At 41.8% G+C, this 115,343-nt stretch carries 97 protein-coding genes, 4 tRNA genes and 2 pseudogenes (1 of these 103 running past the window's edge); 46 read left to right on the plus strand and 57 right to left on the minus strand.

The features are described from left to right. From BN3769_RS15215 to BN3769_RS03755, 5 genes are all read right to left on the minus strand, one after another. Positions 1-229, minus strand: a 229-nt coding sequence (locus BN3769_RS15215) for an IS3 family transposase (protein WP_195155543.1), incomplete at its 3' end; no start/stop codon positions are given. A gap of 127 nt (positions 230-356) precedes the next feature. After that, entirely contained in the window at positions 357-665 is a 309-nt protein-coding gene (locus BN3769_RS03740; protein ID WP_068467733.1) for a transposase, read from the minus strand. Positions 666-1,063: 398 nt separating this feature from the next. After that, positions 1,064-1,145: transfer RNA gene (locus BN3769_RS03745), tRNA-Tyr, on the minus strand. Between the two features lie 7 nt (positions 1,146-1,152). Then, positions 1,153-1,225, minus strand: a tRNA-Thr gene (locus BN3769_RS03750). A 102-nt stretch (positions 1,226-1,327) separates the two neighbouring features. After that, positions 1,328-1,657, minus strand: a complete 330-nt coding sequence (locus BN3769_RS03755) for an SEC-C metal-binding domain-containing protein (protein ID WP_068467736.1) — start codon at positions 1,655-1,657, stop codon at positions 1,328-1,330. 270 nt (positions 1,658-1,927) lie between these two features. On the opposite strand from BN3769_RS03755, the gene BN3769_RS03760 reads away from it, so the two are divergent. Genes BN3769_RS03760 through BN3769_RS03770 form a run of 3 tightly spaced genes read left to right on the plus strand, consistent with a single transcriptional unit; the run spans position 1,928 to position 5,372 of the window. After that, a complete protein-coding gene (locus BN3769_RS03760; RefSeq protein ID WP_068467738.1) occupies positions 1,928-2,671 on the plus strand; it encodes a tRNA 2-thiocytidine biosynthesis TtcA family protein in 744 nt (247 codons plus the stop codon). A 9-nt stretch (positions 2,672-2,680) separates the two neighbouring features. Then, positions 2,681-3,535: an AAA family ATPase gene (locus BN3769_RS03765; protein WP_068467740.1), complete on the plus strand. Its 855-nt coding sequence runs from the start codon at positions 2,681-2,683 to the stop codon at positions 3,533-3,535. 10 nt (positions 3,536-3,545) lie between these two features. Beyond that, a complete protein-coding gene (locus BN3769_RS03770; protein WP_068467742.1) occupies positions 3,546-5,372 on the plus strand; it encodes a TraB/GumN family protein in 1,827 nt (608 codons plus the stop codon). On the opposite strand, the gene BN3769_RS03775 is transcribed toward BN3769_RS03770, so the two are convergent. Beyond that, entirely contained in the window at positions 5,366-6,397 is a 1,032-nt protein-coding gene (locus BN3769_RS03775) for a hypothetical protein (protein ID WP_068467744.1), read from the minus strand. The two genes, BN3769_RS03770 and BN3769_RS03775, sit on opposite strands and share 7 nt — an antisense overlap. 326 nt (positions 6,398-6,723) lie before the next feature. On the opposite strand from BN3769_RS03775, the gene surE reads away from it, so the two are divergent. Further along, entirely contained in the window at positions 6,724-7,533 is an 810-nt protein-coding gene (gene surE, locus BN3769_RS03780) for a 5'/3'-nucleotidase SurE (RefSeq protein WP_068467746.1), read from the plus strand. Between the two features lie 46 nt (positions 7,534-7,579). On the opposite strand, the gene BN3769_RS03785 is transcribed toward surE, so the two are convergent. After that, a complete protein-coding gene (locus BN3769_RS03785) occupies positions 7,580-8,437 on the minus strand; it encodes a glycosyltransferase family 92 protein (RefSeq protein WP_195155544.1) in 858 nt (285 codons plus the stop codon). Positions 8,438-8,532: 95 nt separating this feature from the next. Beyond that, positions 8,533-8,949 carry a hypothetical protein gene (locus BN3769_RS03790; RefSeq protein WP_068467749.1) on the minus strand — a complete coding sequence of 139 codons (417 nt, stop codon included), beginning with the start codon at positions 8,947-8,949 and terminating at the stop codon, positions 8,533-8,535. 357 nt (positions 8,950-9,306) lie between these two features. Between BN3769_RS03790 and BN3769_RS03795 the strand changes: the two genes are divergently transcribed. The 4 genes from BN3769_RS03795 to BN3769_RS03810 all read left to right on the plus strand — a co-directional run bounded on the left by BN3769_RS03795 (position 9,307) and on the right by BN3769_RS03810 (position 11,353). Further along, a tRNA-Val gene (locus tag BN3769_RS03795) sits at positions 9,307-9,379 on the plus strand. A gap of 12 nt (positions 9,380-9,391) precedes the next feature. Continuing rightward, a tRNA-Asp gene (locus BN3769_RS03800) sits at positions 9,392-9,465 on the plus strand. A 117-nt stretch (positions 9,466-9,582) separates the two neighbouring features. After that, positions 9,583-10,596: a YitT family protein gene (locus tag BN3769_RS03805; RefSeq protein WP_079989396.1), complete on the plus strand. Its 1,014-nt coding sequence runs from the start codon at positions 9,583-9,585 to the stop codon at positions 10,594-10,596. 76 nt (positions 10,597-10,672) lie between these two features. After that, positions 10,673-11,353, plus strand: coding sequence for an LOG family protein (locus BN3769_RS03810; RefSeq protein WP_068467751.1), 681 nt, complete (start codon positions 10,673-10,675; stop codon positions 11,351-11,353). 126 nt (positions 11,354-11,479) lie between these two features. On the opposite strand, the gene BN3769_RS03815 is transcribed toward BN3769_RS03810, so the two are convergent. The 8 genes from BN3769_RS03815 to rpe form a co-directional block, all read right to left on the minus strand. After that, on the minus strand, positions 11,480-12,169 hold the full coding sequence (locus BN3769_RS03815; RefSeq protein WP_068467752.1) for a hypothetical protein: 690 nt from the start codon (positions 12,167-12,169) through the stop codon (positions 11,480-11,482). Positions 12,170-12,213: 44 nt separating this feature from the next. Continuing rightward, on the minus strand, positions 12,214-12,600 hold the full coding sequence (locus tag BN3769_RS03820) for a hypothetical protein (protein ID WP_068467755.1): 387 nt from the start codon (positions 12,598-12,600) through the stop codon (positions 12,214-12,216). A 161-nt stretch (positions 12,601-12,761) separates the two neighbouring features. Continuing rightward, on the minus strand, positions 12,762-13,484 hold the full coding sequence (locus BN3769_RS03825) for a hypothetical protein (RefSeq protein ID WP_068467757.1): 723 nt from the start codon (positions 13,482-13,484) through the stop codon (positions 12,762-12,764). A gap of 201 nt (positions 13,485-13,685) precedes the next feature. After that, positions 13,686-15,047, minus strand: coding sequence for an acetyl-CoA carboxylase biotin carboxylase subunit (gene accC / locus BN3769_RS03830; protein ID WP_068467760.1), 1,362 nt, complete (start codon positions 15,045-15,047; stop codon positions 13,686-13,688). Positions 15,048-15,054: 7 nt separating this feature from the next. Next, positions 15,055-15,567, minus strand: a complete 513-nt coding sequence (gene accB, locus BN3769_RS03835; RefSeq protein WP_068467762.1) for an acetyl-CoA carboxylase biotin carboxyl carrier protein — start codon at positions 15,565-15,567, stop codon at positions 15,055-15,057. Positions 15,568-15,609: 42 nt separating this feature from the next. Next, complete coding sequence (locus BN3769_RS03840; RefSeq protein ID WP_068467764.1) at positions 15,610-16,410, minus strand: DUF924 family protein; 801 nt, start codon at positions 16,408-16,410, stop codon at positions 15,610-15,612. A 54-nt stretch (positions 16,411-16,464) separates the two neighbouring features. Beyond that, the gene (locus BN3769_RS03845; RefSeq protein ID WP_068467766.1) at positions 16,465-17,019 is read right to left on the minus strand and encodes an elongation factor P; all 555 of its coding nucleotides are present in this window, start codon (positions 17,017-17,019) and stop codon (positions 16,465-16,467) included. Between the two features lie 52 nt (positions 17,020-17,071). After that, complete coding sequence (gene rpe / locus BN3769_RS03850; RefSeq protein ID WP_068467767.1) at positions 17,072-17,803, minus strand: ribulose-phosphate 3-epimerase; 732 nt, start codon at positions 17,801-17,803, stop codon at positions 17,072-17,074. Between the two features lie 494 nt (positions 17,804-18,297). Here rpe and BN3769_RS03855 point away from each other — a divergent pair, with 494 nt between their 5' ends. After that, positions 18,298-19,446, plus strand: a complete 1,149-nt coding sequence (locus BN3769_RS03855; RefSeq protein WP_068467769.1) for a branched-chain amino acid transport system II carrier protein — start codon at positions 18,298-18,300, stop codon at positions 19,444-19,446. Positions 19,447-19,497: 51 nt separating this feature from the next. On the opposite strand, the gene BN3769_RS03860 is transcribed toward BN3769_RS03855, so the two are convergent. The 3 genes from BN3769_RS03860 to BN3769_RS03870 form a co-directional block, all read right to left on the minus strand. Continuing rightward, a complete protein-coding gene (locus tag BN3769_RS03860; RefSeq protein ID WP_068467771.1) occupies positions 19,498-20,841 on the minus strand; it encodes a hypothetical protein in 1,344 nt (447 codons plus the stop codon). A gap of 532 nt (positions 20,842-21,373) precedes the next feature. Beyond that, on the minus strand, positions 21,374-23,338 hold the full coding sequence (locus tag BN3769_RS03865; RefSeq protein ID WP_068467774.1) for a hypothetical protein: 1,965 nt from the start codon (positions 23,336-23,338) through the stop codon (positions 21,374-21,376). Positions 23,339-23,363: 25 nt separating this feature from the next. Next, positions 23,364-24,128, minus strand: coding sequence for an amino acid kinase family protein (locus BN3769_RS03870; RefSeq protein WP_068468335.1), 765 nt, complete (start codon positions 24,126-24,128; stop codon positions 23,364-23,366). Positions 24,129-24,888: 760 nt separating this feature from the next. On the opposite strand from BN3769_RS03870, the gene rpsA reads away from it, so the two are divergent. The 12 genes and pseudogenes from rpsA to BN3769_RS03940 all read left to right on the plus strand — a co-directional run bounded on the left by rpsA (position 24,889) and on the right by BN3769_RS03940 (position 41,927). Then, positions 24,889-26,637 carry a 30S ribosomal protein S1 gene (gene rpsA, locus BN3769_RS03875; RefSeq protein ID WP_068467776.1) on the plus strand — a complete coding sequence of 583 codons (1,749 nt, stop codon included), beginning with the start codon at positions 24,889-24,891 and terminating at the stop codon, positions 26,635-26,637. 344 nt (positions 26,638-26,981) lie between these two features. After that, the gene (gene nusA / locus BN3769_RS03880) at positions 26,982-28,256 is read left to right on the plus strand and encodes a transcription termination factor NusA (protein WP_068467777.1); all 1,275 of its coding nucleotides are present in this window, start codon (positions 26,982-26,984) and stop codon (positions 28,254-28,256) included. A 3-nt stretch (positions 28,257-28,259) separates the two neighbouring features. After that, positions 28,260-31,028, plus strand: coding sequence for a translation initiation factor IF-2 (gene infB / locus BN3769_RS03885; RefSeq protein WP_068467779.1), 2,769 nt, complete (start codon positions 28,260-28,262; stop codon positions 31,026-31,028). A 4-nt stretch (positions 31,029-31,032) separates the two neighbouring features. After that, positions 31,033-31,446 carry a 30S ribosome-binding factor RbfA gene (rbfA, locus tag BN3769_RS03890; RefSeq protein WP_068467781.1) on the plus strand — a complete coding sequence of 138 codons (414 nt, stop codon included), beginning with the start codon at positions 31,033-31,035 and terminating at the stop codon, positions 31,444-31,446. Further along, positions 31,424-32,143: a tRNA pseudouridine(55) synthase TruB gene (truB, locus tag BN3769_RS03895; protein WP_068467783.1), complete on the plus strand. Its 720-nt coding sequence runs from the start codon at positions 31,424-31,426 to the stop codon at positions 32,141-32,143. The genes rbfA and truB overlap by 23 nt, the downstream gene beginning before the upstream one ends. Before the next feature lie 118 nt (positions 32,144-32,261). Further along, positions 32,262-33,197 (plus strand): bifunctional riboflavin kinase/FAD synthetase, encoded by a 936-nt coding sequence (locus BN3769_RS03900; RefSeq protein WP_068467785.1) that lies wholly within the window; start codon positions 32,262-32,264, stop codon positions 33,195-33,197. A gap of 160 nt (positions 33,198-33,357) precedes the next feature. Then, positions 33,358-34,120 (plus strand): annotated as a pseudogene (locus BN3769_RS15220) (IS5 family transposase). A 147-nt stretch (positions 34,121-34,267) separates the two neighbouring features. Beyond that, a complete protein-coding gene (locus tag BN3769_RS03915) occupies positions 34,268-35,128 on the plus strand; it encodes an F-box-like domain-containing protein (protein WP_068467790.1) in 861 nt (286 codons plus the stop codon). Positions 35,129-35,348: 220 nt separating this feature from the next. Continuing rightward, positions 35,349-36,031: pseudogene (locus BN3769_RS14365) on the plus strand (Tn3 family transposase); the annotation flags it as partial. A gap of 232 nt (positions 36,032-36,263) precedes the next feature. After that, a protein-coding gene (locus BN3769_RS03925; RefSeq protein ID WP_228840610.1) for an IS1 family transposase occupies positions 36,264-36,991 on the plus strand; the annotation gives its coding sequence in 2 pieces (ribosomal slippage) (positions 36,264-36,735 and positions 36,735-36,991; 729 coding nt in all). A 384-nt stretch (positions 36,992-37,375) separates the two neighbouring features. After that, positions 37,376-39,526, plus strand: a complete 2,151-nt coding sequence (locus BN3769_RS03935) for a DUF4116 domain-containing protein (RefSeq protein ID WP_068467799.1) — start codon at positions 37,376-37,378, stop codon at positions 39,524-39,526. A gap of 283 nt (positions 39,527-39,809) precedes the next feature. Next, positions 39,810-41,927 carry a DUF4116 domain-containing protein gene (locus tag BN3769_RS03940; protein WP_068467801.1) on the plus strand — a complete coding sequence of 706 codons (2,118 nt, stop codon included), beginning with the start codon at positions 39,810-39,812 and terminating at the stop codon, positions 41,925-41,927. A gap of 47 nt (positions 41,928-41,974) precedes the next feature. Here the strand turns inward: BN3769_RS03940 and BN3769_RS03945 are convergent, their stop codons facing one another. The 5 genes from BN3769_RS03945 to BN3769_RS03965 all read right to left on the minus strand — a co-directional run bounded on the left by BN3769_RS03945 (position 41,975) and on the right by BN3769_RS03965 (position 49,105). Continuing rightward, positions 41,975-43,477: a hypothetical protein gene (locus BN3769_RS03945; RefSeq protein WP_068467803.1), complete on the minus strand. Its 1,503-nt coding sequence runs from the start codon at positions 43,475-43,477 to the stop codon at positions 41,975-41,977. A gap of 135 nt (positions 43,478-43,612) precedes the next feature. Next, on the minus strand, positions 43,613-44,755 hold the full coding sequence (locus BN3769_RS03950; protein WP_195155545.1) for a THUMP domain-containing class I SAM-dependent RNA methyltransferase: 1,143 nt from the start codon (positions 44,753-44,755) through the stop codon (positions 43,613-43,615). Between the two features lie 258 nt (positions 44,756-45,013). Continuing rightward, positions 45,014-46,111 carry a redox-regulated ATPase YchF gene (ychF, locus tag BN3769_RS03955; protein ID WP_068467805.1) on the minus strand — a complete coding sequence of 366 codons (1,098 nt, stop codon included), beginning with the start codon at positions 46,109-46,111 and terminating at the stop codon, positions 45,014-45,016. 337 nt (positions 46,112-46,448) lie between these two features. Continuing rightward, on the minus strand, positions 46,449-47,480 hold the full coding sequence (locus BN3769_RS03960) for an F-box protein (protein ID WP_068467807.1): 1,032 nt from the start codon (positions 47,478-47,480) through the stop codon (positions 46,449-46,451). Between the two features lie 389 nt (positions 47,481-47,869). Next, positions 47,870-49,105: an F-box-like domain-containing protein gene (locus tag BN3769_RS03965; protein WP_068467809.1), complete on the minus strand. Its 1,236-nt coding sequence runs from the start codon at positions 49,103-49,105 to the stop codon at positions 47,870-47,872. A 217-nt stretch (positions 49,106-49,322) separates the two neighbouring features. On the opposite strand from BN3769_RS03965, the gene sctU reads away from it, so the two are divergent. The 9 genes from sctU (at position 49,323) to BN3769_RS04010 (ending at position 61,149) form a co-directional block, all read left to right on the plus strand. After that, complete coding sequence (gene sctU / locus BN3769_RS03970; RefSeq protein ID WP_068467811.1) at positions 49,323-50,396, plus strand: type III secretion system export apparatus subunit SctU; 1,074 nt, start codon at positions 49,323-49,325, stop codon at positions 50,394-50,396. 33 nt (positions 50,397-50,429) lie between these two features. Beyond that, the gene (sctV, locus tag BN3769_RS03975) at positions 50,430-52,601 is read left to right on the plus strand and encodes a type III secretion system export apparatus subunit SctV (protein WP_068468339.1); all 2,172 of its coding nucleotides are present in this window, start codon (positions 50,430-50,432) and stop codon (positions 52,599-52,601) included. Positions 52,602-52,635: 34 nt separating this feature from the next. Next, entirely contained in the window at positions 52,636-53,649 is a 1,014-nt protein-coding gene (locus BN3769_RS03980; RefSeq protein ID WP_068467813.1) for a hypothetical protein, read from the plus strand. Positions 53,650-53,759: 110 nt separating this feature from the next. Next, a complete protein-coding gene (locus tag BN3769_RS03985; protein WP_068467816.1) occupies positions 53,760-54,110 on the plus strand; it encodes a hypothetical protein in 351 nt (116 codons plus the stop codon). Between the two features lie 12 nt (positions 54,111-54,122). Continuing rightward, positions 54,123-54,584, plus strand: a complete 462-nt coding sequence (locus BN3769_RS03990) for a CesT family type III secretion system chaperone (RefSeq protein WP_068467818.1) — start codon at positions 54,123-54,125, stop codon at positions 54,582-54,584. Between the two features lie 283 nt (positions 54,585-54,867). Further along, entirely contained in the window at positions 54,868-56,451 is a 1,584-nt protein-coding gene (locus BN3769_RS03995; RefSeq protein ID WP_079989399.1) for a 4-alpha-glucanotransferase, read from the plus strand. 259 nt (positions 56,452-56,710) lie between these two features. After that, positions 56,711-58,249 (plus strand): transglutaminase family protein, encoded by a 1,539-nt coding sequence (locus BN3769_RS04000; RefSeq protein WP_068467820.1) that lies wholly within the window; start codon positions 56,711-56,713, stop codon positions 58,247-58,249. A 109-nt stretch (positions 58,250-58,358) separates the two neighbouring features. Next, positions 58,359-58,982 (plus strand): cob(I)yrinic acid a,c-diamide adenosyltransferase, encoded by a 624-nt coding sequence (locus BN3769_RS04005; protein ID WP_068467822.1) that lies wholly within the window; start codon positions 58,359-58,361, stop codon positions 58,980-58,982. Positions 58,983-59,250: 268 nt separating this feature from the next. Continuing rightward, complete coding sequence (locus BN3769_RS04010) at positions 59,251-61,149, plus strand: leucine-rich repeat domain-containing protein (protein ID WP_068467825.1); 1,899 nt, start codon at positions 59,251-59,253, stop codon at positions 61,147-61,149. A 116-nt stretch (positions 61,150-61,265) separates the two neighbouring features. Here BN3769_RS04010 and ispG read toward each other — a convergent pair whose 3' ends face one another. Then, positions 61,266-63,233 (minus strand): (E)-4-hydroxy-3-methylbut-2-enyl-diphosphate synthase, encoded by a 1,968-nt coding sequence (ispG, locus tag BN3769_RS04015; RefSeq protein ID WP_068467827.1) that lies wholly within the window; start codon positions 63,231-63,233, stop codon positions 61,266-61,268. A 589-nt stretch (positions 63,234-63,822) separates the two neighbouring features. Between ispG and BN3769_RS04020 the strand changes: the two genes are divergently transcribed. Then, complete coding sequence (locus BN3769_RS04020) at positions 63,823-66,429, plus strand: ATP-dependent Clp protease ATP-binding subunit (protein WP_068467828.1); 2,607 nt, start codon at positions 63,823-63,825, stop codon at positions 66,427-66,429. A 325-nt stretch (positions 66,430-66,754) separates the two neighbouring features. Then, positions 66,755-68,365, plus strand: a complete 1,611-nt coding sequence (locus BN3769_RS04025; protein ID WP_154017815.1) for a leucine-rich repeat domain-containing protein — start codon at positions 66,755-66,757, stop codon at positions 68,363-68,365. A 50-nt stretch (positions 68,366-68,415) separates the two neighbouring features. On the opposite strand, the gene BN3769_RS04030 is transcribed toward BN3769_RS04025, so the two are convergent. Both BN3769_RS04030 and sthA read right to left on the minus strand, forming a co-directional pair. Next, the gene (locus BN3769_RS04030) at positions 68,416-68,943 is read right to left on the minus strand and encodes a hypothetical protein (protein WP_068467833.1); all 528 of its coding nucleotides are present in this window, start codon (positions 68,941-68,943) and stop codon (positions 68,416-68,418) included. A gap of 317 nt (positions 68,944-69,260) precedes the next feature. Further along, entirely contained in the window at positions 69,261-70,658 is a 1,398-nt protein-coding gene (sthA, locus tag BN3769_RS04035; protein ID WP_068467835.1) for a Si-specific NAD(P)(+) transhydrogenase, read from the minus strand. A gap of 376 nt (positions 70,659-71,034) precedes the next feature. Between sthA and BN3769_RS04040 the strand changes: the two genes are divergently transcribed. Together BN3769_RS04040 and rpmB are read left to right on the plus strand one after the other, a co-directional pair. After that, positions 71,035-71,475, plus strand: coding sequence for a hypothetical protein (locus BN3769_RS04040; RefSeq protein WP_068467837.1), 441 nt, complete (start codon positions 71,035-71,037; stop codon positions 71,473-71,475). A gap of 106 nt (positions 71,476-71,581) precedes the next feature. Beyond that, positions 71,582-71,857, plus strand: coding sequence for a 50S ribosomal protein L28 (gene rpmB / locus BN3769_RS04045; RefSeq protein ID WP_068467839.1), 276 nt, complete (start codon positions 71,582-71,584; stop codon positions 71,855-71,857). A gap of 204 nt (positions 71,858-72,061) precedes the next feature. Here rpmB and BN3769_RS04050 read toward each other — a convergent pair whose 3' ends face one another. The 19 genes from BN3769_RS04050 to BN3769_RS04140 form a co-directional block, all read right to left on the minus strand. Beyond that, positions 72,062-72,280, minus strand: a complete 219-nt coding sequence (locus BN3769_RS04050; protein WP_068467841.1) for a hypothetical protein — start codon at positions 72,278-72,280, stop codon at positions 72,062-72,064. Then, positions 72,270-74,315 (minus strand): methionine--tRNA ligase, encoded by a 2,046-nt coding sequence (gene metG, locus BN3769_RS04055; RefSeq protein WP_068467843.1) that lies wholly within the window; start codon positions 74,313-74,315, stop codon positions 72,270-72,272. The genes BN3769_RS04050 and metG overlap by 11 nt, the downstream gene beginning before the upstream one ends. Before the next feature lie 22 nt (positions 74,316-74,337). Next, on the minus strand, positions 74,338-74,928 hold the full coding sequence (locus BN3769_RS04060; protein WP_068467845.1) for a hypothetical protein: 591 nt from the start codon (positions 74,926-74,928) through the stop codon (positions 74,338-74,340). Positions 74,929-74,941: 13 nt separating this feature from the next. Further along, the gene (locus tag BN3769_RS04065) at positions 74,942-75,268 is read right to left on the minus strand and encodes a hypothetical protein (RefSeq protein ID WP_068467847.1); all 327 of its coding nucleotides are present in this window, start codon (positions 75,266-75,268) and stop codon (positions 74,942-74,944) included. Positions 75,269-75,483: 215 nt separating this feature from the next. Continuing rightward, positions 75,484-76,089: a guanylate kinase gene (gene gmk, locus BN3769_RS04070; RefSeq protein WP_068467849.1), complete on the minus strand. Its 606-nt coding sequence runs from the start codon at positions 76,087-76,089 to the stop codon at positions 75,484-75,486. 6 nt (positions 76,090-76,095) lie between these two features. After that, positions 76,096-76,968 carry a YicC/YloC family endoribonuclease gene (locus BN3769_RS04075; protein WP_068467851.1) on the minus strand — a complete coding sequence of 291 codons (873 nt, stop codon included), beginning with the start codon at positions 76,966-76,968 and terminating at the stop codon, positions 76,096-76,098. 398 nt (positions 76,969-77,366) lie between these two features. Further along, on the minus strand, positions 77,367-77,930 hold the full coding sequence (locus tag BN3769_RS04080; protein WP_068467854.1) for a BON domain-containing protein: 564 nt from the start codon (positions 77,928-77,930) through the stop codon (positions 77,367-77,369). Between the two features lie 547 nt (positions 77,931-78,477). Further along, positions 78,478-78,999 carry a hypothetical protein gene (locus BN3769_RS04085; RefSeq protein WP_068467857.1) on the minus strand — a complete coding sequence of 174 codons (522 nt, stop codon included), beginning with the start codon at positions 78,997-78,999 and terminating at the stop codon, positions 78,478-78,480. Between the two features lie 167 nt (positions 79,000-79,166). Continuing rightward, positions 79,167-79,850: a ribonuclease HII gene (locus BN3769_RS04090; RefSeq protein ID WP_068467859.1), complete on the minus strand. Its 684-nt coding sequence runs from the start codon at positions 79,848-79,850 to the stop codon at positions 79,167-79,169. Positions 79,851-79,970: 120 nt separating this feature from the next. After that, positions 79,971-80,402, minus strand: coding sequence for a 50S ribosomal protein L19 (rplS, locus tag BN3769_RS04095; RefSeq protein WP_079989401.1), 432 nt, complete (start codon positions 80,400-80,402; stop codon positions 79,971-79,973). Between the two features lie 114 nt (positions 80,403-80,516). Next, the gene (gene trmD / locus BN3769_RS04100) at positions 80,517-81,185 is read right to left on the minus strand and encodes a tRNA (guanosine(37)-N1)-methyltransferase TrmD (protein ID WP_068467863.1); all 669 of its coding nucleotides are present in this window, start codon (positions 81,183-81,185) and stop codon (positions 80,517-80,519) included. A gap of 1 nt (position 81,186) precedes the next feature. Next, positions 81,187-81,516, minus strand: a complete 330-nt coding sequence (gene rpsP / locus BN3769_RS04105) for a 30S ribosomal protein S16 (protein ID WP_068467866.1) — start codon at positions 81,514-81,516, stop codon at positions 81,187-81,189. Then, positions 81,507-82,835 carry a signal recognition particle protein gene (gene ffh / locus BN3769_RS04110; protein WP_068467868.1) on the minus strand — a complete coding sequence of 443 codons (1,329 nt, stop codon included), beginning with the start codon at positions 82,833-82,835 and terminating at the stop codon, positions 81,507-81,509. Before ffh ends, rpsP begins: the two co-directional genes overlap by 10 nt. A 226-nt stretch (positions 82,836-83,061) precedes the next feature. Next, positions 83,062-83,913, minus strand: a complete 852-nt coding sequence (gene prmC / locus BN3769_RS04115; protein ID WP_068467870.1) for a peptide chain release factor N(5)-glutamine methyltransferase — start codon at positions 83,911-83,913, stop codon at positions 83,062-83,064. After that, the gene (gene prfA, locus BN3769_RS04120) at positions 83,910-84,986 is read right to left on the minus strand and encodes a peptide chain release factor 1 (RefSeq protein WP_068467872.1); all 1,077 of its coding nucleotides are present in this window, start codon (positions 84,984-84,986) and stop codon (positions 83,910-83,912) included. Before prfA ends, prmC begins: the two co-directional genes overlap by 4 nt. A gap of 154 nt (positions 84,987-85,140) precedes the next feature. Next, on the minus strand, positions 85,141-85,473 hold the full coding sequence (locus tag BN3769_RS04125; RefSeq protein ID WP_068467875.1) for a type B 50S ribosomal protein L31: 333 nt from the start codon (positions 85,471-85,473) through the stop codon (positions 85,141-85,143). 323 nt (positions 85,474-85,796) lie between these two features. Next, positions 85,797-86,069, minus strand: coding sequence for a hypothetical protein (locus tag BN3769_RS04130; protein WP_068467877.1), 273 nt, complete (start codon positions 86,067-86,069; stop codon positions 85,797-85,799). Beyond that, positions 86,062-86,574, minus strand: a complete 513-nt coding sequence (gene tadA / locus BN3769_RS04135) for a tRNA adenosine(34) deaminase TadA (RefSeq protein WP_079989402.1) — start codon at positions 86,572-86,574, stop codon at positions 86,062-86,064. Before tadA ends, BN3769_RS04130 begins: the two co-directional genes overlap by 8 nt. Next, a complete protein-coding gene (locus BN3769_RS04140) occupies positions 86,574-87,257 on the minus strand; it encodes a hypothetical protein (RefSeq protein WP_068467880.1) in 684 nt (227 codons plus the stop codon). Before BN3769_RS04140 ends, tadA begins: the two co-directional genes overlap by 1 nt. A gap of 204 nt (positions 87,258-87,461) precedes the next feature. On the opposite strand from BN3769_RS04140, the gene BN3769_RS04145 reads away from it, so the two are divergent. After that, positions 87,462-87,731 carry a hypothetical protein gene (locus BN3769_RS04145; protein WP_068467882.1) on the plus strand — a complete coding sequence of 90 codons (270 nt, stop codon included), beginning with the start codon at positions 87,462-87,464 and terminating at the stop codon, positions 87,729-87,731. 6 nt (positions 87,732-87,737) lie between these two features. Here BN3769_RS04145 and BN3769_RS04150 read toward each other — a convergent pair whose 3' ends face one another. Then, a complete protein-coding gene (locus BN3769_RS04150) occupies positions 87,738-89,897 on the minus strand; it encodes a protein kinase domain-containing protein (RefSeq protein ID WP_079989403.1) in 2,160 nt (719 codons plus the stop codon). A gap of 163 nt (positions 89,898-90,060) precedes the next feature. Here BN3769_RS04150 and BN3769_RS04155 point away from each other — a divergent pair, with 163 nt between their 5' ends. The 4 genes from BN3769_RS04155 (at position 90,061) to pnp (ending at position 95,331) form a co-directional block, all read left to right on the plus strand. Further along, positions 90,061-90,750 carry a DUF47 domain-containing protein gene (locus tag BN3769_RS04155; RefSeq protein WP_068467886.1) on the plus strand — a complete coding sequence of 230 codons (690 nt, stop codon included), beginning with the start codon at positions 90,061-90,063 and terminating at the stop codon, positions 90,748-90,750. A 47-nt stretch (positions 90,751-90,797) separates the two neighbouring features. Further along, positions 90,798-91,889 carry an inorganic phosphate transporter gene (locus BN3769_RS04160; RefSeq protein ID WP_079989404.1) on the plus strand — a complete coding sequence of 364 codons (1,092 nt, stop codon included), beginning with the start codon at positions 90,798-90,800 and terminating at the stop codon, positions 91,887-91,889. 590 nt (positions 91,890-92,479) lie between these two features. Further along, positions 92,480-92,749, plus strand: coding sequence for a 30S ribosomal protein S15 (gene rpsO, locus BN3769_RS04165; RefSeq protein WP_068467889.1), 270 nt, complete (start codon positions 92,480-92,482; stop codon positions 92,747-92,749). A 491-nt stretch (positions 92,750-93,240) separates the two neighbouring features. Continuing rightward, positions 93,241-95,331 carry a polyribonucleotide nucleotidyltransferase gene (gene pnp / locus BN3769_RS04170; protein WP_068467891.1) on the plus strand — a complete coding sequence of 697 codons (2,091 nt, stop codon included), beginning with the start codon at positions 93,241-93,243 and terminating at the stop codon, positions 95,329-95,331. Between the two features lie 54 nt (positions 95,332-95,385). Here the strand turns inward: pnp and BN3769_RS04175 are convergent, their stop codons facing one another. Genes BN3769_RS04175 through BN3769_RS04180 form a run of 3 tightly spaced genes read right to left on the minus strand, consistent with a single transcriptional unit; the run spans position 95,386 to position 96,256 of the window. Further along, a complete protein-coding gene (locus BN3769_RS04175) occupies positions 95,386-95,841 on the minus strand; it encodes a regulator of G-protein signaling domain-containing protein (RefSeq protein WP_068467893.1) in 456 nt (151 codons plus the stop codon). A gap of 51 nt (positions 95,842-95,892) precedes the next feature. Further along, positions 95,893-96,069, minus strand: coding sequence for a hypothetical protein (locus BN3769_RS14675; RefSeq protein ID WP_154017816.1), 177 nt, complete (start codon positions 96,067-96,069; stop codon positions 95,893-95,895). After that, positions 96,050-96,256 carry a hypothetical protein gene (locus BN3769_RS04180; protein WP_154017817.1) on the minus strand — a complete coding sequence of 69 codons (207 nt, stop codon included), beginning with the start codon at positions 96,254-96,256 and terminating at the stop codon, positions 96,050-96,052. The genes BN3769_RS14675 and BN3769_RS04180 overlap by 20 nt, the downstream gene beginning before the upstream one ends. A 156-nt stretch (positions 96,257-96,412) precedes the next feature. Here BN3769_RS04180 and BN3769_RS04185 point away from each other — a divergent pair, with 156 nt between their 5' ends. Both BN3769_RS04185 and BN3769_RS04190 read left to right on the plus strand, forming a co-directional pair. Further along, positions 96,413-97,159 (plus strand): glycosyltransferase family 2 protein, encoded by a 747-nt coding sequence (locus tag BN3769_RS04185; RefSeq protein WP_068467897.1) that lies wholly within the window; start codon positions 96,413-96,415, stop codon positions 97,157-97,159. A gap of 6 nt (positions 97,160-97,165) precedes the next feature. After that, positions 97,166-97,912, plus strand: a complete 747-nt coding sequence (locus BN3769_RS04190; RefSeq protein ID WP_068467900.1) for a glycosyltransferase family 2 protein — start codon at positions 97,166-97,168, stop codon at positions 97,910-97,912. A 227-nt stretch (positions 97,913-98,139) separates the two neighbouring features. On the opposite strand, the gene BN3769_RS04195 is transcribed toward BN3769_RS04190, so the two are convergent. The 4 genes from BN3769_RS04195 to BN3769_RS04210 form a co-directional block, all read right to left on the minus strand. After that, a complete protein-coding gene (locus BN3769_RS04195) occupies positions 98,140-98,751 on the minus strand; it encodes a hypothetical protein (protein ID WP_154017818.1) in 612 nt (203 codons plus the stop codon). A 494-nt stretch (positions 98,752-99,245) separates the two neighbouring features. Further along, positions 99,246-102,008, minus strand: coding sequence for an ATP-dependent zinc metalloprotease FtsH (gene ftsH, locus BN3769_RS04200; protein WP_068467904.1), 2,763 nt, complete (start codon positions 102,006-102,008; stop codon positions 99,246-99,248). A gap of 274 nt (positions 102,009-102,282) precedes the next feature. Further along, the gene (gene tilS / locus BN3769_RS04205; RefSeq protein ID WP_068467906.1) at positions 102,283-103,650 is read right to left on the minus strand and encodes a tRNA lysidine(34) synthetase TilS; all 1,368 of its coding nucleotides are present in this window, start codon (positions 103,648-103,650) and stop codon (positions 102,283-102,285) included. A gap of 9 nt (positions 103,651-103,659) precedes the next feature. Then, positions 103,660-104,001 (minus strand): DUF4339 domain-containing protein, encoded by a 342-nt coding sequence (locus tag BN3769_RS04210; protein WP_068467909.1) that lies wholly within the window; start codon positions 103,999-104,001, stop codon positions 103,660-103,662. A gap of 96 nt (positions 104,002-104,097) precedes the next feature. Here BN3769_RS04210 and BN3769_RS04215 point away from each other — a divergent pair, with 96 nt between their 5' ends. The 5 genes from BN3769_RS04215 (at position 104,098) to BN3769_RS04235 (ending at position 111,655) form a co-directional block, all read left to right on the plus strand. After that, on the plus strand, positions 104,098-105,249 hold the full coding sequence (locus BN3769_RS04215) for an LptF/LptG family permease (protein ID WP_079989405.1): 1,152 nt from the start codon (positions 104,098-104,100) through the stop codon (positions 105,247-105,249). Next, positions 105,249-106,331: an LptF/LptG family permease gene (locus BN3769_RS04220; RefSeq protein WP_068467911.1), complete on the plus strand. Its 1,083-nt coding sequence runs from the start codon at positions 105,249-105,251 to the stop codon at positions 106,329-106,331. Before BN3769_RS04215 ends, BN3769_RS04220 begins: the two co-directional genes overlap by 1 nt. 131 nt (positions 106,332-106,462) lie before the next feature. Continuing rightward, entirely contained in the window at positions 106,463-107,761 is a 1,299-nt protein-coding gene (locus BN3769_RS04225; RefSeq protein WP_068467913.1) for a TolC family protein, read from the plus strand. Continuing rightward, on the plus strand, positions 107,727-108,545 hold the full coding sequence (locus tag BN3769_RS04230) for an efflux RND transporter periplasmic adaptor subunit (RefSeq protein WP_068467915.1): 819 nt from the start codon (positions 107,727-107,729) through the stop codon (positions 108,543-108,545). The genes BN3769_RS04225 and BN3769_RS04230 overlap by 35 nt, the downstream gene beginning before the upstream one ends. Then, the gene (locus BN3769_RS04235; RefSeq protein ID WP_068467917.1) at positions 108,542-111,655 is read left to right on the plus strand and encodes an efflux RND transporter permease subunit; all 3,114 of its coding nucleotides are present in this window, start codon (positions 108,542-108,544) and stop codon (positions 111,653-111,655) included. Before BN3769_RS04230 ends, BN3769_RS04235 begins: the two co-directional genes overlap by 4 nt. Positions 111,656-111,946: 291 nt before the next feature. On the opposite strand, the gene BN3769_RS04240 is transcribed toward BN3769_RS04235, so the two are convergent. The 3 genes from BN3769_RS04240 to BN3769_RS04250 all read right to left on the minus strand — a co-directional run. Further along, positions 111,947-112,921 carry a zeta toxin family protein gene (locus tag BN3769_RS04240; RefSeq protein ID WP_068467920.1) on the minus strand — a complete coding sequence of 325 codons (975 nt, stop codon included), beginning with the start codon at positions 112,919-112,921 and terminating at the stop codon, positions 111,947-111,949. Between the two features lie 306 nt (positions 112,922-113,227). Next, complete coding sequence (locus BN3769_RS04245) at positions 113,228-114,589, minus strand: MATE family efflux transporter (RefSeq protein WP_068467922.1); 1,362 nt, start codon at positions 114,587-114,589, stop codon at positions 113,228-113,230. Positions 114,590-115,047: 458 nt separating this feature from the next. Then, positions 115,048-115,343, minus strand: partial view of a hypothetical protein gene (locus tag BN3769_RS04250; RefSeq protein WP_068467924.1) — the 3' portion only. The gene runs 106 nt beyond the window's last position; 296 of the gene's 402 nt are visible here — the last part of the coding sequence; its start codon lies off the right edge, out of view; it ends in the stop codon at positions 115,048-115,050.

Consider the following 115,343-nt stretch of genomic DNA (forward strand, 5'->3'; position numbering starts at 1 on the left):
TTCGGCTTCCATCAAATAGCTCATCGGCTACAAAATCCATGCTCCAACACTCATTTTTGCAGCTTGCCAAGTTCGGCAATAGACGAGTCTTAAGACTGACCCTTCTTTTGGGAATCTTATTCCTCATCTGCAATCCCTCATTTTTGTATAATCTATAAACCCGCTTATGATTGATCTTCCATCCCTCTCTTTGCAATAGCGTATGAATACGCCTGTAGCCATATCTCACTCGTATTAAAGCAATTTATTTAATTTTTAGCGTCAAAACAGCCTGGTCTCGCGCAACTGATTTATAGTAAAAGGAAGACCGATGAATCTTTAAAACCTTACAAGCCTTCCTTTCGCTTAGTTTATAGTTATAGCAAATTTGCCTGACTAAAACTCGCTGACGAGCAGGCTTTAAAGCTTTTTGAAAGAACATCCTGTAAAATCTGGCGATCTAAAGTCAGATCCGCCACCAGCCTTTTCAGACGGCTGTTTTCTTCTTCAAGCTGTTTAAGCCGTCTTACTTCTGATGGCATCAATCCACCAAATTTGCTTTTCCATTTATAAAATGTGGCTTCCGCTATTCCCATCTTGCGGCAGATCTCAGAAACGGCTGTTCCCATTTCTGCTTGTTTCAAGGCAAATGCAATTTGCTCATCTGTAAACTTACTTTTTTTCATATCAATCTCCCATTTTAAATGTCTTTATTCATAAAATTTTTCTCATTTAAAATGGTCCAGATTTTCGGGAACAGACCATTATCTTTTCGTTCTTTAATCGATCCCATATCTATTCCAAAAGTTAAAATTTTTCACAAAAAACAGTTCAAGGGAGTGAGAATCCCTTGCCTTGAACCATTATTTCTCTCTTAAATCTAAAATTTAACCATGGAATAATAGGGATTTCCCCCATTATTTCCCCAGTAAAATAAAAAATTACCAGAGATACGATGATTCGCTGCTTTTGTGTTTTATTGTCTTTTGTTGCAGATAAGTGGGGGAAAGCGGGGATAAATCTTACTCTTTAGTGAAATTTGGCTGCGCCTTATAAGGCGCTAAATTGGCCTTTGAGTAAGTTTTGGGGGCGGTTGGACTCGAACCAACGGAGACGTGAGTCGAGGGATTTACAGTCCCTTGCAATTGCCGCTATGCGACACCCCCTAAAGGATGCTGGCAGTAGGACTTGAACCCACAACCGTCCGATTACAAGTCGGGTGCTCTACCAGTTGAGCTATGCCAGCGAATGAAGGGGTATTTATAGCAAGAATCGATTTTTAAACACAAGAAATTTGTGAAAAAAAATACAAATAAGCCCTCAAATACAATCTGAAGGCTTTATTTTTTTAAGAGTGACTTGAGTTTTCTTTCTTTTCCTCGACTAAATATTGAGTCGGATTGGCGGGAAGAGGCGGTTGCTCTGTCGCATGAATGGCATTTCCAAACGATCTTTCCATTAAAGTGTTGTAATCCACTACAGCTTTATGCTGCATTGTTTGCTCTGGCTGCTGCTGAGGTTTAGTCGTCCCCGAACTGATCACTTTAGCGGTAAATTTGCGCTTTCCCAAAGCAGAGGGTCCCCCTTGCTTTTGCTGCTCATTCTTTAAACAACAATTTTTATATTTTTTCCCAGATCCGCAAGGACAGGGATCATTTCTTCCAACTTTTTCAGTCATACGTCCTCTAAAACTAAATTTAAATCGCCGATTTATTCGTTCGAAGTTTTAATGAAATCTCTTGACTCAAGCAAGAGAGTATCTTAAAATTTTTACACTATAGCCTTTAAATACTCTACTCTAAGAAAAATTTCTTGCATTCAGAATTCTAATTATAATTCTCTAGTAAGCTTCAAAATTTTCTATGATGGTAATTTGTATTTAAATGCGTTATATTAACACATTTAGTATAATTTAATCTTATTTTTTTAAACAATTGTAAAAACTAATATGATCACCGTTCCAATTGCCCGTCCGCCCTGGACTGCTTTGGGTAAGCGCTTAGAAAGCACTTTCCGAAAAGCCTTATTCGATTTTGAAATGTTAAAAGATGTTTCTAAAATTGCCATTGCCCTGAGTGGAGGGAAAGACAGCCTAACGCTTCTCTTTTTATTAAAAGCTATTTCAGGAAGAGGATTTCCCCCCCTGGATATTCACGCTATTCATGTCTCCGGCGAATTTTCTTGCGGAGCAGGGGTCAATCAAGATTATTTGCGGGCTATCTGCCAAGAGTTGGAAATTAACTTTATGGTGCGGGAGTCTACTCAAAAGCTGGAGACTTTGGAATGCTACAGTTGCTCCCGTGAAAGACGCCGCCTTCTTTTTGAAGCAGCCAAAAGCGTGGGCGCAACAACAGTAGCCTTTGGCCACCACCGCGATGATAATGCGCAAACGATTTTGATGAACTTGCTGCATAAAGCAGAATTTGCAGGGAATCTGCCGAAAATCCACATGCAAGAATATGGTGTGACAATTATTCGCCCTTTGATCTATATAGCTGAGCAAGATATTCGTACATTTGCCCAGCAACAAGGATTTGCCAGAATTATGTGCCGCTGCCCTGTCGGCCAAAATTCTATGCGCAAGCAGGTTGATCAGCTTTTACAAGAAATTGAAACCTTGTTTCCGAATGCACGTGAAAATATTGCCAAAGCTGGCTTATTATATGGATCTCAAAAAGCTGCCATCCCTTAAGGAGATTGTATGACCTATTCTCTACCTAGCGAACACGAAAGCCGCATTGTTATCCAAGGTGTGGAAATCGCCCTCGGCTTTCCCGATGAATTTAAATTTGAGTGGATCGGCCAACGCGATGTGCTTGAGCAGCTTTTAGCTGCCTGGCTCATCATTGATAAAAATGACATTCCCCTTAATCCTCGCCTAATCGGCAAGCCCGGTGTGGGAAAAACAACGTTGGCCTATGCAGCTGCTAAAAAGATCAATCGCCCCGTCTATATTTTTCAATGCACGATGGACACTCGTCCGGAAGATTTGCTCATCTCCCCTGTCGTCGACCAAGGAGGGGGAATTCGCTACGTCGCATCAGCGCTCGTCACAGCGATGATTAGAGGAGGGGTATGCATTTTGGACGAAGCCAACCGCATGAGCGAAAAATCATGGGCTTCGCTGGCTCCTTTGCTAGATACAAGGCGTTATATTGAGTCGATTGTGGCCGGACTAAAAGTGTCTGCCCATCCGGATTTCCGCATCTGCGTGACAATGAATGACGATGCCTCGACATTTGAAATTCCCGAATATATTCATAGTCGCCTGCAGCCTCAAATTTACTTAGATTTCCCAGAAGCAGAAGAAGAGCGCCGGATTTTGCGCGAAAACCTGCCTTTCGTTGACGAATATATTATGGAATATGTCGTCAATTTCTTGCAGCGCGCGCATGCCAATCATGAAAACTACACCATCCGGGACGGTATCAACATCGCCCGCTATGCAGCCAAGCGCATTAAAAGCCTTAACGGAAACCGGGGAAATGTAGAAAACCTTCTTCGAGAAGCTATTCTAATGACGCTAGGCGATGAAGCGTTAATGCATGTACTATAAGGTCTAAAGCGTGTCAAGCGAAGCGTATTATATTCAGAAAGGCCACCTGTATGCCCTCCCCATTATTCACTATAATATGGAAATGGCCTCACAGGTCAAATTAGCTTTCGACCAGCTTAAACCCGATTGCGTTGCTGTCGAATTACCAGAGACCATGGAAAGGCAAATGCTGCATGCCGCTTCGCGCTTGCCCGATATCAGCCTGGTTATTACTTATAACCAGGAACATGCCCCTCTTTATTTTATGTGCGAGCCTTGCGATCCCATTTTCGAGGCCTTGCGCAGCGCTGCCGAATCTCATATCCCTGCTCATTGCATAGATTTGGATGTCGATTCCTATCCCATGATTCGCGAACCCATTCCAGATCCCTATGCAGTCTACCGCTTAGGGTTAAAAGCGTACTATGAGCTTTATGAACAAGTCAGAATGGAGCGCCGGCGCCCTCCTCTTTCCGTCGACCTGGAACGGGAAACATATATGGCGCGCCGCTTAAAGGAACTTTGCCTGCGTTATGACAAAGTCTTGTTTATTGGAGGCATGGCCCATGTCGCTTCTATTCTTAAAATGGTCGATAACCGTTCATTCCCCACTCTTTATCATGCCGACCGCGAAGCGGCCCAGCTTTGCACCCTTACTCCAGAATCCTGCCGTGATGTGTTAGCAGAATGGGGCTACTTATCGGTTCTATATGAAGAGAGCCGCGAGCATCTTTCGCTCTTAGGTCCCTTGGACCGTCAAAAAGTCATCTTGCAGCTCTATCGACTTGCCTCCGATAAATACAAAGAGAATACGGGAAATAGCTTTCCAGGTTATCACTTCCGCAATATTATGAAGTTTGTGCGCAACTATGCTTTAATTGGAGATCAGCTGATGCCTGATCTCTTTAAAATTTTAAGCGCGGCCAAAGGCTGTGTCGATCATAATTATGCTTATGAAGTCTGGGAGCTGGCAACGTCTTACCCCTATCGCAAGAATGTGGATGGATTGCCTGAATTGGATCTTTCCGTAGAAGATGTATGGGGACAGAGCAAGCTCATTCGTTTTCATATGAGAGAAAAAGGCCGAAAGGATTCCGTGTTTCCTAGACAGAGGAAGGACCGATCGACTTTCCGATTCAGACCTCCCGGCCCCTTCAGCATTTGTTCCTATCCCCCCGAAGATATCAATATCGAGCGCTTTGGCAATTTTCTCAAGAAAAAAGGCACGCAGATTTTAACGGAAGAGGCTGCCCGAACCATTCCCTTTTCGACAAGCCTGGAAGACGGTCTAGACACCAAAGAAACAATTCGGCATTGGCATGAAAAAAAGTTGTACGTTAAAACACGCGGCAAGCCGCCATCCGGAGTCGGTTCTGTCTGTGTGATTTTTGATGAGGATAAGCCCATAGAAGGCAAGCCTTACCAAGAAAAATATCCTTGGCGCACAACCTGGCTTGGAGAGCATAGCCAAGAATCGGATATGTCTTTTTATGCCACTCCCCTTTCTCACAATGTCGTTGGCCCCGGCATCAGCCGCTGCGAGTATGGAGGATTTATGATGTCATATCCCCCTAGGCGCATGGCCAATGTCTGGTTTGACCCTGATTACCAAGATTGCCGCTCTAAATCGGAAATTTTATTAATGGCTGCGATAGACTATGCCGTCAAACCCGTGGTTGTCTATGTGGCTAGCAATCCTCCCAGAAGCCAATTAAAAAGCTTTGCGCGCCGCTTCGGAAAGAAGATCGTTTATATTCCCATAGGCCAGCTTTCCCCTATCACCCTCAATAAATTGCGCGTCTTTCATGTTTTAGATGGGCATGATAAACGTGAAATTGCGGACGAATATATTTATTGACCTTCCCACGCACGCTTGAAAATAAATATCGTCAATTCAATTTTATCTTTAATTTTATTTAAACGATTTTTGAGGTTTGGAGAGAGCGAAATGGATTCAAAGTCATTGACATGATCATACAGCCCTTCCAGCCGCGCCATCGTAAAGAGAATGTTCTTCTCATCTTCTCGGTCTAATTGCGGCAAAAGGTGGTAAATGGAATTAAGTTCTTTTTCAACAAAATCCAGCTCATTGTCAACTTCTTTCAATAGTTCTAAGTCATGTCCTTCATCGGGAATAACAACTTCTTTGACAATAGAATCAATTTTCATTAGCAGCTGATCAAAATAGCTCTCCCTTTGCTTATGCAGGTTTGCAATCCAATCGGATGCCTGCTTTAAGGAAGAGGGATGTTTGACTTGCGTTTTCAATTCCCTTAAATATTTAAGCGGTTCTTCCGTTGCCTGAGCCAATCGGGTTTCTAATTTTTTAAATTCTTGCGTTTCTATAGAAAGATGAGCGATAGATTGATTTTGATAGTCCTGAACAACTTGAATATCCTTATCTATTAATTGGGAAGTCCGCTCAGACAAGAGTTTCAACACGTCTTCAGTCAGCCTTTTTTGATCTTCCCATTTAATACAAATATGCCGCCAATCATTGATATGAGCCACCCAGTCCATGCTTGATAATTTTTGCAAGCTCTCCAACCCCTTCTCCAAATCATCCCTTAGCCTTTCTGCTTCTCTAAACAAATCATCTAAAATTTCCTTGGCAAGAGGAAAAAGCAAACCATCAAATTTTTCTAAAATAAGCGGCCTTTGCTGATCTAATTGCGTAATAAGCGCATATGCGCCTATGCGCAATTCTTGAAAGCGCTGGGACAAAGCCTGATCACTAATAGCTACTTCTTGAATTAGCTTAGGCAAAGATTGAATTTGGGCTTGGAAATTTTCCAGGATGCTGAAAAGTTTTTCTGAGCATTCGGGATGAATAGATTCATTTTGCTTTCTCTTATCTTTAGTCGATTCTTCTGAATGAGTCATAGAATCTCTTAAATTAAACAAATCTATTATATTATTATTATAACTCCTTTCCGTTTTTATATAAATTAATTTTATACCGATTTTACTAATTTACTGGATTCCAATAAATTATTTTTAAAAATAAAAAGTTTAAAAAAAATCTGTTTCTCTATAAATTTAATAATCTTTGAAAAGACTGCGTATCGTCCACATTTAATGCAGTAAGAGGATTTCTTACTAATGACCTAGATTTGAGATTTCTAGAATGTGAATCTAGAGCATGATGAATGCAATGCTAGTCTTTAACTTTTTATTAATATTTTTTATCCCTAGATGAGAAAGCCATCATGTCTGCACGTCCTTTGATTTTAATTACCAACGACGACGGTGTTTATGCTCCAGGAATTAAACATCTGTGGAAAGCCATGCACGAAATAGCGGATCTTGTCGTCGTGGCACCGGCTGGCGAGCAATCGGCTGTCAGCTTATCCATCACCATTCGCCACCCATTGCGGATTGAAAAAGTCGAATGGTCCATTCCCCATGCGGAGGTTTGGTCTGTTAATGGGACACCGGCCGATTGTGTAAAATTAGCGCTTAATGTCATTTTAAATCGTTCTCCTGCACTGATTTTATCGGGTATCAACCGAGGAACAAATGCGGGCCGGAACGTACTCTATAGCGGAACAGTTGCAGCAATTATAGAAGGCGTGATGCATGATATTCCTGGAATTGCCTTTTCTCTAGGAGATTATTTTAATCCTTCTTTTGCTGGAGTGGAAACGTATATTCCTTTAATGGTGCGTTATATTCTCGATCATCCCTTGCCATCCGGGACTTTCTTAAATGTAAACTTTCCCAAGAGCACTTGCGGGGAGATTAAAGGTATCCGTCTGACCCGCCAGGGCAAAGAATATTGGGCAGAGAGTCCGGAACAGCGCCAACATCCGGCAGAAAACAGCCCCTATTACTGGCTAGGATCGAAATTAGCCCAATTTGAAGAAGACCAAGATTGCGATGTCAGCTGGCTGAAGGAGGGCTATGTCACAGCCGTTCCCATTCATGTAGGAGAGTTGACCCACCATGGGCATTTAGACAAGCAAAAAGACGCTTTTGAGACGTTTTTCAAGCAAAGCGCCGTAAAAGATAAAATTTAAGCTGAAGAGGCCGCCTATCGCTCCCATTAGCTATTTTAATCCCGCTTTAAGGTTGAAGCGCAGCCTCAAAAACCGCTTCACGTAGAGGGGCAACAAAGCGTAAAATGGCCTCATCATCTTCGGCATTGAATTCTTCATTTAATTTAATAAATTCGCTTTCTTTGCCGCCTACCCAATCAGCTCGCCTTGGCGCTTTTACACGGTAAAAATACTCTTCATCGCGCGCCCAATAGTGATTAATGCGTAGCTTATCTATGCATGGATAGGGCGCTATAATTTCTTTTACAGGCTCTTTTTCTGGACTAACGCCAATAAACCCTGTATAGAAAACGGGGATATGGATATTGACCATATCTTTCATGCTTTCTGGCTTAAGAATCCATTTATAATAAAGGTTGTGCTTATGATTGAGGGGCGCTCTCTTGGTCAGCATTTCAATTATTAATTTATTGGAGGGAACGCGAGGAATAGACGATGTTCCAAAACAAACCCAGTTTGCCCATACGCCGGCAAATGCTTCATACTCTTCTAAGATTGCTTCAAGCCTATCGCTTATGATGGGAACGATAAATTCATCAAGGTCAATTAAAGCCAGCCATTTATAATGCCCTTCCGCTAATCTGCACGTTTTGACCATTGCATCTGATTGCAAAGAGAGATGCATGTTAAAATTCTGGCTTTCAACGGGTACATCGAATAGCTCCACGATTCCTAAGTCTATATAGGGCTGTAGAACATCTAGGTACTCATCGGAGCTTAAATTATTCCATAAATAAAAATGGTCAACACCGATTAATCGATGATATTCAATCCATTCTTTTAAATAGGGTCCTTCATTGCGAAAATAAGCCCCTATAGCAATTTTAGCCTGTTTTTCAGCTAAAACAGGCCATTGAAAGAACAATAAGGCTCCAATTAGGCAGATAAGCCTTATTGAATAAATTTTCATCATGCATCCCTAAAAATTCGGTTGATGGTGGAATTGATCGATACAAATACTCAATCTTGCTTACTTAATCGCTTTTGGCATGCATCTAAGCGATGCAAGGCCGATTCTTGGCATTTTTCAATAATCTGTCTTCCCCCTTCTAGGCGATAAATTCGATTCAGCTCAATGCGCAAGGTATCGCTAAGCTCATGATCCTGCTTGGTTAATATGACGCTATCCAACTGGGAATTTTTATGCCGGAATTCTCGGGCCGCAATCATCACATCCGCCAATTTATCAAATAGGCGTTGCAGTTTTGATGTTGATGCCACCAATTGATCTCTGGTGTAAATAGATTGCAATTCTTGGATCAGTGTACGCGTGATCCCTTTACCTTCTTCTTTGAAATCATCTAAAGAGCGAGGTCCGCATCCTGCTAAGAGAAGAACCAGAGCAAGAACCAAGCCTATACGTCCGCTATTATTCATTTTATTTCTTCACCTGGATTATTTATGCCTATACTTAAATCAAAAAACATATTTTTAATCTACCTTTTCATTCAGGTTTACCTCTTCACTTTATCTTTCGCTGCTGTCTTTAGCCTGTTTGTTTTCATTCGCCTAATGGCAAAAGGGAACGAAAAGGCTTTTTACTAAACAGTCATCACTCGTTGTCCCCCCTTGGCTTTCGAGAGAAAAATGATACAAGCATTCGCGCTGCACAAAGAAAAAAAATTCACCTAAACAATTGATTAGAGACAGGATAGAGACAAAAAAAATTATCCCCTCTAAAAATGCGCTTGCATTAAAATCACCAGATCATTAAAGTTGTAGCTTAATTTGCAAGGGCGTATAGCTCAGTTGGTAGAGCTCCTGTCTTACACACAGGCGGTCATAGGTTCGAGTCCTGTTGCGCCCATCACTTGCAAATGCGGGAGTAGTTCAATTGGTTAGAGCACCGGCTTGTCACGCCGGAAGTTGCGGGTTCGAGCCCCGTCTCCCGCGTCTCTTTGTAAGAGCATGTCCTTTCTCATGTAGTTAGTGTAAATCCCCTCCTTCTTTTGTTGGCTGTCTTTACGAAGTAAAAGTGAACAATTTTTATCCATTAAGGACCCAATTAATATGCACCTCTCACACAACCCTAAGCGTTCCCTTTTATCTCAGGTCCTCGCTTATTTTTGGATGGCAATTGGCGCATTTTTGGCAGCTTTCGCTTTGGAAGTCTTTTTTATTCCCAATCATTTGATCGATGGCGGCGTTGTTGGCGTAGCCATGATTTTTGGTAATGTTTTCGGCAGCTGGCTTATTCCCTATTTGCTGATTTTATTTAACCTACCCTTTCTCATCCTTGCCTATCGTTCGATCGGAAAAGTCTTTGTCATCCACATGATTGTGGCCAATTTTCTTTTTTCCGGAGCTATGATTTTTATCTCCACTATGATGCCGCTTCAATTCAGGGGCGACAGCTTAGAAGTTGTCGTAATCGGAGGAGCCATTTTAGGTATTGGGCTCGGTTTAATCATTCGAGAGGGCGGCTGCTTAGATGGCACGGAAATATTGGGTTTGATTATCAATCGTCGCACAGGGTTTACTGTGGGCCAAGTTGTCCTGGTCTGCAACATATTTGTTTTTGGGGCAGCAGGCTTTGTTTTTCAAGATTGGCATCCGCCTTTAATGTCTTTGATCACTTATATCGTCGTCATCAAGATTATGGATTCGGTCATAGTTGGGTTGGATGAAACGAAATCGGTTTTAATTATCTCCTCTAAATCCAAGGCCATTGCTGACGCCATTATTCACGAGCTCGGATTGGGATTAACGATCATGTATGGAAGGGGCGGATTTTCCGGCGATGAACGCGAAATTTTATATGTAATCGCCGAGCGTCTCCAATTAGCCGAGCTCAAAGATTTAATCTTGCGCGAAGATCCCCTCGCCTTTATTGCCATTGAAAATTTGCACGAAGTGGCGAATGGAAAGTCTCAGCATGCTCAAAATAAAATGACGCGCATGGAACGGATCTTTTCCCAAATTTTGCAAAAACAGCCTCAGCCGCACCCCTCTCCTTCTTCGAATAAGCCTCTTCTTACACAGGCCGACACGAAAGTATTGCAATCTGATTCTGATAAAGAATAGAAAAAAGTCTTGATACTTTTTCTTCAAACGCTTATTTCTTTACCCTTTGCTTTAATTTATTACAATCGGCGCTGCTATGACGACTTACCACGAAGAAGAAAAGCAAGTTTTTACCCATGATTCCTGGCGGGTTTTCCGCATTATTTCCGAATTTGTCGATGGTTTTGAAACAATGACAAATTTAGGGCCTTCGGTATCCATTTTCGGTTCTGCTCGACTCCCTCCTGATTCCCTTTACTATAATTTAGCTGTGGATGTCGCACGTCATATTTCCAAAAAGGGATTTGCCATTATTACAGGCGGCGGGCCAGGCATCATGGAGGCAGCCAACAAAGGCGCTCAGGAGGCCAATGGGCACTCTTGCGGATTGGCTATCGACCTTCCTTTTGAGAGCGAACCAAATCGCTTTATCGATCCCAAATACCGACTAAACTTTCGCTACTTTTTTATCCGCAAAGTGATGTTCATTCGCTATGCGCAAGGATATGTCTTTTTACCAGGCGGGTTTGGGACATTGGATGAGCTTTTTGAAGCCTTAACACTTATTCAGACAAAAAAAATCAAAGCCTTTCCCATCTATTTGATGGGAAAAGCATATTGGACGGAAATGCTCAAGTGGATTGAAGAAACCATGCTATCGCATGGCTGCATTTCTCCCGACGATTTCAACATGTTTCAAATTACAGACGATCCCGAAGAAGTGGCCAATGGCATTGAACGCCATTATCAACGAGATCGAGCTTTCAGAAACTTCTAGTTCAACATTTGTAACGAACACGCGTTGATTCATCGAAAGTTTAATCTTTAGCATTAAGCCAATTCATTTAATATTAGCGCAGAGAAGGGAAACCTGCCCTCCTCTTCCCTTCTTTGCTTGCTTTGTCTAGCGACGTCTCGCCAAATTAAACATGGGCTGATTAGCCGCTGCATTTGATGAAGGAACAGGAGCTTGATGCTGCGGAGTAAACGTCACATTTCTTGGAGGCGTAGGAGTCACAGAAGGAAAATTTACCCGTTGAGTAGGCAAATCATGCATTCCATTTAGATGCGTCCGTGATGAAGGAAGCGGATTCAAATTGGGAGAAGGAAAGCTTGGAGCGGAATACGTTGTATGCGATTGGCCATGCGGAGGATGAATGGCTCCTGGGCGCTGGTGCGGAAGCGTATACATAGGCTGATGCACCATCGGCAGGCTTATAACTGGCGGCGGCACATATACAGGAGGGCGATGGACATAAGTTGGCGTGGACACATAAGAGGGTGTAGGCACATGAATGGTCTCATGCACATATGTAGGGGTATGATATTGCTCATTCACACCCTGATAGTCTGGCCTGCCGCAAGAGAGCCTTCTAATTATCCAAATGGCAGCAGCCAATGCCGGTACGCAACGCAAAACGGCAGCGAAGCCGGGAGAATCCCTTTCTACTAAATTTGCCCCCAACAGGGAAAAGGCACTGGCAGCTATGCCAAAGATTGTATCGCCAATCAAGCGAGATCTGGCTCGCTCTGGCGTATTGGCATTATCATAAGTGTGATGGGGAAAAAAGCGAAAAAAATTTAACGGATGCATGATTTTCCTATAATGCTTATCTATTATTAAATATCGAAATTGTATTATTTGCGGTTTTTTGCCAGCGAGAAGAGCAACGGATCTGAATTATCGTTCTCCCCTCCGTTTCTATAAGCAATCGGTTGAACCGTATGCGCAGTTGGAGGACCTGGAGGTTGGAATGTTGGAACCGGTGGATTTGTTGTTATACCTACAGAGTGCTGAACGGGAACAAAGTGGCGCTGCGGCATGACAGGAGGCAAACCGGGCAATGGTGATTGAGAAACAGGCAAAACAGTGGGAAATGTGTGTTTTGCTTTCCTTGCAGATTGATTCAAAGCAGGATTATAAACAGTTGCTCTTGATGCTGGTTCCTCTTCGTCTTCTAATCGGGAATAGGTTGTAGTAGGGCGATAGGCGGGAAGAGGACGAAGATCATTGGGATTGCACATATGGGCTCCTTTTAAAGGATTAGATTAAATATCCATCTTATTGACTGAGAGGGTATGTTGAGGCCGCTCACAAACCGGATTCGATTTCTAATACACCCTCTAAAGCCCATCCTAGCATAAACGCCTTTTATTGCGTCCATGCATTAGGACAGGCTTTTTCCTTAATATCCTGCAGGATAACCAATAAAATCGCCTTCGCTATAAGGAGCGTTGTAAAGGCTTGTATTGATGAGGATATGCGGATACTTTGCAATACGCCAGTAATTGTTCACGCCAACAATCAAGCGGTGCCCAATTTGCCACTTATTAAACGCATAATCATTAGGATCAATTTGCCAAATCGTATCATCATTTAACTGGATAAGTTTCTTGTATGGATCAATGTTAACAATCCAATGCGTATAAGCCCCCGTTGGAATAGGAGATCCGATCAAGTTAACTTCAACAGCTTCTTGAGTTGTGCGGTTTTGCAACACATAGCTATACATGGAAAAGCAGGACGCTTTCGGCTTAATAAAAATCAAGTCGCTTTGCACCCAATGCATGACAATATGACGTTGATAAGGATGAACGGACCATTTAGATGCATCGTTCAACTGAACGACATCGCCGGAGCCGGATACGGCAACGGGATAATAATAGGAATCTGAATGAATGCGATAAAGGTAGTCTTCGTCGTTGAACTTAGATCGAATAAGAGCATTAAGATCAAATGCCTGCGCTAGCGCTTCTTTTGGAAATTGAGCCATGCGCTCTTCTTCGATTTTCATGCACTCAACAGGAGTCAATTGCTCTTCAGCGACCAACAGAGCAGGGAAAGAATTCATTAATGTAAAACCTGCGCAAAGAGCGATCATCCAAGAACGCCATGTCTTTAATTTCATAAGATACCTCCATAAGGATATGTGATTAAACAGAAGGCCAATCGGGGCAGGTTCGCCAACCTGCTTGCAACAAAGCTGGTATCGGACTGCGATACCAGCGGAATTGGCTTTCACCTTCCGTCGTTATTTGCTTAGAGTATATGACGCACAGGTGTTAAGGGAAAATAAAGAAGAGTTAAAAAAGTTTTAAAAGTAAATTTTTCACTCTTTTTGAAAATGACATCCTTGTGCAATCAAGCTGTCAATATAAGTTAAATCGAAGTCTGCTTCGATAAACTTGGGATCTTCCAACATGAAAAGGTGAAAAGGAATCGTGGAGTGAACACCCCCTATATGAAACTCGCGCAAAGCCCTTTTACCTATAGCAATAGCTTCTGAGCGGTCTTTTCCCTTCACGATAAGCTTAGCGATCATGGAATCATAATTGGGTGGAATAGAATAGCCTGAATAACAGGCACTATCAACACGTACATGCGGGCCGCCCGGCGGCAGATAGTATTCCAATTTCCCCGGTGATGGAGAAAAGTTATGAGCCGGATTCTCCGCGTTGATGCGGTACTGGATTACATGGCCATTGAATTGGACATCTTTTTGCCTAAGGTGAAGTTTCTCCCCTCTAGCAATTCGAAGCTGCTGCATGACCAAGTCAACCCCTGTCAGCTCCTCTGTCACGGTATGTTCGACCTGGATGCGGGTATTCACTTCCATAAAATAGAAGTTTTGATTTTTATCCAGAAGAAATTCCACCGTTCCTGCGGAAAAATAATTGGCAGCTTTTACCACATCGACAGCCGCTTGGCCAATTTTTTGGCGCATTTTAGGGCTCAAAACCGGACTAGGAGACTCTTCTATCAATTTTTGGCGCCGGCGCTGGATTGTGCAATCCCGCTCGCCTAAATGGATGTAATTGCCATGCTTGTCGCCTAAAACCTGGACTTCGATATGCCTGGGATTCATGATCATCTTTTCTAAATAGACGTCAGGATTGCCAAAGCTCACTTCTGCCTCAGCACGTGCCGCAGCAAATTGCTTTGTGAATTCCTCTTCATTATGGGCAATACGGATACCTTTCCCGCCGCCGCCAGCTACGGCTTTAATGAAAATGGGGAAGCCGAATTTCTTCGCTTCTTTTAAGGCATGCTTTAAATCAACGACAATCCCATCAGAGCCTGGGATCACGGGACAACCGGCAGCTTTAGCAGTGGCTTTAGCTTTGGCCTTATCGCCTAGCAAGGCAATCGCCTGAGGAGAAGGGCCTATAAAATTGAGTCCGCAGCTTTCGCAGATCGATGCGAAATTGGCATTCTCGCTTAAAAAGCCATAGCCGGGATGAATAGCATCAGCTCCCGTAATTTCACAAGCAGACAAAATATTGGGAATCTTTAAATAAGATTTATGGGAAGGCGGTTCTCCAATGCAAATCGCTTCATCGGCATGTAAAACATGCAAAGCCTCTGAATCTGCTTGAGAGTATACAGCAACCGTTTGAAGACCTAAATCATGACAGGCGCGGATAATGCGGACAGCAATTTCCCCGCGATTAGCAATCAGAACTTTTTGCATAGATAAATTACTCGACGATTCGGAATAGTTTAGTACCAAATTCAACTGGCTGTCCGGATTCAACCAAAACCTCGGCAACCACGCCTGTGACATTAGCTTTAATTTCATTCATGACTTTCATGGCTTCAATAATGCAGACAACAGTGTTCTTATCAATCCTATCCCCTATTTTTACGAAAGGAGTATCCTCGGGTGAAGGAGCGACATAAAATGTTCCAACCATCGGTGAAGTAACATAAGCGCTATTGACATCTTGCCTGGGAGGCTCAATCGCAATGGGAGAGGCAGCGCGCCCTGTTGGCATATCGGAGCCGCGGGAAAGCGTCTGATCTGCTCTATTTGGCGTTTGAGGCTGTCTAAGTTGTTCGTCTGAATAGTCTAAATGCTGTTCAACTGCTCTTCCATTTCCTATATCATGGCGTTCTAAAACAAGCTCAAAATCATTCTGCTTCAATTGGAGCCGTTTTGTTCCGCTACGCCCCATAGCTGTCATAAGTTCTTTAATGTGTTTTAATTCCACTTCGATTTCCTTTATAATTGAACGGTTGATGACAAAGGGCCTTTAGAATGCTGTAAAAGACCCTCGCTGATTCAAATAAATAATTTCCTCAGGGGTAGAAGTCCGACCTAGAATAGCGTTTCGATGAGGAAAGCGCCCAAAACGCGAAATGACCTGTTGATTAAACAAGGCATATTGATAAAACTGCTGCATTTGCGATTTAATTTTATCGGGAGCCTGCTCAAACAGCTGTTTATAGACATTCACAGAAAGAGCCTGCAGCTTTGGATCTTCTGAATGCTCTAGGGGTAAATAAAAAAATGCCCTTTCAATAGGATAAAGTTTTTTATCATCGCCTCTTTGAATCCCTTCTAAAACAAGCCCCTTAGCCATTGCATCCGACGCAAAAGCTTGTGGAGTATTGCGATAGATTATGCGAGAAAAATCATCCAAAAGTAAAATGAGAGCCAAACGGCCTTTGGGGGTATCGCGCCAGCTATTCAAATCCCCATTAATGGCATTTTGGACATCAAAGGCAAATTCTTCTCGAATCTGACGATCAATGTCTGGACTATTGGCCAGCCAGATAGAGACTTTATCGGTCGGATAGCTGTCTGGACCTGAAAGAGGACCAAACCAGAAATCTAGAATTTGCTGAGCGCGCTCAGGCACTGTGCGCTCAACGACCATATGCTCGGCTGGTGCAGCGCGCCCCGCAGGAGCTAAGGGCTCCCTGGCGGCATCGCTGCCAATAGGAACAGGAGGAGCGTTAAGAGAAGGATGTTGAAGCTGGGCAAATGCCGTATAAGGTAACAAGCCTAGCATTATACCTTGAAAAAGCGAACAAGACACTTTTATTTTCATAACCATCCCTCTTAGTTGGAATTGAGAAGAATGCCAAAACGCCCCATTGCTAGACTATACACGTTGAATGTATTCATCTGTTTTGGTGTCAACTTTAATGATATCTCCCGTCTCGATAAAAGGCGGAACTTCAATTTTCGCTCCCGTCTCTAAAATAGCAATCTTAGCCCCATTCGCTCGCTCTGTTTCCTCATCTGATTGAGTCTTGGCAACCATCAACTCCAAAAACTGCGGAAGTTCGACTGAAAAGATGGTATCGCCATAAAAAAAGGCTTTAAGCTCCACTCCTTCTTTAAGGTAGCTGACTTTATTTCCTACAATTTGAGAAGGAACTAAGACTTGATCTAAATTGGAGATGTCTAAAAAGAGAAATCCTTCTCCTTCCGGATAAAGAAATTCTAAACGCCTTTCGATCAGGGAAACATCTTTAATAGGTTGATTAAGTTTGAAATTTTTTTCGACTATTTCATTCGAGCTAAGATCTCTCAATTTAGCTTTGATAAAAGGCGTTCCCTTAGGGACTGTAACTTTTACGCTAGACTCTACACGGTAGAGTTTATTATTGATGGAAAGCGTCATTCCAGGATTAAGTTGATTGCTTGTTACCATAATTCCTATCGTTATCTGTTAATACAAAAGAGTTGAATGTCTTTCTTTTCTATCATGCAGGGCTGCTTGCTGCCATGCGCATGCGTTGAATAGCCTCGGCCATATTCGGCGCGCGATAAAGGCTTGTGCCTGCGACGATTATATTCGCCCCAGCTCGAGCGCAGCGGTCCACATTGTCGATAGTAATGCCCCCATCGACCTGAATGTCAAAAGGAGGAAGCTGGTTCTCTTCCGATGCCTTGTTTTTTGGCGTCACTCCCCCAGCCCTTATATTGAGCTGATTGCAAAGATCCCTTGTAAATTTGACTTTATCTAAGGCCTCTTCAATCAACTCCTGCCCTCCAAATCCCGGATGGACAGTCATTAAAAGAATTAAATCGCATTTATCTAAGTATTTGGGAATCATAGAAATAGAAGTTTCAGGATTAAATGCCAGCCCAGCCTTGACATTGCATTTACGAATATAATTAAGCGTTTCTTCTACATCTTCTGTCGCTTCAAAGTGAAAGGTAATGCGATCTGCTCCAGCTTCTACAAAGCGCTCGACATAATCAAACGGATTATAAATCATTAAATGCACATCTAAAAATAAATTTGTCGCTCGATTGATAGCGGCAACAGCTTGAGGGCCCATTGTCAAATTGGGAACAAAATGGCCGTCCATGATATCCAAATGCAAAGCATCTGCCCCTGCTTGCTCGGCTCGCTTCGCTTCTTCTGCTAAATGGCCAAAGTCTCCGGCTAAAATAGAAGGAGCAATTTGGATGGTTGATTGTTTTTTCATGAAAGACCTATTTTTTATCTAAAGTACCTTAGTTCATAACGCGACTGTCAGTCAAAAGTCAAGATAGGTTTTATCCTTTAATTGAACAAGCCAAACCTCTAGAGAAAAAGAATTCAAATCTTGACTAGTATGAATTCAGCGACAGTCTCTTAATAACGAGGCGTTTTTGATTATTTATTTTGACAAAAAATAATCTGACAGTCTATAGTAAGCATACAAATTTAAATAGTCAATTCAAATGTCTAATAGCGTTTTAGTTAAATCTGTTTCTATTTCTTCTTCCATTATTATTGTGCGCTAAGCGCACACATACCCTTTTTTCTCTCTACATTTTTCTATTAAATCCCGAACACTAATCAGCTTAATCAAGCTAAGCCACTTATTTGTACGGGCTGAACTGCACCGATCTTCTTTATATAGAAGAGCAAAGTCTTCAAAAGAAGACTTCATTTGAATGATTTAACAGATGCCTTGCATTAATTAAAGAGAGCTTTATGTCTTCTAAATACCGTACTTTATCTACCGGTCTTGCCATGTTTTCCATGTTCTTTGGAGCAGGCAACGTCATCTTTCCCCTTGTAATAGGGCAAGCAGCCGGAGAGCAAACCCCTTATGCGATTGCCGGTCTTCTGCTTACAGCCGTCGGCGTTCCCTTTTTGGGACTCCTTGCCATTTTATTGTTCCAAGGTAGCTATGAGCAATTTTTTAATCGCCTAGGTAAAATTCCCGGCTTTTTATTGGCTGCTTCCATCATGCTTTTAATAGGCCCATTTGGAGGCTTGCCCCGCTGTGTCGCGCTTTCTTATGCCACGCTTAAAGTCTCTTGCCCTAGCTTGTCTTTTGGCTGGTTTAGCTTAGCCGCATTTGCGCTCATTTTTTTGTGCACATTTAAGAAAAGCCGCATCATGGATTTGCTTGGCTATATCTTGACCCCTCTCTTGCTGGGCAGCTTATTCATTATAGTTGTTGCTGGCTTATGGACGGCTCCTTCTACTCAAGAATCCGCTTTATCCAGCGGACAGTCATTTATGTATGGCCTAGTAGAAGGATATAACACAATGGACTTGCTTGCCGCCTTCTTTTTCTCTTCAATTATTTTTCATAGCTTAAAGGCAAGCTTTTCCGAAGAACAGGAACAAGAGAGAAAAATCCTGGCCGTCGGGCTTAAAGCAAGCTGCATTGGAGCCGGATTGCTATCGCTCGTTTACGTTGGCTTTAGCTTAGTCGCAGCCCATCACGCCTCCAGCTTAACTTTAAGTAGCCAAGGCGAATTATTAGGGTCGTTAACTTTGAAAATACTGGGACCTTATGCTGGACTTATCGCAACAGCTACCATTGCATTAGCCTGTCTGACGACGGCTATTGCTTTAGCGGCTGTTTTTGCAGAATTTTTACAAAAGGTCTTGCTCAAGCAGCGCATCAATTATTTGACAGCCCTTTTAGCGACTTTGTCGGCCAGTTATGCTGTCTCAACGCTAGAGTTTACAGGGATTGTCACCTTGTTAGCTCCTCTGTTGCAAATCGCCTATCCTGCCCTTATCGCTTTTACGCTAGTGAATATCTTAGCAAAGCTCAGGCAGCTTAAGCCCGCTCAATCTCTCCTGACAAGAGACGAAAGCGCTTTTAAAGCAGAGACCATTTAAACAGCCCGTTCCCCTTGCTGCCATCCTGCCTTGGATGGCAGCTAAGCAGGCCTAACAATCTTGTTCTGTATGAGCCATCACTAATTTGGCAAATTGTTCGCTTGAACGGACATAATCAGGGAGCGAAAGAGTCGGTCCTGGATTCTCCATTTCAGCCCCCTTGTCTTTCTCGTCGCATTCTATTTTATTGGGAGGCATGCCCGCATGCAAATCCGCCCCTTCTTGTTCGGGAGCTTGTTGGATGCTCAACTCTTCGCTAATCCAGGTCATGCTTTTATTGAGAATTTCCCATTCTTTATCCTCATCTTCTTCTGTCTTATTTAAAGAAGAAGTTTGCCCCTCCGGCTTAGGAAACTTCGTTTTTAATTGTTCCCACATTCCCTCCAATATAGCCGCTGAATCGGGAATTGGATTAGATGGCAATGAGGGCAAATCCTTGCCATCTTTTTTTTCTTGATTGCCCGGAAAAGGCAATTCTACTGTAGCCTTTTTGGGCCTCGTATAGCGAGCTTGATCCATTTTAGACGGAAGCACTGTCTGATGCACTTGCGCCGTTTCAAACTTTTTCTTTAATTCGTCCTCCTTTTCTGGAAAAGAGGCAATAGGCTTGGAGCCAGGCTTCAATTGAACAGATTTAAGCTGTAATAACGAAATATTGAACGTTTTTCCCCCGATTAAAGGCATTCTTAAAGAAAGAGGAGCCTTATTTTTTTTCTCGGGTTCTGCAATAGGAGTCTCAGCCAGCAAAGGAGCGCGCGTATTTCTCAATTGAATGGAAGTCAATTGCTGTAAAAAACTTGAGGGAGGCGGCGGCACATCTTCTGTCGATAAAGACATGCCAACATCATTTGCCTCCCCCTCCTTCGCGACTTTTTCTGCAGTCAAATCTTGTGAATAATGCAAATGGGTCTCCTTCAAGGCATTGGCCACGCTCAAAAGAGCTAACGTGTAGACGCTAATTTTATCTGTAAATTCTTTTGAAGCTTGGCTATCGTTTTCTTTTGGGCTTGCATACAAATCTCTTAACCTTTCAAATTTTTGCAAGGACAGGGGAAAAAGCGCATTGAACCTTTTTATGATTTCATTCATTTTGGTAGCCGCTTCTTTCTGCCCAACCTTCTGTTGGGTCCACTGCATGGCTTGATAGGTATGAGCCAAACTTCGCTCAAAAATTCTACAAATTAGATTTAAGGTAGGCAACCAACCGTCGCCCGACCAGTAGCGCCAAAAACCGCTGCGTTCATCAGGCTCAATTTGATAATGATCGGCATTTAAAATGCGGATTTTCTGATGGGGTTCTAATTTCGATAAAATAGTCAAAGCACTAAAGAGCTTGTCTTGCTCTTCAAACCATCGTGGAGGGATTCCCCACTCTGGACAATTGATCACTGCCATAATCAACTCCCTTTTTTATCGTTTAAATAGCCAACCCCAAAAGGGTTAAACCAAAGAAACCGTTAAATTGCTAATTGCCTATTCAAAATTATTCCTAAAGAAAGTAATTTAAAAACGCACAGCAAGAATCTAGGGTGCATTGTCAATTAATGCTATTATAAGGTTTGAAAGCCGTCTCCAAGAAGCTGTCCTAAATCCCATAACCACCTATATTTGAGATTATTTATCCCCCAGAAGAAGGTCCGAGTAAGGAAAAAGAACTCGAATAGACTATTAACCTGAGTTTGGAGTTTTTTTGACAAAATAATTTTGCATATAGATTTTATTACAACATTGTAAAATCACCCCAAAATTTAAAATAAATAAACATAGTTTCAAACTATCACATAATTTAATTTTTTATTTAAAAATTTTATCAAGCAAAATAGCGTAATTGCTATATAGGTATATGAGGATGAATTAGAAACTGTTGAATTCCTTCATTCGAGATAAATAAGATGGCGTTAGAATAGGGCAGGTTTATTCGTCTGATTTAAACTTTTTGTCGGACGAGGTCCCAAGCCCTCAAAGAGTCTTCAATGACCTGAAAAAATTGTTCTTTTTTAAGGGGATCTTTAGCGCAGCAAATATATCCAATGCATGCATTTCCATTCGCTTTCGCGTAAGCATAGGCCAGTTCTGTTGTTGGAATGTGAAGTTCCTGAATAGCCCGTGCAAGATTATCTTTTACATGAGGATCTTCAACAATAATAAGAGCAAAGATATTATAAGGCTCGGTATGGCGCTTAAGATAATAACTTTCTTGTTTGTATTCCTTAAGCCCGTCTAGCAGCATAACAAAGAGCGTCCTGAAAGCTTTAGGATCTAAAAGGGCGCGCACAATGACAGGCGCTAACGAATAAAAAAAGTTTTCCAGCAATAAATCATCATATTCTTTTATATCCCCAAGGAGATGGCGGACTTCCGATAGCAGTTCATTCTGCTTAGAAATCATTCCTCCATTGTAATCCCGAACCTCGCCGATAATCTGAGAGAGCTCTCCAACAACTGTTTGACGGGCTTTATATAAATCAATGGAATGATCTGCCCGCAAAAAATTATCCTTCAATATTTTCAGGCGGAAGACAGCAGCTTCTTTGGGATATTTTTTGCGCATATATCCCATGATTTTTGTCCGATCCGGGATATATTCAATGAACGTACTGGATTTTTTGAAGAGTTCAGGCAAAGGAAGCGTATCGGCTTTCACAATGCGAGCTAAAATGACGGTAAAATACAAATGAGCATAGGCTTGTTCGTCAAAGGAAATAAAAACTTGGGGAATATCACGGAGATATTTGATTTGGTTTGTTAAAATCAGCATATTGCGCATGATTTCTTCTTCATTGCGCGGCATAAAAACGGGATGCAGCTTATGTTCAATCCGGTTCTTTAAATTTGTAGGCAGCTCTCGGCGTAATTTGCGAATTTCTGCAGCTGTAAAATCGCTTCCATCTTTTTTCTCTATTTCCAAATAAGAAATGCAAATATTTTCCGATCCTAATTTATTAAGAAGGAAAGAATTTTCGATTGCTTGAGCTGAAGGAATATATTGTTGAATGGCTCTTAAAAGGTGCCTCTCCCCAAAGGTTTCTTGGTCCCTAAAAAAATTGACGCCGACGAGCAAGCTCAGCACGCGCTTGCGCCCTGCAGGCGTGCGAATAAAAGCACGAAAAATCTTTAAACTTAGGTAGCGGCGCTGAGCATTCTTCTTAATTGATTCGCGCAGCGACTTGCGAAACAAGTATTGAATGCTAATAATACGGCTAAGATGGCGCGGCTGACGGGCTGCCTTAAAATCCTCCCGGCATGTCACTAAGACATGCTGCATTTCCGTAAACACATCGACATCGTATGCATGGGGAAAACGTTTGACGAGAAAAGCAATGAATCCTTGAATGAGAGCCGTTTTATCATCGGCAGATAGTCCTTTAATCTCCAAAATCCGCTGAGCATAAAACTCGGAATGAATGCCCAAAGCGATCTCCGCTCCAATAACAGGAAAATGCCTTTGAATTTCTTCGAATTCAGCGCGGTTCTCTATACTGATCATGACTTCGCAGATAGTATAAATCTCATCACTCAGCTCCGCTAAGCGGAAATCGGAAGCATAGACAAGGACGACATTCAGCCGCTTTCCCGGATTGAGCCAGCGGCTGATCATTTCAAAAAAGAATTTGAAAGAATTTGATCGATATTTAGATAAAGCGAAAAAGGACAGGTTGCCTGGAAATTTTCTTGCATCCGAACATGTAATAAGAGGAATCAATTGCTGAAAAATCAGCTTCTGATGTTCGCGTGTTGCTTCTTCCGTCTCTTTTTTATCAAAAAATTCTGCAGGCAGAATTTTTTTTAAGATACGGAGAATGACATCTCGATAATGCTGATTGATAATTCCATCGCCTTCAGGAGATTCAAATAAAGTTGTAATTGCCAAGTTTGGATAATTGGTCATCATTGACCTCAACTAGATCTCAAATCGCTTAAATATCCTCATAAAGAGGTGTTGGTTGCCTTTCAATAGCTGGATCATAAATCCAGGTTCCTTCTTCGCTTATTTTTGTAGGCATAAAGGAGCGGACCTGCAAAGGCAAGCCATTTTTAGCAGCCAGCCGAATAGCCCTCGCATGAAGCACCTTCGCCCCTCGATTGACAATATCTAAAGCCCTTTCATAAGTCAAATGAGGAAACTTTTCGGCCTCTGAATAAAACTTGGGATCTTTATCAAAAATCCCCGGTACATCTTTAAAAAACTCTACTTGGGAAGCTCCCAATGCAATAGCTAAAGCCACTGCAGACGTATCCGATCCCCCTCTTCCAAGAGTCGTGATTTCTTTTTGCATACTGACACCTTGAAAACCAGCTACAATCACAATTTTACCTTGCTCTAAGCAAGAGGCAAGTCGATAAGGGCGGACGTCAATAATTTTCGCATGACTATGATTTGCACATGTTATAATTCCGGATTGGCTGCCCGTAAAGCTCACCGCCTCCTTATTTTTATGGCAAAGAGCCATCGCAAGAAGAGCCATACTAATTCGCTCTCCTGTACTAATCAGCATATCATATTCTCTTTGCGGCGGCGTCGGATGCACTTGCTTGGCCAGCTCAATCAACTGATTTGTTGTCTGTCCCATTGCGCTTACCACTATCACTAAACGGGAATAGATCTTATGTCTAGCAATAATTAAATCGGCAATATGGGAAAATTGATCGGGAGTCGCCACTGCCGCTCCCCCAAATTTCATCACTAAAGTCTCTTGCATAAGATTCAATTAATAGGAACTTTGATTCTCTTAATTATTAGCCGTAGATTCAAGTATTTAAAATTGCTAAGAGAGTATATTAATACCCATAATGACCTAGATTCGAGCTCTTTATAAGGCAGCTATATTGGATTAATATAGCGCTCTTACATTGACCTCACAGCAAATATAAATATTATAAACTTATGGATACTCTAACAGCTTATTCTTACTTGATCAAGCCTATTGCATACTTCTTTAACCTTTAATTTTTAATTAGATGAGCCTTGAATGAGAGACCTGTTGTCGAATTCCTAATATTTTGACTAATCTTTTTAAAAAATAAATTTCCATTTAAATTTATATTCTCTTAAATCCTTCTATTTCTTATAATTAAAAATAGTGAAAGATTACTATGTATTGGCAAATTAGCATCTGATTTTCTTTTTTAAGGTCATTGAATCCGATATTTTGATAATAGAAAGCGAATGATTGCAATTAAAAGTGTTCTGCTTATTTATTAACAAACAACTCTTAATTTAAGCATTCACTTTGATATTAATCTCTTTTCTTACTTTCCCTTCATTCATCAATTTTCAATGCTCTGCATACTTTAATTTGGAAATAGACGTCATCTTAGGCATTTCCTCTCTAACAAGAAAGTTCAACTTTGATCATCTATTTGACAACTCTTTTGATTGCTTTTTTTCTTTTACATCTGTTAATCTATCACCATTATATGAAAATAAGGAGAAACCTTTAAATGTCTAAACACCCTCAACACACTTGGAATGAAAGCAACATCGTCGATGATGTCCAGTTCCAGGAAAAAGATGCAGAATTATTTAAAAATCTTTTAACACAAAGCGAAGCGGTGCCCGTTGAAGAAAATTCTTTAATGAGCCCAGGCAGTATTTTAAAAGGACGTATAGTCGAAATTACGAAGGACCATGTGGTCGTCGATGTAGGCTTAAAATCCGAAGGATTAGTTCCTATTGAAGAATTTTCCGATCCTTCTCAAGTTTACTTGGATGCCGAAGTTGAAGTCCTGCTCGATCAAGCAGAAGATGAAAACGGTCAGATCGTTCTTTCAAGAGAAAAAGCCGAACGCCTTCGTCAGTGGGAATATATTCTCGAGCATTGTGAAGAAGGTTCTATCGTTAAGGGTCGCGTCATTCGAAAAGTTAAAGGCGGCTTGATGGTTGATATTGGAATGGAAGCTTTCCTTCCTGGCTCGCAGATCGACAATAAGCGCATTAAGAATTTAGATGATTACATTGGCAAGACTTACGAATTCAAGATCTTAAAGATCAATATTGAACGTAAAAACGTTGTCGTTTCTCGCCGTGAATTACTGGAAGCAGAGCGCATCTCTAAGAAAGCTGAAGTGTTAGAACATATTCAGCCGGGCGATATTCGCGAAGGCGTTGTGAAGAATATTACGGACTTCGGCGTATTCTTGGATTTAGATGGCATTGATGGCCTGCTCCACATTACGGATATGACTTGGAAGCGTATTAAGCACCCATCAGAGATGGTTCAGCTTGGACAGAAGCTCGAAGTCATGATTTTAAGCGTGGACAAAGACAAAGGACGCGTTGCTTTAGGATTGAAGCAAAAAGGTCCTAATCCATGGGATCAAATTGAGCAGAAATATCCGCCAGGAACACGCGTTCACGGCAAGATCGTCAATCTTCTCCCCTATGGAGCCTTTATTGAGATCGAACCAGGCATTGAAGGATTGATTCACGTCTCTGAAATGTCTTGGGTAAAAAACATTACAGATCCGAGCGAAGTTGTCAAAAAAGGCGATGAAGTAGAAGCGATTGTTTTATCTGTTCAAAAAGAAGAAGGCAAAATTTCTTTGGGAATTAAGCAGACAGAGCACAATCCTTGGGATGACGTCGAGAGAAAATATCCTGTCGGACATAATGTGAAGGCAGAGATTCGCACGCTTACTAATTATGGCGCTTTTGTCGAATTAGAGCCGGGCGTAGAAGGCCTCATTCACATCTCAGATTTAAGCTGGATTAAGAAAGTTTCCCATCCTTCAGAAGTCTTGCGCAAAGGCGATATCGTCGATGCAGTCATCCTCTCTGTTGACAAGGAAAGCAAAAAAATCACTTTAGGCGTTAAGCAATTGAGCACAAACCCATGGGAATCCATTGAGAAGACTATGCCGGTTGGAAGCTTAGTGAAAGGCAAAGTGACTAAAATCACAGCTTTCGGCGCTTTTGTCGAATTAGACAGCGGCATTGAAGGCCTCATCCATGTGACAGAACTATCCGATCAAGCATTCGGCAAGGTTGAAGATGTCGTTTCCAAAGGAGACGAAGTAACTGCCAAGGTTATTAAGCTTGATCCCGAGCACAAGAAAATTGCTTTGTCAATTAAAGAATATTTAATTGATCAAAATCAATATAATCGTGACGATATAGTCGTAACTCCTGCTAAGCGCAAGAAAAAAGATGAGCAGCATGCTGGTTCTGAGCAAGAATCGGATGAAGAATAGAGCTTGAGGTTTTGCAGCCGCCTTTTCCGATCGCATGAGCGATCTAAGAATTTGGCGGCTGCAATTAAACAGACGAGCTAAGGCCTTTTTGGCTTGTTAAGACCTCCTTATGGAGGTCTTGTCTCATTAAGAAAATTTAAATGATTCTTCACTCGTTGTTAAGAGAGAGTGGTTTAACAACCTGTGGAGAGTCCTTTAAAGACTAATGACCAAATTATCTTCTATGCATCTGGCAGTTAGAGCCTGTCTCCAGATTTGGTTAATGCGGCTGCATTAACTAAATCCAGTGCCAAGCTCTTGGGAAGAGGACTAAGAATACTATTACAGAATTAGAGGCATTAAGCATGAACAAAGATCTAATCGCCATCTTTGAATATTTAGAAAGAGAAAAAGGGATTAAGCGCGAGCTTGTCATTAACGCCATTGAAGAATCTCTGCAAGCTGCTGCTCGGAAGAGTGTGAGCGGGGCATCTAATGTCACTGTTACAATCCATCCCAAAACAGGCAATATTGATGTTTTTTGTGAGAAAGAAATTGTAGAAGAAGTAGAAGTCCCTTCCCAGGAAATCTCTTTAGCTGCGGCGCGCGCGATTGACCCAGAGTGCGAAATCGGGCAATTTATTGATGTCGTCGTGACACCTAAGGACTTTGGTCGTATTGCCGCTCAAAAAGCCCGTCAAATTATTACACAAAAGCTGCGTGGAGCTGAGCGGGACGTCATTTATGAAGAATACCGTCACCGTGTCAATGAATTGATTTCCGGAACTATCAAGCGCTTTGTTAGAGGATCTAATCTCATTATTGATTTGGGCAAAGTTGAAGCGATCATGCCGACAAGAGAATATCCTAAAACCGAAAAGTATCAGGTTGGAGAAAAAGTCTTAGCCCTCTTGCAAGAAGTCAAAGACACCGAAAATGGCGGAGCCGAGGTCATTTTGTCTCGCAGCAGTCCTGAATTTGTGCGCCAACTTTTGGTCCAAGAAGTCCCTGAAGTCAATGACGGTACTATTATTATTGATAAGATTGTCCGGGATGCCGGTTATCGCACAAAACTAACCGTCCGTTCTACAGATCTAAAAGTTGATCCTGTAGGAGCCTGTGTGGGAATGAGGGGCAACCGGGTCAAGAATATAGTCCGGGAGCTGCACAATGAAAAAATTGACATTATTCCTTTTTCTTCAGATCCAGTCGAGCTCCTCCAAAATGCCTTATCCCCCATTGAGATTCGCAAAATCAACCTTAATGAAGAAGAGAAAATGATTTCGATTGTCGTTGATGATGAAGACTTCGCCGCGGTCATTGGTAAAAAAGGTATGAATGCCAGGTTGAATAGCCGTTTAATTGGTTATGATTTAGAAGTTCAGCGTATGACCGATTATAATCGAGCAATGGCTATTCAACGGAACGAACTTGCCGCTACAGACGACCCGACCTTAGATCAACCTCTAGAAGGAATCGAAGGTGTCAATAGCTTAATCTTTGATCATTTAGTTGCCGAAGGATATAATACACTGCGATCCTTGCTTAAAGCCACTCCAGAGCAACTAGCGACCATTCCCGGCATTAGTCTGGAAACGGCAGATAAAATTTTAGAACAAATTAGAAAACAGAGGATATAAGCATTGGCAAAGAATCTTAAATTGAATATTAAAAATACCCAAATAGCTGAGGCAATTAATCTAAGCGGATTAAAAAGCAAGCTGGCGAAGAAGAAAGAGGAAGAATCTCTAAAAAAACCTTCGGCCGCTAAATCTGCTCCTAAAACAACTAAAGCTGAAGCAGAAGAATTGCCAAAAGAAGAAGCCCCTCGTATTCGAGCGCGTTCTAAATCTGCTTTTGCCGAGCCTCATATTGAATCGTCCAAAGAACCTGCAGAGGCCATGGAACAGCCCTCTGAAGAGGAAACAGAAGCTCAATCCCATCCTCTTTCCAGAGAGGAAGAGCCTCGCGTAAAAACAAGCGCAGAAATTCGCCAAGAAATTTTTGGAGAAGAACTTAAGGAAAGCGCAATAAAGGTAGAAGAAGTGGCCGAAACTATTGTAGAGCCTTCAGTCGTTACAGAAAAAAAGCCTATTGAGGAAAAATCAGCTCCAGTTTCCGTAGCTGCTCCTCAGGAAATCAAACAGGCAGAAGTCAAGGAATCTCTTACTCCTGCTCTACCTTTATCGAAAAAAGAACCCCCTATCCCAGTGAAAGAATCAATGCCTCCAAGAGATAAATTAGGGCCTACAGGGCGGCATATTAAGGATTATCTCAAGCCTAAAGCTCCGACCCCTGCTCCCAAAGCAGAAGCCCCAGTTCCACTTGCAGCAGCTCCTCAGCAAAAAGAAGGCGCCAAAGACAAGCTGGAGAAACAAAAACCAAAAGTCAAGGCCAAGGGTTTTGAGGAAGAGGCGAAAGTTGGCGAAGAAGACCTCGCTCGCAAAGGCGCCAAACCCTCTAAATTCAAGGAATTCAAAGATATTAAGCCTACTCGCCGCCCTGAAGCTGCGCGTCAATTTGATGCACGCGACAGGCAAGGATTGCGCACTTCTGAAGATGATCAGCAATGGCGCAAGCGCAGAGGCAAAAATCAACGCCAACAGATGCAGGAAGACACGACTATCCGTCCGACATCTCTTAAAGTGCGTCTTCCAATTTCGATTAAGGATTTGGCTTCCGAGATGAAGCTCAAGGCTTCGCAATTAATCGGGAAACTTTTCTTGCAAGGCATTGTCGTTACGTTGAACGATTTATTGGAAGATGAAACAACCATTCAACTTCTAGGGCATGAGTTTGGCTGCGAAATTACAATTGATACAGCCGAAGAGAAAAGAATTCAAATTACGGATAAAAGCATCAAGGAAGAGCTTCAGCAAACTCCTGAAGATCAATTGGAGCTCAGACCTCCAGTTGTTGCCTTTATGGGCCACGTCGACCACGGCAAGACAAGCTTAATCGACACCATTCGCAAAAGCAACCGTGCAGCAGGCGAAGCGGGAGCCATTACCCAGCATATTGGAGCATTCCGCTGCAAGACACCTGTGGGCGACATTGCCATTTTGGACACGCCTGGCCACGAAGCGTTTTCCGCTATGCGTGCCCGCGGAGCCGACGTTACAGATATCGTTGTCTTAGTTGTTGCCGGTGACGAAGGCCTCAAGCAGCAAACAGTAGAGGCTATCCAGCACGCAAAAGCGGCCAATGTTATCATTGTTGTTGCGATTAACAAGTGCGATAAGCCCAACTTTAATGCAGAGAATGTCTATCGCCAGCTTGCAGATCAAGATCTGTTGCCGGAAGCGTGGGGAGGCCAAATCATTACGGTCAATTGCTCGGCCGTCACTGGACAGGGCATTCCGGAGCTTTTAGAAATGCTCGCTTTGCAAGCCGAGGTATTGGAATTAAGAGCCAATCCCCACACACGTGCAAGAGGAACTGTATTGGAATCCGAAATGCACAAGGGAATGGGCGCTGTCGCCACTGTTCTCGTGCAGAATGGAACGCTTAAGCGCGGCGATTCGCTTGTATTCGGCCAATTATGGGGCCGTGTGAAGACCATGCATGATGAGTATGGCCGCGAATTGCAGGAAGCTTCTCCTTCCACCCCTGTCGAGATTACAGGCATGTCAGGCCTTCCTCAAGCCGGCCAGGAATTTATCGTCGTGAAGAGCGAGCGGGAAGCAAGAGAAATTGCAGAGGCCCGTTCTGAGGGTGCCCGTCAAATCAATTTGGTCCAGCAGCAAAAGAAAAAGACAACTGTCGAGAATCTCTTGCAGCAAGCCACGCCGACAGGCAAGAAAATCCTCAATATCGTCCTTCGTGCGGATGTTCAGGGATCTCTTGAGGCGCTCAAAGCGGCTCTGCTCAAGATTGAATCGGCTAAAGCCGACTTAAATATTATTTTTGCCGGCGTAGGTGAAGTGTCCGAATCCGATGTACAATTGGCTGCTGCTTCTAAAGCGGTCGTTATTGGTTTTCATACGCAAATCGAGAGCCATGCCGAACCGTTGGTCAAGCAGTTAGGCGTTCAAGTCCGCTTGCATAATATTATTTATCATGCAATTGATGATGTCAAAGTCCTCATGGCAGGCTTGCTGGAGAAAATCGCCCTGGAAAATGAGAAAGGCAAGGCGGTTGTCAAGGCCACCTTTAAGTCTTCTCAAGCCGGCGTCATTGCAGGATGCCAAGTGACCGAAGGCAGCATCCAACGCAGCAATTATGTACGCGTTAAACGCGGCCAGGATGTGGTTTGGAAGGGAACAATTTCTTCCCTTAAACGCGTGAAAGAAGACGTCCGCGAAGTTCAAAAAGGACTGGAATGCGGTATTCTTCTAAACAACTTCTCCGATATCCGCGAAGGCGATATTATAGAAGCTTATGAAGTGACCTATATTGCACAAGAATTATAATATTATGGCAGTACAAAGAACCGATCGTCTCAACTCTCTTTTAAAAGAAGTCATTTCAGAAGTCATCAAGCGTGACGTGCGTAACCCGCACGTCACAGAGCTTGTGACTGTTACGCGCGTGCAAATTTCAAAAGATTTGCATCATGCGAAAGTTTACATCAGTGTGATTGGAACTGAACAAGAGAAAGCCGCGACAATAGAAGCGTTACGCTCTGCCGCAGGATTCATTGCCGTCAATGCTTCTCAAAAAGTTGTCATGCGCTATTTTCCTGAACTGACTTTTAAGTTGGATGACAGCGTAGAAAAGCATATGCGCATTGAAGAATTACTCGGAAAAATTAGCAAGGAAAGAGAGTCCCGCCAAAAGGATTCCTCTTCAGATGATACAGAAGAACATGAGCATCCATCAGACTCTTAACCACATTTCTAATTCCCTTCCTCAAGGCATTTTACTTGTCAATAAACCAAAAGGCAAAACGTCTTTTAGCTTAGTGCGGGAGCTGCGCAAAAAGTTGGGAGTAAAAAAAATTGGCCATGCAGGCACACTAGACCCCTTTGCAACAGGGGTCATGGTCATGCTGATTGGCCGCAACTATACGCGGCTATCAGATCAGTTTTTATCTTGCGATAAAGAATACATTGCCCAAGTACGCCTGGGCATCACGACGGATACCTATGACTGCGAAGGACAGGTAATTTCCGAATCGGATCTTATTCCCACTTTGGAAGACGTGAAGCAGGCTTTACTTGCCTTCCAAGGCGAAGTTGAGCAGGTTCCTCCGATGTATTCGGCTAAAAAAAAGCAAGGTAAGAAGCTTTACGAACTCGCCCGCCAGGGGAAAGAGGTAGAAAGAGACCCTGTCAAGATTGCCTTACAAACCACTCTTGTCAGCTATACATATCCCCATCTGGAATTACATGTCAAATGCAGCAAGGGAACTTATATTCGCAGCTTAGCGTATGACTTAGGAATAAAGCTGGGATGCGGAGCCCATCTTCTTAATTTAACGCGAACACGCAGTGGAACCTTTCACTTAAAAGACTGCGTAGAAGGCACGCAATTGAGCTGTTCGGACATCGATCTCGCTAGCAAGCTCATTCATTACGGCCATTAGTGCTTCAATCCATCATATCCGATTGATAAGCTTGTTTTAATTTTCGAGTCTTCCAAATAAAAGAACTCGACATGCGAGAAGGGTGCGCAAAAGTAAATCCTTTCTATTTAGAGGCTTCATGCAAATATTCCATCAATTAGAAGACTTTAAGGATCACAAAAAACCCGTTATCCTCACGATTGGCAACTTTGATGGCGTCCATCTCGGCCATCTAGCTGTCCTTCAGCGAGCGCGTACATTTGCAAGAGATAACAGCCAATTAACCGTTCTTACATTCAGCAACCATCCTTCAGAAGTTCTACGGCCTGAGCAGCCTGTTCCTCTTCTGTGCACGCTAAAGCATAAAATTCAACTCTTGCAAATGCACAGTCTGCAGGCCCTCGTTCTTCTGCCTTTTACGCGCTATCTGGCCAATCACAGCGCAGCTTCCTTTATTGAGCGCGTACGCCAATTTATCCCCTTCACCCATCTTATTTTAGGGCATGACGCCACACTGGGAAGAGACAGGCAAGGAAATAAATCGACTATGCAACAGCTCGCACTTGAATGGGGGTTCACTGTGCACTATGTAGATGAATATCGCTATGAAGGACAGCCTGTCTCCAGCACTCGCATTAGAGGCCTCATTCAACAAGGAGAACTAGGCCAAGCAGAAACTTTATTGGGAAGGCCTTATTCCATTTATTCGCACGTTTTGCCAGGATTGGGCAAAGGCAAACAGATCGGCTTTCCAACCGCCAATCTAGAGGTAAGAGGCCTCTGCTTGCCTCCCTTTGGCGTTTATGCTGTAGAAGTGAGAAAAGACAATCAATCCTTTAGGGGCATCGCCAATTTAGGCCTTGCGCCAACAGTCCGAGAAGATCGCACGCCCTTATTAGAAGTGCATTTGCTCTCCTCACATCCTGATTTTTATGAAGAGCCTATTGAGGTTATTTTTGAAGGCTTTATCCGGCCTGAAAAAAAATTTGAGAGCCTAGAAGACTTGCGCAGGCAAATCAAACAAGATATTGAACAGGTAAAAAATTTAGAAAAGCCTCATTCCCTCCTAGAGTAAAAGTTTATTCTCTAATGGGCATTCTAATTATTTTATACTATTAGGGTAGGGGTCACCTCAGAATTCGGATTATAAAGCACGTTAAGCTTCGGAGACTGTTCTTAGAGACTGTCGTCGAATTAAACTTTTATCTATATTATAGACCTAAAAGGGTCTAAAAATGACATATAAACCTTATCCAACAGATCTGACAGATAAAGAATGGGAAGTCATCGAATCCTTATTACCAAAAGCAAGAAAAGGGGCAGGTAAAAAGCCCAAATACTCAAGAAGGCGAATGTTCGATGCAATATTTTATGTACTAAAAACAGGGTGTACATGGAGGGATTTACCCCATGATTTTCCTCATTGGAAAGCAGTCGACTCGCAATACAGGAGATGGAAAGAAAAAACGTTTTTGAAAGCATCCATCATCATTTAAGGAGAAGTCTTAGACAACTGCTAGGGAAAAATAGGGAAGCGTAGCAATTGCTGATAGTCAAAGCGTTAAAACAACAGAAAAAAAAGGCTATGGGGGTTTGACGGGGGCAAGAAGGTTAAGGGTCGGAAAAGACATCTATTGGTTGATCACTTTGGATTAGTCATAGAAGTTGCTATATCGGCTGCTAATTGAGAGTCATGATGTCTAAAATAAAATTAAATAATAGACAGCCCCCTCTCTTATTTACCTGGATGCAGGCTATATAAGTGAGAATCTAGAAGAAGAGATGAAAGAATTTGGCTGTCGAATTGAGATTGTTAAGCGAAATGATAAAAGTTTTAAAGCCTTGCCAAAGAGATGGATAAGTGAGAGAACTTTTGCATGGCTGGGTAAATTTAGACGTTTAAGCCAGGATTTTGAGCAATACGCCACAACTAGCCAAAATATGATTTATCTTGCTATGACCAGACTTATGCTTAAACAAATAAGTAAATTAATTTAATTCGACGACAGTTTCTTAGCAATTGAAGCAATTGACTATTGATTAGAAAAAATTTTTTAATTCAATTTTTTATATTTAATAAAACTATAAATTATAATGTGATTTTTTAAAAATTAAAAACATTATATTAATAAGGTTAGATTTAAAATGTTTAATTCTATCGGAAAATTTATAATTGACTTAAGAAGCCAATATTTTCAGCAGAGAGAAGTTAGAAAAGAGGTAAAAGCTGATTTTGTCAAAGTATTTCCAAAAGAGATGACTCAAGAAATTTTTTCTTATTTGAATGCTGATGAGCTTGCAAGGTGCCAGCGAGTGAACAGAGAATGGAAAGTAAAAGCCAGTGATGAGGCCCTATGGAACGCCCTGCCTCCAAAGATAGCCTTTGGTAAAAAGCAATGGGCAAAATATTTTGGAGATGTTGGAATAGAGCCACCCTTTCCAAAAGACATTCATAAGATCCTTAAAAGCCCGTGTCCATTTTGGCCGGGAAAAAAAGTCGAAGAGACGCACATGCTAGTGCTCATTCCAGAAACTATCAATGGAAAGCCCCTCAATTTAAAAACGTGGGGAGAGCTTGTGAAGGCGCCAAAACAGGGACATGCCACTCAGTATAAATATATTTGGGATGCGATTATTAATGAACATGGTAATCAAGGGGCTACCAAATCGCATTGGGTACTGATGACAAAGGATGTGATAGAAGGAAGCAGAAATAAGACTTATACGGACCAACAAGCCCTCATTGCTGAATTTGCTAAAAAAACAGAAATCAATTACGAAGTTCCGAATGTATTAGATGCTACCATTGGTATTTTTATGCATTATATCCGTTTTGGAGAGCATCTATTTAAAGCTGATGATTTATGGACCTATACACGTTGCCAAGAGAAAGCTCAAGATTGGCAAATAGTGGTTGGTGGCTTTTCCCTCGCCGGTCTCTATGTCCGCAGCCTCAGCATTGACTTCTACAGTATCGGCGTGGCGGCCCTCAGGAAGTTCTTTTAGGGCATGGGGACTTGGAAACTTGGCTCTTGAGAAAGGGTCTTGGTTTTTTGTTCTTTGGAATTCGGGATTAAAACCACGCAAGCTAACCCTCTCGTACCCAATAGGCGTTTTTAGAACTTGAGATAACGCATGCTGATTGGCGTGAGATAAAATGCCCAAATAGGACTGCAGCCTTTGATCGACTTGTGCTGTATCCATTTTACCTTTCAAATAACAGTCATACGTTTCTTTTAATCTTTTTTTCATACGTTGTTTTGTTCGTATTCGAGATTTGGCTGATAAACGGCTATTTGTCCCAGACATTAAAAAGGATTATTCAACCATCCATTCTATGATCGATGGAACAATCAATATCAAACATATTCACAATCATTGGGATGAAATCTTGCGTCTGGCTGCTTCCATTAAACAGGGAACTGTGACAGCTTCATTAATATTGCAAAAGTTAGGAAGTTATCCTCGTCAAAATGGATTAGCAATAGCACTACGAGAGCTTGGTCGAATTGAGCGCAGCTTGTTTACTCTAGATTGGCTGCAAAATATTGAACTGCGCCGTTGTATGAATGCCGGATTAAATAAAGGGAAAGCTAAAAACGCCTTAGCAAGAGCTGTATTTTTCAATTGACTTGGTGAAATACGCGAACGCAGCTTTGAAAACCAACGCTATCGTGCTTCTGGTCTTAACCTTGTAGTAGCAACAATCATTTTATGGAACATAGTCTATTTGGAGCAAGTAATCCAATTCTTAAAAGATCGCGGTCAGCTAATTAATGAAAATCTTTTAAGACATTTATAACCTCTTGGGCGGGAACATATCAATTTGGCTGGAGATTATGTTTGGCGACAGAATAAATCAGTTGGAAAAGGAAATTCAGAACATTACGAGTAATTTCAAAACCTTAACGTGCTTTATAATCCAAATTCTGAGGTGACCTCTATTATAAGAGACTGTTGTCGAATTCATAGATTCGAGTTCTTTTTTTCTAGGAGGCGACAGTCTCTTATTTGAGATCGCAGGCGTTCTCTTAACACCCAAATTCCGGTAGTCCTAAACATGTAATACTAGGAAAAGATTTGATTTGACTTTAGTGTGTCAATTAAGGTTTCTTCTTTTGTCTACATCGAGAGGAAACTAATGACAATCATATGCCCTGCTTGCAATGCTTTAACAATTAAGAAAAATGGCCACATTCATAACGGAAAACAAAATCATCAATGTCTTTCTTGCGGGAGACAATTTGTTCTCAATCCAGACAAGAAATGCATACCAGAAGAAGAAAGAGCAAAAATTCGCCAGGCATTGCTTGAAAGGGTTTCCCTTGAGGGGATTTGTAGGATTTTCAACGTCAGTATGCCATGGCTACTAAAATTTATGGATGAAATCATTCGCGAACTCCCAGAAAATTTGAATACCAACATCATTGAAAGTGAAGAGTTTGAAATCGCCACTTTTGAACTAGATGAGCAATGGAGTTATGTCGGGAAAAAGAAAAATCCTCAAAGGTTATGGCTGGTTTTTCATAGTCCTACAAGACAAGTTTTAGCAATGCATGTAGGAAAAAGGGATAAGGAATCTGCAGAATGTTTATTAGCAAAATTGCCGGAAGATTTAAAAAAAAAGCCATCTTTTACAAAGATAAGTTCTCAATCTATTTTGAAGTTATACCTTGGTTGCAACACCGGCCAGTTGGCAAAGAATCCGGTAAGACGAGCTACATTGAAAGATTTAATAACACCCTTAGACAAAGATGTTCTCGGCTTGTGAGAAAGACGCTCTCTTTTTCAAAAAAGATGTCTAATCATGTTGGAATGATCAAATATTTTATTTGTCATTACAACCAGCAGAAAGCATTACATGTTTAGGACTACCCAAATTCCGCATTTTGATCGTCATCTCTGGCGTGGCATGGAAGACATCACTTATTCCCCTTATACCAATAGGTTCCTCTTGACTCTCCGCCTTTCCAAACCTAAGTTTTGAGTCCTTTTCCCTTTGGACTGACATGAAGATCTCACAGATGAAAGGGCAAAAAAACTCAGATTAAATTATTTTCTTCCCCCTTTCTCTTATATCGCTATTTTTTATGGCAAAAGAATTTCAGCCATTATCCCTGTTTCTTCTAAATAAATTTAATTAAATGCCCTTCCTCTACATATTTCTCATTTAAGATTGAAAACAAACCTATCTACAATTATTATAAATCAGTTAAGAATCAATAAAAACCTAAAACAAATCAATTTAATTATATGAATTCCAGTTCAGCTATTACTTACATTTCCCCTGCTTTATTTACAATTATTAAGCAAGGAAGCATCGAGCAAGAGAAAGCCTTCACTTCTCCTGTTATTTCTGAAGACAATCAATTTCTTCCCAATGAAGTTTTGACGCATATTTTTAATTTCTACAAACGAATGACAGCAAGTCAGCAGCCATTTCTATTGACGAGCAAGCAATGGTATGTCATTGCAATGTCGGATCCATTTATACGCCTTGCCCAAGCCGTTTTTAGAATTAATCGAGCCGCAGATGTAAAAGGAGAATTTCGGATTAACTGTTCTGATATGTGGCCTTCCTCTCCAATGACAGTTCACGAATTCCATCAATTGCTAAAACTCGATAAACAAAAGATCTGCTTGGAAAGAATTTTCCATTTCAATGAGCAGTTGTTTTCACAGCCATTTCAAGGCTATTTTTACCCTCTCCTGCATGTGGTAAGGTGGGATCCCAATCAATTTTTAAAGAGCGAAGATATAGAAGTCCAAACTTGTGCTTTAAATCATTTGGCTTTTTATGAGTTGATGAAGAGCCCCGTCGAACAATGGCAAAAGTCTCTAACGGACGGAACGATTAACTGGGATGCGCTTTATGGAGGAGCTAGCAATCCTAGCGATCCTCAATCCCCTCCTCTTTCTCAATCTGCCGCAAAAAATTTGGAAGCTTTAATGGCCACGCTTTCCTCTTCGAAAGAAGATCGTCCTCATATTTTAAATATCTTGCAACTCCATGGCTTGGCTATTCGAAAAGCGCCACCAAAAATTCAAGCTGATTTAGAAGCGGCCTTAATTGCCGTTGAGCAAAATCCATTGGCTTTTGACCATGTGGATCCTTCCCTTCACATTTATCGAAATCTTGTTTTAACGGCAGTCAGGCAAAATGGCCGGGCTTATAACAAGCTAACTAACCATTTACGCTATGATATAGAAGTCCTGGCAATTGCCCTTAATCAAGATTTAACAATTTTAGACAATGGTAGTCCACTCGAAGAGTATACAATTAGCTTTTATAGCCTTAGGCAACTAGCTAAGGATCTATCACAAATAACTATAAATAATATAGAAGACGAAGAATTTGATATATACGGTGAGCCAAGAGAAGACTCTTTACTGCCAAAATGCCTGCATGCAATTGCGCTTTTACCGCATATCCAGAATATCGAGAATAAAGATTTACGCCAGCAAGCAATAATCCAGTACGCGCATCGCTGGAGCCGTATGGCTGTTCGATGCCTTAATAAATTGTTGCCTATGTATCAAAAAAAAGCTGGCTGTCCGCTCGAACTTATTCTCTCTAATCTAAGCTCATGTCTGCTTACGAATAATTTTACAGGGTTTAAATCAGATCTGAAGAATGCAATCTTTGGAAAATTTTTGCATGGTGTAAATGAAAAAGGCGTTTTAGAAGAGCTGACAAGCGATCCGGAAACCGTCACAGCAGAGCAATTGCAAATCCATTTTAAGCGTTTACTGATTTTTTTCATGGAAAGCGTGGAGCTAGATCCTTCAAGTCCTGAATGCTCAAAAATTTTAGGTATTTTAGATGATCTAAATCCTTCGGCTTCAAAAGAGGATGTCCTACGCCAGATGGAGGAAATATTTCTCCATTTAGAACACATTTTGTCAGGAACCCTAACTCAAGCCATGATTTCAAAAGAAACCAAGCCCTCTTCACAAGAAGATTGGGCCGCTTGGAAGGCAGCACTCAAAGGTCCCTTAAAGCTATGGCCTCTTTTAAGGGCCTTCAACCGCCTATTTATCATTGATCTTCATGCTCGCCTGATTATGTTGAATCGTCTTCTAGGAGACCAAGAAAAAATTGTGGCAGAATATCGCAATTTTCCTGATCATAAAACAAAATCCCTTTCCTTTATCGTTAAAGACAGCGAAATTGTTATTCAGGTTAAACGTTTAGGGCATTTATTGAATTATGAAAACTGCTCCATTCAATCTGAGGTATTAATGCGCGCCTCCGCTCAAGATCTGAGCAATTGGGATATGAATGTTCGGGTAAATATTATGAGGCCTACAGAAGGCAATGAGCAATTCGAGAAGGCTTATAACAAGCTTTTAACGTTGCTTGATTTTCTGGAAATGCCTTACGAAGAATTTTACCCTTATTAAATGTCTTTAACTTTCACAAGGCTCCCAGATTGCTTAGAAATATGGAAATCTTAAAAGAACTTTTTAATAATAGAATCTAAGAATAGAGAGCCTTTGCATGAGCTGAATTAAAAATACCTAATGCCATCTAAGAAACTGTCCTAAAGCCCATCATGACCTATATTTGAAATGATTTTCTCCTGGAGGAAAAGAACTCGAACCTGGATCATTAGCGGTTTTAGGACGGCCTCTAAAGAAAAGATGAACGGCATTAAAAATAAGCAGGAAATAATTTATAATTTTTATGACCTCCATTATCTATCAAATTCCCCTTCCGGCTTTATTTAAAAAAAATGAAAATGAAAAAGTTCAAGTGCCTGCTAGCAATGGGGACGATTATCGGCTATCAAGCGATCTTATTTTGCACATTTTCCAATTCTGCAAGCAAACACCGAGCTCCTTATTTCCTTTCTTATTAACGAGTAAACAATGGTATGCGATAGCCATGTCAGATCCGTTTATTCGCCTTGCCCAAGCTGTTTTTAAAGTTAATCAAAGCGAATTTTTAAAAGGAGAAATCAAAGTCAACTGTTCTCATATATGGCCTTCCTCTCCAATGACAGATTATGAATTTCAAACATTGCTGGAACTAGATAGACAAAAAAAATGTTTGGAAACAATTTTCCATTTCAACTTACAGCTTTTCTCAAAGACATTTAAAGGCTATTTCCATCCTCTTTTGCATGCTGTAAGATGGGATCCTACTCACTTTTCAAAAAGTAAAGATCCGGAGATAAGCGCCCTTGGTTTGAATCACTTGGCTTTTTATGCTTTAATGACGTGTCCTACCAAACAATGGCGAGCGTCCTTAACGAACGGAACGATTAACTGGGATGAACTTTATGGCGGAGCTTGCAATCCCACAACCCCTGATGCCTCTCTTTCCCAGTCAGCTGAAGTAAGTTTAGAAAGCTTAATGGCAAAGCTTTCTGCCTCAAAAGAAGAGCGTCCTCATATTCTAAATATCTTAAAACTCCATGGCTTGGCCATTCAAAACGCGCCTAAAGAAATTCAAGCAGATTTGGAAGCCGCCTTTATTGCCGTTAGGCAAAATGGATTGGCACTTGCTTATTTAGATTCTACTCTTCCCGTTTATCGCAATCTTGTTTTAATAGGAGTAAGACAAAATAGCCATGCCTATAACAAATTAACCAATTATTTACGCTACGATATAGAAGTCTTGGCAATTGCACTTAATCAAGACTTGAAAATTTTACAAAGATTTAGTGCGCTCGAAGCCGATATTACCTTTTACAGCCTTAGGCAGCTAGCTGAGGATTTATCCCAAATAAATCAAGATCATCTGACTAGCCAAGAGGCAAGCAAAGAGTCTTTGCTGCAAAAATGTCTGCAGGCGATCACTCTTTTACCAAGTATCGCAAAAATTGAGAGTCAGAGCTTGCGTCTAGAAACCATAGTCACGAATGCGCATCGTTGGAGCCGTATTGTTCTCAGCTATCAAAATAAATTGCTATCCATGTATAGAGAACAGGCAGGCGGTCCATTTGAGCGTATTGTCCTTAACCTAAAGGCATGCTTGCTTACTAAACCTTGCCTCTCTTTTAAGGATGACCTTAAGTATGCAGTCTTTGGAAAGTTTTTACATTGCGCAAATGACGAAGGAATAAAAAAAGAATTGGAAGTGATAAGTCATGATCCAGAAGCCCTAACAGATGAAGAATTGACTCTTCATTTTAAGCGTTTATTGACTTTTTTCATGGAAAATGTCGAATTAGATCCGACGACTCCTGCATGCCGTGACATATTGAAGAAGCTAGATTCTTCGACTTCAATCGTAAATGCCCTAGATAAGATGGAGGCAATATACAAAGACTTGGAAACAAGTCTTTCTAAACAAATAGAACAAGAAAAAATAGCTCTCAAAAAGGCCCTATCCTTGTCAGAAGAAGAGTTGAATGCTTTGGCTTGGCAAAATGTTTTGACTAGCCACTTGAAGCTATGGCCGCTGCTAAAAGCCTTTAATCGAACAATTCTTTTGGATATTCATGCGCGCATAATTACATTAAACCGCTTGTTAGGAGATCAACAGCCTCTGGTAAAACATAATCATGAGTTGTCCGATTCTACAACTAAGTCTATTGAATTTATATTTAAAGACGGACAAGTGTTTATCCGTGTTAAACGTCTCGGGTATTTACGTAATTATGAAAATTGTTCAATCCTATCTAATATATTCATGCGTGCCTCTATTCAGGATCTGAGTCAATGGGATGTTAAGGCTTGGGTAAATATAAGCAAACCTGAAGAAGCTGACAGCCAATTCAAAAAGGATTATGCCAAGCTTATAGAGATACTGGATATAATGAAAATTCCCTTCGAAGAAACCGCTATTCTCAATTAAATTAAACGCTTCATCCTGGCTAAATATAGGCAAGGTTTAATCTTTGCTTAGATTAGCTTTAAGAAGGGAAATTCTTTGCGGATTTTCTCAATTGCCTGCAGCGAAAATTCGCAGCCTTGAATATCAAGCTCTTTTAAAGTCGAGCGCAAGCGAATGAATTGAAGCAAGGCGGCCTCGCCTAGGTTGGAACAATGTCTTATACTCAACTGTTCTAATTGAAAGGCGCGCAAGCCAAGCTCAATCAAGGTGTTATCCGTTAGCTCCGGGCAATAACTAAGCGTCAACGTATGCAACTGAGGGCAAGCCGAAATGAGATCCGCAATTCCCTTATCCGTTAAATAGCGGCATTCTTCCAGATTGAGCTCGATCAAATGTGGACAACTGCGGCCGATCAGCTTGAGATCATCATCCTTCACTTGGTGGCAGCGAGATAAACTGAGCGAAATGAGCTGCCTAAAGCGATTAAATTCCCCCCATGTTTGATAGTTCAAGTGAAGATTGCCGTCCAGATTGAGTTTTTTTAACCCGGGAAAGTGGCGGCTCGCTTCTTGAAGATGAAACGGGCGCACCCAGGGGCAACTGGATAAATTCAGCTCGATCAAAGATTTCGGCAAATAGCTAAATTGGTCCACATAATCAAAAGAGCCGCTTAAATCAATTCCTATCAGCTTGGGACACCGACTGACCAAATTGGCATAAAGAGGATCCTTACTAAGATTTTCAGAAAACATCAAATGAGTCAGCCAAGGAGCAAAGAGAGTGAATTGTTCTAACGTGCTTTGCTTGTAATCCAGAATTTCTATCCTTAGATCCGCATCATGTTCGATCGGCAAAAAACGCAAGCCATAGCCCTGTCGATTAAAGAAATGGCAACATTCCTCTTTCCAATCAACAAAGAACTGACGATGGGCTTCCAATAGGGTTTGTACGACATTATCTCGTGTAATATAGCGGCTTAAGATTTTTGCACAGTCTTTCACCAGTCCGGGCAGATCCCAGGCTTTTGCTTGACGCATTAAGGCGAGCAATTCGGGATATTCCTGCCGCCACAGATCTGCAATCTCCCCCTTTAAAATATAGGTTTGAATGAGGGTGAAAATAGCTAAAGAAGTCCCTGCTAATATCCATCGGTCATTTAACTCATCAAAGCAGCGCTTAAATATCTCGTAAAAAAATGAGCTGCTTGTCCCAAACAATAGGCTATTGACGATAACCCAATGGCCTTCAATTTCTAGATGGATGGTAAAAAAAAGGGCAGGCTGGAAATAAAGAAAAGGCTCTAGCAAACCATAATGCAGCTGAATTAAAGCGGCTAAGCGCTTGGCGTCATATAAAGACAAACGGCCAAGGTATAACTGCTTTGCTCCCCAGCGCATGACGGAACGAATGAAAGCCGGATGTCGGGCACACCAAGCGGCATCTTCGCAGCCATATTCAAAAAAGGCCAGCAGATCATCAAAATGGCGAGTTAAAGCAAGAAAAAGCTCTTTATCCGAGTCCCGTGCAGCATAAAATTTCAACTCGTTCGGTAAAAAATCCGGCTCTTGCATGAATAGACCTCTTTCGAAATGGCTAATAACCCGAGTTAATAGTCTAGATTCGAGATTATTTTCTCAATTGGAAAAGCACTCGTATCTAGCCGTTATCCATTTCGAAAGCGGTCTAATCAAACCTTTACATGCGCCCTAATAAAGATCGTATTCTAGTAGGCGCGAGTCGATTCCCCCATTATTGAGCACATAGCGCCTCTTAGCTGCCAATCCCACTTCCTTTGCCAACTCCAAATTACCTGTAAAGATAAAGCCTTTCGCAGGTTTTGCAGTCTTTTGCTTTAAGAAATCCCCTAAAGAACGATAAAAGGGACGCAACTGATTTTCATCTTCCAAGCGTCTGCCATGCGGAGGATTTGTTAAAATAAAGGTCGGCGGAATGGAAGGCGTATAGTCACGGAAGTCTGCTTGAGCAATGTCCACATCTTGGCTAAATCCCGCAGCTTTAAGATTAATTTTTGCTGCGCGGACGGCATTTTTGCTAATATCTATGCCAAATAGATGATTGGGAAGAAGAGCTGTTCGCTTTTCATCGATCTTGTTGCGCACTTTGAGCCACTCATCGGAGCGATAATCCGGATGATTCATAAATCCCCATTGCTGCCTTAAATAACCGGGAGGAGTCTGCGTCGCCATCAAAGCCGCTTCAATCAATAAGGTCCCCGAACCACAGCAAGGATCGAGAAAAACCTGGTCCGGCTGATAATCCGCCAAACGAAGCATGGCTGCTGCTAATGTCTCCTGAACAGGTGCTTCCACAGTTTCCTGCCGATATCCCCTTTTGTGCAGCGGAGTGCCCGATGTATCAAAGCTGAGAATGGCCAGTTGCTGCTGAATATAGAGGTTTAACTGTATGTCTGGATTTTGCAAATCCACGGATGGGCGACGGCCAACTTTTTGACGCATGACGTCGCAAATGGCATCTTTGGCAACTTGAGCTGCAAAAAGGCTATTGCGCAGCTCTCGGTGATGAACATTGGCATCGATAGCAAATGTTTGCCCGTCCTTCAAATAAGCGGGCCAATTAATTTCAAAAATATGGCGATAAAGAGAGCGGCGGTCAAAGCATTTAAAACGGGCGATCGGCAAAAGCACGCGACTGGCCAAACGAGAGGCGTAATTGATTTTATAAATAGCCGACCAATCCCACTCCTCAACAAAAACTCCCCGATAGCCTACATGTAAATGATTAAAACCCAGCTCTTTCAATTCATCCATTAAAAGGGGTTCTAAGGCTGTCGCACAGCTGACAAATAATAAAGACTTTTCCCCATTCACGCGTTATTCCCCCTTCGGGCGTATTCATAATCTATATAATTATTTCGAGACTATCTCTCAAGTAGGCGACCTGAACAATTAGGAAATCGAGAGCCTAGAAACCGCAAAATTAAAGAAAACACAGAGAAGAAAGAGAGAAAGTTGCCAAAGCTGATTGTTCTAGGCTTTTTAAGCTTTGGAACATATATCTTCTCTGTGTTCTCTTTAACTCTGCGGTTTATCTTTATTTTGCTGACTTATCCTTTATTTTCAAAGGCTTTAATGATGCATAAAAAGAATGACATCTCCGTCTTTGACGAGATAGTCCCTTCCCTCTGCACGGACTTTTCCTTGCTCGCGGGCCCCTGTGCGTCCTTTGTAGGTCATCATGTCTTCAAAAGACACGACTTCTGCCCGAATAAAACCCTTTTGAATATCAGAGTGAATTTTGCCGGCCGCTTCTGCCGCATTGGTGCCTTCCTTAATCGTCCAGGCCCGCGTTTCTATTTCGCCTGTCGTAATATAGGTCAATAGCCCCAGCATGCGGAAAGAGGCCTTGATCAGACGCTCAAGCCCTGATTGTTCCAGTCCCAGGCTTTCTAAAAAGCCTTTTCTTTCCGACAAAGGCAATTGGGCGATTTCCTCTTCTAACTTGGCGCAAATGGTAATGACCGTATTGCCTTCTGCTTCCGCATAAGCCTTGACTTGACGGACAAAGGCATTGTCCATTTCAGGCAGATCGTCTTCGGAGACATTGGCAACATAGAGAACTTTTTTAGCAGACAGGAAGGGATAAGGCTGAAGATACCCCTTTTCCTCTTCAGTCAGCTCTAAGGTTCGCATGGGTTTATTTTCATTTAAATGGGCTTGGGCGCGCTGCAGGCACTCAAGAGTTGGAACTAAGTCTTTCTTTGATTTGGCTTGTTTTTCTAAGCGGCTCAAGACATTTTCAAGCATCTGAAGATCTGCCAAGCGCAGCTCCAAATTAATGATTTCGATATCATGAACAGGATCGACTTTTCCAGCGACATGGACAATGTCGCTAGATTCAAAACAGCGGACCACATGGACAATGGCATCCGTTTCCCGAATATTGGCCAAGAATTTGTTTCCCAGCCCTTCTCCCTTCGAAGCGCCTGCAACCAACCCGGCAATATCGACAAATTGCATGCTGGCGTAAATAATTTTTTTACTGTTAGACATTTCTGATAGTTTATCCAAGCGCGCATCATAAACGTCCACAATCCCTACATTGGGATCAATTGTACAAAAAGGATAATTGGAGGCTGCTGCTTGATTTGAGGTCAAGGCATTAAAAAGAGTCGATTTACCCACATTTGGCAATCCCACAATTCCGACTGAGAGACCTGTCGCCATAATTTTTTTCCCTTATTCGAATTTTGAATTAAAAAATTACGTTAAGATTATCAAAAAGAATGAATTAGAGCAACTTGCTTGCCTATTTATTTTACAACGCCCAGAAAATAATAAGAATTTATTTTGAAAATAGCAAGGCAGGTTGGTTGATACGCTTCTTATTCTTTCAAATTGCTTATTAATTACCGGAGTTGTGAGTTTGCCCTTTTAACTGTATCAAAGCCTCGCAGATGAACAAATGACAAGCAGCTCAATTAAAAAAATTTAACCTGCTCGCTATTTGCTCATCTGCGAGAGCTTTCCCGTTAATCTAAGGGTAAAAAACTCCACACTCAGGTTAATAGTTATTATAGACAGCCATGCGCCTCAACTGCATGGAGTCTTGTTCAAGAAATCGATTGAATGCGACCGGCTTTTTCGACTGGAAGGAAAGCAGATCGGCAGCAGCAAGAACAGAAGGAAGATACTCCTTCTCTAATAAATCTTGCTGAATGAGTCCACCTCTTTGTTCCTTTTTCCGCCTACCTATTGGCAAGCATAGCGTCTGTTCCTTATGTATCAGGCGCACCACTTCTAAAGCCTTGTCTACTTGATTGCTTACAATGAGTCGTTTTACAATGAATTGCAAAGCCATGGATTTCAGCCGCTGAGGGAAAAGCCCTGTAGCGGTCTCAATCGCTTTTGATACAAGACCTTTGGTCAGCAAAGCCTTTATAATGAGAATAAAAGAAGCCCATCTGTAAAGGGAATTGCTTAAGCTGTCTGCCCCTTCCAAGGCCTTATTCCAGTCTTCTTTTATAATAAGCGCTTTGATAATAGACCGGATTTCCTCGGATTTCTGCTCCTCATTTGTCAAGCGCTTAGCGCCTTCTAATTTGAAATACAGACAGGACAAGTCAATCAAATGAATAAAGCGGACAAGTTTTTTAGAGTGGCTTGCACTTTTTCTTAATTGGATTAAATCTTGCGCTTGGATGGTTTTTAACTGAGCAATTAGAAGTTCTTCAAATTTTAAACGCGTCTGCTTCACTTGCTTGAGATGGGTAACAGTTAAAATGGAATGAGCAGATAATAGGCCTTTTAAATTTTTTTCGACAGTAGAATAAGGGCGAATATGGGGATGGGGAAGAAGAAAATGAATGAAACAATTTAAGCGCTTTGTTTCTTGAGCGCAAATAGAAGAAAGGAGGAGCTCATTCCATTTTTTGCATACGCATGCCACCCGCTGCTGGCTTAATGTATCTAACTTTTTAAAAATGATGGTCAGCATTTCATTGGGGAGAAGATCGATCAAAGCAGATGCATGTTCTTTTTTTTCAAGCGAAGGAAAAAACCCTCCTTTATTTGTACAATCAGGTAATTGCTGCATGGCATTCCCCTTGTTAAGAATAAGAACTTAAGTGTGGAGTTTTTTGCTCTTTCGACCGCGTCAAAGCTGCGGAAATGAACAAATGGCAAAAACTCCACACTCAGGTTAAGAAGACTCTATCCTTAGAGGGCGTATTAAAACCGCTAATGACCGAGATTCGATGTTATGATGGGTTTTAATACACTCTCTTATTGCTGGAAGATGGAATGATCGCTGAAAAGCTAGCAACAGTCCAATGATCGAACTGGAATGCAATCGGATTTTAAACAATTTTCACTTAATTCCCATTTAACCGATTGCGCAACTGAAGTCAATATTCCTTAAAAGAAGACTAAAGCCAGTGAAATTTTAGCCCTAGTCATTAGGGGTTTTAAGAAATCTTCTTAAAATCATTTGATAAGCTTACTTATTTCTTGGATCAAGGGTTCCCTATAAATGCTTTGTTGAATCAATTGGGCTACTTCTAGAGCTTCATCATAATGCTGGCCTCCTTTTAATTTGTTTGCAATTGCGCGCAAAACTTCTGTTTGAGCTAATACTTCAACACTGGACTTTGTTTCCCACTTTGCATACACCTCTTTAACCACTGCCACCCCTGCCTCTATGTCAATTTCCATCTGTTTGAAAAGCGTTTCTAATCCTAAGCCTTTCTGCTTGGAATGCTTAAGCGAATGGATGAACTGAACAGCGGAATCTTTTTCTTTTATTTCCCACATTTTCGTGATAAGACGCGCGATAAGAGGATCTTGCACTTTATTGTTATTGATCAAAAGAAGCGCCTTAACCGCTTCATCTAAGAAGCATTTTTGAGAAGGATGATTGGAATCAACTCTATCCAGACATTTAAAAATTAAATTTTTGAGAAGGCCTTCTTTTTGTTCAGGATTTCGCTGAACTAAGGTAAATACCCTGTTAAATAATCTCTTTTCCACTAATAAATCCATAATGGGCGCTATCTCGGATTCCTTAATGGAAGAAGCAGAAGAAAGGAAAACAGAAAAGGGTTCTACCATAATAGCATGTACAACTTCCATACCTTTTGCAAGTCGCTCCCTGTGAAGAAAAGCAAGCGAAAGCTCTTTCAATTTCTGCAATTTCTGTCTGGAAGCCCCTAATTGTCTTGTTTGCTCTAATTCGACATACAAGTCTGCCAACTCAATGAAATGAATATAGACTGGGTGATCGAGATTCTTAAAGACTTCTTTTAATTTTAGAACCCCTTCCGCCTCTATTTTTGCCACATTATTCAAAAGCTGGTCTTCTTGATTCAAATAATTTTTATGAATTTCTCTTAAATTCTTAGATTCTATAATTAAACGACTGTCTATCAACCCATGCAAACACTGATTTAAACTCGGAGAAGAAGGGAAATGACCAAGCAGTGGCAAAACTAATTTTTGTATCCTTTGCTCCCTCTCTTCACGAATTGTTCCGACTGTCAAATTATTCCATTTTTTACAAACACAAACGACCATTTGCAGAGCAGAGGCATCTAATCGCTTAAAAATATAAGACCATAGCTCATCAGGTAAAGGAGAAGGACAGCATTCCTTAGTTAATTCTTCTACAATCCCAGGATCCTCTCCAAGAGAACAGGGGGAATAAATTTCTAAAGTAACTTGCATAAAACCTTCTTATAATAATTTAAAATTAGTTAATTTTTTATAAAATTAACAATATAAACAAACAATTAAAAACATTCAATATTCTTCTTTTTTATTACCCTGTCAGATTAAAATAAAAATTTACACTTTTATTTTCTATCTATATTGACATTACTTAAAATAAGAGTTATACTATTATAAGAAGGAAACATCTATTTGCCATATTCTCGGAGGAATTATGGGCGAAAAAACCGAGAAGGCCACCCCGAAAAAGCTAAAGGACGCCAAAAAGAAAGGGCAGGTAGCAAAATCTCAGGATTTGCCAGCTGCGTTTACTTTTATTGCTTCCGTCGCAATTGTATTGGGGCTTGCAACAAGTCTATATCATCAAATGGCTGACTTTCTAGTGGCAACATTCCATGCTGTGAAAAATCCAGATCTCAACACGGTGATTTTAAATTTATTTTACAAAGCTAATGAAGTGATTTTTTTAGCCAGTATCCCGACAATGGGACTGGTAGCGCTAGTGGGTGTAGCAATTACCTTTGTAACAGTTGGCCCTGTTTTTGCACCAGAGGTATTCAAATTTGACATTAAGAAATTTAATCCTATTGATAATTTAAAGGCCAAGTTCAAATTAAAAACTTTAGTGGAACTGTTAAAGTCTATTATTAAAATTTCGATAGCTTCTTATTTAATTTATACAGTGATGTATAAAAGTATTCCGGTTCTGATTCAAACTGTTTCGATGCCGATTTCGGGAGCTTTAATTGTTTTCCATGCCTTTTTGGTCGAAGTGATTGTCAAAGTCGGTTTATTTTTTATTGTGATTGCCGTAGCGGACTTCGTCTATCAAAAGAGAACGTTTGCTAACGAGATGAAAATGGAAAAGTTCGAAGTTAAGCAAGAGTTTAAGAATAGTGAAGGTGACCCGCATATCAAGAGTAAGCGTCGCCAAATTGCCCAGGAAATCGCTTATCAAGAAGGACCAACAGGAGGCGTCAAACGGGCTCAAGCTGTTGTAACCAACCCAACCCACTTGGCTATTGCCATTGGATATGAAAGGCATTTGGATGCTGCGCCTTATATTTTAGCGATGGGAAAGGATATTTTAGCTGAGCGCATTATCATGATAGCTGAAAAAAATGATATTCCTGTCCTGCGCAATATCCCTCTTGCCCATAAATTATGGGAAGATGGGGAAGTTTATGAATATGTTCCGGAAGAGACTTATGAAGCTTTAGCAGAAATTATGCGTTGGGTTGCAGCTCTCAAAGAGGGATCGGAATTACCTGAGCTAAGCTCATATTAAACGTTTAAGTGGAGAATAATTTACATGGATGTCATTCGCAAAATACTTGATGGTATCACGGCCAGGCTTGGAGGTGATCGCTCATTGGAGGCGATTTCTCGTTCCAGCGATATTGCATTAGCTGTGATCATTATCGGTATCTTAGTCATGATCATTTTGCCGGTCAATCCGCATATTATCGACTATTTGATAGCCATTAACTTAACGGCTTCCATAGCCCTTTTGATGGTTGCGCTTTATATTCCTAGTGCCGTTCACTTGTCTATATTCCCCTCTTTGCTTTTGATTACCACGCTTTATCGCTTGGGATTAAATATTGCTTCCACCCGCCAGATTTTATTGCACGCTAATGCAGGTGAGATCATTTTCCAGTTCGGTAACTTTGTCGTCGGCGGTAACTTTGTCGTCGGCGGTGTTATTTTCTTGATCATTACCTTAGTCCAGTTCTTGGTTATCACCAAGGGTGCGGAAAGGGTCGCCGAAGTTGCCGCCCGTTTTACCTTGGACGCGATGCCTGGTAAGCAGATGAGTATCGATGCTGACATGCGCGCGGGAATTTTAGACTCCAACCAAGCGAGGGAAAAGCGCTTGGCCATTCAAAAGGAAAGCCAGCTCTACGGTGCGATGGACGGTGCCATGAAGTTCGTCAAGGGAGATGCGATCGCCGGTATTGTCATTACCATGATTAACATTGTTGGTGGATTAATTATCGGGACGGCTATGAATGGAATGGATGCTGCGGACGCTGCCAAGACTTATTCCCTTCTCTCCATTGGTGATGGGTTGATTTCTCAGATCCCTGCTCTTCTTATCTCTATCACGGCTGGTATTGTTACGACACGCGTATCGAGTGAAAAAGCAGAGAACCTAGGTAGTGAAATCTCCGGCCAGATTTTAAAACAACCTAAAGCGTTGATGATTACAGCTGCCTTTTTGATGGGTATGAGCTTGGTTCCCGGATTTCCCATGCCCCCCTTCTTAATCGCCGCCGCCGCCTTGGGCTTAATTGGTTATGCACTCTGGAGCAATGAGCAAAAGGCGGCTACCGGAGGTGTCGTCGGAGGTGGTAGTGGAGGAGGAACCATTCAATCGGCTGCAGCAGGCGGTGAATCCGCGGTTGACACATCGGTGCGAGGACATAAGGTTGTTTCCGGCGGCGGCGTAGACAGTTATGCGTTGACGCTTCCTGTCGTCTTAGAGGTGGGCCGAGGATTATCCATAGAAATTCAAAAAGCGAATAAGGGATCCAGCTTTATTGATCAAATGATCCCTAAAATGAGGCAAGCTCTCTATGCCGATTTGGGCGTACGCTTTCCGGGCGTACATGTACGCACAGATTCTCCCATCTTGGATAAGGATGAATACTCCATTCACTTGAACGAAGTCCCCATCGTTCGCGGAAAAATATTGGAAAACTATTTGCTGACCAATGAATCAGAAGAAAACCTCAAACGCTATAATCTTCCTTTTGTCTCCTATAAAAACTCGCTTGGCTTGCCTTCTTTGTGGGTAGAAGCGAAGAATAAAGAGCTATTGGACAAAGCAGGCATTAAATATTGGGGTTCGCTCGAGGTCATGATTTTGCACTTGTCTTACTTCTTCCGCCACTATGCGAACGAATTCGTTGGGATCCAAGAAGTCAAGTCCATGTTGGAATTTGTTGAGAAGTCTTTCCCCGATCTCGTCAAAGAAGTCACGCGTCTCATCCCGCTTCAAAAAATGACGGATATTTTTAAAAGGCTTATTCAAGAGCAAATTTCCATTAAAGATTTACGTACCATTCTAGAGGCCTTAGGTGAATGGGCGCAGACAGAAAAGGATACGGTCTTATTAACAGAATACGTCCGTTCTTCCCTCAAGCGCTTTATTAGTTATAAGTACTCGCAAGGACAATCTGTCTTATCTGTTTATATCTTAGACCCTGAAATTGAAGACATGGTGCGCGGTGCCATTAAACAAACCTCTGCAGGTTCATATCTTGCTTTAGACCCAGACTCTGTTCAATTGATCTTACAAGGCGTTCGAAATACCGTTTCTCCACCACCTCCAGGCGGGCAACCCCCTGTGATTTTGACAGCTATCGACGTCCGACGCTTCGTTCGCAAGCTCATCGAAATGGAATTTACTGATATTTCTGTTGTTTCATACCAAGAAATTGTTCCTGAAATTCGAATACAACCATTAGGACGTATTCAGATCTCTTAATTAAATGACATGACCTCTCAAGGGAGGAGATATCATGGTAGACATCAGTAGTAATATTCAGCATACCGCTTTCGTAGAAAGCCTAAAGGAGACATTAGAAGACGCGGCCATTGATGAACAAACGCTGGATGCCAACGCAGCAGAAGCGGCTCAAGAAAAATTGGCCATGGAGGAACAGGAAAATGCCTCGACGGGCATGATGGCGCCTACTAAGCGCATGCAGGCTCCTCCTCGGTCTGAGAAAATAGAAAAAGCGAAGGAAGTGCAGGAATCCGTTTTAGTCCGCAAAGATGAAGCGGATCAATTTGCCGGAGACTTTTCTAGACGCCAGGGCAACCGCGAATACCATTTAGAAATGGCCCTTTTAAGCATCCTTGCTCAGGATTTAGGGGTTAATCTTACTGCCAAGATGTCATCAGATGACATCATCAAGCACGTCTATGATCGCTTGGCAAGTGTTGATCCTAAAACGCAAAAAATTGCTCATCCAGACTCCTCTCAAGTCGACAAAGCCTTTGAATTTTTGCTTGAAGTGACAAGTAAAAAGCTCGAAAAAGCCCAAGGATCAGAAAAAGAACGTCTTCAGACATTAGTCGATCACATCAAAGTAGCAAAACAATTGCACTTCGAGCGTAATGAAACAGCTATTCGATCAGCTCAACAGATTATCGAAGTGGCAAGCGGAGTTATTGATGGGTCAGGATTGACGCCTAAAGAAACGCTTGATCGCATGCGCGATATCCTTAATAACCCCCAAGATGTTCAAGCAAAACGCAAATTCTATGAAGCGAACGGCGGATATAGCAAGCTCATTGAGGATGCTAAGGGATTTTACCATTTGATCGGAGAAAACCTCAAACGTGTTAAAATTAATATAGAAGGACAAAAGGCGTCTAACATGCCCGTTCTTGAAAATGCCGAATTAACACGCTTAAACGATGAAACAAAGACTTTGCAAGCCGCGACACGTGTTCCCCTAGCAGCTAAAAATCATGTCCGTGTAATCGAAAGATTTTTATCTAAACTTGGATTTATTCAGTTGTTCTAAAAAAAGCTGATATCTTATGCATAAGGAGCCAAAAGCTCATAATTTTTTAGAACCTTTACGCGCATTCTTCTAAGGTCATCTATTAGAAAGCCGAAAGAGAGACGTGATCAATGAAACGGGATGTATTTAGAGCCCATATTAACTACGAAACGATTGCAAAATTGTTTTTTGATATAACCGAAGAACGCTATCCAGCGGCAGAAAAAATTATCCAGCTCGTCTCCCGAATAGTGGATCCTATTAGTTCTGATCGCTTGGAAAATTTGAACGTGAAAATTTCCTTGCTTAATGTCATCCGCGACATGATCAAAGAAGTTTCCCCTACTCGTATTTATCGTTCTTTTCAGCATAGAGACGACCTTTATTTAGCAGTCATCGAAGCTCTGGAAGATTTAGAAGATGAGCTAGAAGAACTGGAAGAACAAGAAATGGAAGAAGAAGAGGCCGAAGCGGAAGGTTAAAAGGAGTGACGTATGGTTAGCAGTCAATTTGAGGCCATGCTAAAAGATTTTGAACCTTATTTTAAATGTCGGCTCGAATCCGGAGTCAATGATTCTTGTCTAGTTAAAATGGGTATTGGAATTACGATCCAATTAGAATTAAATCGCTATGGCCTTATTTTAATAGGCTGTAGAATAGGAGAGATACAAGGACGATTTCGGGACAATGCCATTAAAGAAGCCCTTAAGGCTAATGAGTTTTATCCTCCCTCAACCGGTACTTTCGGCTTTAGCCACAAATCCAATGCTCTTTACTTGCATACAGTCTTAGATCCTTACCGGCTGGATGCAGATAAAATAGCCAATACCCTCAATCCCTTTATTGCCAAGGCAAAAATGTGGGCAGACGCCCTGCAAAAAGGCGACATTCCAGTCGTCGGTGAAGAAGCGATTCCCCAATCTTCTTCTTTTCCTCCTTTTGGATTTAGGCGTTGATTTTATTTCCGTTCTTTTTTCCTTATCTCAAGCAATCTGTTTTCAAAAAAAACACTATCCAAATTTTATCTTTTTTCTCTAATGTGAGTAAATTAAAGGGAAAACCGCTAATGATCTAAATTCGAGTTCTTTTCCCAAGAGAAAATAATCTCAAGTATAGGTTGTTATGGGTTTTAATGCAGTCTCTAAGAGTCTGGGCTAAAACTCATCATAGTCGTTTAATCCCCTTCTATAAACTTCAAACTTTTGCAAAAGAATGACATATTTGATAAGTGAATATAGCATGATAGATCCAGCCTTTCTCTCTCATTCTCCCGCTGCTAAACAATGGCATCGTATAGGTGTCAAGCACCACCATGGGTTAGTGCTGCCTTTATTCAGCCTCCATTCCTCTCATTCCTATGGCATTGGGGAATTTCCCGATTTAATTCCCATGATTGAATGGTGCCACTCCCTTGGATTCGATGTCATTCAACTTTTGCCTATCAATGATACGGGATTAGGAACAAGTCCTTATAGCGCATTATCTGCCTTCGCCCTCAATCCCATTTATTTAGGGCTTAGCCATCTACCTTATTTAGAAGGACATCCCTTATTGCAAGACGAGTTAAAAGCCCTTCCCAAACTTTCGCGCTCTCCGCACGTCGAATACAACCACGTGAGGGAAAATAAGGAACGCTTTTTAAAACATTATTTTCAGCAGGTGGGAAAACAGATCCTAGGAAGCGAAGAATATGCACACTTTATTCAGAAGGCTTCTTGGTTGAAGGGATTTGCAGTCTATAAAACGCTTAAGTCCCATTATCAATGGGCCAATTGGGAAAGCTGGCCGACTGAATTTCAAAACCCCACTCCGGAACTTATTGATCGCCTCGCCGCCGAACATCAAGAAGACGTAGAGTGGCATTGTCTTTTGCAATTCTTATGCGACCGCCAACTGCATAGGGTCAAGGAATATGCCAATCATCATCGCGTCTTTCTAATGGGAGACATTCCCATTTTAATTGACCGCGATAGCGCCGATGTCTGGCTTCACCGTTCCATTTTTGATTTGAATTATTCTGCAGGCTCTCCTCCCGATATGTTCAGTAAGGATGGCCAAAACTGGGGTTTCCCCATTTATAATTGGGAACAAATTAATCAAGAAGGCTTTCGATGGTGGATAGACCGTTTGCAATGGGCAAGCCGCTATTACCATATCTACCGCTTGGATCATATCGTCGGATTCTTCCGCATTTGGGCTATTCCCAGAGGATTGACCGGCAAAGATGGATATTTCATCCCAAGAGATCCGGCCACATGGATCGATCATGGACAACGCATCCTACTGACCATGATGCGAGAATGCGATATGCTTCCGATCGGAGAAGATTTAGGAGTTGTTCCTCTCGAAGTCAGGGCGTGCCTAAGCGCTTTGGGAATTTGCGGAACCCGCGTCATGCGCTGGGAGCGCATGTGGAGAGAGGATAGCCGCTTTATTCCCACTCAGAGCTACTCTCCGGACGCCATGACAACGGTCTCGACGCATGACTCGGAACCTCTGCAGCTATGGTGGCAAAATAATGAGGAGGAAGCGCAATCTTACGCTCATTTCAAAGGATGGACCTATCAGCCTATCCTTAGCCGTGATCACCATCGTGAAATCTTATGGGACAGCCATCATTCAAGCAGTCTTTTCCATATCAACCTTTTGCAGGAATATTTGGCCCTCATTCCGGGGCTGACTTGGCCAAGCTTAGAGGATGAACGCATCAATGTTCCCGGCATTTTATCTGATCAAAATTGGAGCTATCGCTTTAAGCCTACTATAGAAGAGCTCATAGACAATCAGACTTTAAAGCATACGATGCAAAGCTTAATTATCTAACATTTCAACTAACAAAAAATAGGCGCATGCCCTTTTCCTTAAAATCCAATCGCATTGATTTCTTGATCGGATTTTAATTATGAATTGAGCGCATTTAAACAACTGAATTTTAGCGATGTTTACTTCAGATTTCAGCATTTCATCCGAAGGAAATAGGGAATGCACTCTTTTCAAGGATAAATCTCTTGAAAGATGAGCTAAAGATCTCTAAAATTCAAACATTTAAAAGTTGAATCCACGTCAATTATAGGCATTCTTTATGCGTTTTAGCGCTTGTGCGCCTTTACTCTATGCAGGCCTCTTATCAGCATTTTTGGAAGCCGGTCCTTTGTCCGATCAAAAAATTCAGACTCTCTATAACAGCCTTAAGCCCTCTTCTATTTCTCAGCACTTGGCGTTTTATGAACTCTACGCTGCTCACCCCTTAGGCCAACAAGCCCTTCAAGATGCCTGCCAATTGCTGGCTGGAAAGCAAAAATTGGAAAGCACTCCTTTTAACGAGATTTCCTTTTCCTCTGTTATTCAAGCCTTAATTGGCCTTGTCAATAAGCAAGAGGATCAAGAGCTCACTCCTCTACCTGATAAAGATTTGCAGGAATTGGAAAAATTCTCCTTACGTCTTAGTCATCATCGATTGAAAGGCCACCAAGCCTGGAGCGAAGCGGAGATGCTTCAGCTGCCTACAGAAGAAATCGATTTAGCTAGGGGGCTATTTTTAAGCCAGTTTGGATCAGATGTCAGTCGCATTAAAACTTATGAAATGCTGATTGATTTAATGGCCTTGCAGATTTTAGCCTATTTGCCCCCTCAAGCGACACCGGAAAAGAAAATTCAAGCCATCAATACGCTTATCTTTGATGAAATGGAATTCCGCTTCCCTCCTCACTCCTTGTATGCTAAAGATATCGACGTCTACACCTTCTTGCCATCGGTATTAGACTCTCACCGAGGGGTGTGTTTAGGCGTGTCCATTTTATACTTATGCTTGGCCCAAAGACTTGACCTGCATTTGGAAATGATTACGCCCCCTGGGCATATTTACGTTCGCTACCGTTCCCCGCAAAAAGAGATCAATATTGAAACAACGGCCCGCGGCATTCATCTTGATTCCGATGAATATTTAAACGTCAATACGCGAGCGCTTCAACAAAGGACAGTTAAAGAAGTCATCGGGCTTGCTCATTTCAACCAAGCGTCTGTCTTTTGGCAGCAGGGAAAGCCCGACCAAGCTTTTTTAGCCTATCAAAAGGCGATGCCTTATTTAAGCAATGATGAGCTTTTAAAGGAACTCTATGCCTATAGCTGCCTATTAACGGGACGTCAAGAAGAAGGCAAGAAATTGCTCATGGAAGTCAAGGACCATATCCCCGATTATGCAGTTGTAAAAAATACCATTGCAGAAGACTACCTAAACGGTCACGTCGACGCAGCCAGCATCATGGTGCTTTTTTCCCGTCCGGATGACAACCGCCAGTCCATTTTAACAAAAAAGCAAGCATTAGAAGCAATAGTACAACGCTATCCCCATTTCCGCGCAGGCCTATTGTATTTAGCAATGGCTTGGATTCAGCTGCACCGGACAAGCGAAGCTTTAGAGGCATTAAAAACCTATCAAACCCTTTATCCTCAAGATCCTGAGGTTAATTATTACTTAGCGGTATTGCATGGCCAACGCATGGACTATGGGCAAGCCTGGCATTATTTACAGCAATCTGAATCCATTGTACAGGCACGCAATCATGATCCTACAACCTTAAAGGAATTGCGGCAGGCCTTGCTTTTGCATTGTCCCGAGTAATTCTAGTCTTGCTATTTAAAATGAAATTGGAATGATGAGAGAGTAAAATTAAACGTGCGGATTTTGATTATCAAATCTTAATGTAAGAATAAACGAGGAAGAGTGGCCAGTGAAAATTTACACGCGTACAGGCGATAAGGGACAAACATCTTTATTTTCAGGGGAAAGAGTGAATAAAGACAATCCTTTTATTGATGCTCTGGGAACAATCGATGAAGGAAATTCTGCTTTAGGCTTAGCTTTATCTTTTTTACCTAAAGAAAGTGAATTAAATAAAACTCGCAAAGCCCATTTAAATAAAACAAGAGAACAACTGGAAATCATCCAGCATGCGTTATTTGACGTAGGGGCTGCCTTAGCAACCCCCAGAAGCTGCGATGAAAGTCAAAAACTGCAAAAAACTCGCTTTGGACATGAAGCCACCGATTTATTAGAAAAATGGATAGATGAAATGGATGGGCAGCTTCCTCCCCTTAAAAATTTTATTCTCCCAGGCGGACATCCTGTCGGAGCAGCTTTACATCTATCGCGCAGTATCATTCGCCGGGCGGAGCGCCTCGTCATTCCCCTTTATAGCAAAGCCGAAGTCACCCAAGATGTCCTCGTCTACTTAAACCGCTTATCGGATTACCTATTTGTTACATCCCGCTTTGTGAACCATTGCCTAAGCATTCCAGAAACCGAGTGGCAACCTCACAAAATGGAAGTGGATTCCCACTTACAAGAAGATTAAGCGAATTTATAAATGATCGAGCTTAGAGAGTGTCTTCAAATTCATAATACCTATATTCAAAATTATTTTATTTTTACAAAAAAGAATTTGAATATAGGTTATTAGGAATCCGATGACAATTTCTTATAAATTTTAACCTTTGTCTTTTAAATAATAGGTTTATTAAATCAATATTGATTATCTAACAACCATAGACAATTAACAGGCTTTTTGTTAAAACAATTCACTAATTATTACAAAATTAAACCATTAATAAAATGGAATTTATATGTCCGCCATCAATGTAAGTCAAATTCTATATGGAAACCCCCGTTTTTTTATTCAGTCATTAGAAACTCCACCGACAATAAAAAATCTTTTTATCAAATTTACGCCGAATACTCTTTTAAATGGTGGACTAGCGACTGGCATTGCTTTCATTGCTTCTAATCATCTTCCAGTGGCTTTAATAACGGGAGGCGTAGTAGCTTTGATTACGTTGGTCGCTTCCGCTATTTTGCATATTCAATTGATCCGGCAACCATACGATGCTTCTCTATTAGAGCGCATCCCGGACCCTAAAACAGAACCAAATGAATTCAAGACTTTCATTCATTTATTGGCTACCAATTTTCATTTTGCTGAGGCTGCTAAGAGAAAATTTAGAGGGATGCGTAGAGAAAGCCCTAATTCCTATGGATTAGATCTTATTACATGGGCGCCACAGCTTGAAGCGCTCCGCTTAGCCCAAGAGCTCAATGATGTGGAATTAAAGACAAGTTGTGAAAAATTTCTTGGAGAACGCGTTTTAGAAATTGACAATTCTTTTATCAAAAGCCATGCCATTGCCCAATGTTTTGAAGCGCCGCTTTGGCAAGAAAAAATCTTACAAGGCACCCTTAGCGCCTATTCAGGCTATAATAGAGAATTGGCAAACTTTCTGGAAGAGCATAAGGAGTCTATAAAAACTTTTCATCTTAACATGCTATCATCTAATAGGTCCTTGTCTTTATTCTCCGCTATTATAGAAAAAGCGCCTCATTTAACAAGCTTCACTTTTACAATTAGTCCATCCCAAGTCAATACGTGGAGCATGAACATCAACCTTCCCCTGCTGGGTGAATTAAGCAAGCTACGTCATTTGCGCATTCTTGGCGGTGCTGCTGTAGATGATCTTATTCTATCGAGTTTTTTAAATTTAAGGGATTTAGAAGAGCTGGATATTGATTGTTCGCGTTTAACGCCGGAGGGAATTAACTTACTGACTCATTTTCCAAATTTGAAACGTCTAACTTTGAGAGGAGGCTCTCATTTACCTTTGGAAAGCTTTGAGAAGCTAGGCCAGCTTAGCCAGCTCGAACACTTAGAATTAACAAATTTTGTTATCGGAAATGAACAACTTCAACGCCTGACTGCCCTGTCTCAACTCAAATCTTTGGCTTTTTATTGTGATCAAAGTTTTTATAATGAACATATAAATGAGTTCAATTATACGCGTTTATCTTTATTTCCTCAGTTGGAAAAATTAGCTGTCGTGCCTTTTTTTGCCACTGAAGAAACGATTGCGGTTTTAAGTCAGCTAACTAGATTGAAATCTTTAATGCTCACAATCAGAAACCCTAACCATTCGCAAATAGTCTCGTTATTTCGAAATTTTTCTCAGCTTGAAGAATTAAATCTGGCTGATAGCTATCTCAATCATGCAACAGAGCCTTTTCTTGCCTCGAGAAATTTAAAAGTACTGGATTTGACAAATACCCGCATCAATGTCAGCCTGTTGGATGCCCAAAATTTTCCGCAATTAGAAATTTTGAAAGCCAAAGATGCGGATACGGGTAATGGAATATTTAATCTAAATGGTTTCTCCCATTTAAAGACGCTCGACCTAAGCCGCAGTAATTTAACCGATGATCAAATATCAACGCTCGTCCAACTTCCAAAGTTGGAAGAGTTAGATTTAAGCTTGAATGAAGATTTGTCCGAACAAACAATCGAGCATGTTGCAAAGCATTTTAAAAATTTAAAAGAATTTTATTGGACAATGAAGAGCTATAAAGGAACCTGGTCTTTACAAAGTCTGGACAAACTCCAGAAATTAGAAAAAATCGGCCTTAGGAACTTTGAAGTCCCCACTCATTATGCAACCTCTTCTAATCGAATTAAACGTTTAATTTGTTCCGTTAGATAGAGCCATTCAGGCTTCCGAGGACGCGCGCCGCTACTGCTCATAGGCCAATTGAGGCCATGCCCTAGTGATCGCAATGGAGCACTAGGGCGTACCTCCAGGGTACAGGCAAAAGGAATTTAGTTAACTTTCAAGGCCTCTTGGGCAGGCTCAATCCACCGACCATGGGCTTTAATCAATTCAACAAGCCGATCGTCGGCTTCAGAAAAATCAATATCCCGCTCTACACATTCTTTTCCTACATATAAATCAATTTTTCCAGGCTTGGATCCTACATAACCGAAGTCTGCATCAGCCATTTCGCCGGGACCATTGACAATACACCCCATAATGGCGATTTTGACTCCGGGAAGGTGGGCTGTACGGCTTTGGATGCGTTTAGTCACATCCTGGAGGTTAAATAACGTCCTTCCGCAGCTGGGACAAGAGATGAAATCAGTCTTAGACATTCTCATCCGGGCTGCCTGTAAAATGGAAAAACCAAGCTGGCGTAAAAAATTGACTTCATACGGTCCTTCCAACCACACGCCTTCTCCCAATCCATCGCATAGAAGCGCTCCGCATTCCATGCTGGCCAAAATCGTTGCATCTTCTTGAGAACCTGTGTAAGAGAAGTTCAAAATCACAGGAATAGAAAGCCCGCGAGATTGAAGCCACTCAAAGAAATGGCGAGAATAATGCAAACGGTTGCTTTGGGGGGCGAGAAGAATTAGATCCGGCTTAATGCTCACAAGCTTTTCCCAAGAAAGAGAAGCTTCCCCTTCAATTCTGACAACAACAGGATCTTCCGGCTTGCTGGCCGGCTGAAGGCTGAAACGGGCCGAACGCGAAGCGCATTCTCTCGCCTTATAGATGTCTTCAAGGGAATGGATGGCTATGCTCGGCACTCCAGGATTATCTGAAAAAATGCCAATGCCAATATCCTTCAAAAGCTGCAAGCGTTGGGTCGATTCTTTATCTAAGCTAAAATCCTTTAAAATAATATTGTCGACGGTCATCGGTTTTAATTTTGGACGCCCCAACGATCCTTCACACCCCAATTGCTGATAAAGCGCAGGGTCCTTAATAAGCTTTTGCGGCATCGCAACAAAAACAGTTCCATCGCGGTGCATGGGCAAATGAGAAGGCAGATTGACAACTCTGCGCTGGATATGCTCAATAGAGCGATGCTTTTCCAGGAAAGATTCAACCCCCGTATTTTCATAATTTTGAGCTAAACGAATCAACCGCTGGCAAGGATCAATTTCAAACCAAGGATCTTCGGTTAAAGAAACGCGGATAGTATCGCCTATTCCATCCAAAAGAAGGGCGCCAATCCCCATTGCGGATTTGACTCGCCCGTCCTCTCCATCGCCTGCTTCTGTCACTCCTAAGTGCAAGGGATAGTCCCATTCCAAATCATACATCGCTTGAGTCAGCAAACGATAGGCTTGAATCATGACTTGCGGATTCGAGGCCTTCATGGAAAAAATGATGTCGTGATAATCATTTTTACGGCAAATACGGGCAAACTCCAAGGCAGATTCCACCATTCCAAAAGGAGTATCGCCATAGCGGTTCATAATACGATCTGAAAGAGACCCATGATTTGTCCCAATGCGCATCGACCGCTTTAAACGCTTGCATTTTTCCACTAAAGGGGTAAATTTCTCTTCTATACGCTCTAACTCTTTGGCATAAGAGGCATCGTCGTAGTCAATTTCTTTAAAAGTCGCTCTTTTATCTACAAAATTGCCCGGGTTAATACGCACTTTGTCAACAAAATCCACGACCCGCATAGCTGCAGGAGGATAGAAATGAATATCTGCCACTAGGGGAATATCATATCCCCGCTTAACTAGGCCATTTTTGATATGTTCGCATGCATCCGCCTCTTTCATTCCTTGAACTGTGACACGTACAATTTCGCAACCAGCGTCCGCCAATCGAATCGCTTGTTCTATTGTCTGCTCTACATCTCTTGTGCTTGAGGTCGTCATCGATTGAACGCGGACAGGGTTGTCTCCTCCTACTCCAACATTCCCTACCATGACAACGCGTGTCGGGCGCCGCTTTGTTTGATAAATGGCTTCGCAGTATCTCTTCATTCTCTTGCCTTTGTATAAATGGTCGATTTACAAAACATTCAGAAAAAACTATAGCAGAAGTATTTTGATTTAGCCAAATAGTTTCATTTGAATTCAATTTTTATTAATAAGCACACTAATTTTAATTAAAATTACTACAAATAAATGATCAGAGACGACATGTCTGAAGGAAGCCTTCCTTTTGTCCTCTTGACAATCGTTCTTTGTATTTTTTACTATTGAAGAGTATCCTTAGAGGGTGTCTTCATATTCATAGAGCCGGTTACACATAGAAACAAAATCAAAACAGCATCAAAAATGTGACTTTTCCTATGAGATAAAATATATATTTTGATAACAATAGAAGTTCATCGCTTATATGTTGTATAAATTTTTCTATTCATGAAATTTAAGAAACGGCAGAAGATATAGGAAGTAAAAATTTGCCGATCTGTATCTCTTCATTTTGGCAATTCTTCATTTTTCATGAAGTTCAAAGAAGTTCAAAATAGAAAAATTCATACGGAATTAACCCTTTTTAGGCTTATTGAGCGCTTTATTGTCTTTACTCTTTATTGACCTTTTCACTTAGTAGCAAGGAGATGATAAAATGAATCAGAACTTTACAGATAGTGTGACAGAAGCCTTGCAATCCGCTTTTGCTGAAGCTCAAAGAAGAAATCAAACGGAGGTAACAGAAAATCACTTACTGTGGGCCTTTTTAAAAGATCCCGAGAGTTATTTTTATGCGCTATTAAGCGGTCTGGGGACCAATCCGCGGACGTTATTAAGCGAGGTAGAGGATAACTTGGATCATCTTCCGACTTTCTCGGGAGATGGCGCGCAGCCGCCTTCGCCTTCTCGCAGCTTGCAAAGCCGCATCGTCGATGCGCAGAATATTGCACAAAGCTGGAAAGACACCTATACGAGCAGCGACCATTTTCTTCTTTCCTACTGGAAGAATGGCGGCGACCCTTTTGCCAGATGGAAAAAAACAACATCTGTTACCTTAGAAAAATTGGAAGCGCAAATTAAAAAAATTCGAGGTGACCGTCATATGGACTCTCCCGCAGCAGAAGCAAACCTCCAGGTCTTAGAAAAATACTGCAAAAACTTAACGGAACTTGCGCAGAAAGGTAAGCTCGATCCGGTGATTGGCCGCGACGAAGAGATCCGCCGCACCATGCAAGTGTTGAGCCGCCGTACAAAAAATAACCCCATGCTGATCGGCGATCCAGGCGTTGGAAAAACCGCAATAGCCGAAGGCTTGGCACAGAGAATTGTGCAAAAGGATGTTCCCGATTCTTTGAAAAACAAACAATTGCTTGCGCTTGATATGGGAAGTCTGATAGCCGGAACAAAGTACCGCGGTGAATTTGAAGAACGTCTAAAGGGAATTTTGCAAGATATTGAGAAAAGCGAAGGGCAGATCATCCTTTTTATTGACGAGGTCCATACCTTAATTGGAGCCGGGGCGACCGAAGGCGCAATGGATGCTGCCAACTTGCTAAAACCGGCCCTGGCGCGCGGCACGCTGCATTGCATCGGCGCCACAACGCTGAATGAATACCAAAAGCATATTGAAAAAGATGCAGCCTTGGAGCGCCGCTTCCAGCCTATTATGGTCAATGAGCCAAGCTTGGAAGATTCCATTGCCATTTTGCGCGGCCTGCGCGAGCGCTATGAGATTTATCATGGCGTACGCATTACGGAATCAGCCATTCATGCAGCTGTCTTTCTATCTTATCGTTATATTACAGACCGCCGGTTGCCGGACAAAGCCATCGACCTTATCGACGAAGCCGCCAGCCTTATTCGCATGCAATTAGGCAGCCGTCCCCTTCCCATTGATAATAAAGAGCGGGAGCTGGCCAGCTTGATTGTCGAACAAGAGGCCATGCGCCGCGAAAATACGCCATTGGCCAAAAGCGAGGCCGAAAAATTAGAAGGACGCATTGCGCAAATTAAAGAAGAGCTCAATGTCCTGCGCCAGCAATGGGACCAGGAAAAAAAGATCATTGAATCTTTGAAAGAAAAGAAAGACAAGCTTGAAAAGCTTCGCTTCCAAGAAGAGGAAGCCGAGCGCAAAGCGGACTACAACAAGGTAGCAGAGCTGCGCTATAGCGTTATTCCTCATCTGCAAAAGGAAATCGAGGAAGCGCAAAAGCAATTGAACGAAAAGCCCAATCGCCTTTTACAAGAAGAAGTCGATGAGCACCTGATTGCACAAATCGTCTCGAAATGGACGGGCATTCCCGTTCATAAGATGCTTGAGGGAGAGGCCGAGCGTCTGCTTCACCTGGAAAAAGACCTCGAAAAACGCGTCGTCGGACAAGACATGGCTGTTGCAGCGGTCAGCGAAGCGATCCGCCGCTCGCGCTCCGGCCTTAGCGATCCCAACCGCCCAATGGGAGCCTTCCTTTTCTTAGGCCCAACAGGTGTGGGAAAAACCGAATTGGCCAAAGCCCTGGCTTTCCAGCTCTTCAATCAGGAAGAGGCTTTAATCCGCTTAGATATGTCAGAGTACATGGAAAAGCATACCGTTTCCAAACTAATCGGCTCTCCTCCAGGGTACATTGGCTATGAGGAAGGCGGCCAGTTAACAGAAGCGCTTAGACGCCGTCCTTATGCCGTCGTTCTATTTGATGAAATAGAAAAGGCGCATCATGACGTATTCAATATCCTGCTTCAAGTTTTTGACGACGGACGCCTAACGGATAGCAAAGGGCGAGTAGTCAATTGCAAAAATGCCCTCTTCATCATGACATCCAATTTGGGGTCCGACCGCTTATTGGACCTGATTGAGAAAAAACGCCATGATTTGACAAAAGATGAGATCATGGTTGTGCTGGATCCCGTCATCAAGGCGCATTTCCGCCCTGAATTTATCAACCGTTTAGATGATATACTTCCCTTCTTGCCGCTACGGGAAGAAGATATGGAGAAAATTGTTACCATCCAACTCAACCTTTTGGCCAAACGGCTCCATAGCCGTGACGTTACCCTTACCTGGACGCCAGAAGTCCTGGCCCATTTAGCCAAAGAAGGCTACGATCCGCGCTTTGGCGCTCGCCCCCTCAAACGCTATATCCAACAAGAAGTCATCAATCAGCTTTCTACAGCTATTCTGGAAGGAAAAATTCCTCCGCACAGCCTCGTCAAATTGGATTTCAATAAAGAGAAAATCGCCTTCAAAATTCAACAGCAAAAAGGCTGAAACAAAAACCTGCCAATAGCAATCCCTCATTGCTATTGGCTCGCTTTCCTTTGTCTCGCCTGATTTTCTCAACACAATCTTTAATTATTTTTTTATAAGAACAATTCATTCATCAAAATCAACTATTCAATCATTTGTAAACACATTGACATATCAAAATAATAAAATTTCACAAAAATAAACATTAAAAATGCCTATTCCCAATTTAAAAACATTATCTATTCATACTTTTTTGGAACAATTTTCGAACGAATTGAGCCCTAAAGAAAAAAAACAATGCGAACGAATTTCTTCTTATCATCTAGATCCATTAATAAATGAATACATGTGCAAAGTTATCTTAGAACAAAATAGATGTCTGGCACTCTTACCCTATTTTTCCAATAATTACATGACAGCGATTCCTTCTATTAAAGAGCTATCTAGAAACGGGCTTGCATCTGCTCAGATAACTTCCATCGTTTTAAAGGCCTTTCCCCATCTTAAAAGACTAGATTTATCAAAAACAGATATTCGCGGCTTAGATCAACTGGATCAATCTCAAGTAGAGGAATTATCGCTTGCAGAATGCGGGCATTTGCCTGTTGAAGAATTGGCAAAAATTAAAAATAAATTTCCCCGTCTTAAGACACTCGATCTTTCCGGCACCCCATTGACCAGTTTAGAGGGATTGGAACTCGAGCAACTTGAAGAAATCAATCTGACAGGATGCAGGCAGCTTCCCGCGGCAGAATTTAATAAAATTAAGGCTAAATTTCCCCATTTAAAGAAAATCACCCTGGATAGTACGCTTATTTCCAATTTAGATGGCTTGGCATTAGCGAATCTAAAGGAATTAAACTTATTTGGATGCACCGCGCTCTTTTCTGAAGAGTTTAAAAAGCTTAAAGATCTTTGTCCTCAGCTAATTAGTCTGAATATAGGATGGACAACTTTAGCAAGCTTGGACGGCCTTGCGCTCCCCAATCTGAAAGAATTAACTCTGTATGCGTGCAGCCAACTGGTATCCGCAGAATTTCTTAACATTAAGGACAAATGCCCGCAACTGAAAAAACTCGATCTGCAGGGCACATCAATCAACAGTTTACAAGGCTTGCCTCCCCTTCTGGAAGAAGTAAATCTATCTCATTGCACAAGCATTCCAGCTGAAGCCTTTCTGGAACTGAGAGACAGAATGAGTCATTTGAAAAAACTTCTTCTAACCCATACCAGTATTAACAGCTTGGACGGCTTACCTTCAGTAGAAGAATTAACTTTGGATAATTGCTCTTTTCTATCCCAGAGGGAATTTTCCAAAATTAAAAATTTCTGTCCTTGCTTAAGAAGCCTTTCGGTTCGAGCCACAAAAATTAATCATTTAGACTCATGGCCTTTGTTAGTAAACTTAAATCTTCGGGAATGCCCTTATCTACCGGAGGATGAATTTCTCCGTATAAAGGCAAACTATCCTTGTCTTAAAAATCTTAATCTTGCCTCTACCCGAATCGAAAGTTTGGACAACGTGCCTCCACTTGAGGAGTTAATTTTGGAGTACTGCGGCTGGATGCCGAGAAGGGAATATCTCAAAATTAAGAACTTATGCCCAACTCTAAAAATCTTAAACGTCAAAGGAACTCAGATCCACAGCTTAGAAGGATTAGCTCTTCCCCTGCTTGAAGAACTGACCTTGGCGGACTGCAAAGAACTGCCTAGCACAGAATTCCTCAAACTTCCAAGCAAATGTCCGCGTCTTAAAAAGCTCGATGTTGCTAGGACTGAAATTGATAGCGTACAAGGATTAAATCTTCTTGAGCTTGAGGAATTATTTCTTTGTAGTTACATGATGCCCCCAGAAGAGGTGCTTAAACTTAAAGAGAATCTTTCGCTTAAAAAAATCCAATTTGAAAATGGTTGTTATTGGATTAAGCCTTTTTCTGAATGGATCGTAAGAAGATAACTATCGAATTCATGATGGCCTATTCGAGATTGTTTTCCCTTAGAGGAATTTTAAAAGCGGTCGAATGACGTTTTAATAATTTTCGATAATAGGCCGCTTCCTATCCCCTCTCCACTTAAGGCAAAGTAGAGAACCAAAAGCCCGATGCCCCATGCAGGATTTAAAATACCAATTATACAAGCCAGACCTGCTATAACAATATTGGTATAGAGCTTCCAAAAAGAGAAAACCACTTGATTAAGCTTTTTATGTTGAAAAAGTAACAGCAGGGCAAGCAGCGTCAGAACAACGGAAAAAACCAGCATGCCCAAGCCAACTATCAAGCAAAAAATCCCCCCTAAAAAGCATAAAAGACGAAGAGAAAAGGGATTTTGCTGGACGCGGGTTTTAAATTCTCCTTTCTGTTTTTGTTCATAGCCAAAAGAGGAGTTGTTAGAAGATCCTCGCAAGTATTCTTGCGTATCATCGATAATAATAAAGTCCGGACGTTTATAATGGATTTCTTCTTGCCGATCCTGATGACCCTTTCCCTTTTTAAAAGGGTCATTTTCTTGTGGAATAAGGGGAGAATTTGACATATATGTCCCTAATTAAATCTCTTCAGGATTTTATTTACCTAAAGATTGGAAATCAAAGGCTTTTCCATAATTAGATAACGTAAAGCCGATTTAGAAGAAAGGAGTACTAATCAAAAAGTCATCATTTCTATTAAAAATAGGATAACAAATTTGATTAAAGTTAGCGCTTGTTTTCAAATTCACGATGCCTACATTCAAGACGATGTCTCAGTCCGGAAAGAACTCGCCTCTAGGCGATTTTAAAACAAGCGCTTAAGTAATGACAAATCTTTATTTAGAAAGCGATGTCTCTTCATTCTTCTTATAGATTAGCTCTTTTATTTTTTAAAACGGATTTTATTGATCCCATTCAAAGCTGCCACTCGATATCCCTCCGCATAAGTGGGATAGTTAAAGACGTGATCAATAAAATAATCCAAATGAGCATGGAAGCTAATGGCTAGCTGACCAATGTGAATGACTTCCGTTGCATTTCTTCCAATGACGTGAATGCCCAAAATTTCAAGGGTTTCGGCATGAAAGAGAATTTTAAATAAGCCTGTATTACTGCCGGCAATATGGCTTCTCGCAATTTCATAATAATGCGCTCTTCCCACTTCATAGTGAAATCCCCAAGCTTTCAATTCTTCTTCTGTATAACCGCAGCTTGAAATTTCTGGAATTGTATAAATTCCAATGGGATAAAAGGTTGGAAAATGATGGGTTTGGGCTCCACAGGCATGACGTGCAGCTAATCGTCCCTGCTCCATGCTGGTTGAGGCCAAGCAAGGCCCGCCAATCACATCACCAATCGCATAAATATGCGGCACAACAGTTTGAAATAAGGCATTGACAGGAATATATCCCTTGGCATCTACCGTAATTCCCGTATTTTCGATATGCAAGGCTTCTACATTAGCCGTTCTACCTAAGGCATATAATAACACATCTGCTTCTAGAGAAGAGCCGTCTTTAAATTTGACAAACGCTCTATCATTTTTACGGGCTATTTCCACGGGTTCTTTTTTACCCAAAAATTTTAATCCAATGTCCGTCAAGGCCGTTTGCAGGTGAATACCGATTTCCGCATCTAATAGAGGAAGCATGTGCTCTTTGCGGTCGATAACCGTTACTTCCGTTCCCAAGGCGGCAAAATAGCTCGCGTATTCAGATCCAATAATGCCGCCCCCTAAAACAATCATGCTTTTTGGGACTTTGCCGATTCCCAATAAAGTCGTTGAATCTAAGATAACCTGCTGATCAAAAGGCACATCTTTTGGACTGCGTGGATTGGATCCTGTGGCAATAATAAAGACGCTGGCCTTGATTTGATATTTTAAACGGTAATCGTTATCGACAACAATTAATGTATGCTGGTTTTCGAAGCGGGCGGATCCCTGTAAAAGGCGGATTCCGTTCTTCTTAAACTGACGCACAATGATATTTTTTTCTTCGTTGACAACGGATTGCAGGCGAGAATTTAACTCGTCAATCGTCACTTCTGGCAGCACATATTCCTTGCCTTCAAAATGCCTATCGTAAAAGCGGGTCAGATCAACTACAGCTTCTCTAAAGGTCTTAGAAGGAATAGTTCCTGAGAAAAGGCAAGCTCCACCCGGCTCTGATTCCCTTTCAATTACAATAACCTGTTTCCCTAGTTTAGCGGCTTGTATCGCTGCCTTTTGTCCTGCTGGTCCAGAGCCAATGACCACAATATCCGTTGTAATGTCTTCCATAATTTGCCTTTAGCGAAGCTGTGTTATTGTGTATAAATGGGCCTTTACACGTAAAGGTTTCTGCCTGTCTTTTTTCATTTTCTTCTATATGACAGGAACCATACATATACTTTATCTAGATAATTTTTCAATATGGGATTATGAATTATTTTTATCTATTCCCTGTTCCTTTTTTAGTTGATTTTGGATTTTATTCTGTCCCTGCGGATCACTCAACTGGTAAGAGAGTGTATTAACCTGGATTTGGAGTTTTTTCCCCTATGAGAAGTCCCTATTTCATTCATAAGGGTGACATTTGTTTTAAATTTGTTTTAAATATTTAAAAGAGTTATAATATAGATAGGTAATTCTAAATTTCCTTTAGAGAGGGACGCTTATGAAAGTGGACTTCCAAAAAGTTGAGAATATTCTCTCTGACACTCTGCAAAAAATATTCATCGATCATCTATCCGAATTAGCGGCTATTGCCAATTTAATTAATGAACCGGAGACCACTCTGACGAAGAAAATGATAGATGAGATTGTTTCGCGCTTTCAGACCGAGTTAAAGCGATTACAGGAAAAAGATAAAAAATTATATCAAAAGCTCGAACTATCTGCCGAAGACGAGCAACGCTTTAACCTTCCTGCCCAACAATTTACTCAAGATGATTGGCAACGTCTAAAACTATTTAAAGAAAGAATAGACGATTTAAAACGCGAATTATTAGGTGAAAAAGCGCATAATGCCCAAGATGAAAAGCGCATTGAGCAAGAAAGGCGCCGCCATGTTTACAAGCGTTTCAATATTAGAGAAGGCTGGCTCCCTCTCCATTAATCTTTCTCTCTGTTTTTTTTATTTTCTTTATACTTTTAAACTTGTCTATTAAGATCTTTTATGATACATTGCTTATTTTCATTTGTCGATCGCTATTGGAGAAAATATGTCAAAAGTATGTCAAGTTACAGGTAAAAAGCCAGCCCGTGGCTATAAGTATGCCATTCGTGGTATTGCTAAGAAGAAAAAGGGAATTGGTCTTAAAGTGACTGGGAAAACAAAGCGCCGCTTTCAACCCAATTTAACAAAGAAAAGAATTTGGTTTGCCGAAGAAAATCGCTTTGTGACTCTTCGTCTTGCTACATCTGCTTTAAGAACAATTGACCGCTTAGGTGTTGCTACCGTCATCCGTGAAATGCGTGCACGCGGCGAGCAAGTCTAACATTTTGAATCTCAGAGAGAATGCTTCGGCATTCTCTCCTTTATTTCCTTCAAGTTATTTTTTGCAACAGTCTAAATGCCAGCCATTCGACAAGGCTTAGCGTTTGCCCATCTCCTAGCTAAACTCCCCCCTCACTACCTACATTCGCCTTCCTACTAAAAAAAAATCATTTGATTTTATTTAGGCGATAGTTATTTGAAGACCTCAAACGCCTCTCTCAATTTCCATTTCTTTACATCCGATAATATAAACCTGCGTTTGGAGTTTTTTGCCCTTTGGACTGACGTGAAAGCTCTTGCATTTATTCATTTCCGAGGCTTTGACGCAGTCGAAAGGGGTAAAAAAACCCAAACGCAGGTTAGGTAAGGCAATTTGGATAGCAGAGATAGAGCGCGCTTTGACTTTAAAGCTGTTAGCTGACAATTCCGCCAGGATTAATTCCTTCGATAAATAAAACCTCTAGCGCCCCCTCTTGTTTAGCCGCAAGCAGCATCCCTTCACTTTTAATGCCCATTAAGGTGGCTGGCTTAAGATTGGCTACTACAACAATGCGGCGCCCCACTAGAGCTTCTGGTTTATAGAACTCCCCTACACCGGCAACGACAGTCCGCTGCTCAACTCCGATGTCAACTGTCAGTTGAATCAGCTTTTTACTTTTAGGCACGGGCTCGGCTTTGAGAATCATTCCCACACGCAGATCTAATTTACGAAAATCCTCAACATCGATCTGCGGTTTTAAAGGTTCTACAGCCTGCTTAGGAACCGGCTTATTAGCCTGAGACAGCTGATGAAGCTGCTGAATTTTTTGTTCAATAAGGTCATCCTCTACCTTCTGGAAAAGAATGACAGGAGGGAGAATTTCTTGCCCTTCCGGAATCGCTTCCGTTTTTACAAAATTCCAATTCGTACGCTCCAGCTCGTCTTTATAACCGAGCAGGCGCCAAAGCTGGCTAGCGGCCGTCGGAACAATCGGGAAGGAGATCAAAGCCAAAGCCTTCAAGCATTCCGCACAGCAGGCCAGCGTCGTTCGCATACGCTCTCGCGTGTCTTCCTGTTTAGCATCTTGCCAAGGCCGTTTGTTATCAAAATAAACATTTCCCAATTGCGCTAGCTCCATGACAATTTGGCTTGCGCGGCGCACCTTAAATTGTCCATACGCAACAGCAGCTTGATCGATTAACTCTTGAATTTGGCGCAAGAATTCCAAATCCACTGTTTCTAGCTTTCCCAGAGACGGAATGCGGCCATTGCCGTGATTGCGAATAAAAATCAAAATGCGATTGGCCAAGTTGCCATATTTACCGACTAAATCGCTATTGCAGCGCAGCTGGAAGTCTTTCCAGGTAAATTCGCTATCTGAAGTCTCCGGCGCATTGGAGGCAATGGCATAGCGAATTTGATCGCTTGTAAAGTGCTTAAAGAAATCTTCCAGATCAATGTACCATCCATCCGATTTGCTGAATTGCCTCCCCTCTAGATTATAAAATTCATTAGCCGGAAGCTCATCCACTAATTTATAGGGTTGATTCTGCCCCATCACCATGGCAGGAAAAATTGAAGCGTGGAAAGGAATGTTATCTTTGCCGATAAAATTCACAAGCTTGGTTTTCTCATCAAGCCAATAGTCTTTCCATCTATCCGGTTGGTCAATTGTTTGGGCCCACTCTTTTGTAGCCGATATGTAGCCAATCGGAGCATCAAACCAGACGTATAAAACTTTGCCTTGGGCACCCGGAAGCGGCACGGGAATCCCCCAAGCAGAGTCGCGCGTGATAGCGCGGGCATGCAGATTATCAATATAGCCCTTCACAAAGTTAATGACATTGGGTTTCCAATTTTTAGTCGACAACCAGTCTTTCAAGCGCTCCTTAAACTTATCTAGTAAAAGGAACCAATGCTTAGTCGGGCGACGCACTAGAGGAGCCTGAGTCAGTTTGGAGCGAGGATTTTTAAGCTCCGTCGCTTCATAGCTAGCTCCGCAGCGAGGACACTCATCCCCCCTTGCATTCTCAAAACCACAGCGCGGACATGTCCCCACCACATAGCGATCGGCTAAGAACCTTTGGTCTGCTTCAGAATAGAGCTGATCTGTCGTGCGCTCTTCAATAAATCCGTTAGCCAGTAAATCCTTAAAAAATTGATGCGTAGGCTCAACGTGCCCTTCCCATGTCGTCCGCGAATAATGATCAAAAGAAATGTGAAGTTTTTTAAAGAAATCCTTATTGATTTGATGAAAGATATCCACGTGCTCTTTTGGCGTTCTTCCCGCAAGATCTGCACTCAAAGTGATGGCAACGCCATATTCATCCGATCCGCAAATATACAAGACATCATTGCCCATCAATCGCTGGAAACGGGCGTAGCAATCGGCCGGCAAATAAGCTCCTGCAATATGGCCAAAATGAAGGGGGCCGTTGGCATAAGGAAGCGCTGAAGTGATAAGAATTTTTTCGGTCATGAGGATTCCTTCAAGAATTAATCTATCGAACGGGTTTTTGAACAATTAAGACTTCCAGTTCAGTTCCAGGAACAATTTTCCATCCTAGCAACACCTTTGTCTCAATATCAACATAGAGGGGGCCCGGTTTAACGTATATATATTCGGGCTCAATGGCGCGAGGAGAAGGACTTGGACTCGAGAAATCTGTTTGAAAGCCTTCAAGGGAATCGTGAGCATCTCGGATGGCGCGTTGCTGGTCATCATTTAAGCTACCCCAGGAGACATAGTTTCCGGGATAGCGCTTTTGTAGGAAAGTCCAATCTACTTTTACCGTCTCCATCCACGTGACACAGTTTGTAAATATACGCCCCGTCTCGCGACAAAAAGCCGCGCGCTTTAGCTTGAAAATGCGATTATCATATTGGCGAAAATTATACATAAAGCGCAGGACACGTTCAGCGGCAAAATAAGAGAGGTCTGTTGCCCGTCTCAAAGGTAGACCTGTATAGGGGCTGACTCCTTGTCCGCGCTGAGAGATCCACCAACCAAACCAAAAAGCGAAAAAAAGAAGACAAAATGTCAGAATGATTGTAATGGATAAAAGCATAACCCATCCTGACAAATCAGTCATCGCCTACTTCCTTTTACTCTTCATCATCGGGAATAGCGGCAGCCCTATAACGGCGCTTTTCGCTTCGCTCTTCATGGACAACCTCTGAATGAAACTCGCCCTCATGATCTTGGCTTGTTCTTCTTGAAGATACTTCTTTAATTTCATCAAACTGGTCTTTACCTTCTTGAATTTCCTCTAAGATCAACATAGCGCGATTCTGCACTTCAGATTTTACGCGCGCATCCCTTCCGCTTTTGATCATGTTTTCAGCCAAACTAATGGCATAATTAACCAATTCAAAATTGCTTTTAAATTTTTTAGCAAGCATTTCATTTGTAAAATTAATCTTCTTTTCCATTTATTCTCCTTTATACATCTTAGCGGATCTTAGAGACTGTCGTCAAATCGCCAATGGGCTATATTCACGATTACTCCCTCGAAAGAAACCTAAAGGAGCATTGCATATCTTATTCAATATGGTCGGCTTTTTTAGGCTTTTTCCTAGGGAAAAAGAACGTGAATCTAGGCCATTAGGAATTCGGCAGCCCATTAATCGGCACTTTTTAGTTGTGACTAGGCCTCAGCTTCTTTTGCAGACACTCGATGGCACTCGGCAATGACAATGCTGCGCAAAACTTGATAAGCCGTAGCCAGCTCATCATTGACTATCTGATAATCATAATATTGAACCGCATTTAATTCTGCCTGGGCCCAACCAAGGCGTTTCTCGATCAATTCTGGAGTTTCTGTCTTGCGCCCTTCCAATCTCTCTCTTAACACTTCCAAAGAAGGGGGGCGAATGAAAATAAAAACTCCCGGGAAATTCCCTTTTAATTGAAGAGCCCCTTGCGTATCTATGACCAAAACGACATGTTTGCCCTGTCGCTGCTGCTCTTGGATCCATTGGCGAGAAGTGCCATAATAAGTGCCATATAGCTTAACATATTCCAAAAAATCTGCAGCAGCAATTTTTGCTTCAAATTCGGATTCCGAAATAAAATGATAATGCTTACCCGGCACCTCGCCCGTCCTTGGCAAGCGCGTCGTATAAGAAATGCTGGCAATAACAGAAGGAAATTCCTCTACCAACATCTGCACCAACGTTGTCTTACCAGTTCCTGCCGGAGCACTCACAATAAAAGCTAAGCCTTCAGAGAGATTTCCCAATAAAGAAGTCATTTTTCTTTACTCAATATTTTGAATTTGTTCGCGGATACGCTCAAGCTCGCTCTTAATATCAATGACCTGCCTAGCAATCTCTAGATCTGACGACTTATTCCCAATTGTATTCACTTCGCGATTAAGCTCTTGGAGAATAAATTCCAGAGTTTTCCCCCCTCCCATGCTAGAGGATTGAGAAAGTTCTTCAAAACGGAGCAGGTGGCAATAAAAACGCGTAATTTCTTCGGTGATATCGATTTTTTCGGCAAATAGCGCAATTTCTCGCAAAATTCTATCTTCATTTTCAACATGCCCGGGCAACAGCTCTTCAAGCCGCGACATCAGCTTTTCTCTATATTTTTTTGTCGCATAAGGAGCTCGCCCTTCAATATCTACCATCCAATGCCGGATCTTTTCAATACGATTTAGAATATCGACTTGAAGCAAAGTCCCTTCTTGCGTTTTCATATGCAAAAAGCCCTTTAATGCTTGGTCAAAAGCATGCTTAAGCGCATGCCGATAAGACTCTTCTTCTTCCCTATTTTCTTCAAAACGCAAGATATCATCCGCTTGAGCTAATAGACTTAATTCAAACTTGCTATCCCCTACCTGCAAATGGTGGGCAATTTGATCCCATGCCTGCTTCATCTGCTTAGCTAAAGCTAGATTAGGAACCACGACAAAAGGCGCTTGACCATCAAAAGAAGCCGTTACTTTGACAGTAATTTGTCCCCTAGAAGCAAACGGAAGCAGCCATTTTTTTATTTCAATATCAAAATGGCTTAATTCTCTTGGAAGAACGACATTGACTTCTAAGAACTTGCGATTTACCGATTGAATCTCTACCGTAAAATGCCCTACATCCGTATTCAAGCTTGCGCGGCCATAGGCAGTCATGCTTCTTAACATAAAAAGATATCGCTATTAAATTGAGATTTAATGAATTATACAAATTTTTTCATTTCAGTCAAGCTTTAAAACCCTTCTTTTTATCGACTTTCGTCGAATGCCTACTGACTTAGATTCGCGTTCTCTTCCCCTAAGGCCAGTTCTCTTAGAAAAAATCGTCTCAACTAAGAGGGTAGGGGTTTAATATGCCCTCTTACTAACCTGAGTTTGGAATCCGCTAATGAATGAAAATTTTGACTATAAAATAATTTTATAAGAAAGAAATAGCAAATAAAAAAATCAACTAAAGTTGTTTATATTAAAAGAGAATTGATTTGAAAGGAAAGCGGGAAGCCCTCGAGGAGGGCAATTTAATCGATAAATTGCCCTCGGGGAAGCGAATGGTTTTATTTTTCAGTTTCTACATCATCGCTTACGCTTTTCACGCCTTCTACGTTTTTAACCATGTATTCAATTTGATTTTTCTCGTTGCTATTTGCAGCTTTTCCTTTAAGAGTAACTTTTCCATCTTTTGTGGTGACTTGAATATTCTTAGCAGAATTGGAAAAATAAGGCGTGCTTCTTAAATTTTGAATAACGCGCGATGTGATGGCTTCATCAGGCACATTGGGCCCTTTATCGCCGCCAAACCAGCTTGACCAGCCACTGCTCTGATCATTAGGACCTCTCTGATCGTTGGGACCTCTTTGATTAGAATACCCCTGTCCATACCCTCTGTTTTGGTATTGGCCTTGGCCGTAACCATATTGGCCTTGACCATATCCCCCCTGCTGACCATAAGGCTGTCCCGGCTGGCCATAAGATTGATAAGGTTGAGAATATCCATATCCTTGCGAAGGATAATTGGCGTTATTGCCATAGGAATAAGGTTCATATTGATAATTTTGCGCAAATGCTAATGAAGCAAAGCTTAAACTTGAAGCTAAGATCAGCGCTTTAAAAGTTTTCATAAAGTTCTCCTAATTTGTTGTTTCTGAAGTTATCCTTTTAAATAGGCTTTTCTTTGAGGGCTCAAATTTATAAGCCCCCTTACATGTTCTCGACAAGCGCCCATTTATATTAAATTTTTTAAGTTCTCTTTCTCCTTAATATGCTCCTCATAAAATTAAAGCAATTTTTTTCTAACTGGCTGCATTTAGTCCATTTAGAGAGTACCTTAAAACGGCCAACACTATAGTCAAGATTACTGAGAACGTAGATAGTAAAAATTGAACACGGGCTCTTAGAACCTAAGTTTGGAGGATTTTTTAGATTACCAACCTGAGTTTGGAGTTTTTTTACTCTTTCGACTGCGTCAAAGCCTGGGAGATGAACAAATGGCAAGGCTTTCACATCAGTCCAAAGAAAAAAAAATCCAAATTCGGTTATTAAAACCGCTAATGACTAGATTTGAATAGAGAGGATTGAGCTTATTTTGCAGAAAGAAAAAGAAGAAGGGAAAAGATCCAGCAGAGAAGTGGAGGCTGCAACAACAGCCTCACTTATTTTAAAATCACGCTATTGTTCTATTTTAATCGAATTAAAGAATTCATAGGCCAAGCTAAAATCCTCTCCTTCCACAATGGCTGAATAAATAGTATTATTCGTTGCATACAGTCTGCAAAGCGCTTTAAGCGTTGTTTTAGCCTGATCAAAAAGATGAATTTCAAGCATATAACGAACTGTGGGTTGAGCAGGCTCTAACACATAAATCTGAGCATTAGGGATTTCCCTGAAGCAATCGACAAACTCTTGAACCGTCTCAGGAAGAACAAAAGAAACAGATGGTTTAAGATGAATTTCATAATTAACCTCTCTGTAAAAACTATAGATAAAAGACAATCCATTACAGATGCCGCATGAAGGCTCCCCCGGAATAAGAGCAACAAGCTGATTTCTTTCATCTTCGTATTGGACAGGCTGCCAAAGAGTATCACCTGCCACAAAAGACTCTCCGCTTCTTCCCATTGACATCGCACTTAGAGAATAGAAACTTAGCAATCCAGCCAACAGACTGGATAAAATCCACTTTTTAACCATGACTTTTCCTTTGAATCATTTGAAATTCAAGCCAATTTAAGGAAAAAGCCTTCAAAGCGCAAGAAAATAAGTAAAGAATAACGGAGGAATTAATCCCTTCTTTAGATTATTGCAGAAGGTTTTTTTAAAATTCCGCGCGTTTCCCCATTCGGCGGACACGCATTAAATCACTTCACCGAAGCGATTTCACCAGATTGGGCAAAGTGAGTCTTGATGGGATCGAAAGAGCGGCGATGGATTTCGCAAGGGCCATGCTTAAAAAGAGCTTCGACATGCTGCTCCGTTCCATAGCCTTTATGGTGATCGAATCCATAGGCAGGCCAGCGGGCATGATAATCGAGCATCAAGCGATCCCTTGTTTCTTTGGCTATAATGGATGCCGCAGCAATCGATTGAGATAATTGGTCCCCCTTAATGATCTTTAAGCAGGGCAAGGTTGGATGAGGCAGCTTCATGCCATCAACGAGCAAATAATCGGGGGCCTGCTTAAGGCGTTCTATCGCTATTAACATGGCGCAAATTGTCGCTTGATAAATATTGATGCGATCAATCTCAACAGAATCGACAATGCCGACAGCATAATAGATGGCAGGATCGGACGTCAAACGCGCAAATAAGCGCTCGCGCATTTTAGGAGTTAACTTTTTGCTATCGTTGACTTGAGGGATAAGCAAGCCTTTGGGCAAGATGCAAGCAGCTGCCACAACAGGGCCGGCCAAAGGACCGCGGCCTGCTTCATCAACACCTGCTAGCCATTGATAGCCTGTTAAATAGGCCTCTTCTTCATAAGACATCATTCCCTCCAAGCGGAGTTTTTCTTGCTCGTTTAGGGAATTAGGAGAGGGGGTCATATAGGCGATGTCGGGAAAAAACGTTAGCGTTAATCAAAATCAAAGTCATAGAACGCACACCCAGGCAATCGATTGACCTGGGTGCTAATCATTCTCATTCTAGCGGTCAAACAAGGACGCTTAGCTGTCTGTTCTTTCGCTAGCTTCTGTTTCAACAGCTTCTTTGGCATTTTCTTTGGCATTCTCAGCGCCACGGCGAGCACCGAAACGTCCTTTTACCTTAGAGGCTTTGCCAGATGTTCCACGCAAATAGTAAAGCTTGCTGCGGCGGACGTCGCCTTCTTTCATCACTTCAATTTTGGCAATACGAGGGCTATGCAGCATAAATACGCGCTCCATTCCTTCGCCATAAGCCACGCGGTGAACAGAGAAAGTCTCAGACAAGCCAGTTCCCTTTCTAGCAATCACGGTGCCTGTAAAAACCTGGATTCTCTCCTTATCGCCTTCAATAATGCGGATATGGACGCGAACAGTATCCCCAATGCGGAAAGTTGGGATGTCTTTTTTTAACTGCTGGTTTTCCAGCTTTTCAATAATGGCAGATCGACTCATGATCAATTTCTCCTAAAATTTCAATCTTTTCTCTATCGGCAAGGAAGGTTAACCACGCATTCCATGCAGATCGCATACAATTAATGATTTATTATTCTCTGAATGGGCTCTCTGCTATAATAAGAGATCAGGCCTCATCTCCCCTGTCTTTTTAAGAGCTTGCTCGTGACGCCATTTGGCAATCTCTTGATGATTCCCGCTCAGCAAAACACTCGGAACAGCCGCTTCTTCAAACACTTCCGGTCGAGTATAATGAGGATAGTCCAGCAATCCTTTTTCAAAGGAGTCTTCTTCAGCTGCAGAGGCATGACCTAGCACGTGAGGAATAAAGCGGATCACGCCATCAAGTAAGACAATTGCCGCTAGGCACCCATTAGTAAGAACAAAGTCTCCAATACTGATTTCTTCATCGACTTCCCGATCTAGCACACGCTGGTCAATTCCTTCGTAGTGGCCGCATAGAAGAATCAGATGGCTCTCTTGCGCTAATTGCCGACATTTAGCCGCATTTAATCGACTGCCTTGGGGAGATAAATAGATGACCCGCGCTTGAGGGCTTTTTACATGGCGAATAGCCGCTGTAACGGGCTGAGGCATCATCACCATGCCAGGTCCCCCGCCATAAGGCCGATCATCTACACGTCGATAGCGATTGTCAGCAAAATCTCTTATATCGGTTAATCGTATCGTTATTAGTCCCCTTTCTCGAGCCCGTTTAATGATACTTTCATCAAAAGGTCCTTTAAAATAGCCGGGAAACAGAGACAAAATATCGATGAACACCTTATGCTTTCGCCTTCTTCTCTTTTCTCTTCGCAGCCATTTTAGCGCGTTGAGCGACTTTCTTTTCTGTCTGTGTACGGATAATTTCAGGAGCGCTTCTCTTAATCAGAGTCGCTGCATTATCCGTGAGCTGCGCACCAAGGCCTAACCAATGTTGAATGCGATCGGTCTTAATAGATAATTTCTTATCATCTTCAGCTTCGATAGGATTGTACCATCCAAGAGCTTCAACATATTTTCCATCTCGTGGCGAACGAGAGTCCGTTACGACCAAACGATAAAATGAACGATTTGTGCGACCTTGTTGTCGTAATCTAATTTTTAACGCCATAGGGATCCTCCCAACATCTTTTCTAATTGTTTCATATTTGGCATATTTTTAAAAAATTGCTTTGCTTGTTTAAAGGATTTGACAAGCTTATTGACATCCTCAATTTTCGTTCCGCTGCCTTGTGCAATGCGCTTTCGTCTAGGGGTTATCAATTCACATTTTTCTATCCGCTCGTCACGAGTCATGGATAGAATCATCGCCTCAACTTTAAAAAACTCTTTCTCGTCAAAATCCATTGCTGGAAACTGACTCATTCCAGGAAGCATTCCCAAAAGACTTTTAATAGATCCCATTTTTTTGACAGTTTGAATTTGCTTCAAATAGTCATCATAGGTAAAAGTCGCTGTACGAATCTTCTGCTCAAGCTTTTGAGCCTCTGCTTCGTCTAAATGCTCCTGGGCTTTTTTGACCAGATTGATCGTATCTCCCATTCCCAAAATGCGATCAGCCATTGAATTGGGATTGAAGAGTTGTATATCGTCGACTTTCTCTCCAATTCCTTCAAACTTTAATGGCTTTCCCGTCACTTCGCGAATAGAAATAGCCGCTCCACCGCGTGTATTACCATCCAACATAGTCAGGATAGTTCCTGTGACGGCAATACGCTTATTGAACTCTGCTGCTACATTGACAGCATCTTGTCCAGTTGTGGCATTGGCTACAAAAAGAATTTCGTCTGGTTTCAAAACCTCTTTGATTTTTTCTAACTGCACCATTAGTTCATCATCGATATGCAGACGTCCCGCCGTATCGACGATAAGAAGATCGTGCTCTCCTTCTTTAGCCTGCTTCAAAGCCGCTTTCGCTACGCTTACCGGATCTTTTTCTCCAGCTAAAGAAAAGACAGGCACTCCAATTTGTTGACCTAGGGTTTTCAACTGCTCGATCGCAGCTGGCCTTTGAAGATCGCAAGCAGCTAGTAAAGGAGTTTTACATTCTCCTTTCTTCTTCAAATATTTGGCCAGTTTTGCACAGTGCGTTGTTTTTCCAGAGCCTTGCAAACCACATACCATCAAAACAGCAGGCGAGCCTTTTAAATGCAGCCCTTCCTCCTGCTTGCCCATTAAAGCCACCAATTCATCATGCACAATCTTAATGAACTGCTGTCCAGGCGTGACGGATTTGATGAGCAGCTCGCCCACCGCTTTTTCCTTCAATCGCTTAACAAGCGTTTTGGTCACTCCATAGTTGACATCGGCTTCGAGTAAAGCCAAGCGCACTTCATTGACAGCTTCAGAAATATTTTCTTCAGTCAATTTCTTCTTGCCAGTCAAGCTAGAAAATACACTCTGCAGCTTTGTCGTTAATGTCCCTAGCATGAAATCACCTATCCACTTTTAGACCCTATACTCAAACTGAGATGGTTTAGATTCAAATCCTTTCCCCTATTAGGCAAGCTAAAATCGCGGGACAATATTGAGTGAATATGCCCCGCGATTTTAGTTTGCCTACTAAAGAGAAACACTTTCGAATCTAAGCCATTATGAATTTTGAGAACAGGTTCTTCGGCTTAAATTCATAAATGAAAATAGAATACTCAAAAAATCATTCATTTTCAAGGAAAAAGAAGCGATTATGCCCCGCCCAATCATTTTCTAAATGTTGATTTTTCCAAGGAGGGCTTTTAAAAAGCGCTTGAACCGCTTCCCCTTGATTGTAGCCAATCTCAAACCAAACCTTGCTATGAGGGTGGAGATAAACCGGCAGCTCCTTGGCCAGCCTTTCATAAAATTCTATTCCCGACACGCCTCCTAACAGGGCAAGCTTGGGCTCAAACTCACGTACGTCGGGATCCAATTGTTCAAATTCCTGCTCGGATATATAAGGCGGATTGCAAACAAAAAAATGCGTTTTTTGCCCTTGAAAGGGAGTTAATAAATCTCCCTGCAAGCAGACAACATCCTCTTTATTTTCATTGGCATTATAAGATGCCAGTTCCAGAGCTTCTTTGGATTGATCCGCCAATACGACTTGCAAAAGAGGAAAGCGTTTTTTCAAGGCAATCCCTATGCATCCCGATCCGCAACAGACATCCCACAATGTTTTTCCCCTAAGGTCTTCTTTAGACAGGATATGCACGATTTTATCGACGAGGATTTCCGTTTCCTGCCGCGGAATCAAAACAGAAGGATTGACATGGATCAAGCAGTTATAAAACTCAATTGTTCCCTTAATATAAGCCAAGGGTTCCCCCTTTAAACGCCTAGCCAAATAAGCCTGGCAATTCGCCCACTCCTCACTCTTTAGAGGGTGTCGGCTATTGATATATAGGGACAATCGATCACAAGAGAGGACATCGCACAGGATTTCTTCAGCCTGGCGGCGCGCATAAGGAATTGAAGCAGCCTTTTCTAGTGCATGCGTTAAAATCTGCAATGCCTCAGCAATCACTTTCATTCCTCTTCGGAACCCTTCAATTTTTCCTGATGAAAATACGCCACCAAAGCCGATGTAATTTCGTCCAAGTCCCCTTCCATGACCTGATCCAAATTATATTTAGTCAGGTTGATGCGGTGGTCGGTAATGCGATTCTGCGGAAAATTATAGGTACGAATGCGTTCTGAGCGGTCTCCCGATCCAACCTGCATTGCCCGCGCGCTCGCCATGGCTTGTTGTTTTTTTTGCTGTTCGATCTCAGCTATTTTCGCTTTTAACAGGCGCATCGCTTTGTCTTTGTTCTTATGCTGACTGCGCTCTTCTTGACAATATACGACAATTCCAGAGGGGATATGGGTGATGCGGACGGCGCTATCTGTCGTATTGACGTGCTGGCCTCCCGCTCCTGAAGAGCGATAGGTATCGATTCGCAAATCCTTATCGTCTAAATTGACTTCTTCATTTTCATCGGGTTCAGGCAAAACAGCAACAGTAATAGCAGAAGTGTGTACGCGTCCTTGCGCTTCTGTCTCGGGAACGCGCTGCACGCGATGAGTCCCGGCCTCATATTGAAGGAAGCGGTGGACATTCGGCCCCACTAAAACCATGATATATTCTTTAAATCCACCCAAATCGGAAGGCGTGCAGGATAAAAGCTCATAACGCCACCCGCTGCGGTCGGCATACAGCTTATACATGCGGACGCAGTCGCCTACAAAGAGAGCCGCTTCATCTCCGCCTGTTCCCGCTCGCAATTCCAAAATAGACGGGCGATGATCAAGAGGATCGGGCGGCACTAATAGATTTTCAATCTTCGCTTGCAAATCCTCCACCCGCTTTTCCAATTGCTGAATATCTTCTCTTAATATTTCAGCAAATTCAGCGTCTTTTTCAATTTTGAGCAGCTCTTCATTATCCACGACTTGCTGTTGCAAACGTTTTTTTTCTTCCCATGCCGCTTTTAGTTCGTTTAAATAAGCATGCTCTTGAGTTAAAGCCCGGTATTTTTTTTGATCATCATACACATGAGGCTGCCCTAGCACTTCCTCGACTTCTGATAAACGTTCTAGAAGCTGTTGCACTTTTTTTTCCATGGCAGATCTTCTTTATGTAAATGAAATTAATGAATGCATATGTCGATTAAAAAAATTAGACAAGCCAAAGCAAAAGAGAATATTAAGCGTGGGCTACGTTAAATGAAAATAAAGAGACTCCTGCTTTTCAAAAGCCTCTTTAAGATCAATTGCTCTAACGCTTTTTAGCCGCTTTAACAGCAGGTTTCTTTTCAGATTCTTGTTTGCCGCTGTCATTGGATTCTTGCTGATCAGCTCCAGCTTCTTTCTTGCGCTCAAAACGCTTCTTAAACTTCTCAACACGCCCTTCTGAGTCTACAAGCTGCTTGCTGCCTGTGAAAAAGGGGTGAGAAGAAGAAGAAATAGAAAGATAGCTAACAGGGTATTCGACACCGTTGAAAACTTCTTTTGCTTCTGTTTGTAAAGTAGATCCGCACACAAATCGATGGCCAGAGGCGGAATCGACAAATAAAACTTGCTGATAAGGCGGATGTGCATTCTTCTTCATTATAGGACTCCTCAAGAGATACGTTAATTAAAATATCTATTCACTCTTTAAAACTTTATTGACTAGATGAAAACCCATTATGATAAGGCTTTCTTCTAAAAAAAACAACCATTTTTATAAATAGGTAAGGGAAAACCTCGATAAGCCGAACGGCTTCTCGACAAATCGAATTAAATTAAATAACAATTATTAATTGTTTACCTAAAAGCTATTATAGTCAATCAAGGTTTAAATTATCATATATTTTTTAGGAATAAAGCTAGGGAAGCGGGAAAGGCAAGCCCTCGGATTAAGTCTATTTAGATGTTTAGTACAAGGTTATTTTAAGACTTAACTTCATCAAGAGGGTTGATAGAAGATTTTTTAAGTGCCCATAGGGCCATTTGAACGGATTGCAGTCCGGCCAGCAATCCTTCTTCATAGCGAAAATAGGGATGATACTCCAATTCGGGGAAATCATTAGGTTGGAGGAGATCCTCTGGAGTTAAATAGGGAACGAGACGCCTTCCACATTGCAAAAGCTTGCCTTTTTGCCCCTCTATTAATTCTTCCACTATTCTTTCGATCTCTTCCCAGGAAGCCTTCTGTTCATTCATGGCTTATTTTCCGCTTTGACGATTTTTTTTCTCGCTGCATTTGGAAGAAGTCTTTTAGGATTTGGGCACAGGCCTCTTGTAAAATGCCTTTGCGCACTTGAATATGATGAGTGGGATGGATGGGTGAAAATAAATCTACCCAGCTTCCGTTGGCCCCATGCCTAATATCAGGCGCTCCCCAAACAAGGGTATGGATACGAGTCAATAGCATAGCGCCGGCACACATGCTACAAGGCTCAATAGTGCAATAAAGGGTGGCTTGAGACAATCTCCAATTATCTAGGGCCACTTCCCCTGCTGTCAGACAAAGCATTTCAGCATGGGCAGTGGCATCTTTGAGCATTTCGACTTGATTATATCCTCGAGCAATGATGTGATTGTCCTTTACCAAGACAGCTCCTACAGGGACTTCATCTGCTTTAAAAGCCTTCCAAGCCTCCTTAAGAGCTTCTAGCATAAAGCGCTCATCATCGTTTTGAGGTTCAATGCGCCAAGGAAAAGACATTAAGAAGCCTTTTCATGCAATTTGCGTTGCAATTGGGCTATTTGCTTTTTTAAACCTTCCACATCAGTAAGATATTTTTTTTGCAATCCAGCAAGTTTTTTCTCATATTTATCAGTTAAACGCGCAATCTCTCTTTCAAATTCCTTTTTAACTTGATCCATCGTCATTTTTTCGGCATCGAGCTGCGCTTGCTCCACTTGCTGCTGATTTTCTTGCTTTGCCCGCTTTTCTAATTGTTTAAAAGTATCAGCGGGAAAGACAACCGAATTGAGAACTGCGAAAAGATAGGTTTGCGGAGCGCCGAATTCGCGAATAGCTTCTTCCATCAAGGAGTGAGCTTGTGCGGAAGTCAATTCTTCCAATTCGCTGAAATTGGGGTTGATTTGAGTTAAACGCGTTTCAAAGAACTCATAAAGGTCGCCATGCTTGATCAACCAACGGGATGTGACAAATTCTGCAATCTCTTCCCCTTTTTCTTCTTCGGCTATCGCTTTTTGATAAGCCTCTGTCAGGTCTTCATTAGTCAACTTATTGAAATTCTTAGAGGGGAAAAACTTTTTAACGAAAACAAAGTCTTTCTTTAAGTGTTCATTTTTGAGATCTTTCTTCACTGAATCAATGATAGAGGGAAGCCAATCGGCTAAAGCGGCAAATTTTTCTTTGTAACTAGCGTCTTTATACATAATAGATCCTACAAGTTAAGATAAAGGACTCTTAACTTAACATGCCGGAAAAGATAAATGCAAGACAGAGCATGCTTTCCTGTGCAAAGATGCAGAGGATAAAGAAAAAATGAAAGAGAATATCTTGTTGAAGAAATCTTTTTTCTCTAAGAAAGAAGAAAAATAGGCTTTATTTTTTTGAACAATAGCGGAGTTTCACAGCTTATGCACTCTCATTCTCCTCATAGCGAAGAAGAACATCCTTTTTATGACATTGAGATTATCCGAAGAAAGGAGCAGGCCTACATTCAAGAGCTTTTAAAAAAATATCGAAACGCCCCCGTGACAGATGAGCTAAAAGGGAAAATTTGGGATGAGCTTCAAATGGAAAAATATAAGGGAAATATCACCATTCCTTTCAAAGTCGTCATGCGAAAAGATAACTCAAAAAAGTTCCCTGACTACATTGAAGTCATTTTAGATACCAAAGTTTAAGCTAGCTTACGGTGTAGATAAAGACATATCGTTCATAATTTTTTCATATGTTTCTACAGCCCTGCTCATATCTAGCCTAATTTCAGGATCTGACAGGGTCATTGCTTTAAGAAGAACGCCTAAATCTTTAATTTCCCCGCTTTTTTCAGGATATCTCTTCTCTAATTCTAGAGTAAGCGCATCAATATATTTGTGAATTTCTCTTTCGGCAGGAGCCAAATTTCCAACAGATCCCCCGGCAGCCAATTTGAGAGAGCGTCCATAAACGTCGATTTTTCCTTTAAGATGGGTGACCTCGGATTGAGGACAATCCTTATTAACGATCAAAAACTTTTCCACTCCTCGACGCTTTTCGCCTACTTTAGCCGACTTATCCTCATTGGTAGGTGCGATAAGCATCTCTCTCCCCTTTGTCAAAATCTCTCCCTCAAGGGTGCGAATAATCATAAGAGCTGTGCCATATACTTCTGCTTTCTGGCTTAATCTCCCTTCCGGTGCAGCAAAGCGTGGATTACCCGTATGCATGACAGATTGATCCTTTTCTAACTTCTTCGTCTTACCAAAATCCGATACTCTTGCTGTGATTTTTCCATCTTGCTCGTATACGAGAACGTTCTCTGTTTTGCTGTCTCCATGCACATAGCCGGCCTTATGCAAATGCATCATGCCTCTAGCCACTTGCAAGCCAATGTCTGCACTCTGAGGGAATTTGATCTTGCCCTGATTCGTAAGCTTGTCCAAATCTCCCTGCGCTTTGTCTGTTTTAACCGTATATTGCCCTTCGATTCTATCTTCTTTTTTGACTTCTTGCATACTGAGCGCTAAATTGGACTCTCCTACCACTCCCTTCTTGTCCAGCTCGCCCTGTATCACCTTCGCTGTCTGGACTTCCTCTTGAATTTCTTTTTGCTTGCTCTTAAACACTTTTTCAAAAGTCCCCTTCACGGGAGTAAAGTAAGCATGATTGGGATCAACCTGCGATTTCCAGACTTGTTTTGCCTTTCCCTTTGCAATCTTTTCATAAGGATGAAGCTGAGTGGTTTTCAATGCCTCATTTTCAACTTTCAACTCTTTTTGAATTCGCAGTCTTTCTGCTGGGCTAACCCCCGAATCCGTGAGCTGCTCTTTCTTTTGCTGGATTTCTTTTTCCATTCCAGATTGGACATCCTCGGCATTCGCTTCTTCTAACTGTTCTTCTTCTAAAAGCTTTTTGCGCACATCATCAGGCGAGCGAACATTTTCCCATCCTTTAGGAAGAGAAAAGCTCTCATGCTTTGGAGGCGTCAAAAAATCAGCAACGTCCTGCAATTTACGTTCTAATACTAATTTCTCATTGAATTCCAGCTTCCCTTTTTTATCTAAATCTTTGACTACTGCCCTCAAGTCTTGCAATTGCTGATTAATGCCTTTTCTCTCTGCCGGAGAAAGAGATTCCGGTTCCTGCGAATTGGTATCCATAACAAACATATTGACTGCCGTTTGAAGCTCGTCCGCATTAGTATAAACTTTGGCTTCGGGTGTAACAGATTCTTGAGCCTTAGACTTCTCTGCTTTCGCCTCTAGCTTGACAGAAGACTGGTTTGTTTCATGTGCTATATCTTCTTCTACATCGACATCTTCTCCCCCATCGACATCTTCTAATTTTGCAAGTATATCGCGTACCTCTTGAGGGGTACGCGCATTTTTCAATTCTTCAGGAATAGAAAAGCTTTCGGACTTGGGAGGATTCAACGTATCTTCTATTGTCCTTAATCGATTATTTAAATTAAGTTTCTCGTTAAAATCTATTTTCCCCTTCTCAGCTAAATATTCAACCGCCGCTTTAAAGGCTGTCACTTTTTGCTGAATTGCAGCGAAATCTTTCTCTTTTAAGTTGTCAAAATTAGAAATTGTTGAATGCATTAACTCGTTAATTTCATTAGTTAATTGATCAACATTATGCGTTTCAACCCCTGGAGGAGGAGCAAGAGCTTCCCGCTTGGAGACGGAACTAGTAAATAAATTTTGAATTTTTGCAAAAAAATCTTTGATCCCAGCGCTTAATCGGCTGAACATGCGTCCATTGGCTTTACCTGCCTGTTCTAGCTCGGCCCCCTTAGCTGGCGTCTCCAAGGAAGAAACCCCAAGCTGACCTATTACGCCCTGCCTATTAACTTCCATACCCATAAAAACACCAATTAATTATTACCTTAATTAAATTATATCATAAATTAATAAATTAATAACGTTTTTAAATAAAAAAAATTAAACAAACTAACTAAATAAATAAAACAACTATATAACTTACAATTAGCTATGAATAAAATTTAATTTATTCTAAGGTGACATTATGAATTTGAAGACCCTTTCCAAGGCGTTCCAATCAGTTGTAACTATGTTTTTCTGGCGCAAGAGCAAAAAATCTTTCTTTGAGTATTTTGAAGAGCAGGCAAGAGAAACGCTTTCCGCTGCTGAATGTTTAGCTGATCTTTTTTTCCATCCGGCTGAAGCGCATTCCATCGCAAAAAAGATTAAAGGCATTGAACATGCAGGCGATCAATTGACCCACTCTGTTATCCAGCAAATGAATACCGAAGGTTTTATTCTTCCGATTGATCATGAAGATATTTTAGCTTTTGCAAAAACAATAGACGATGTGCTCGATTATATTGATGATTCGGCGGAATCCTTTGCAGAGATCTATGAGCTCGATGCTACCATGCCCTTTGCCTCTGAATTTGCCCTATTGATCTTGGAAGGAACTCAAACGCTCGTAGATATTTGCTCTCTTCTCAAATCCCCTTCTCAGCATGCCTCTGCTATTTTAACTAAATGCGTAAAAGCGCATGAAGTGGAGAATCGGGCCGACGATCTTAAGAAAGAAGCGCTTAAAAAGCTTTTTTCTCAATTAAAAAGGCAGGAAGTGGATCTACCGAACTACTTGGCTTGGAGCGAAATTTACCGTACTCTCGAAGTCGTGACGGATAAAATAGAAGATTGCGCCAATATTGCTGAGCAGATTGTCGTGAAATACTCTTAGAGCGTATATCAACCCATCATAGCCTTAGCTAGGAGGAAGCCTTGTCTATGGATTTTCTTCTGCTTAGTGTCGTCATATTATTAATTTTGGTTGCAGAATTTTTAAATGGCTGCACAGATGCCCCCAATGCCATTGCTACTGTGGTTTCTACGCGTACGTTATCGCTAAGAATAGCGCTTATCCTTGCAACCACGCTTAATATATTGGGGGCCTTTTCTGGAACAGCTGTTGCCACAACAATTGGAAAGAGTATTGTCCAGCCTGAGGCGATTAATTTAACCTCAATGGGTGCGGCCATGTTAGCCATCATTTTTTGGAGCCTTTTTACTTGGCGCTTTGGACTGCCCATGAGCAAATCGCATGCCCTTGTGGCTAGCCTTTCAGGGGCAGGCCTGGCTTTGGCAGGTCCTTCTGCCCTTATATGGGAAGGATGGGCTAAGGTGCTAATCGGCCTTCTTCTTTCTACTATGCTAGGGGCGTTAGGCGGCTGGATCTTGGCAAAGTTCATTCAATCTTTTTTTTCCCGCTCCCATCCCGCTTCAGCAAAAAAAACTTTTATGCGCCTTCAGCTTTTATCCTCTTCTTTGATGGCTTATAGCCATGGATCTAATGACAGTCAAAAATTTATGGGGGCTTTTAGCCTTGCCTTACTTATTGCAGGCCTTTCCTCTACATTTTACGTGCCGTACTGGGTTATTTTAATTTGTGCGCTTACAATGGGATGTGGAACAGCAATAGGAGGAATGCGCATCATTAAAACGGTTGGATTTAAAGTTGTCCATTTAGAAAGCTATCAAGGCTTTGCAGCCGAAACATCGGCAGCCTCTACTATTCTGCTTGCTTCTTTTTTCGGCATTCCTCTTAGCACAACCCACACCATAAATACAGCCATCATTGGTGTTGGGCTTGCCCGCCACAAAAAATTAGTGCACTGGAATGTCTTTTTTTCCATTGTTGCAGCCTGGGTAATGACTTTTCCTGTTTGCGGCATTATCGCTTATTTCTCAGCCTTTATGCTTCAAGCGTTTGAATTGGCGGGCTTGCCAATCCTGATCTTCCTCTTCTTAGGCGTCGTTTATATCTATGATTTATTTTTGTACGGGTTTTCTAATTGGAAAATGTCCCGCTTTAAAATCTAGCTTTTCGAAAAATCACTCGATAATCTAAAAAGAAAGAGATTCGTTGCTTAGAAGGGATATTAGCCCGGCTAATGGCGTAGATTCGCATTCTTTTCCCTAGAAGGGACGGTCCCTTTACTCAGATATTTTCGCTAGGAAACTCGAATCTAGATCAGTGGTAATTTTAAGAACTCTGCTTAATCGTTTCTTAAGAAGATCTTTTAACTTTCTAACTATAAAAGATTTATAATAAACAGATTAAACAGTAAAAATGCAGTAGTAAAAAGCAGAAAAAAAATTAAATTTAAAAAACATCATCATACCATCCAGGTTGTATAGCCTATGCTCAGGCGTTTAAATCATCACTCTATTTGATTAGTTATTAACAACTTAAATAAAAAACTTTTTCCTTTATGAAAAGCCGGCGGCTTTAGAAATACCCTTTGCAATTAGATAGACTTTTTTTTTCAATTGTTCTCCCGTATGCATAGGATCTTACTTTTCCTTGCCATTAAATCGAGTTTTTGCTATCATTATATCAGCAATCTACAAAAATAAGTAACTATCAAACATAGCCTTTTTTCGGCTTCTAAATTACGGGGGATTCCTGAATGTCACTAGACAAAGGTACCAAAGAAGAAATTACAAAAAAATTTCAGCTTCATGAGAAAGATACCGGTTCAGCCGACGTCCAAATCGCTATTTTGACAGAGCGCATTACGGAATTGACAGAGCACTTAAAAAGATCTCCAAAGGATCATGGATCTCGCTTGGCGCTTCTCAAATTAGTCGGTCAAAGACGTCGTCTACTCGATTATCTAAACTCAACAGACACAAAACGTTATCAAACGTTAATCAATAAGTTAAAGCTTAGAAGATGATTAAGCTTTAATATGATAAGAGAAAGGGGCAGCCAAAAGCTGCCCCTTTCTCTTAAGCGCAAAAAGAATCTTTCCTAATAAAAGGTTATAGAAATCAGAAAACCCTCTTTAAATATTCTTTTAGTTTTTTAAAGTGTGCTTTCTGAGTTCTATTTTCTCCTTTTAAAGGTAAGAGTTCTTTTAAACCCGGCAAATAGACTTAAATTTTGCAAAAAATAAAAGTCTTGCTCGTACAAATAGGTCTTATTAGGTATAGATAGATAGCCAGTTAAACAAGGCTGAGCTTTTCTAACTTTCAAGTTTCTTCAAAATTCGATAAGAGAAGTCAAGAATAATATTCGCTTCATATTTATAGAAGAAAAGCTAACTAGTTGGACCATTCGGCTTCGCTTATGTTTGATTATCCTAAATAAAAATAAGCTCAAGCCGCTATTCATTTAAGAGGTTTAAGATGACCTCCCATACCCTTTTACTTTATGGAGATTTACTCAATGCAACGTGAAACTATATCTATTTCAGTTGGCGAACAAGAAATTACCTTGGAAACCGGTAAAATCGCACGTCAAGCTGGCGGAGCGGTGATTGTTCGCTGTGGCGAAACCATTGTTTTTTCCACCGCATGCGCGGCTCCCAATGCTGATCCCACTACCGATTTCTTACCTCTTCGTGTAGATTATCAGGAAAAATTCTCTTCTGCAGGAAAAACTTTAGGCGGTTTCATTAAAAGAGAAGGACGTCCCGCAGAACGCGAAATCTTAGTGTCCCGTTTGATTGACCGTCCTTTGCGCCCCATGTTTGAAGAGGGCTACTACAACGAAGTTCAGGTTCTGTCTTATGTGTGGTCATATGACGGTGTGCATTCTCCCGATCCATTGGCGATCTGCGGTGCGTCGGCAGCCCTTGTCATTTCAGATATCCCCTTAATTAAACCCGTCGGCGCTGTCCGAGTAGGCTTCAGCGATGGGCAATTTATCGTCAATCCCACAGTGGAACAGCAGAAAAAATCCAAATTGGACCTTATGCTGGCTGGAACGGAAGATGCCGTTCTCATGATTGAAGGGTCTTGCGACTTCCTAACCGAAGAGCAGGTATTGGAAGCCATTGAGCAAGGGCATCAGGCGATCAAGGGAATTTGCCACGCTTTAAGTCAGTGGCAAGCCAAAGTGGGCAAACCAAAGAATCGCGAAACATTGCGCAAGCTTCCTGCAGAGCTTTATGAAGACGTCGAAAAGATTGCCGCTCCCCTATTAGAACAAGCTTTGCGCATCGGCGAGAAGAAGAAACGCGAAGAATCTTTAGGACTAGTTACGCAAGCCGTCAAAGAAGCCTTCCTGCCAGCGGGAGAAGAGCCAAAATATCCGGAAAAAGACGTGACTTATGCCTTGAAAGAGATTTCATCTAAAATGATGCGCCGCATGATTTTAAATGAGAATTTAAGATCGGATGGCCGCCAGTCTACCCAGATTCGCCCTATTGACATCGAACAAAGCATGCTTCCCCGTGCCCATGGAAGCTCGCTATTTACGCGAGGCGAAACACAGGCCCTCGCCGTGTGTACGCTTGGCGGCGAGAGCATGGCACAGCGCTATGAAGATCTCGAAGGAGAAGGTAGCCAGCGCTTCTATTTGCAATACTTTTTCCCTCCTTTCTCCGTAGGAGAAGTGGGACGTCTGGGAGCTCCAGGCAGACGGGAAATTGGACATGGTAAGCTAGCTGAACGGGCATTAATGGCCTTGATACCGCCTAAGGAGCAATTCCCTTACACAATCCGCCTTGAGTCCAATATCACAGAATCTAACGGATCTTCTTCTATGGCTACTGTTTGCGGTGGATGCTTGGCCTTAATGGATGCCGGTGTGCCTATCAAACGTCCAGTTGCTGGAATAGCAATGGGGCTGATTTTGGAAAATGATCGCTATATTATTTTATCCGATATCTTAGGGATCGAAGATGCTTTAGGCGACATGGACTTCAAAGTAACAGGCGATCAGCAAGGCATTACTGCTTTCCAAATGGACATTAAAGTAGAAGGTATTACAATTGAGATTATGCGGGCAGCTCTTCAACAAGCCAAAGATGGCCGTGTCCACATTCTCAATAAGATGCTCTCAGTTGTTCCAAAATATAAAGAACAAATGTCCCGCTATGCTCCCCGCATTGAAACCGTTCAAATTAAGCCTAGCAAAATTGCAACGGTTATCGGTCCGGGCGGTAAGCAAATTCGCGCCATTATTGAGCAGACAGGCGTTCAAATTGATATCAATGACGATGGCTTAGTCAGCATTGCTGCCGCCGATTTGGAGAGCATTGAAAAAGCTAAGGCCATTATCCATGGCCTAACTGCAGAAATTGAAATTGGAAAAATTTATTCCGGCAAGGCGACTTCCATTGCTCCTTTCGGCGTATTTGTCGAAATTCTTCCCGGTAAAGAAGGGCTCTGCCATATTTCCGAGTTTGATGTCAGCCGCATCAATAATTTGGCAGATTATGTCAAGCAAGGGGATATCGTCACGGTAAAGGTTCTCGATATCAACGAACGTGGCCAAATCAAGTTAAGCCGCAAGGCCACTTTAGGCGGTTAATTGCAATATTTAGCAAGGGAAGCGCAAGGCTTCCCTTGTTTACTAAAGAAAAAATCAAGACGTAAATTCTTTAAACGATCCGCTCTTCTTAAATCTCACAAAAGAATCGGTCAACATAAGGTCGTAGATTTTTGCTTGAGCTTTGTCAAAAACTCCGCTTGATGGCACACCCCCTTTGTCTAATTCCTCTAATAAATCCTTCTTTGTTGCGCCTGGAATATTAATTTCGATAAAAGGACTATCGTCTGGAACTTCTATATAGTTCTGCCTGATTTCTTTTGCCTTTTGCAAAGTGGGGTTCTTTTTAAATTCGTTAACAATGTCATAAAAAGACAAGGTTTCCGAAGAACATTCCCCTTTTATAAATTCGGCATACGCTTGTTTCATAGGTGGAAAAGAAAGGGCAAAATTAAAGCTTCTTCCATGTTTTTGACAGACTTGATCAAATTTTTCTTTTAAGGCAGGATCACTTGCCAGAACATCCTTATATTTTGTTTGAAAGGCTATCATTTTCTCAGCAAGCTGCTTGCCTTTATAGGTTTTCCCTTTACTTTCAGAGACTTAAGAAGACCCCACTTCCGTTTTAGGAATTTCTAGCTTTTCCAAGCCTTTTAGAGACTTTGCGGCTCTAGCTTGAGGCGTTAATCCCAACGCATTGACTAAACTAGAAAGCGCTTTATTAACCAAGTCCTGAAGCCCCCGCTTTAATGCGTCTAATTCAGGAAAAGCGGGAAACAAAAATGAGCGTCTTATGAGTCGCAGGCGCATGCGAGGCGACTGCCTGAGCCGCTTTTTCTGGCTCTATTTGACCGTCCTTGACTATCTCCTCTTGAGAGATGAAAGTGGACTTAACTGACGGTGGCTGCTGCGGGGAATCCTTATATAAACGATGCGCTCCAATATTCATATCGCTATGTATACTCATACATAACCTCAAAATAAATCTTTGAAAAAGATTCTTTTTTATTTTAAAAAAAATCCTACAATATCATTATACTACAAAAATATTTTCTATTGAAAAATAGCTTGCTATTTTTTTTAATGTCATTGATTCTAAAAAAAAATTTGATTGTTAAAATCTATGTTAGGCCGTTTAAAAATAGTTATCCCTTCTTTCAACAGCGTTAAATATCTTCCCAAGACTTTGCATTCAATTGAAACGCAGACTTTCAAGGCTTACGATGTCTGTATAGTCGACGATGCCTCTACCATTCCTCAACAGCGTCAAATTATTGAAGAATTTTGCCAAAGACATTCTTCTTGGCGCGCACTTTTTCATTCCCATAATCAAGGGGCTTTAGTAAGCATCATCGATGGCATTAATGGGCTAGATTGTCAAGACGAGGATGTGATTGTCATTATCGATGGAGATGATTGGCTTGCCAATGACCAAGCTTTGCAGATTATTGCCGATACCTATCAATCTCCTGATGTTTATCTCACTTATGGATCTTTTGAGACGTATCCAAAGGATTGCATTAATATTACTTATGCAGCCCCCATTGGAGAAGAAGTGATTGAAAAACAACTGTACAGACATATTAGATGGGTCTTTCATCACCCAAAAACTTTCAAATATTTTCTTTGGAAGCAAGTAAAAGATGAAGATTTGCGCAACGGAGAAGGCAATTATTATATGGTCACAAGCGATCGGGCACTTTTTTATCCGTTGCTTGAAATGGCTGGGCGGCATATTCGCTTTATTGACAAGATTCTTTACATTTACAATCTCGAAAATCCCTTGAACGATCATAAAATTAATCGCGATGAGCAATATTTCGAAGAACTCTATATTAAATCTCGTACCAAATATCCTCCTCTCAGGTAAAAAAGCATGAAAGGTCAATTTAAAATTGTGGTCCCTTCTTTTAATAGCGTCAATTTTATTCCAAAAACGCTTGCTTCAATAGAAAGCCAAACAAATAAAAATTACCAGGTTTGCGTCATTGATGATTGCTCGACTTTGGAAAAACAACGGGAAATTATTTCCGAATTCTGTCAGAGGAATCAATGGAAGTCTATTTTTCATACTAAAAATGAAGGAGCGCTAGCCGGAATAGTCGAAGCAATCCATAGCTTGAACTGTCAAGATGACGATGTCATCGTCATGCTAGATGGAGATGATTGGCTATATGATGAGCATGTCCTAGAAAAACTAGATAAGATTTATACGGAAGAAGACGTCTATTTGACTTGGGGACAATTTCAAACCTATCCGCCAAATTGCATCAAGATGAATTATGCCCTTCCCATTCCAGAAATTGTCATCGAGCAGCAATTATACAGGGAAATTGTGGATATTTTTGGCCACTTGAAGACCTATAAATATCGCTTATTTAGAGAGATTAAAGATGAAGATTTGCGCGACCCGCAGACAGGTGAATATTTTCGTGTTTCATGGGACAAAGCCTTGATGTACCCCATGCTAGAAATGGCTGGTTATAAAGTCCGCTTTGTACCCGATCTCTTGTATGTTTATAATATTGTCAATCCGTTAAGCGATTACAAGATCAATCGCAAAGAGCAAATCATCGCGACTGATTACATCCGCTCTAAGCCTCATTATAAGAGGATTTTTTAATAAGGAAAAGCAATCACCCGATTTTGGAAAAAGATCTTTCTCCCTTTTTCTGTCCTCTATTGACCCTAAATGGGATCGCTACAGTTATTGCCAATGCCTAGGACGCGTCCCTAAATGCATAGTAGCAATTTAGGGGACGTCCTAGAGCTCATGAAGAAAGCATATTAATGGAATATTCATCCCTTCTACGCTTCACTATGCTTTCTTCTCCTTCAAATTAGAGAAATTCAATTTACAGGATCTTGTCCACCTTGGCCTTGTTGATGCATTGGATTAGGAAAATTAATCTCTGCAAGAGAAATGCCCGCGCGCTTTAAGACCTTTCCCTTCATTTCCTCCAATTTTTCTAAAAGGCCGCGGCAGTCTGTCGCCATTTCGCTTGGGTTTTTAACAAATTTTCCTGGCAATTTTTTCAGAAGCCATTTTTCACAACCGTCAATCAACCCTAGTTGGGATTGAAGCGCCGGTATTTGCCGCGCCTGTTTGATTGTTTGAAGAATGTGATGCTTTGTAATTTTGCGAATAATTTGGCTGCAATAAAATCCCCTTACAGTCAATTGATGTCTATAAATGATTTCCGGACTCTGATGCGGATCCCATATAGAGGGGGCATCAAGAATAGTCTGTTTAATTTTATCTATCTGCGTTTGCACGTTCACTCCATCTTTCCTGGCAATATTAATCCATTCACACGTGATGAGCGTTAAATGTTTTAACTCCCAAGATAAATCATTAAGCACTTCATTTAGCCCTTCCTGGCTATCTGCACACCTTCTTGTTACAATTCCAGGAATTAAAGGATAGGAAGTTAAAGATCCGGGAGAAAAATTGATAGACATAAGATCCTCCTTTGTAGGATAAGGTGCTTCAAATATAGATTTAAAGCCCTTAATTCCATCCATAATTCAATCCATCATTTATTGCAAATCATTACAATTAGTGTTCTCCATGTGCATTACGACAATGTTTAAATTTCGTTAAACAAATCATTATTGCTTACATCATTCCTGAATGTATCCTAGAAAGGGTTCCCGAGAATTGTGAATGAAACCGAAAACCCAACCGATAGCAACGACAAGAGGACTAAACAGGAGGAAAGGATAGCTCATCTATGCCTTACAATTTGCTCAATAGCCAAATGTCCATTTCATCATAGCGTAGCACACAACCTAAAGAAGAAAAGGCGGTGGATCTGCCCAGATAAATTTCATAGCAATCGACTGTCTTGCATAAGAAACGGCATCTAAATGATTAAGCTGCTTAAAACGGATTTAAAAGGAATTGCTTGAAAAATTTTGAGGCCCTAGCAAAAGCTAGGGCCAAAGAAGTGAGTTTAGGAAGAAAGACCTAAAGAATTGGAAAGCGGGCCAGAATTAGGCATATTTGCTTCTTTAGGAGGAGGTGGCGGCGGCGTCGCGGCAGGCTCTTTTTTATGTAAGTCCGCAGCTCGCTTCAGCCGTTCTCTCTTACGAGTAATATCCCAATTTCTTTTAATGACAATTTCCTGAACATCTTCGCTGTCCAATGTCTCAAATTCAATGAGCATTTGCGTCATCAGTTCAACTTGCTCGCGATATTCTAAAATAATCTTACGAGCTGTTTCATGGGCTTCCTCTAAAATGCGGCGCACCTCTGCATCAATAGCCTTAGCTGTTTCATCGGAGTAATTCTTTTCATGAAAATCTCCAAATCCATAGCCAGTCTGATTATTGTCATGCCCTTCATCATAGGCAACAGCGCCAAGTTTGTCGCTCATTCCCCACTTACAAACCATGCTGCGGGCTAGTTGAGTCGCTCTTTCGATGTCTTGTTGAGCCCCGCTTGAAATATCCTCAACGAAGATTTCTTCTGCCACGCGGCCGCCCATTAAAACAGCTAGCTGATCATGCAATTCATGCTTCCAATAGCTGACGCGGTTTTTCTTAGGCAAGAACATCGTTGCTCCGAGAGAAATGCCGCGCGGAATGATCGTCACTTTATCAATCGGATCTCCGCTTTTGACAACCAATCCAACCACTGCATGGCCAGACTCATGGTAGGCTGTCGTTTTCTTCTCATTTTCATCAATTTCCAAACTACGGCGCTCTTTGCCATATAAGACCTTGTCGCGCGCTTCGATCGTCTCTTGAGATGTCACGGCTGTACGGCCTTTACGGGCTGCTAACAAGGCCGCCTCATTCAAAATATTGGCCAGATCGGCGCCCGAAGCACCAGGCGTGCTGCGCGCAATAGCCATTAAATCGACCGACGGATCCATTTTAATACGGCGTGCATGCACCTTCAAAATGTCAAAACGCCCCTTAATATCGGGTAGACCGATGACAACACGTCTGTCAAAGCGACCAGGGCGCAATAAGGCTTTATCCAATACATCGGGACGGTTGGTTGCAGCCATTAAGATGACGCCTTCGTTTGTATCGAAACCGTCCATTTCAACGAGAAGCTGGTTCAGCGTCTGTTCACGTTCATCATGCCCACCGCCAATCCCTACGCCACGATGACGTCCAACCGCATCAATTTCATCCATAAAGATAATGCAAGGAGCTGCTTTCTTAGCTTGATCAAAAAGATCGCGGATACGGCTAGCTCCTACCCCGACAAACATCTCCACAAAGTCCGAACCGGAGATAGAGAAGAAGGGGCGATCGGCCTCGCCTGCCACGGCTTTGGCAATCAAGGTCTTTCCAGTCCCTGGGGGACCAATGCATAATACGCCTTTTGGAATACGGCCGCCCAAAGAAGTAAATTTTTGAGGGTTCTTCAAAAACTCGACAATTTCTTGCAGTTCTTCCAGCGCTTCATCTACCCCAGCTACATCTTTAAAGGTAATCTTATTATCACCTTTATTCAATAAACGGGCAGGAGACTTGCCGAAATTCATGGCGGTATTGCCCATTCCCTTCATCTGTCTTGCAAATATCAAGTATAGAACGAGGATGACCAGCAAAACGGGCATCATGGTGAAGAGATAGCTAAAGTAATTGGGCGATGGCTCTTCACTCTTAAAAGTTTTTTCCAATACATCATTTAAAGGCTGGTCAGGCGCTCTAAAAATTCCGCCGCGATTTTGATTAAAATTGGTCCATTCTTCTTTAGCCTTGGCAAACCACTGGCCAAATACTTCTGGATCTTGCTTTTCTAAAGAGCGGGTAGAGAGCTCTTGATTATTGAAATACCAAATCACATTCGCAACAGACTGACGGGCTTTATCCAACTGGATTTGGTTGTCATCCAAGCGCGTATTGATTTGATTATACTCATCGAGCATCTCTTTGTAATTGCGTACGCTGCGTAATTTTGACAAGCGGACGTGATCCTCTTCTTGATTAAGATCAGTAACGATCGCTTGCAAGCCATCCAATGTATGGCCATACGCACTTAATTTTTGAGCTGGAGGAATAGCAGAGGAGCTGACATCCGCAAGCTCTCTATCCATCCCCTTTAACGTCTGCTTAATTGTTTCCGATCCAATCCCCAAAGCAGGAGAACGGAAACTTCTCAACAAATCGCTAATGGAGTTCCCAAGATTCTTAACAGCTTCTTCGGAAGGATTCTTGCGAACTTCTAGAAATTCAGATTGAAGCGCAGCCAAGCTCTCAGTGGAGGACTTTGGCAGATTTTTTATGATAACACTATGGTCTTCGTCGGGAGTGTTATATAAATCATCAACAACGACATACCCCCCTTTAGGTAAAGGCAGTCCGCTTAGCTGTAAGAATAAAGTCGAAGAATCGACAATTTTAGACTTAATATTTTTTAAATCATTTCTTACACGAGCCTGTTCAGATTTCAATTCATGATTGGCATTGAGAAGCTCTAAGTACTTATAACGATTTTTTCCTTCTTCCGTTAAGCGTTCTCTAAACTTTCCACTAAACGTGACTAAATTATCATTCAAAGCAATCTTTCGGCTCTCTTCTGGCTGCAAGAGCTGAAGATTGACAAGATGTTCGAGCTGATAACTAAAGGAAACTTTAGCAAACTTAGTATCGATAAAATTTTGCACCATTAGGGCAAACAAAAAAGCGGCCATCAGGAACCAAACAAAGCTGTTTGACACCCCTTTCTTAAAGTCTTGCTTGTTATCGTCTGGCATAATTTCCTAACATTCAATTTCACGATCCCTTCGCTATCTTAAGTGATAGAACTAGGCCGTATTAAAGTTGCATATATTGATTTATTGATTGTATCACAGGAGACATTCGCTTTCAACTATTACCTCATATCTTCTCTCTTCCTTTCTTTGACTTTTCTTGCGTTTAAAATAAAGAAAAAACTTACACCATCTTTTAAATTGACGCTAAACTTTTCTTTTACTTTTATAAACTTCAGAGAGTCATTAATTTAAATCGCTATCTTTCCTTGATAAATTAAAAGTGATCGTCGTTTTGCCGAGACTGGTACGTCAGGCGCAAAGTCAGATAAGTTTGATCGGGAAGAGCAGGGCAAACGCTTTTGCCGCTTAAAAATTCCCGAAAAACGCAAGCCCCTTGCCAAATGACCGGAAAGGCTTGCCTTAAGAAAGCCGGCACCTTATGCTGCCCCCACCACTTATTCAAAGAAATCTGCCCCTGATAAGCGGCCTGTGAGGAGGAGGAGGAGCGTTGAAGCACATAATTGCCGACTGGCAATTTAATTTCTATTTTTCCTTGCAAGGCCTCTTTCCAAGATGAGGCATGGGTAACAGAATGATCTTTTGTAAGGAAAGATTCTATCTGCCATTTCCCTTTCGAATAGGCCATTCCAGGTTCAATCAAGCAGCTCTCTTTCCAAACCTCATCGAGAGAAGAGATTAAAAATAGGCATTTGCGATCAATCCACATACGCCGCTTTCCCATTTCAAAGCATTGATTCGCTTTTCCGATCAAAAAAGCTTGAGCCGCCGCTTCTATCTGCGGGCGCGATAAGAAAAATCCTTCTTGTTCGCAAAGACGGCGGACTAGATATTTTACTTCTACAGAAGTCATTGGCATTTGGCTTAAATCGACATATATTCCCCAAGGGCCACGTCTCACCTGTGATAAAAGAGGGGTTAGACGCTGATCGAAATAAGCATTCATGTCTTGCATATCATGCGCCAGGTCAATGAGCGCATTTTGCACATTTTTCCCAAACATTTCATTTAGCCAAGGAATCATACTCTGCCGCATGCGCGCGCGAAGAAAACGCTCGTCTTGATTTGTGGGATCTTCAAATCCTTTAAAAGGATAGGCATTCAAAAAAGCATAAATTTCTGTCTTGGAAAACGGAAGAAGCGGACGCAGAAGGCGCATTCCCTGCCTTCGGGTTTCTTCTTTAAGTCCGGATAAATTTCGCCAATAGGATCCTTCGAAGATTCTCTTAAGGACTGTCTCTGCCTGATCATCGCTTTGATGTCCTAGCATCACTGCCTGAAAACCATATTTTTGGCAGAGCGCATTGAAAAATCGATAACGAGCATCCCGGCAAGCGGCTTCGAGATTTCCTTGCATGGAATCAGGCTGAAGCGTTGTTAAATGAAACGGAATCCCGTGCTGGCTGGCTAGCTGCCGCAAATACTCGGCCTCCCGTCCGCTCCCCGGGCGCCAACCGTGATCGACATGAGCCACATGAAAAACAAAAGGACGGATTTTCTGGCATGCTAATAGGCTGTAGAACAAGCAAAGAGAATCCGGGCCACCAGAAAAAGCCAATAGAAGAGGTTCCTCTACAGAACAATAACGATTGAGGAAAGCACTAACTGTTTCAACAATGGGCATATCAAAAAATTACTTATTAAATTGATAGAATAGATAAATCAGGATAAGAATGAAAAGTAAAATCCAAAGAAAAAGCTGATAGGGATCCTGCTGTAAGGTCAATGCTTCTTGCTCTTGCATGAGGTCTGCAGATAAAGGCTTTGGCTTGATATCTTCATAAATGGGCTTGGACTCGGGCTTATCCTCAAAAACTTCCTTTAATTCAGGCACGAATCGCATAGCCAGCCAGTCTTTCCATCCCTCTTTCCAGACAAGCGTATCGGGAGTGATCCTTTCATCTATTTTGAGTTCCTGGATACTATAAGGCCCGGCCCTCTCATTCTGGATTAGGATATACCATTCTCGACTCATTTTGATCTCGCTATCTTATACCAGCAATTGTTTGATTGTATCAAATCCGTCCATTATTTACTCTATTTATGCTTAAATAATTGGATTTAGATTAATATGATGCCTATTCTTTGGCGCTATTCGATTGGACATTTTTTAAAGATCGTTGCTGCTTGCGTCTTATCTTTTATAGCCATTCTACTGACGATGCGGCTGGATGAAATTGCGCACTTTGCCGCTTTAGGAGCACCGCTTGCTTACATCCTTCTCTTTACGCTCTATCAGATTCCCTATATTTTACCTATTGCCCTCCCTTTATCTTGCTTGATTGCCGCACTGCTTTTCATTCAACGGCTATCTAATACGCATGAATTGACAGCGCTTCGGGCAAGCGGATTTGCCATTCGCGATATCATCGCTCCCATTCTATTGACATCCGCTTTTTTAGCGGTGTTCAATTTTTGGGTGGTGTCCGAGCTAGCTACGCGCTCTCACCTTCAGGCTAATTTATTAAAAAGCGAGCTCCGCTCAATTAATCCTTTATTGCTTTTGCACAATAAACATCTCATGCGCTTGAAAGGCCTGTATTTTGAAGCTCTAGGAGCGTCCCGAGTAGGAGAATCGGCATCCGATGTTGTATTAGCCATCCCCAATAAACATCATCAACGCATAAACCTGCTCATTGCCCAAAATTTAAAAGCATCTCCCACACTCTTCATTGGACAAGGCGTCACGCTCTTAACCGGTTCAGCCGGTGAAGCGGCAGAAGGCTTTGACAATCTCCTTGTCGAAAATATGGCAGAGTCTATTACGCATGTCCAAGATTTTTCCCAGCTTTTACAAAAAAAAGTATGGACCATTAATAACGATTATCTTCAACTTCCTCTATTGCTGGTACGCATCAAAGAACAAACGCGCGCTTTAGAGCAAGCGAAAAAGGAAAAGGCGGACGCCCCTCAGCTTAAGCAAGCAAAAGCGCAGCTCAATCGCAGCCTTGCAGAAATTATTAAACGCTCTTCTATCGCCATCGCTGTTTTTAGCTTTACTTTGATGGGGGCTTGTTTTGGAATCAATATTAGCCGCAGGCGGCATTACCGCAGCCTTTATATGCCGATTGGACTGACAACGTTTTACCTGATCGCTTTTTTTGTCGCCAAAGGAGTGGACCAGAATCTGTCTCTTTCTTCTAGTCTTTACCTCGTGCCCCATCTCATCATCATTGCCGCTTCAATTTTTGTTCTCAATCGAGTCAGCAAAGGAATAGAATAATGTTTAGAACGATTTGGGAGCGCTATTTTTTAAAAGAATTCATTAAAGTTTTCTTCTTGTTTTTAATTTGTTTCTACGGATTCTATGTCTTGGTTGACTATGCCAGCCACACCAGCGCCCTTCCCCATCATCAAGTGCAAATTCTCTGGAAAGATTTGGCCCGTTACTACCTTTTTGTCTTCGCAAGCCGGGCCGAAATCCTCATTCCCCTTGCCTTATTAATCGCCTTTATCAAAACCGTCTGTCAGTTAAACGCCCATCAAGAGCTTGTCGCCTTACTAGCGGGAGGAATTAAGCTTAAAACTCTCATGCGGCCCTTTTTATTTGTCGGTTTGGTGTGCACGATCCTTCTCTTTCTGAATGAGCAATTTCTATTGCCGGATGCGTTAAAAAAGCTAAGGCGTATTGAAGATGCGACCAAAAGCCAAAAACACCGCCACGTCCCTGCTATGGCCGTTCAACATGTCATCTTGGAAGATGGTTCCTTGCTTTTATTCCAAAATTACGATACGGCAAAAGAGCAGTTTTTTGACGCTTATTGGATTCAATCCATCGACAACCTTTACCGCATTAAATACCTATCGCCTTATACAGCGCCTCCTATCGGATATTTTGTGGATCATTTCATCCGGCAGCCCTCTGGAGAGCTGCTTCAACAGCACGCTTATCAAACACTTGATTTTCCTGACATGCGCTTTAATCCGGAAATCCTGCAATCGACTATTTTGGATCCCGACGTTCTTTCTATCAAAGAATTAATCGACCAATTTCCAAATTTATCTCCTGATGCGAATGAGAAAGAAAGCAAAATGCTCACCTCTTTCTATTGGAAGCTAATCCTTCCCTGGCTTTGCATCCTAGCCATTATAGCGCCGGCCCCTTCCTGCGTGCGTTTTTCTCGCCAGCTTCCCATTTTTTTTATTTATGTTTGCTGCTTATTCGGTTTAATTGCCTTTTATATGTTCATGGACGCCGCTCAAGTGATTGCAAAACGGCAAGTGCTGCCCCCTTTGATAGCCATTGGCTTTCCTTTTTTGACGGTTTTTGGCTTCTTTGGCTGGCGGTTTGCCAAGATGCATTAAGAGGGTAGATTAAAACTATTCCCAATTACGTTATTGCTTGTTTTTTATATTCAAGCCTTTTAGCATAGGTAACCTGCTACATATTCTTTGATTTCAGAAAATAGGACAGGCATTACTAGCTCGAGTTTTATATGCGATCTTTCTCATTTTTATGGCTTCTTATTGGCTTTCTTTTTAATGGGTCCTTGCATGCCGCCTTAAGTTTAAGGGATTGCCAGAATTTAGCTTTGGCCAATAGCGAGAAAATGACAATTGCCGATCTGCAAGCCTTAATCGAACAGGATCGCTTAAGCGAAACGCGCAGCCTAATTAGGCCTCGCTTAAATGCAGAGGCAAATTATATTTGGAGTGGGGAACCCAAGCATTTTCACAAGACAAAGGGAATTAAAACAGCCCGGATCTCCTTAACCGTCCCCCTTTTCGACCTCAGCAGCTGCAATCTCATTCAAGCACAAAAGAAGCTTTATCACTCTTCCCTATTTAGTGCCGACAACATTGAACAAGACCTCTTATACGCCGTTCATACCGCCTACTTTCACTTGCTTGCTGCTCAGAAGCTAGAAGAAATCATCCAGCACTCCATTTCCTCCATAGACGAGCAGCTGCGCATTACCGCAGACTTTCATCAGCAGGGATTACTACATCGCAATGATGTGCTTCAAGTGGAAGTCCAATTAGCGCAGCTCAAGCAGGACGCCATTGAAGCCCGCCATCAGACCTTATTGGCCCAAGCCAGCCTCAATCGCCTTATCGGCTGGGAATTAAATTGCCCCATTGAAATAGAGGACGTTGCCGAAAGCAACATGGGCATAGATAACCTAGAAGAAATGATCGCTCTTGCCAAAGCCAAGCATCCCGCTCTTTTAGCCTTGCAGGCGCAAATGGCAGCTATCCGTTATCAATATAAAGCCGAGCAAGCGCAATTTTATCCTTCCGTTTATGCCTTTACCAATTATAGCTCGACGGGCGAGTATGCGCTTCCTTATCGCCATGGAATCGATGCCGGAATTGGCGTCCAATTATCTTTATATGAAGGCGGAAGCACGCTGGCCAAGCTGCGCAGGATTAAAAAAGAACAGTGCGAGCTGGACTATCAATATCGCGCGATTGAAAAAGATATTGAACTTAGCCTGCGGACCGCTTATTTAACCATTCAATCCGCATTGTGTAAAATCCCTGTCGCTCTCAAGAGCATTTCCTTTGCAGAAGAAAACTTGGTTTTGACAAAAGATCTCTTCGAAGAAGGCCTTGTTACAGCAAGCGATGTTATGAGCGACGAGGCAGGAGTCGTGACAGCTCTTGTCAACTACTACCAGGCGCTTTACACCTATTACCAAGCTAAAACGGATTTAATTTATTCTGCTGGACTCATGAATAGAGAGGAATGTCCTTATCATGATTATGAATGTACGGCCCCGGTGGCTGATTAGTTTTTTCTTTACCTATTTTCTGGCGGCTTCTTTAACAAGCCTACAAGCTGCAGAGATCACGACAATCGGCAGCATTTATCCTTCCTCTAAAAGCGTCATCGGCAGCCATGTGGCTGGAAGGGTGCAAGCTATTTGGGTCAATATTAGCGACGAAGTTAGGCAAGGCCAGCCTTTGTTAAAAATTGATCCGATTTTTTTTGAAATCGAAGTTTCCTTGAAGCAAGCTGCCTTAGAATCCGCCAAAATTGCCTTAGCGGATGCCGAAAAAGATTTGACCAGGATGCAGAATTTATGGGAGAAAAAAGAAGGCCAGTCTCCTTCTATTTCATTAAAAAAGTTGGAAGAAGCACGTTCTAGATACGATCAAAGCTTGGCGGCCGTTAAAGAAAACGAAGAAAACCTCAAGCGTGCAAAAGTCAATTTGCAAGAAACTTTAATTCGAGCTCCTTTTACAGGGGTAATTACCAAGCGGCTGATCGATAAAGGCGAAATGGTAACAGCTACGCCTGTGACAGAGCTTTTAGAAATCCAGTCGATCGAACCGGTTTACTTGGAATTTTCCATTCCCCAGTCCTGCATGTCTTTGGTCCAAGCCGGCACTCCTCTTGAGTTTGAAATTGAAGGAACGCAGAAAAAAAACTATCAGGCCAAAATCAATTTGCTCTATCCGGTCCTCGACGAAGCCACTCGTTCTCTGCGCTGCCGTGCCGTCATTGATAATAAAAATAAGGACTTGCTTCCCGGCTCTCTTGCCAAAATTACCATTAGAGGAAATCAATCGTGATTCTTTCTGATCTGTCGATTAAGCGTCCTGTTTTCATTACAATGGTCATGCTGGCGTTTGTCTTATTTGGAGCCATTGCCTTTAAAAATTTAGGCGTTGATCTATTTCCCAAGGTGGATTTTCCTGTAATCACCATTGTCTCCGTCTTGCCTGGGGCCGATCCCGAAACCATGGAAAAATCCGTCACCGAAATCATTGAAGAGGCGGTCGCCAACATCAGCTCTATCAAGCACTTGCGCTCAACCAGTGCGGAGGGCATCTCTCAAGTTGTCATTGAATTTAATTTAGAGAAAAACGTCGACATCGCTTATCAAGAGGTCCAAGCCAAGCTTGGCACGATCCGCAAGGAATTGCCGGATGATCTCAACGATATTATTATCGAGAAATTCGACATTGATTCCGCTCCTATCATGGCAGTCGTTCTGTCAGGCGATTTGCCCATTCCAACCCTTTCTCAGATTGCCGATAAAGTCGTTAAAGACCGGTTGCAGCAAGTACAGGGTGTGGGACAAATAAAAATTGTGGGAAAGCAAGACCGTAATGTATGGGTCTATTTGGACCCGTATCAATTAGAAGGGCTGCAACTCTCTGTTCAAGATGTCATGCAGGCTTTAAGAGCCCAGCATATCGAATTCCCCGGCGGACGCATTGAAACAGGTAAAAAAGAGCTTCCCGTTAAAGTCAAAGGCGAGTTCGAAGAAGCCAAGCAGCTAGAGAATATCATTGTTGCCTACCATAACGGCTATCCTGTCAAAATCTCCGATCTAGGCGAAGTGACAGATGGCGTTGAAGAGCTGCGGACATTGGCGCGATTAGGCGAACAGCAAGCAGTTGCTTTGATTGTCCGCAGACAATCAGGCACGAACACCGTATCCGTTGCCGATAGTGTTAAGCAAGCCATTGAAAAATTACGCCCTGAGCTCGCTTCTCAAGGCATTAATCTTGAAATTGCTCAGGATCTGTCTGTTTTTATCAAGCACTCCATCGAAGAGATTGAATTTCACTTAATTTTCGGCGGCGCGCTGGCCGTTCTCATCGTGTTTGTTTTTTTAAGGAACTTCCGCATCACATTGATCAGCGCCTTGGCTATTCCCATCAGCGTCATTTCGACCTTTACACTCCTAAGTTGGATGGACTTTACGCTGAATACCATGACGATGCTGGCTTTATCTTTATCGATCGGTATTCTCATTGACGATGCCATTGTTGTCGTGGAAAATATCTATAGGCATTTTCGCAAAGAAGGACGGGCTGAAGAAGCAGCCAAGACAGGAACGCAAGAGATTGGCCTGGCCGCCTTTGCCATTACCATGTCGATTATCGCCGTTTTCCTTCCCGTCGCTTTCATGCAAGGCATGATCGGACGTTTCTTTTATCAATTCGGCTTAACGGTGACTTTTGCGGTTCTGATCAGCCTTTTCGTGGCTTTCACGCTCACCCCCATGATGGCCGCTAAAATGCTGCGCGTTCCGAAAAAAGAAGGGCGCCTTTCAAGAGGAATAGGGGCCTTACTACATGGACTGGATGCCTTGTATGCCTCTATTCTCGCCAAAGCGCTGCGCTACCGCAAAACGACGCTATCGATCGCCTTCATTCTTCTACTATTGACGCTTTCTTTAAGCAAATGGATTCGTTCCGAATTTGTTCCGGTAGAAGACCGCAGCGAATTCTTTGTTAAGGTCCGCACTCCCCTTGGATCATCTTTAGCCGTTACTGATGAAACCCTTCAGCATATTCGTTCGCTGATTAAGCACGAGCCTTGGTTGAAGTATACCTTTTCCACTATTGGAAACGACAGCTTCAACAAAGTGAATGAAGGAGCTCTCTACGTCAAAATGACAGATAAAAGCGAACGCCAGCAAAGTCAAAAGGATGTCATGGAATGGGTGCGTCAAAAGCTTGCATCCCTCGACAATCTTAAAATCAGCGTGGAACCCGTTCAAGCCGTGTCTGGAGGAGGAAAACGGACAAGCGCCCTCCAGTTAGACATCAAAGGCAGCGATACGCACCAAATTGAGGCGCTATCGGAGGCATTGCTAGCAAAACTGGAAAGCGCGAGCGGCTATGTCGATTTGGACTCCTCTTACGAGAAAGGCAAGCCGGAGATCAATGTGCATATTAAGCGCGAAACCGCTTTGGCCATGGGAGTGACCCCTTTTGCCATTGCTCAAGCCATCAAGCCTTTGATTGGCGGGGCGGACATCAATAAATTCCGCTCTAACGGCGATCGCTATAATATCAGCGTACGCCTGAAAGAAGGGTTCAGGAATAAAATTCCCGATCTTTACAACCTTTCTGTCCGCAATGACAAAGGGGAATTGGTGAAACTTCGCAACTTAGTGACCGTCGAAGAAAAGCAGGGCCCCGTTCAAATCGACCGCTATAACCGCTTTCGTATCATTTCGGTCTTCAGCAATTTGAAAGAGGGACAAAAAGTATTAGGGGAAGCTATCAATGAGATTTCTTCCTTTATCCAAGAGATGAACCTTCCAACCGGCTACAGCATCCAATTCTCAGGCAATGCAGAGTCCATGAACGAATCTTTCAATAACTTGCTATTCGCCCTCTTCTTGGCCGTCATTGTCGTTTACATGGTGCTGGCTTCTCAGTTTGAGAGCTTTATCCAACCTTTCATCATTATGCTATCCCTCCCTTTTTCCATCATCGGAGCGTTGGGAATTCTGGTCATCAGCCAAGCGACCCTTAGCATTTTTACAATCATTGGAATTATTATGCTCATGGGATTAGTGACCAAAAACGCCATTCTGCTGATTGATTACATCAATACGCTGCGCTCAAGAGATGGCCTAGCGCTTGAAGAGGCTATTTTGAAAGCTGCGCCGACCAGATTGCATCCCATTTTGATGACCACTCTCGCCATGGTATTCGGCATGCTGCCCATTGCCATGGGAAATGGCGCAGGATCGGAGTCCAGGGCTCCGATGGCGCTGGCCATCATTGGCGGACTGATCACATCCATGTTTTTGACTTTGATCATCGTTCCTGTGATCTATGCTTTGGTCGATTCGCTTTTAGCCAAAAGCAGACGTTTTTTTAAAAAAGCAGAGCCTGCGCAATTGGAGTCGATTCCGCAAACGATGCCTTTATAAGTAAAAGTATGCTTAAATAGTCAGATAGCTATTGCGCTCTTCAGTAAAAACCTATTTCATGGCTTAAATTCGATTTCTTTTCCCCAGGAGGCTCCCTTGCCCTCTTGGGGAAAATAATCTCAAATCTAGGCTCCAAGTGCACGAACTATCTAAGCATAAAAGATTCTAATTATTCCCAATTTAATTCTTTTCCATCCGTTTATACCTGTTTGCTTGCAAAAAAATGAGAGCCCTTCAGGCCTTTTAAACAATAGGTGCGCCATTCCCCTAGGCATCATCTATTCCGTCCATTTACTCGGTTTTAGGAGTAATGGACAAGACTGAGTATTTTTCAATTGTTTCTTCCCATGTCAGCTCAGGGTTAGGCGGCTTCAAATGATCGATTATCTCATTGTGAATTCTTTTAATTTTTCCGTATTGAGCCTGATCAATAATGAGTAGTTCTCCCTTTTTTTCCGGATCCGCGGCTGCTTTGCGCGTCCATTTAGCTGCTAAAATGACCTCTTTATGCGCATCGCTGCGGACATAGAATTCAATCTGATCTGCAAATTTAAGGTAGGCATCATAAATGCGTTGAGGGAGATCTTTGCCTTTATTGACAATATCAGCTTCTGTTGTTTGAACAAATTGCTCATCCCTTTTTTGGATTGACTTTCTGCGCACTTCCTCAGGAGCTGAGACGTGAAGCAGTTTGATCTTATATCCCCTTTCTTTGAGAAATTGAAAAAAAGAGCTTGTTGACGGACTAGTGGACGTTGTTCCCAAATAGAAAGCATAGCCCTGGCGGATTAAATGCGCTAAAATTAACTGCGACGCTGCCTTAGAGGCCGGACGCCATTTATCATACGCGGCTTTTTTTGCTTCAAAAGATTTATCGCTATCATGAATTTCTGCTTGGTAAGTCCTCCATTGCTGCTTTAAACAAACATCATCGGGACAGATATAGGCATAGTTTTCGCCAAGGCTTGCAATGCTGTGAATGAATCTTTCTTGGTTAAGAAGGGTCGTCTTGCCTGCCCCTGGCGCTCCGGCCGTTATGATGGCGATCTTTTCCTTAACAGGATTTTGAGCGATAATCCTCTCATATATCTCCCTAATATCCTCTTTTAATTTTGCCGATTCCCCTACTGTATACTCCTTCTGATAATCAAACGCATTACCTGATAAATAACTCTCTAGAATAGGTTGTTGCAGCCAATATTGAAATCCAGTGGATTCATAAATATTTTTAAGATCACAAATATCAAGAGAATGCGTGATCACCATATTGACCTCCTAAGCTTAATATTAGAAAGAATTTTAGCTCCAATGTCAGAACTCAATCACTTAATTGAATAAATAAACAATAACTCAATAAAGATTAAGTACTATTCTTAGAAGCTCCTTCCCCTCGTTAGGACAGTCTCTGGGCTCTTTTCATCATTTATTAGTCCTGAAGACCATCTATAAATCTATGAAAATCGCTTTAAATAAGTATTTGGACAAGCAAAGTGTATATTCCGTGCCAGAGTCTATCCGGCAACGGAAAAGGAAAGTGCCTAGGCATTTCTTTTATTAAATGCCTGTGCTGGATTAAGCTGGGCTGAGAACCAAAGAGGTATTTTTTTGCCATCCGCGCCAGTAGAAACGCCAGGCATAGAGGCATGCCGCCAGCAGCGTATAGACCGAACAGAGAGCAAGCGCCAATTCAATCGATCCGCTTTGCTTGACGACAAAGTGATAAATGGGAATGACCATAAAAAGCCAGATAGAGCATGTGCCTCCCACTAATAGAAAGACTGTATCAGCCGCTGCGGTCAATGCTCCGCTAATGATCAGACGGATTCCTTCTAAATATTTATAGATGACGACGTTGGCCAATCCGAAAATCAATGAAGAGTAGAAAAGCGTACGCTGCTCTTCAGAAGCCGTGCTAAGGAACCAATTGATAAGCGTTTGATTGGTCAACCACAGAACAAGCGCCAGAACAATGGCAAAAAGCGTCATGAGGACAAAGCCTGCATGGACAAATTTGTAGACAGCCTGCGGCTGCTTCGCTCCAATGGCATTGCCTGAAAGAATCGCTACAGCCCGTGAAAGCCCTTCGCCAAAGAAGTTAAATAAGATGAGGACGTTTTGTACAATTCCGGCCACTGTCAGATGCTTTTCCCCCATAGAAGCCATCATTTGATAAAAGATGGCCCATCCGGCCACTTCCAAAATACCGAAAACAGCGCTGGGCAGTCCGATCTTGATGCACTTGCCCAATAAGCTTGGATTCCATCGCCAACAATTTGTTCCAAACTGCTCGCGATTGGAGCGACGGAAAAACAGAACGGCAAGAATGATAATCTGTCCTAAAACAGCTGCATTAGTAGAAATCGCGGATCCTTGGATACCCAGAGAAGGAATCCATTCGCCCCACCCAAAAACCAGCAGACAGCACAAGGAAGTATTGATTAAGTTGCCCATTAAGACAACAAAACTGGTAATTAAGATCTTCTTTTGACCGATAAAGAAACTAGACAAACCGGCAAAAATGACATGGGCAGGACCAAATAAAACCATCCAAAATAGATAAGTGCGCTGCATTTCCCTCTCAGCTTCCGAGCCAAAAAAGAATCCAGGCCCCCATACTGCCGCCGGCCAAAAAATCAGACAAGAAAAAATCCCCAGCCAGATCATCTGCCACACCGGCTGCCCTAGCAGCCGGTAGTGGCCAGCGCCAAAGTTTTGGGCTACAAAGACCTGCCCAATGCTCGCCAAAGCCATCCACCCAGTCAAGAAGGCCCATCCCAAATTCATGGACTCAACAGCTGCATTATGGGCGTCTAAGGAATAATAAGCCAAAATCAGGCGATCGACAAATAACATGGCCATTCCGGAAAGGGAACTAAGCAAGAGCGGAAAAGTCAACGTCCAAAGCTGCCATATGGAACTTTCTTCTTTCTGCATAAAACCTATTTAAGTGATTAAAATTAAAATAAATTATTTATATTTTATTTTTTTTAAACAATTAAATCCACAAAAATTTAAAAAAACGACAAAAAAATTTTAATTAAAAGACAAAATAAACAAGACACAAATTCAAATGAAATATTTAAAAGTACAATTAACGAATAATTGTATTTGTTAAACTCTTTCAATTTCAGACTCTTCATTTTTTCAGATTTAGGGTCTGTTCAACAAATAATCCAACAATTAGGCTGTTCATAGGAATTAATAAAAGAGAAAGATAAAGGAAGGAATCGCATATTCCCTTTTGCTGGCAGAATTAAATAAGCGTAACATTAAGTGTCTCCTCATTTTACTGAAAAACTATTGCAAATGCTTGTATCGCTTGATGTGTTGGAACCCTCGTATCAAAGAATAGATGCGAGGTTTTTTAAGGCAGGCCTTTCCAAAAGCAGTCTTCAGTTGATAGGAATATGAGAAAGATACGTAGGTAATGACTCTTTTAGTAGATTGATAAGAAAGTCATTCAAACGTGATTTAGCTTCTTCCTCCCCTAAATTTTCGTCGGATAATAGATGGACAACCGCTTTTTGCGACCATGTACGTATTAGGTAATTGACAGGCTTATTTTTATACATCTGTTTAGCTTGCGGTAAAAGTGTATATGGTGTGTTTGATTTAAGAAATGGGAAGGATTTTGAACCTACGAATGTATTTCTCATTAAGCCCCCCATCATGGACCAAATTGACAGGG

The sequence above is a fragment of the Candidatus Protochlamydia phocaeensis genome (assembly GCF_001545115.1).
GTDB lineage: Bacteria > Chlamydiota > Chlamydiia > Chlamydiales > Parachlamydiaceae > Protochlamydia_A > Protochlamydia_A phocaeensis.

What these genes read in the sequence shown, in the direction of transcription:
- ftsH (WP_068467904.1), bottom strand. Translation starts at nt 102,008, where the DNA reads ATGCCAGACGATAACAAGCAAGACTTTAAGAAAGGGGTGTCAAACAGC.
- BN3769_RS04195 (WP_154017818.1), bottom strand. Translation starts at nt 98,751, where the DNA reads ATGTCTATCAATTTTTCTCCCGGATCTTTAACTTCCTATCCTTTAATT.
- BN3769_RS04075 (WP_068467851.1), bottom strand. Translation starts at nt 76,968, where the DNA reads ATGACTGCCTATGGCCGCGCAAGCTTGAATACGGATGTAGGGCATTTT.
- tadA (WP_079989402.1), bottom strand. Translation starts at nt 86,574, where the DNA reads ATGTCTTTTCCTTGGCGCATTGAACCTCAAAACGATGATGAGCGCTTT.
- BN3769_RS03865 (WP_068467774.1), bottom strand. Translation starts at nt 23,338, where the DNA reads ATGATGACCAATTATCCAAACTTGGCAATTACAACTTTATTTGAATCT.
- BN3769_RS03915 (WP_068467790.1), top strand. Translation starts at nt 34,268, where the DNA reads ATGTTTAATTCTATCGGAAAATTTATAATTGACTTAAGAAGCCAATAT.
- BN3769_RS04030 (WP_068467833.1), bottom strand. Translation starts at nt 68,943, where the DNA reads ATGTCAAATTCTCCCCTTATTCCACAAGAAAATGACCCTTTTAAAAAG.
- sthA (WP_068467835.1), bottom strand. Translation starts at nt 70,658, where the DNA reads ATGGAAGACATTACAACGGATATTGTGGTCATTGGCTCTGGACCAGCA.
- BN3769_RS03775 (WP_068467744.1), bottom strand. Translation starts at nt 6,397, where the DNA reads ATGACTCATTCAGAAGAATCGACTAAAGATAAGAGAAAGCAAAATGAA.
- rpsO (WP_068467889.1), top strand. Translation starts at nt 92,480, where the DNA reads ATGTCACTAGACAAAGGTACCAAAGAAGAAATTACAAAAAAATTTCAG.
- BN3769_RS03855 (WP_068467769.1), top strand. Translation starts at nt 18,298, where the DNA reads ATGTCTTCTAAATACCGTACTTTATCTACCGGTCTTGCCATGTTTTCC.
- BN3769_RS04230 (WP_068467915.1), top strand. Translation starts at nt 107,727, where the DNA reads ATGATTATGAATGTACGGCCCCGGTGGCTGATTAGTTTTTTCTTTACC.
- BN3769_RS03860 (WP_068467771.1), bottom strand. Translation starts at nt 20,841, where the DNA reads ATGGCAGTGATCAATTGTCCAGAGTGGGGAATCCCTCCACGATGGTTT.
- metG (WP_068467843.1), bottom strand. Translation starts at nt 74,315, where the DNA reads ATGACCGAAAAAATTCTTATCACTTCAGCGCTTCCTTATGCCAACGGC.
- BN3769_RS04150 (WP_079989403.1), bottom strand. Translation starts at nt 89,897, where the DNA reads ATGGGTATGGAAGTTAATAGGCAGGGCGTAATAGGTCAGCTTGGGGTT.
- BN3769_RS04090 (WP_068467859.1), bottom strand. Translation starts at nt 79,850, where the DNA reads ATGACCCCCTCTCCTAATTCCCTAAACGAGCAAGAAAAACTCCGCTTG.
- sctU (WP_068467811.1), top strand. Translation starts at nt 49,323, where the DNA reads ATGGGCGAAAAAACCGAGAAGGCCACCCCGAAAAAGCTAAAGGACGCC.
- BN3769_RS04185 (WP_068467897.1), top strand. Translation starts at nt 96,413, where the DNA reads ATGTTAGGCCGTTTAAAAATAGTTATCCCTTCTTTCAACAGCGTTAAA.
- BN3769_RS03990 (WP_068467818.1), top strand. Translation starts at nt 54,123, where the DNA reads ATGGTTAGCAGTCAATTTGAGGCCATGCTAAAAGATTTTGAACCTTAT.
- BN3769_RS04020 (WP_068467828.1), top strand. Translation starts at nt 63,823, where the DNA reads ATGAATCAGAACTTTACAGATAGTGTGACAGAAGCCTTGCAATCCGCT.
- BN3769_RS03815 (WP_068467752.1), bottom strand. Translation starts at nt 12,169, where the DNA reads ATGCATCCGTTAAATTTTTTTCGCTTTTTTCCCCATCACACTTATGAT.
- BN3769_RS04080 (WP_068467854.1), bottom strand. Translation starts at nt 77,930, where the DNA reads ATGAAAACTTTTAAAGCGCTGATCTTAGCTTCAAGTTTAAGCTTTGCT.
- ychF (WP_068467805.1), bottom strand. Translation starts at nt 46,111, where the DNA reads ATGGCGACAGGTCTCTCAGTCGGAATTGTGGGATTGCCAAATGTGGGT.
- BN3769_RS03805 (WP_079989396.1), top strand. Translation starts at nt 9,583, where the DNA reads ATGCACCTCTCACACAACCCTAAGCGTTCCCTTTTATCTCAGGTCCTC.
- BN3769_RS04210 (WP_068467909.1), bottom strand. Translation starts at nt 104,001, where the DNA reads ATGAGTCGAGAATGGTATATCCTAATCCAGAATGAGAGGGCCGGGCCT.
- BN3769_RS03790 (WP_068467749.1), bottom strand. Translation starts at nt 8,949, where the DNA reads ATGAATAATAGCGGACGTATAGGCTTGGTTCTTGCTCTGGTTCTTCTC.
- rpmB (WP_068467839.1), top strand. Translation starts at nt 71,582, where the DNA reads ATGTCAAAAGTATGTCAAGTTACAGGTAAAAAGCCAGCCCGTGGCTAT.
- BN3769_RS03995 (WP_079989399.1), top strand. Translation starts at nt 54,868, where the DNA reads ATGATAGATCCAGCCTTTCTCTCTCATTCTCCCGCTGCTAAACAATGG.
- BN3769_RS03900 (WP_068467785.1), top strand. Translation starts at nt 32,262, where the DNA reads ATGCAAATATTCCATCAATTAGAAGACTTTAAGGATCACAAAAAACCC.
- BN3769_RS04125 (WP_068467875.1), bottom strand. Translation starts at nt 85,473, where the DNA reads ATGAAGAAGAATGCACATCCGCCTTATCAGCAAGTTTTATTTGTCGAT.
- BN3769_RS03935 (WP_068467799.1), top strand. Translation starts at nt 37,376, where the DNA reads ATGAATTCCAGTTCAGCTATTACTTACATTTCCCCTGCTTTATTTACA.
- BN3769_RS04215 (WP_079989405.1), top strand. Translation starts at nt 104,098, where the DNA reads ATGATGCCTATTCTTTGGCGCTATTCGATTGGACATTTTTTAAAGATC.
- nusA (WP_068467777.1), top strand. Translation starts at nt 26,982, where the DNA reads ATGAACAAAGATCTAATCGCCATCTTTGAATATTTAGAAAGAGAAAAA.
- pnp (WP_068467891.1), top strand. Translation starts at nt 93,241, where the DNA reads ATGCAACGTGAAACTATATCTATTTCAGTTGGCGAACAAGAAATTACC.
- BN3769_RS03825 (WP_068467757.1), bottom strand. Translation starts at nt 13,484, where the DNA reads ATGAAATTAAAGACATGGCGTTCTTGGATGATCGCTCTTTGCGCAGGT.
- BN3769_RS03820 (WP_068467755.1), bottom strand. Translation starts at nt 12,600, where the DNA reads ATGTGCAATCCCAATGATCTTCGTCCTCTTCCCGCCTATCGCCCTACT.
- BN3769_RS04025 (WP_154017815.1), top strand. Translation starts at nt 66,755, where the DNA reads ATGTGCAAAGTTATCTTAGAACAAAATAGATGTCTGGCACTCTTACCC.
- gmk (WP_068467849.1), bottom strand. Translation starts at nt 76,089, where the DNA reads ATGACTTCTTTATTGGGAAATCTCTCTGAAGGCTTAGCTTTTATTGTG.
- prfA (WP_068467872.1), bottom strand. Translation starts at nt 84,986, where the DNA reads ATGGAAAAAAAAGTGCAACAGCTTCTAGAACGTTTATCAGAAGTCGAG.
- BN3769_RS03980 (WP_068467813.1), top strand. Translation starts at nt 52,636, where the DNA reads ATGGTAGACATCAGTAGTAATATTCAGCATACCGCTTTCGTAGAAAGC.
- rpe (WP_068467767.1), bottom strand. Translation starts at nt 17,803, where the DNA reads ATGAAAAAACAATCAACCATCCAAATTGCTCCTTCTATTTTAGCCGGA.
- BN3769_RS03765 (WP_068467740.1), top strand. Translation starts at nt 2,681, where the DNA reads ATGACCTATTCTCTACCTAGCGAACACGAAAGCCGCATTGTTATCCAA.
- BN3769_RS04160 (WP_079989404.1), top strand. Translation starts at nt 90,798, where the DNA reads ATGGATTTTCTTCTGCTTAGTGTCGTCATATTATTAATTTTGGTTGCA.
- BN3769_RS04140 (WP_068467880.1), bottom strand. Translation starts at nt 87,257, where the DNA reads ATGTATAAAGACGCTAGTTACAAAGAAAAATTTGCCGCTTTAGCCGAT.
- BN3769_RS04180 (WP_154017817.1), bottom strand. Translation starts at nt 96,256, where the DNA reads ATGAGTATACATAGCGATATGAATATTGGAGCGCATCGTTTATATAAG.
- ffh (WP_068467868.1), bottom strand. Translation starts at nt 82,835, where the DNA reads ATGCTAGGGACATTAACGACAAAGCTGCAGAGTGTATTTTCTAGCTTG.
- BN3769_RS03870 (WP_068468335.1), bottom strand. Translation starts at nt 24,128, where the DNA reads ATGAAATTTGGGGGAGCGGCAGTGGCGACTCCCGATCAATTTTCCCAT.
- rbfA (WP_068467781.1), top strand. Translation starts at nt 31,033, where the DNA reads ATGGCAGTACAAAGAACCGATCGTCTCAACTCTCTTTTAAAAGAAGTC.
- ispG (WP_068467827.1), bottom strand. Translation starts at nt 63,233, where the DNA reads ATGAAGAGATACTGCGAAGCCATTTATCAAACAAAGCGGCGCCCGACA.
- accC (WP_068467760.1), bottom strand. Translation starts at nt 15,047, where the DNA reads ATGCAAAAAGTTCTGATTGCTAATCGCGGGGAAATTGCTGTCCGCATT.
- tilS (WP_068467906.1), bottom strand. Translation starts at nt 103,650, where the DNA reads ATGCCCATTGTTGAAACAGTTAGTGCTTTCCTCAATCGTTATTGTTCT.
- BN3769_RS04145 (WP_068467882.1), top strand. Translation starts at nt 87,462, where the DNA reads ATGCACTCTCATTCTCCTCATAGCGAAGAAGAACATCCTTTTTATGAC.
- BN3769_RS04190 (WP_068467900.1), top strand. Translation starts at nt 97,166, where the DNA reads ATGAAAGGTCAATTTAAAATTGTGGTCCCTTCTTTTAATAGCGTCAAT.
- BN3769_RS04245 (WP_068467922.1), bottom strand. Translation starts at nt 114,589, where the DNA reads ATGCAGAAAGAAGAAAGTTCCATATGGCAGCTTTGGACGTTGACTTTT.
- BN3769_RS04175 (WP_068467893.1), bottom strand. Translation starts at nt 95,841, where the DNA reads ATGATAGCCTTTCAAACAAAATATAAGGATGTTCTGGCAAGTGATCCT.
- BN3769_RS03960 (WP_068467807.1), bottom strand. Translation starts at nt 47,480, where the DNA reads ATGCAGCAATTACCTGATTGTACAAATAAAGGAGGGTTTTTTCCTTCG.
- BN3769_RS03840 (WP_068467764.1), bottom strand. Translation starts at nt 16,410, where the DNA reads ATGAAAATAAAAGTGTCTTGTTCGCTTTTTCAAGGTATAATGCTAGGC.
- BN3769_RS04155 (WP_068467886.1), top strand. Translation starts at nt 90,061, where the DNA reads ATGAATTTGAAGACCCTTTCCAAGGCGTTCCAATCAGTTGTAACTATG.
- BN3769_RS03945 (WP_068467803.1), bottom strand. Translation starts at nt 43,477, where the DNA reads ATGCAAGAGCCGGATTTTTTACCGAACGAGTTGAAATTTTATGCTGCA.
- BN3769_RS04085 (WP_068467857.1), bottom strand. Translation starts at nt 78,999, where the DNA reads ATGGTTAAAAAGTGGATTTTATCCAGTCTGTTGGCTGGATTGCTAAGT.
- BN3769_RS03845 (WP_068467766.1), bottom strand. Translation starts at nt 17,019, where the DNA reads ATGGTAACAAGCAATCAACTTAATCCTGGAATGACGCTTTCCATCAAT.
- rpsP (WP_068467866.1), bottom strand. Translation starts at nt 81,516, where the DNA reads ATGGCGTTAAAAATTAGATTACGACAACAAGGTCGCACAAATCGTTCA.
- BN3769_RS04065 (WP_068467847.1), bottom strand. Translation starts at nt 75,268, where the DNA reads ATGGAAAAGAAGATTAATTTTACAAATGAAATGCTTGCTAAAAAATTT.
- BN3769_RS03740 (WP_068467733.1), bottom strand. Translation starts at nt 665, where the DNA reads ATGAAAAAAAGTAAGTTTACAGATGAGCAAATTGCATTTGCCTTGAAA.
- BN3769_RS04240 (WP_068467920.1), bottom strand. Translation starts at nt 112,921, where the DNA reads ATGGTGATCACGCATTCTCTTGATATTTGTGATCTTAAAAATATTTAT.
- BN3769_RS04130 (WP_068467877.1), bottom strand. Translation starts at nt 86,069, where the DNA reads ATGAATGAACAGAAGGCTTCCTGGGAAGAGATCGAAAGAATAGTGGAA.
- BN3769_RS04060 (WP_068467845.1), bottom strand. Translation starts at nt 74,928, where the DNA reads ATGACTGATTTGTCAGGATGGGTTATGCTTTTATCCATTACAATCATT.
- surE (WP_068467746.1), top strand. Translation starts at nt 6,724, where the DNA reads ATGTCTGCACGTCCTTTGATTTTAATTACCAACGACGACGGTGTTTAT.
- rplS (WP_079989401.1), bottom strand. Translation starts at nt 80,402, where the DNA reads ATGAGTCGATCTGCCATTATTGAAAAGCTGGAAAACCAGCAGTTAAAA.
- BN3769_RS03985 (WP_068467816.1), top strand. Translation starts at nt 53,760, where the DNA reads ATGAAACGGGATGTATTTAGAGCCCATATTAACTACGAAACGATTGCA.
- rpsA (WP_068467776.1), top strand. Translation starts at nt 24,889, where the DNA reads ATGTCTAAACACCCTCAACACACTTGGAATGAAAGCAACATCGTCGAT.
- BN3769_RS03965 (WP_068467809.1), bottom strand. Translation starts at nt 49,105, where the DNA reads ATGCAAGTTACTTTAGAAATTTATTCCCCCTGTTCTCTTGGAGAGGAT.
- truB (WP_068467783.1), top strand. Translation starts at nt 31,424, where the DNA reads ATGAGCATCCATCAGACTCTTAACCACATTTCTAATTCCCTTCCTCAA.
- BN3769_RS04010 (WP_068467825.1), top strand. Translation starts at nt 59,251, where the DNA reads ATGTCCGCCATCAATGTAAGTCAAATTCTATATGGAAACCCCCGTTTT.
- BN3769_RS03940 (WP_068467801.1), top strand. Translation starts at nt 39,810, where the DNA reads ATGACCTCCATTATCTATCAAATTCCCCTTCCGGCTTTATTTAAAAAA.
- BN3769_RS03755 (WP_068467736.1), bottom strand. Translation starts at nt 1,657, where the DNA reads ATGACTGAAAAAGTTGGAAGAAATGATCCCTGTCCTTGCGGATCTGGG.
- BN3769_RS04040 (WP_068467837.1), top strand. Translation starts at nt 71,035, where the DNA reads ATGAAAGTGGACTTCCAAAAAGTTGAGAATATTCTCTCTGACACTCTG.
- BN3769_RS03810 (WP_068467751.1), top strand. Translation starts at nt 10,673, where the DNA reads ATGACGACTTACCACGAAGAAGAAAAGCAAGTTTTTACCCATGATTCC.
- BN3769_RS04000 (WP_068467820.1), top strand. Translation starts at nt 56,711, where the DNA reads ATGCGTTTTAGCGCTTGTGCGCCTTTACTCTATGCAGGCCTCTTATCA.
- BN3769_RS03760 (WP_068467738.1), top strand. Translation starts at nt 1,928, where the DNA reads ATGATCACCGTTCCAATTGCCCGTCCGCCCTGGACTGCTTTGGGTAAG.
- BN3769_RS04220 (WP_068467911.1), top strand. Translation starts at nt 105,249, where the DNA reads ATGTTTAGAACGATTTGGGAGCGCTATTTTTTAAAAGAATTCATTAAA.
- BN3769_RS04225 (WP_068467913.1), top strand. Translation starts at nt 106,463, where the DNA reads ATGCGATCTTTCTCATTTTTATGGCTTCTTATTGGCTTTCTTTTTAAT.
- prmC (WP_068467870.1), bottom strand. Translation starts at nt 83,913, where the DNA reads ATGAAAGTGATTGCTGAGGCATTGCAGATTTTAACGCATGCACTAGAA.